Here is a 114315-nt window from a genome sequence, read left to right on the forward strand (position 1 = left end):
CACGCTGTTGAGTTCTCAAGGAACGGACGCTTCCTTCGTACTCACCGGAGAGACTCACTCTCTCGGCTTTCCTCCGGGCGCTTCCCTTCGGTGTTCCAAACTCTATCAGTGTTTTTCCGTCTCTCTGACCACCGCCCTGCAGACATGCAAAACGGACCCCGAGATAGGATCTGACAAGTTTGGGTGCTGCCCGGCCAACGACGCTCGGTCGCATCGCTCCGCCCCAGGCAGGGGTACGACTGTACACCGGCCCGGGAGCGGGTGCAAATCGCTCATGCCGCGTTCCAAGGGCCGCCAACCCGTACGTCTCATGCGGAACCGGCAGTTCATATGACATACGCTGCTGCGCAGTGCGCCGTCCGGGACAGGCAGTGACGGCCCGCTCGGATCTCCACCCCTGGGAGGCTTTCCATGACCACCGTGACGTCCCCTCTCGCCGGACGTGCGATCGGACTGGCCGCAGTGCCCGACCCCGTGTTCTCCGGAGCTATGGTCGGGCCCGGCATGGCGATCGACCCCGTACGTGAGCCCGTGGAGGCCGTCTCCCCCGTGGACGGCGTCATCGTGTCCCTTCATCCGCACGCATTCGTCGTGGTTGACGGAGAGGGACACGGCGTCCTGACCCACCTGGGCATCGACACCGTGCAGCTGAACGGTGAGGGCTTCGAGCTTCTCGTCAACAAGGGCGACACCGTCACGCGTGGTCAGGCCGTCGTGCGCTGGAACCCGGCCGCCGTCGAGCAGGCCGGCAAGTCCCCGGTGTGCCCGGTGGTGGCTCTCGAGGCCACGGCCGACTCGCTGTCCGGTCTGCGTGAGGACGGCGACGTGAAGGCGGGCGACCAGCTCTTCTCCTGGCAGTGATGCCGGCGCCGTGACTGAACGGCACAACAGACAACCATCGCGGTGGCGGGACCCCCGCATGATTCGGAGACGGGTGAGATGGAGACAACGCTGCGAGGCGTCGGTGTGAGCCACGGTGTGGCGATCGGCGAGGTCCGGCACATGGGGACGGCGGTGCTCGAACCCCCGGCGAAGCAGATCCCGGCGGAGGAGGCGGAGCGCGAACAGGGGCGCGCACGCCAGGCCGTGGAGGCTGTGGCAGCCGATCTGATCGCGCGCGGCAATCTCGCGGGCGGCGAGGCGCAGGCGGTGCTGGAGGCCCAGGCCATGATGGCCCAGGACCCCGAGCTGATGGCCGACGTGGAGCGTCGCATAGCCGTCGGCAGCACGGCGGAGCGGGCGGTGTACGACGCCTTCGCCGCGTACCGGGAGCTGCTGGCGGGGGCCGGGGAGTACCTCGCCGGGCGTGTGGCCGACCTCGATGACGTGCGGAACCGCATCGTCGCCCGTCTGCTCGGCGTTCCCATGCCTGGTGTGCCGGACAGCGACGAGCCGTACGTACTGGTCGCCCGGGATCTCGCGCCGGCGGACACCGCCCTGCTGGATCCGTCCCTGGTGCTCGGCTTCGTCACCGAGGAGGGCGGGCCGACCAGCCACAGCGCCATCCTGGCGCGGGCACTCGGCGTTCCCGCCGTGGTGGCACTGCCGGGTGCGGGTGAGCTCGCCGAAGGCACGATGATCGCCGTCGACGGCAGCACGGGCGAGATATTCGTGAACCCGAGCGACGAGAAGAAGGCACAGCTGGAGGCCGCGGCGGCGGAGCGCAAGGCGGCGCTGGCGGCCTCGACCGGGCCGGGCGCCACGGCCGACGGTCACAAGGTCCCGCTGCTGGCGAACATCGGTGGTCCGGCGGACGTGCCGGCCGCTGTCGAGGCGGGCGCCGAGGGCGTCGGTCTGTTCCGTACGGAGTTCCTGTTCCTCGACGACAACAAGAAGGCGCCGTCCGAGGAGAAGCAGGTCGAGGCCTACCGGCAGGTCCTCGAAGCGTTCCCCGAGGGCCGAGTCGTCGTCCGGGTGCTGGACGCGGGTGCGGACAAACCGCTGGACTTCCTGACCCCGGCGGACGAGCCGAACCCGGCGCTGGGTGTGCGCGGTCTGCGGACGCTGCTCGACCATCCGGAGGTGCTGCGCACTCAGCTGACGGCGCTCGCGAAGGCCGCGGAGGGGCTGCCGGTCTATCTCGAGGTCATGGCGCCGATGGTCGCCGACCGCACCGACGCCAAGGCGTTCGCAGACGCGTGCCGTGAGGCCGGGCTGCACGCGAAGTTCGGTGCCATGGTGGAGATCCCGTCGGCCGCGCTGCGGGCGCGCGCGATCCTGCAGGAGGTCGAGTTCCTGTCGCTGGGAACCAACGACCTCGCGCAGTACACGTTCGCCGCGGACCGCCAGGTGGGTGCGGTGTCGCGTCTGCAGGATCCGTGGCAGCCGGCGTTGCTCGACCTGGTCGCGCTGTCCGCGGAGGCGGCGAAGGCCGAGGGCAAGAGCTGCGGTGTCTGCGGTGAGGCCGCGTCGGATCCGCTGCTGGCGTGTGTGCTGACCGGTCTGGGCGTCACCTCCTTGTCCATGGGTGCTGCGTCGATTCCCTATGTCCGGGCGACGCTCGCGAAGTACACGCTTGCGCAGTGCGAGCGTGCCGCGGCTGCGGCGCGTGCCACGGACACCGCCGACGAGGCACGCAGGGCGGCTCAGGCGGTGCTGTCCGGCGAGTAGTCGGCGCGCGTCGTCGCTCCGGCGTCGTGCGGCGAGGGGCGCTCCGCCTTCTGGTGGGGCGCCCCTCGCCCGTTCAATGGGCGTGGCCGGGTGTGCGGCCGTCTTCTCCGAGGTCGGGTGGGGTGCAGTAGTCGACACCGGATTCGGGCGAGACCAGGTCACCGGACTCGATGTCGGTGCAGTAGGCGTCGAAGACCTCCGCGGCGGTGAGTGGCTCCAGTCGTTCGCCGCGCAGGCGCCACCCGTAGACACGGTCGTGGGTGCCGGGCGCTGCGGTGCGCATGACGAGGCCGCCGGCGCTGTGGGTGGCGATGCCGAGGGCGAGGACGCTGGTGAATTCCAGTGCCTCGGTCTCGTCGAGGTGGGCCGTGCCGTCGGGGTCCTTGTCCGCGTGGAGCACGGCGACGAGTGTCTCGGGTGCGGCCGAGACGCTGCACACGAGGTGTCGGTGCCCGGGGCTCGCGGTGTCGAGGATGCGGGCGACGAGGTGGGAGGCCCGAGCGAAGGCCGAGCGCCCGATGTCCTCGCCGCAAGAGGCGCACGCGCCCAGCCGGGCCAGCACATTGGTCGCGTACTCCCAGGTGGCCCGCCGTACTGCCTCGTCGATCAGGTCGGGGACGAGTTCGGCCAGCGGCTGTCCTTCGTACGGGAGGGCTGGTCCGGTGGCGGCCAGTTCCGCGGTGAAGCGGGTGCGGCTGGACGGGGCGTCCGGTTCCAGGCCGTTGCGGGCGCAGAACTCCGCGTACTCCTCGGGGTCGAAGAGGGCGACGGTCGTGTGGCTGCCCTGCGCGGCGAGGGTCCTGAGCAGGGCTTCCACCTGCTGCAGGTAGGTCGTGTGGTCGTCGAAAGTGAAGGTGCGGTAGCGCCGCATCGCGGTGAAGTCGTGTTCGTCGGTCAACAAGCCGATGGTGCCGGCGATCTCGCGGCGCAGGACGCGTCGCATGGTCCGCTGCTCGGTGTGCGGCATGGTTCCCCCTACGTGCAGTGATCTGTACTCACTCAACGTAACGGGCGGCACTGACAACGGCCTGCCGGTCGAGGTGGCCGGCAGGCCGTCACGGGGGCGGGACGGGGTGCGTCAGGCGCGCTTGCGGGCCAGGTCCTCGTAGAAATGGAGCAGGTCGAGGTTGTCGATGGAGCCCGGGTTGACGGCCTTTTCCAACGGGGCGCCCTGCAGGAGACGTTTGACCGGGACTTCGATGCGCTTGCCCGTGAGGGTGTGCGGAACGCCCGGAACTTCGATGATCTCGTCGGGGACGTGGCGTGGTGAGAGCTGTTCGCGGATGGTCTGCCTGATGCGGTTCAGCAGGGCGTCGTCCAGGACGGCCCCGGGGGCCAGGTGGACGAACAGGGGCATCCAGTAGCCGCCGTCGGGCTGTTCGATGCCGATGACGAGGGACTCCTTGATCTCGGGGAGGCGTTCGACGGCTTCGTAGATGTCGGCCGACCCCATGCGGACGCCCTGGCGGTTGAGTGTGGAGTCCGAGCGGCCGTGGATGATCACCGAACCGCGGGAGGTGACGGTGATCCAGTCGCCGTGGCGCCACACTCCCGGATACATGGCGAAGTAGCTTTCGTGGTAGCGGCTGCCGTCGGGGTCGTTCCAGAACCGGATCGGCATGGAGGGCATCGGGTTGGTGACGACCAGCTCGCCGACCTCGTCGATCAGGAGCTTGCCGCTGGGATCCCACGACTGCAGGTCGGTGCCGAGGCCTGGCGCCTGGAGTTCCCCGATGTACACGGGGAGAGTCGGTACGGCCCCGGCGAAGCAGGAGCACACGTCGGTGCCGCCGCTGACGGAGGCGATCCACAGGTCGTCGCGGACCTCGTCGTGCAGCCAGGCGAAGCCGTCCGGTGGCAGCGGCGAGCCGGTGGTGGCCACGCACTGCACCCTCGTCAGGTCGTGGTCGCGGGCCGGGTGCACGCCCGCCTTGCGGCAGGCCATGACGTACGCGGCGGACGTGCCGAAGAGTGTGGCCCCGGTGCGTTCGGCGACGCGCCACTGGGCGCCGGTGCCGGGGTGGCCGGGGCTGCCGTCGTACAGGACGATCGTGGTGCCCGTCAGTAGGCCGGAGACGAGGAAGTTCCACATCATCCAGCCGGTGGACGTGTACCAGAAGAGGCGGCTCTCGGGACCGAGGTCGCAGTGCAGGCCGAGCTGCTTGAGGTGCTCGATCAGGATGCCGCCCTGGGACTGGACGATGGCCTTGGGCAGGCCGGTGGTGCCCGAGGAGTACAGCACCCACAACGGGTGGTCGAAGGGCACCTGCTCGAAGACGGGCTCGACGTCCGCCGAGGTCAGGGCCGACCACTCCAGGGCGCCCTCAGGGGCGTCGGTGCCGAGGAGCGGGATGTGGACGACGGCCCGCAGGGTGGGCAGTTCGCGGCGGAGTTCGGTGACGGTCTCGCGGCGGTCGTGCTCCTTGCCGCCGTAGCGGTAGCCGTCGACCGTGATCAGGACGACCGGTTCGACCTGCTGGAAGCGGTCCAGGACGCTGCGGGCTCCGAAGTCGGGTGCGCAGGAGGTCCACACGCCACCGACGGCGGCCGTGGCGAGGAGGGCGACGACGGCCTCGGGGATGTTGGGCAGGTAGCCGCTGACGCGGTCTCCGGGGCGTACGCCGAGGGCGCGCAGTTCGGCGGCGAGCGAGCCGACCTGGCGGCGCAGTTCGGACCAGGTGACCGGGCGGGGCTCGTGGGTCTCGTCGACGGCCAGCAGGGCGGGGTCGTCGGCTCGGGTGGCTGCCGCACGCAGGGCGTGTTCGGCGTAGTTCAGGGTGGCTCCGGGGAACCATTCGGCGCCCGGCATGGAGCGGTTGCCGAGCACGCGCGCGTAGGGCGTGGAGAATCGTACGTCGAACCACTCCGTGACGGCCTTCCAGAAGGTCTCCAGCTCGGCCACCGACCAGCGGTGCAGCGCCGGGTAGCCGCCCTCGGCGGGTGCTCCGTGGCGTTCGGCCGCCCAGGCCTGGAACCGGGTGATCTGTGCCCGGGCGATGCGGTCGGCGTCGGGCTGCCAGAGAGGCGTGGGGTTCGCTGAGGTCATGGGGCGGCTCCCGGACTGTGCGCGTCGTGTGCGTGGTCCGCGCACGTGCTGGGGTGTGCGCGTCACGCGGCTGACACGGACGATGCCACGTGATCGACTTCTGCACCAGGGTGTGCCCCACATAGTCGGCATCGCGAAGCTGTGCTCAGAACACAGGTGAACGGCAGTTGAACGGTACCCCTGTGCGAGGGCGTCAGTGGCAAGGTGAGCAGCATGGACGGTCGTGACCTGGTGCGTTCGGTGAAAGCGGTCGGTTCGGGAGGTGCGGCGGGGGGCCTGCGCACCGTGCGGGCCGCCTGGCGCAGACGGCGTGCCGATGCCACCGGGTTGCCGCGGCGGGGCGCGGAGCGGGCGCGGGTACCCGGGCCGGTGCGGGACGCGGAGCCCGGGCCGGGCGGGGGTGTCGTACGGTTCGCGCGTACCGAGCTGCGGGTCATGGTCGCCGTGAACGGGGCCGTGTTCTGGGGCTGGGACGGGGTGGCGCCGGAGCCGTCCTACGCCCTCGCGGGCCGCTGTCCCGAGCCGGATCCGCGGGCGGTGCTGGAGCCGGACAAGGACGGCGGCTGGCGTGTCGTGGCGGAGCGCGTCACGGTCGTGGTGTCGCGGTACGGAGCGATCGAGGTGTGTACGCCCGGTGGTGTGACCCTGCGCCGGGATCTGCCGCCCCGGTGGTGGGAGCCGGCGGACGGGGGCGGCGCGCGCTGGATGCAGCGGGCCGAAGTGGCGCCCGACGCCCGGTTCTTCGGGCTCGGGGGGCGGGTCGGGGGGCCGCGACTGCGCGACGGGACCTACCGGCTGTGGAACACGGACCCGGGGCGGCCGTTCGGGCCCGGCGACGACCCTCTGTACATCACCATGCCGGTCCAGATGGTGGTGGCGGACGCGGGCACGCATCTGGTCTTCCATGACACCTCGTGGGACGGCACGGTGACGCTGCGGGAGGGTGAGGAGGGTGCGGGCTCCGGGCACGACCGGCCGGGAGCCTGTGAGGTGCGGATGGACGGCGGGCCGCTGCGCTGCTGGGTGATGGTGGGCACCCCCGCGCGCGTGCTGCGCGTCTGGGCGTCGCTGACCGGGGTGCCGGCGGTGCCGCCGGCCTGGGCGCTGGGGCACCATCACGCGCGGTGGGGTTTCGGCAGTGAGCAGGAGGTGCGCCGGATCGCCGCCGGCTACGCGGAGCACGGCCTTCCGCTTGATGCCGTCCATCTCGACATCGATCACCTCCACGGCCACCGGGTGTTCTCGGTCGACCGGGACCGCTTCCCGAAGCTGCCGGTCCTCGCCGAGGATCTGCGCCGGGACGGGATCCGCCTGGTGTCGATCGTCGACCCCGCGGTCAAGGCCGAGCCGGGCGATCCCGTGTACGACAGCGGGCGCGCGAAGGACGCGTTCGTGCGGGACGCCTCGGGGCGACCGGTGGAAGGGGTCGCGTGGCCCGGTGAGACCGTGTACCCCGACTTCACGCACGCGCGCGTGCGTGAGTGGTGGGGCGGGCTCTACCAGGAGCGCCTCGCCCAGGGCTTCGCGGGGTTCTGGCACGACATGAACGAACCGGTGTCGTTCACGGCCTTCGGCGAGAACACCCTCCCGCGCTCGGCCCGGCACGCGCTGGAGGGCCGTGGCGGTGACCACCGGGAGGCCCACAACGTGTACGCCCTGTGCATGGCCAAGGCCGCGTACGAGGGGCTGCGTGGCCTCGTCCCGGATCAGCGGCCGTTCCTCTTCTCGCGCTCCGGGTGGGCCGGCATGCAGCGCTACGGCGGGACCTGGTCAGGGGACGTGGCCACGGGCTGGCCGGGGCTGCGCGCCTCGCTGTCGCTGGTGATGGGACTCGGGCTGTGCGGTGTGCCGTACTCCGGGCCGGACGTCGGCGGCTTCGACGGGAGTCCGTCGCCGGAGCTGTATCTGCGCTGGTTCCAGCTCGCCTCCTACTTTCCCCTGTTCCGGACACACGCCAGTACCCGTGCCGGGCGACGGGAGCCCTGGGAGTTCGGCGACGACGTTCTGGAGCACGCGCGCGGGGCGCTCGCCGAGCGGCGGCGGTTGCTGCCGTACTTCGTCACCCTGGCGCACCTGGCTCGCCGCACGGGTGCGCCCTATGTGCGGCCCCTGTGGTGGGGCGCGCCCGAGGACAGGGCGCTGAGGGACTGCGAGGACGCCTTCCTGCTCGGCGAGAGCCTCCTGGTGGCACCGGTCCTGGAGGCCGGCGCGGTCCGACGGACGGTACTGCTGCCGCCGGGCCGCTGGTACGACACGGTGACCGAGGCGGTGCACGAAGGGCCGGGCCACGTGGTGGTCGACGCACCACTGGGGCGGATTCCGGTGTTGGCGCGTGCGGGCGCCGTCCTGCCGGTACGGGGTGCCGGCGGGGACCTGGAGCTGGAGGTCTGGGCGCCCGCGCGGGGGCGGTCCGGGGGCGGGACGGTGGTGCCGGACCCGGGCGACGGCTGGGAGGAGCCGGAGGTCGAGCGCTACGTGACGCGGTGGAAGGGACGCCGGGTGGTGGTCCGGCGGGAGACGGACGAAGGCCGCAGCGATCCCGCGTATCCGGTGCGGCTACGGGGCCTGGACCACGCGTGACCCGGGCGGGACGCGCGCGAGGCTGTGCTGCGCGCGTACCGCGGGCTCACACGTAGCGGCCCTCGAACCATCCCCGCACCGCCAGGGTGTGCAGGGGGAAGGCGAGTTCGGCGGGCCGGCGCAGGAGCTGCCAGCCCTCCGTCTCGTCCGTGCCGGTGGACGGGGGCAGGTCCCCGACCGGACGCTCCGGGAGAAGCCCGAACAGCAGCAGGTGGCCGTCGGGCGAGCTCATCGCGTCGACGAGCCGCACATCGCGGGCGGCCGCGCCGATGCCGGTCTCCTCCTTCAGCTCCCGGACGACGGCGTGCCGCCAGTCCTCCCGGTGGTCGATGAACCCCCCGGGCAGGGCGACACCCCCACGCGCGGGCGGGATGGTCCGGGTGATGACCACGAGGGACGTGCCCTTGGTGTCGTACACGGGCTGGAGGGCGACCGCGACGGGCAGCGGGTTGCGGTATGCCGCCGTGCCGCAGGCGGCGCAGGTGCGGGGCCAGCCGGAGATGCCCTCTCCGTAGGGCGCTCCGCAGCTCGAACAGTGGGAGTCCGGCACGGAGCCGACGGCGGACGGGATCGGGGATTCGGACACGTGGCGGACTGTATCCGATCACCTGTGCGGCGTCCTCCGGGGGCGGCTCAAGGGGCGGACGTCAGCGACTTCATGGACACGGGGAAGTCGAAGTAGGTGTCCGGGTAGGGCTCCGACTTGAAGGTGTAGTGCCACCACTCCTCGGCGAGGTTGACGAAGCCGAGGCCCTCGAGGGTGCGCTTCAGGAGCAGCCGGTTGGCACGCTGCTCGCCGACGATCCGGGGGTCGTCCGTGTGGGCCAGTGTGTCGAAGCAGTCGAATCCGGTGCCCATGTCGACGGAGTTGTCGGGAAAGCGCTCGGCCCTGGGCGCGTAGCACGGCACGAGCGGCCGACCGGGCACGTAGGGACGGGTCGGCCTCGCGGGCAGTCGGACGATCGTCAGGTCCATGGTGGATCCTCGGCTGTGCCCGGACTTCTCCGCGATGTAACCGTCAACGAACAGGCGGGTCTTGTCGACCCGCGGATAGAACTCGCCCTTCATCTTCTCGTCGTCGAGGTCCTTCGCCCAGCGCACGAAGTGGTCGACGGCGCGTTGCGGCCGGTAGCAGTCGTAGACCTTGAGCGTGTAGCCCTCGCGCACCAGCTTGGTCTGTGCCTTGTGGAGCGCTTCGGCGGCCGGGCGGGTGAGGATGCACAGGGGCTGTCGGTAGCCGTCGATTCGCTCGCCGACGAAGTTGTGCGGGGTGAAGTACCGGATCTCCTCGAGGATCGTCGGGTCCACGGATCTCAGCGCGACGAAGTCCGAGGGCGCCTTGGGCTGCGGCGCGGCCGGGGCGGTGGCCGATGCGGAGACGACGGCGAGGAGCGCGGCGAGCGCGGTGACCAGGCTACGTACGACGACCGAGAGACGTGTCATGCCCTTTGCATTTATCAGTCGGGCTTCGGCGGGGGAAGAACGCCTGGGCCGTTCTGCGGCGCGTCTGCCGAATTCCCGGAGCACGTGGCACACTCCTGACGTCCCGTCAGAAACATGCTGGGGAGGGGTCATGTCGCACGTCCGCACCCCTGTGGTGGCCGGATGGTTCACGGGTGAGGGAGAAGACTTCCGTCTTGTCGGCACAAGGTGCTCGGCCTGCCGGTCGGTGTTCTTTCCGCGCGAGGACGCCTTCTGCCGCAACCCCGGCTGTCAGGGCGGTGACCTCGTCGAACTGTCACTGTCCAAACGGGGGCGAATCTGGTCGTACACCGACACTCACTATCGGCCACCGTCACCCTATGTGACGAATCCGGAACTTCCTTGGAGGCCTTACGCGTTGATCGCGGTGGAACTCGAAGCGGAGCGGATCGTGGTGCTCGGGCAGGCGGTTCCGGGGGTGGCCGTCGCCGATCTGGCAGTGGGCATGGAGGCGGAGGTCGTCCCCGGTGTGCTGCACGAGGACGCGCAGACGACCTGGACGACATGGCACTGGCGGCCGACGGGGGTGGCGGGATGACGGACGACGTGGCGGTGCTCGGCGCGGGCCTGCACCCGTGGGGCAAAGAGGGAAGCGGCTTCGTCGCGTACGGGGTGGTGGCCGCGCAAGCGGCGCTCGCCGACGCAGGGGTCGACTGGCGGGACGTCGGCTCGATCGTGGGCGCGGACACCGTGCGGGGCGGGTATCCCGGGTACGTGGCGGGGGCGACGTTCGCCAAGGCGCTCGGCTGGCAGGGGGCGCGGGTGACGAGCGTGTACGCGGCGTGCGCCTCGGGGGCTCAGGCGGTCGACACCGCACGCGCTCAGATCCTTTCGGGGCTCGCGGACGTGGTGCTGGTGGTCGGCGCCGACTCGGCCCCCAAGGGGTTCTTCCGCCCCGCGGGCGGTGACCGGCCCGACGATCCGGACTGGCTGCGGTTCCGGATCCTCGGGGCGACCAACCCGGCGTACTTCGGTCTGAACGCCCGCCGCCGGATGGCCGTCCACGGGGACACGGTCGACGACTTCGCGCAGGTCAAGGTGAAGAACGCGGCCATGGGAGCACTCAATCCCAACGCCCGGTACCGCAGACGGGTCACCGCCGACGAGGTCGCCGCCTCGGCGGTGGTGGCCGACCCGCTGAGACTCCTCGACATCTGCGCGACCTCGGACGGCGGGGCGGCCCTCGTTCTGTCGAGCATGGAGTTCGCGCACCGGCACGGAGCGGCGCGGCCGGTGCGGATCCGGGCGGTGTCCACGGTGACGCCGTGCTATCCCAATACCGTGCTGGACCTGCCCGACATCGCGACGGACTCGGCTGTGGCGGTCGAGCCGGCATCCGAGACGTTCCGCGCGTCGATCGCCCGAGCCGCCTACGAGGAGGCGGGCATCGGGCCCGAGGACCTCTCCCTCGCCGAGGTCTACGACCTGTCCACCGCCCTGGAGCCGCAGTGGTACGAGGACCTGGGGCTGTGCGCGCAGGGCGAGGGGGTCAAGCTGCTGAGAGAGGGCGCCACGGCGCTCGGCGGACACATACCCGTCAACGTGAGCGGCGGCCTGGCGTCCTTCGGTGAGGCCGTCCCGGCGCAGGCGATCGCCCAGGTGTGCGAGCTGACCTGGCAGTTGCGGGGTGAGGCGGGCGACCGCCAGGTGGCGGGGGCACGGATCGGGATCACCGCGAACCAGGGGTTGTTCGGACATGGGTCCGCAGTGATCGCAGTGCGGTGACCCGGCGACACCCGTACGCTCTGTGATCACCTGGGAATGCTGTGTGAACAGGTCATGAACTGGGCCTCGGCGGGCACCGACGACGCCATCATGCTGCCGTGCCCTCCTGGACGGACAGCATCCGTTTCGCCTTCCAGCCGGTGGTCAATCTGACCACCGGAGGGGTGGCGGCACTGGAGATCCTCGCGCGCCCGGAGACCGGCGACGTCCTCGCGCAGGCCCGCCGGGACCCTGAACTCGACGGCAGTCTGGCCGCCTTGGCGGTCGGCGCGGCGGCGCGGAACGAGACCCTCCTGCCACTGCACGTCAACGTGTTCGCGGCGACGCTCGCCGATCTCGGCGGCCTCACCGCCCTGCGGCAGGCCGTGCGCCAGGCGGGGCGGCTGCCGTGGGAGGTGACGGTCGACGTGGGTCCGCCGTACACGCACGTACCGCACCAAAGCCTGTTGGACGCCGTGGGCGTGCTGCGCGGCGAGGGTTTCCGGATCTGCGCGGACGGAGTCGGCGACGGCGACGTACCGCTGCGCCTGCTGGCGGACATGGCGCCGGATCTGATGAAGCTCGACGCGTCCCTGCTGACCCGGCCGGCCGCCGTGCGGGCCATGCGGACGCTGTGCGAGCAGTTGGGCGCGTTGCTGTCGGTCGAAGGCGTGGAGACCGAGACGCAGTGTGCGGCGGTACGGGCGGCGGGCGCGCAGTTGGCCCAGGGTGATCTGTTCGCGCCACCGTCCCGGCGGCCTGCCGTGGACGTATACCTTCCGGTGACGGCCCCTTCCGTGCCGGCGACCCCGCGTACCGGGCCGTCGGTGCGGCAGTTCCTGCGACCTGCTGCGCTGCTGCCCGCGACGGCCTCGGCGGGTCAGGTGCGGGCACTGCTCACCGGGTCACCGGAGGTGTCCGGTGTGCTGCTGGTGGACCGGGCCGGGGTGCCGGTCCGATCGGTGCACCGTTCGCGGTTCCTGCTGTCGATGTCGGGGCGGTACGGCCATGCGCTGTACGCCGACCGGCCCGCCGCGAAGCTGGGTGATCCGCCGCGCACGGTCGGCGTCGGAGCCACGGCCTGGGAGGTGCTCGACGTGGTCGCGGACGGCGAGCGGGACCGCACCTCGGACGACGTGGCGGTGGTCGACCGCCAGGGAAGGTGTGTGGGCGTCGTACGGCTCGCGGACCTCGTACGGGCGCTGGCCGAGAGCCGGGTCGAGGAGGCAGCGGGGCTCAATCCGCTGACCAGGCTGCCCGGGTCGGACGCGATCACCGGTGAGGTGGACCGGCGGATCGCGGACGGACGGCTGTTCGCGCTGAGCTGGCTGGACGTCGACCACTTCAAGCAGGTCAACGACGGTGCGGGGTTCGCCGCCGGTGACGAGCTCATCCGTGCGGTCGGGCGGGCGTTGCAGGGCGCGGCGTCGGGGAGCACCCGGGTGGGGCACATCGGTGGGGACGACTTCCTGGTGCTGGCCGATCCCGAGAGGCTCGATCCGCTGGCCGCGTCGGTGCTCGACTCACCTTGGTCGGCGGGCGGGCGCACGGTCACGCTGTCGCTGGCCACGGTCGTGTGCGCACCCGGCAGTGTGACCGACCACCGTCAGGCGGCGGCGTGCCTGGCCCCCCTCAAACAGGCGGCGAAGGCGCTGAGCGGCGCGAGTTGGGTCCTGGGCCGGGCCGGTCTGCCGGGCCACGAGATCCGCCGCGGCTCGCTCCCGGCTCCGGCGGGCGTGCCGGGGGGCCGCTGACGCCACGCCACGCCCGCCCGCTCTCCCCGCTCCTGCGGATGCCTGCCCACCGTTTACGTCGCCCGCCTTGACGCTCCGTGGGTGCGGGAGAACACTTCCGGATGTCAGTCGGCATCGCCGCATTCGGGCGTATTCGGTCATGCGATCCGAGGCCCACACGAGCACCAACGGGTTGTCCCCCACGGGCGGTTCCGCTGCACAGGCACGCTCGTCGCGGACGCCGGGCGGGGTTCGGGACCCTCCCTGCCTTCGGCTGAAGTCGCCAAGGGAAACGCAACCCTGCACGGAGGACCGACACGGGGCCGGACGGACCCCGGGCGAGGGCCTAGGAGCCGCCATGACGCATGCAAGCATCTTCGTCGGCGAGTTGATCGGCACGGCCATACTCATCCTGTTCGGCGCGGGAGTCTGCGCCGCCGTCACCCTGCACTACTCCAAGGCGAAAGGCGCGGGCTGGGTCGTCATCGCCTTCGGCTGGGGCTTCGGCGTCCTCGCGGGCGCCTACACCGCCGCCCCCAAGTCGGGAGGACACCTCAACCCGGCGGTGACCATCGGCCTCGCCATCGCCGGCATCACCAAGTGGAAAGACGTCCCGTACTATCTGCTGGGCCAGATGGCGGGCGCGATCCTCGGCGCCGTGCTGACCTGGCTCGTCTACTTCGCCCAGTTCCAGGCGAACGCCGAGGAGGACAGGGCCCAGCCCACGCTCGGGATCTTCTCCACCGCCCCGGAGATCCGCAATCCCGTCGCCAACCTGATCACCGAGATCATCGCGACCATGGGTCTGGTGCTGCCCATCCTGTTCTTCGGCAAGAACCTCGGCACCGGCATCGGCATCATCCCCGGCACGACGGCGTACGGCTCGGGCATCGGCATCCTGCTCGTCTCCCTGCTCGTCGTCGGCATCGGCCTCTCCCTCGGCGGGCCCACCGGTTACGCGATCAACCCCGCCCGGGACCTCGGCCCGCGCATCACCCACGCCCTGCTGCCGATCCCCAACAAGGGCGGGTCGGACTGGGGCTACGCCTGGATCCCGGTGGTGGGACCGCTGGTCGGCGGTGCGCTGTCGGCCCTTGTGTACAAAGCAGCCTTCTGACCCTTTGACGAAGGGGACGTCATGACGGACCACGACCGCAAGTACGTCGCCGCTATCGACCAGGGCACCACATCCAGCCGCTGCATCGTCTTCGACCACAGTGGCGGGATCGTCGCCGTGGACCAGCGCGAACACCGCCAGATCTTCCCCAAGCCGGGCTGGGTGGAGCACGACGCCACGGAGATCTGGTCCAAGGTGCAGGCGGTGGTCGCGGGCGCGATCGCCAAGGCCGGGCTGCGCGCCGACCAGATAGCCGCGCTCGGCATCACCAACCAGCGCGAGACCACGGTCCTGTGGGACCGCGCCACGGGCAAGCCCGTGCACAACGCGATCGTCTGGCAGGACACCCGGACTGCCGCGCTGTGCAACGAACTCGGAGGCCCCGACGGGCAGGACCGTTTCCGCGAGCAGACCGGGCTACCGCTCGCGAGTTACTTCTCCGGTCCCAAGGCGGCCTGGCTGCTGGACAACGTGCCCGGGCTCAGGGCGCGAGCCGAGCGCGGCGAGATAGCGTTCGGCACCATCGACTCCTGGCTGATCTGGAACCTGACCGGCGGAACGGACGGCGGACGGCACGTCACCGATGTCACCAACGCGGGGCGCACAATGCTGATGAACCTCCAGACGCTCCAGTGGGATACATCCATCCTGTCCGCCATGAACGTCCCGGAGGCGATTCTTCCGGAGATCAGGTCCTCCTCCGAGGTGTACGGAACCGCTGTCGGCCAACTCGCGGGCGTCCCCGTCGCCTCCGCGCTCGGCGACCAGCAGGCGGCGGTTTTCGGGCAGGCCTGCTACGACGTGGGGACGGCGAAGAACACCTACGGCACGGGCAGCTTCCTGCTGCTCAACACCGGCAACCGGCCGGTGCCGTCGAAGAACGGGCTGCTGACGACCATGGGATACAAGATCGGTGACGAAGCGCCGGTCTACTGCCTGGAGGGGTCGATCGCGATCACCGGCGCGCTGGTGCAGTGGTTCCGCGACCAGCTCGGCATCATCCGCACCGCGGACGAGATCGAGACGCTGGCGGCGAGCGTCGACGACAACGGCGGGGCGTACATCGTGCCCGCCTTCTCCGGACTGTTCGCACCCTACTGGCGCTCCGACGCGCGCGGGGTGGTCACCGGGCTCACCCGCTACGTCACCAAGGCACACCTGGCGCGGGCGGTGCTGGAGGCGACGAGCTGGCAGACGCGTGAGGTCGTGGACGCCATGTACCAGGACTCCGGGGTGCCGATCACCACCCTGAAGGTCGACGGCGGCATGACGAACAACAACCTGCTGATGCAGCACCAGGCGGACGTGCTCGGCGTGCCGGTGATCCGGCCGAAGGTGTCCGAGACGACCTGCCTGGGCGCCGCGTACGCGGCCGGCCTCGCGACCGGGGTGTGGGACGGCCTCGACGAGCTGAAGTCGCACTGGCAGAAGGACGTCGAGTGGGCGCCCGCCATGGAGGCGTCGGTCCGCGACCGGGAGTACCGCAACTGGCGCAAGGCCGTGGAGAAGAGCTTCGGCTGGCAGGAGGACGAGGCGGACTGACCCGCACGTCAGCGCACGCTCTCGAATGAGCCACGCGTGCGTGCGTCTCGCATGAGCCACGCGGGCGTGCACCACGGCGGCTCGTACCCCGGTCGGCGGGGGTACGAGCCGCCCCTGCGTGTCCGCGGGATCAGGTGGCAACGCTCGCACGGCGGTCGGCCGCCTGCGTCCCGGCGTGCCGGACGACCTCGATCAGCACCTCCTTGACGGACTCCCGCTCGCGGGCGTCACAGAGGACGACCGGTACGTCGTCGTCCAGGTCGAGGGCCTGCCGTATGGCCTCGGCGGGGTGGCGGACCGCGCCGTCGAAGCAGTTGACGCCGATGACGAACGGGATGGAGCGGCGCTCGAAGTAGTCGACCGCGGCGAAGCAGTCCTCCAGACGGCGGGTGTCGGCGAGGACGACGGCGCCCAGGGCACCAGTGGCCAGTTCGTCCCACAGGAACCAGAAGCGGTCCTGGCCGGGCGTCCCGAAGAGGTAGAGCACCAGGTCCTCGCGGAGGGTGATGCGGCCGAAGTCCATGGCGACGGTGGTGGTGTGCTTGCCCTCCACACCACGGGTGTCGTCCACCGGGCGGCCCGCCTCCGTGAGCACCTCCTCGGTGCGCAACGGCCTGATCTCGCTGACCGCGCCGACGAGGGTCGTCTTGCCCACGCCGAAGCCGCCGGCCACGAGGATCTTGAGCGTGACGGGTTCGACCGGAGGCTTGCCGCGCTCACTGCGCCCGACGATCATCGTTCTCTTCTCCTGCTCGACGTGGATCGGACGGCGGCGGTCCGTAACCTCCGCCGCCGGGGGTTTCGACGACGAGTACGTCGCCCGGCCCGACGTCTGCCGCATCACTGCCCGCGAGGCGCACCACGGCCCCGTCCGCGCGCTCCACCCGGTTGGCGCCGAGTGCTCCGGGCCCGCCGCCCGCCATGCCGTAGGGCGGGATCCTGCGGTGCTGGGAAAGCATGGAGACGGTCATGGACTCCTGGAAGCGGATGCGGCGCACGGCACCGTCCCCGCCGCGCCACCGTCCGGCGCCGCCGCTGCCGCGGCGCACGGCGAACTCCTCGAGCAGGACCGGCAGTCGCCACTCGAGGACCTCCGGGTCCGTCAGGCGCGAGTTGGTCATGTGGGTCTGCACCACGGGCGCGCCCGGGAAGCCGTCGCCTGCGCCGGATCCGGACGCCACCGTCTCGTAGTACTGGTACCGGTCGTTGCCGAAGGAGACGTTGTTCATGGTGCCGGAGCCCTCGGCCTGTACCCCCAGCGCGGCGTACAGGGCACCGGTGATGGCCTGGGAGGTCTCGACGTTCCCGGCGACGACGGCGGCCGGGTACTGGGGGGCCAGCAGGCAGCCGGGCGGGACGATGATCTCGAGGGGCCGCAGACAGCCGTCGTTGAGGGGGATGTCGTCGGCGATCAGAGTCCGGAAGACGTACAGGACGGCGGCGTTCACCACCGACGAGGGCGCGTTGAAGTTGGTCGGGAGCTGCGCGGACGTGCCGGTGAAATCGATGGCCGCGCAGCGGTTCTCGCGGTCCACGCGGATCCGGACGCGGATCACGGCGCCGGAGTCGGTTTCGTAGGCGTACTCGCCGTCGTCCAGCGCGTCGATCACGCGGCGCACGGCCTCCTCGGCATTGTCCTGGACGTGCTTCATGTACGCCTGCACCACGTCGAGCCCGAAGTCCTCGATCATACGGCCGACTTCGTCGACGCCTTTGCGGTTGGCGGCGATCTGGGCGCGCAGGTCGGCGAGGTTGGTCCTCGGGTTGCGTGACGGGTGGCGCGCCTCGGTCAGCAGACGGAGCGTCTCCTCTTCCAGGAAGCGGCCGCCCTCGACGAGCAGCCAGTTGTCGAAGAGGACGCCTTCCTCCTCGATGGTGCGGCTGAGCGCGGGCATGGAGCCGGGCGCGATCCCGCCGATCTCCGCGTGGTGACCGCGGGAGGCGACGTGGAAGAGGAGCCGGTCACCGTCCGTGTCGAAGACGGGCGTGATGACGGTGATGTCGGGCAGGTGGGTGCCGCCGTGGTAGGGATCGTTGACGGCGTAGGCCTCGCCGGGGCGCATGCTCTCGCCGCGGCGGCGGATGACCTCCTTGACGCTGGTGCCCATCGAGCCCAGGTGGACCGGGATGTGCGGGGCGTTGGCGACCAGGTTGCCCTCAGGGTCGAAGAGGGCGCACGAGAAGTCCAGGCGTTCCTTGATGTTGACGGACTGGGCGGTGGACTCGAGGCGGGCGCCCATCTGTTCGGCGATCGACATGAAGAGGTTGTTGAAGACCTCGAGCAGGACCGGATCGACTTCTGTGTCCGGGCGGGAACTCTCCGTAATCGCCACACGTTCCATGACCAGATGCCCGTCGTCTCGGGCCACGGCTCGCCAGCCGTCGTCGACGACGGTCGTCGCACTGGCCTCGGTGATGATCGCCGGGCCGGTGACGGTTTCATCGGGAGGCAGATGCTCCCGGCGGTGGAGAGGTACGTCGCGCCAGGCGCCGCCCGTGTGGAGGCGGACGGTCTCGGGCGCGGCGCAGTGGCCTTCGTACGGGGCGAGGGCGGAGAGATCGGGGGGTTCGGTGACGCCGGTGGCTTCCACGGAGAGGGCTTCGACGACGATCGGGCGGTCGAGCGTGAAGGAGTACGTGGCGCGATGACGTTCTTCGAAGGCGTGCCGCATCGTGTCGGGCTCGGTCAGCTCGACGGTGAGCGCGGTGTCTGTGCCGTCGTAGCGCAGCTGGGCGCGGCGGGTGATCCTGATGCGGTCCTCGGGTACGTTCTCGGCGAGGAGTTCGGCGCGGGCGGCGCTCTGGAGGTCGTCGGCGGTCTTCAGGACGCCGGGCATCGAGGCGGGCTCCAGGGGCGCCTCGACGGACTGTTCACGCATGGCGGTGGTGTCGGCGAGCCCGATGCCGAGCGCGGAGAGCACACCCGCCATGGGCGGTACGAGGACGGTACGGATGCCCAGGGAGTCGGCGACCAGGCACGCGTGCTGGCCGCCCGCCCCGCCGAAGGTGGTGAGCGCGTAGCGGGTGACGTCGTGGCCCTTCTGGACCGAGATCCGCTTGACGGCGCCCGCGATGTTGGCGACGGCGATCTGCAGGTAGCCCTCGGCGACCTGCTCGGGGGTGCGGTCGTCCCCGGTCCGCTCACGGATGTCGCGGGCGAGGGCGGCGAAGTGCTCGCGGACGAGCGCGTCGTCCAGGGGCTGGTCGCCGTCGGGGCCGAACACGCGCGGGAAGTGCGCGGGCTGGATGCGCCCGAGCATCACGTTGGCGTCGGTGACGGTCAGCGGGCCGCCGCCGCGGTAGCAGACGGGTCCCGGGTCCGCACCCGCCGAGTCCGGCCCTACACGGTAGCGGGAGCCGTCGAAGTGGAGGATCGAGCCGCCGCCCGCCGCGACCGTGTGGATGTCGAGCATGGGGGCCCGCAGCCGCACTCCGGCGATCCTCGTGGTGAAGACGCGTTCGTACTGGCCGGCGAAGTGCGAGACGTCCGTGGAGGTGCCGCCCATGTCGAATCCGATGACACGGTCGTGACCGGCGAGCTGCGACATCCGGGCCATGCCGACGATGCCGCCCGCGGGCCCGGACAGGATGGCGTCCTTGCCGCGGAACTGTCCGGCCTCCGCCAGCCCGCCGTTGGACTGCATGAACATCAGCCGTACGCCCGGCAGTTCGTCGGCGACGTGCTGGACGTAGCGGCGCAGGACGGGCGAGAGGTAGGCGTCCACGACGGTCGTGTCGCCGCGCGGCACCAGTTTCATCAGGGGGCTGACCTCACTGGACAGCGAGATCTGCGGGAAGCCGGTGCGGGCGGCCAGCTCGCCGATGGCCTGTTCGTGGGCGGGGTGCAGATGGCTGTGCACGCAGACCACGGCGATCGCGCGGATCCCTTCGCCGTACGCCTCCCGCAGCGGTCCGGCGAGGGCGTCCAGGTCGGGGGCGCGCAGGACGGTGCCGTCGGCGGTGATGCGTTCGTCGACCTCGACGACCCGCTCGTACAGCAGCTCGGGCAACTCGATCGCGCGGGCGAAGATGTGCGGACGGTTCTGGTAGGCGATACGCAGGGCGTCGCGGAAGCCGCGGGTGATGACGAGGAGGGTGCGTTCGCCTTTGCGTTCCAGCAGGGCATTGGTGGCGACGGTGGTGCCCATGCGGACGGCGTCGACGGGGCCGCCGTCCTCGAGGAGTGTGCGCACGCCCGCCACGGCGGCGTCCGCGTACCGGCGGGGGTTGTCGGACAGCAGCTTGTGGGTGAGCAGCCGGCCGTCCGGGCGGCGCGCGACGACGTCGGTGAAGGTACCGCCGCGGTCGACCCAGAACTGCCAGCCCGTGGTCACGTCCGTCTCTCCGATCGCGCTGCTCGGAACCCTGCCCGCAGGTCGGTTAACGGCACGCTGCGGTGGGTGGCCGACGATCACTTGGATCATATCGGGACGGGAGTTGCGGCGCCGGTCCGCGCGCGGGAGGGCACGCCGGCGCCGCGCTCGGGGGCGTCCGCGCACTCGGCCGGAGCGCGCGGCACCCCCGGCTCACAGGGCTCGCAGGCCGTTGATCACATCGCGCAGGATGCTCTCGTCCACGAGCTCGGCGGGCGGTACGGGACGGCTTACGTGGACCAGTTCCTCGTCCACCAGGTCCCCGACGAGCACCCGCACCACGCCGACGGGCAGATCGAGCTCGGCGGCGAGCTCGGCGACCGACTGGGGAGTGTCACGGCACCGTTCGACGATGTCCACGTGCTCCGGGGACAGCGACGGGTCCCCCTCGGGATCGTTCACATGCGGCTCGGTGACGACCACCGCGATCAGGTCGAGGCGGTGCTGCACCTCGTGGCTGGTGCGGCCGCGCGTCATGGCGTACGGACGGACGACCGGTCCGGCCTCGTCGTCGAACCAGTGGCTGCTTCCCTGACCGTCTCGGCTCATGCCGTCCCACTACCCGCCCGCGGGCAGATCGGTGCGCGGAGCGGACCCCAGATGTGTACCGACCCGTTTGACGAGAAGGGTCATCTCGTAGGCCACCTGCCCGATGTCGGAGTCGGCGTCCGACAGGACGGCGAGGCAGCTCCCGTCGCCGGCGGCGGTGACGAACAGGAAGGCCTCGTCGAGTTCGACGATGGTCTGTCGGACTCCGCCGGCGTCGAAGTGGCGGCCGACGCCCTTGGCGAGGCTGTGGAATCCGGAGGCGACCGCGGCCAGGTGTTCGCTGTCCTCCCGGCTCAGCTCCTTGGAGACCCCTGTCGGCAGACCGTCGCTGGAGAGCACCAGCGCCCTGCGGATGCTGGCGACGCGCTCCACCAGGTCGTCGAGGAGCCAGTTCAACTCCCCCGACGCCTTGCTGGTCGCGGTGGGCCCTGCGGCCTTCGGTGCGGTCATCGACCGTCCCCCTTTGTCGTTCCTCGTGCTGAGCCGTCCTGGGCCTCGTCGCCCGCGGCGTTCTCCTCGCGGCCGCGCTGCCAGCCCCTCTGGAGCGAGGCGAAACGGCTGCGTACCTCGTCGGCGTCCCGCTCGGCGCGCCCCGTCCGGTCGGCGGTGCCCGACTGCTCGCGTTCGGCGCGCCGGCCGGGCCCGTCCTTCAACTGCGGGGCGAGGCTGGCCTGCCGGACCCGGCGCGGCAGCGGGCCCGCCCCCGCGTCCGTCCCTCCGGTCGCCGCGTCCCGGTCGGCCATGGTCCCGTCCGGGCCGGACGGGGGCCGGGTGCGACGCCGCTGGGGCAGGACAGGAACCTCGATCCGATCATCGTACGAACGTACGGCCCCGGCCTTGGGTTCCCCGGAGCGGCCGGACGGCCGACGGTCTTCCTGGAGCCCCGTCACGCCGCGGTCGGGTGGGCTCTGCTCCTCGTCGGCCGCGGACTGCCGCGGTCCCTTACCGGTCACCGGGCGGCCATGGGAGCTGACCAGCTTGGGGGCGCGGCGGCGGGGCAACGGGACCGGGGCGCCCGGGTGGTCGGTGTCGCCGGGGCGGGCGGCCTCGCGCCGTGTGTCGCGTGCCTGCCGGCCCAGCTCGCCCGGGGGGTCCGCGAGGGAGCGGCGGGGCCCGAAGACGCCAGGTTCGTCGTCCTGCTCGTCGAGGACGCCGGCGAAGTCGTCGAGCGCGTCCAGGTCGATGGGGGCTTCGAGCTCGACGGGGCCGCCCAGGATCGACGCGGGCACACTCGGGAGTCCGACGGGGGCGTGGGACAGTGCCGAGGCTCGGTCCTTGGGGGTGCCGGACGCCGTGTCGGGCAGGGGGCGGTCGAGACGGAAGCCGATGCCGTTGGTGTCCGGGACGTCGTCGGTGAGGAGGGTGTCGGGAATGAAGACGACGGCCGTGGTGCCCCCGTACGGGGACGGCTGGAGGGAGACGCGGACGCTCTGCCGCCGGGCCAGCCGGCTGACCACGAAGAGGCCCAGCCGGTCGGTGTCGGAGAGCTCGAACTCCGGTGTTTCGGCCAGCCTCAGGTTGGCGTCCATGAGCGCCTCCGCGGTCATGCCGAGACCGCGGTCGTGGATCTCCAGGGTGAAGCCGTTGGCGACGCGCTCACCGATGACCTGCACGGCGGTGTGCGGAGGCGAGAACACCGTGGCGTTCTCCAGAAGCTCGGCCACCAGGTGGGTGAGGTCGGCGACGGCGGGCCCGGTGACGGCGACGCGGGGCAGCCGGCGCACCTCGATGCGTTCGTAGTCCTCGACCTCGGCGACGGCGGCGCGGACGACGTCCATGAGTTGGACGGGTTTGCGCCACTGCCGGGAGGGGGCGGCGCCGGAGAGGATGACGAGGCCCTCGGCGTGGCGGCGCATGCGCGTGGTGAGGTGGTCCAGGCGGAACAGATCGGCGAGTTCCTCGGTGTCGTCCGTCCTGCGCTCCATGGCGTCGAGCAGGGTGAGCTGCTTGTGCAGCAGGACCTGGCTGCGGCGGGCGAGGTTGACGAAGACCTCGGAGACCCCGGCGCGCAGCTCGGCCTGCTTGACGGCGGCCTCCACGGCGGCGCGCTGCAGGGTGTTCAGGGCCTGGCCGACCTCGCCGATCTCGTTCTTGTCGTACTCCAGGCGGGGCACCTCGGTCTCGACGTCGACCTGTTCGCCCGCCGAGAGGCGGCGCATGACACTGGGCAGCCGCACCCCGGACGCCTCGTGGGCCTCCAGGCGCAGCCGGCGCAGGTCGCGGATGAGGGTGCGGCCGACCCGGACGGACATGATCAGGGACACCAGCAGGGCGATGAGGCCCAGGACGCCGGGGATGGCCGCTTTGACGACGACGTTGACGGCAAGGGGGCGGACGCGGTCCTGGTAGCGGTCGTCGGCCTGCGTGCTCATCCGGTCCAGCCGGTCCAGGACCTGGCCGGCGGCCTCGTCCCAGCTCTTGGCGGTGACGCCGTGCGGGGTGCCGGGAGCCGCGTCGACGACGGCCCGCTCGGCCACGCGCAGGGGCGCGGTGCCGGCGTTCTTCCAGTAGCGCTGGAAGCGTTGGCTCTCCGAGGACGGCAGCAGCGGCAGGCTGACGTCGTACATCACGGAGCGCTGGGTGACGAGGACGGAGACGTCGCGGATGTCGTCGCGGGTGAGCCGGCCGGCGACGAGTGCGGAACCGAGGAGGGCGTCCTCGCGGGAGAGCAGTTCGCGGGCGCGGAAGACGTCGACCAGAGCGCGGCTCTGTTTGTCCATCTCCACGTTGTCCAGGAGGTGGAGATTGGCCAGCAGCGTGAAGCAGGGGTCGACAAGCCGGTTGTAGAGGTCGAGGGCCTGGGAGCGGTTGACGGTGCCGTCCTCGACGCTGCGGCGCAGCGACGCCATGCCGTCCAGGGCATCGAGGATGGAGCTGAGGCGCTCGGCGGTGCCCTGCCCCATGTCCTCGTGCAGGTCCTCGTCCTTGCTGTTGCGACGGAGCTTGGCCACCGTCTCGTCGGTGGCGGCGCGGCTGCGGCGGAGCGCGGCGAGGGAGTCGGAGGCACGTGGGTCGGCGAGATACACGAGGGTCTGGCGGCGCTCCTGCTGCAGGACGCGGACGGTGTCCTCGGTGGGGTAGCCGACCTCTTCGACGATGTGGGACACGTTGAACAGCGACTGGGCCTCACGGCCGGTGAGGACCGTGGCGAAGGCCCAGATGGCGGTCAGGGACATCAGCGGCACGAGAAGCAGCGCCACGATCTTCCGGCGGATGGACTTCCCGCGAAAGCGCATGGCCTCCCCCAGCTCGACCCCCTCCGTCCCGGGGGTACACATGTGCGTCAACAAACGGCGTGAGCCTACTACCGACCCAGGGGTGTCTCGAAGGAGCGAGCGGGCGCGCCGACCGCGGAAGGCCGGCGGCAGGTGGGCAGTTGTCCTGCCATTACGGCACATCGCCTTCCCGCAACCGGCGCGCGGCGGGGCGGGGCATCCGGCCGGGAATTGGGGGCTCCTTGGCCGGAATTTTTCGTTCGCTGGGAATCTTCGCGGAACGACGATCGTCTTCCTGTATGGGAATTGGGGGCGGAATCGGCCACAAGGCGCCGCATGCCGCGCTCGGGCGGCGTAAAACAGCGCAAGCCGGGCAGCCACTGGGGAGTCGGTGTCGGGTGACACCGGGACGAGTGGTCTGCGGGCGGTGGGGAGTGACGGGTTGATGGACACGGCGGAGCGGCGCGGGACGTCCGGGACGGGCGCCGCGGCGCCCACAGGGGCGCGACGGGGCCCCCAGGCACCGGATAGCGACATCGCGGCGGGCGCGGAGCAGCAGGACACGCCGTCGTACCGGCCGTTGTGGGTGGAGGAGCCCGCGCGTCGGCGGCGGCTGCCGGACCCCGTGCGGACGGCGGCGGTGCGGGCGGTCCTCATCATCGCCGTGACCCTGATCCAGGCGGTGGTCGCCGTGCTGTGCACGCTGGCCGACTCCTGGCTGGCGTTCCCCATGGTGCTGAGCACCGTGGCGAGCACGGTGGTGGCGACGTGGGGCGCGCTGGACGTCTGGGTGACGCGCCAGGTGTGGAACCAACGCTACGGAGTGGTCTCGGCCCCGAGCAGCACGGCCCGCGCCCTGCGCCGTGAACGCCGCGCGGCCCGCCGCCGGGCACGGGTGGCGGAGCGGGCGCAGGAGCGCCTGCGCCGACGGGGCGGGACCGGGCAGTTGTCGCATCCGTGACGGGATGAGGGCGTCTCGCTCCCAGGAGGGCGCGCAGGGCAGGACGTGCGGTGGGGCGGGCCGCGACTGGGTCCGCCCCACGGTCACGCGGGCAGCCACGCGGGCAGTCACGCGGGCCGCTTGAACATCCGGGTCGCCGTGATCTCGCTGTGCACCGTCTCCCCGGCCTGGGGCTGCTGCGGCAGTCCCGGCCGGAGGTGTTCCTCCACCCGGATGTACTTCAGGCCCGCTCGCAGGTCGGCGTCGTTGCGCAGCCGGATGACCAGCGGGAACTCGGCGAGGGCGGTCGTGTCGAACAGGCCGGTGGTGTAGAGGAGTTGCACTCCGAGGGCGTCCGAGACGGCCCGCTGCAGCTCCAGCAGGTACGTGGCGTTGGCCCGTCCGATGGGGTTGTCAAGGAACAGCGTGCCGGCGTGACGGTGCTTGTCGCGGCCCCGGTCGTTCGAGCGCAGGGCGGCCATCGTGCAGTACAGCGCGATGGCGGCGGTGAGCAGCTGGCCGCCCGAGAAGACGTCTCCCATCTGCCCGACCGGCACCCGCTCGGCACGCAGCACCGCGTCCGGCTTGAGGATCTCGACGGCGACGCCCTTGGGCTGGAGTGCCGCGCTGACGCCGCGCAGGAGAAGGGACATGCCGTCGCGGCGCAGGTCGGAGTTCTTCTTGACGGCCGCACGGGTCGCCTCGTCGATGACCTCGCCCAGCCGTTCGATGAGCGTTGCCTGGTCGGGCTCCTCGAAGCGGATCCGCAGGAACTCCTGCCCCGACCACTCGCCGAGCCCCTCGGGCAGCCGGGACAGGCGCTGGGCAGAGCGCAGGGTCGCCAGCGCCGACTCCACGAGGCCGCGCAGCCGGTCCACGATGGAGTCCCGGTTGCGCTCCAGTTGCGCCAACTCGTCCGTCAGGACCCGGAGTCGGGGCGCGAAGGCCTCCGCCCAGCGCTGCGCGTGCTCCGGCAGCGCGGATGCGGGCAGTTCGCGGATCTGCTGGCGAGCGGGTGTACGGACCTGCTCGTACCGTGTGGAGTTGGCGTGCCGTACGAGCACATCGCTCGCCTCGCGTACGGCGGCCTCTGCGGCGGACAGGTCGGCGGCGCAGCCACGCAGGGAGCGGCGGGCCTCGGCGGCGGTCTTCCGGGCCTCCTCCAGGGTGCCCGGGTAGGGCTCCGGCTCCTCGTGTTCCTCCTCCGAGGCGTGTTCGCGCAGCAGGTCGCGGAGCATCGCGGCGATCTCGTCGAAGCCGCTCGCCGCGTCCTCGGCGGCCCTGTGGGCCTCCAGGAGTTCGGCATGGGCGTCGCGGGCCTGGTTCAGCGCCTCGGTGCGGGAGGCGAGTTCGGCCGTCGCGGTGCGCAGCAGGGCCTGGGCGTGCTCGGTGTCGCGCGGCACCAGCTCCTCGGGGAGTTCTGTGTGGGCCTCGCCGTTCTCGGGTGCGTGCCGCTCGGCCTCGCCGCGCAGTCGGCCGAGTTGCTCGCTGGCGGAGGACATCCGGGTCTCCAGGAGCTGCACCAGTTCCTCGGCGCGGGCGGCGGCGGCCTGCCGGGAGGGGCCGTCGGAGCCGTCCGGGGAGGCGAGGAGCTGTTCGGCGCGGGTGCGCACCTTGTTGCTGAGCCGGTCCAGCTCGGCGCGTGCGGCGGACTCGTCGCTCTCGGCCCGCGCCTGCTCGGCGCGCAGGTCGGCACCGACACCGACCTTCTCGTAGACCTGGGAGGCGGCCCGGTAGGCCTCGCGGAGGGCGGGCAGGGACGCCTTCGGCGCGTCCGTGTCGTCCTCCGGTACGTCGTCGGGGGCTCCCGCGATCTCCGAGCGCTCGGCGCGCAGCGCGCGCGCCGTGCGGCGGGCGTCGTCGGCGGCGCGCTGGGCGGCGCGCCGGTCCTCGTCGGCGGCGCGGGCCCGCTCCAGGCAGGCCTGGGCGCGGGCCTCGGCCTCGACCGCCTCGTCGGCGAGTTCACGCAGCTTGACCTGCCAGCCGGCGCGTTCACGCAGCCGGAACGCGAGTCCGGCGAGGGCGTCGGCGGCGCGACGGGCCTTCTGCGCGGCCTCCTGGCGCTCGTCGCGCACCTGGGCGGCCTCGGCGGCCGTCTCTTCGGTCTCGACTCGGGCCGTGCGTGCCTCGGCCAGTTCGGCCTCGGCCTCCTCTGCGAACGCGCGGGCGTCCCGGGCGGCTTGCGCCAGTTCGGTGAGCCGGCCCGCCGGGCATCCTGTGCGCCAGGAGGCGAGCCGGGCCGCGAGCTCACGGTCCTTGCCGAGCCGGGCCGCGAGCGTCCGGATCTCCTCGTCCCGCTCGGTGGCGCGGGCGCGCAGCGCCTGCCGCTCCTCGTCGGCGGCGTGCTCGTCGTGCATGGCCGGGTTCGGCGGGACGAGGAACACCTCACCGCTGTTGTCGCGCCCGTCGACGGGCGGGGTCGGGGCGAGCAGTGCGGCAGCGGTGCCGACGGCGACGGCGGAGCGGGGCAGCAGTGCGGCGTCGCTGAGCGCCTGACGGGCCCTGACGTGTGACTCGGGGTCGGTGATGATCACGCCGTCGACCAGCTCGGGCCGGGCCGTCAGCACGCGTGCGTGGTCTGCCGGGTCGACGGCCTGCGCCAGGTAGCGCCAGCCGGGCAGCGCGGGAATGCCGTGCTCGCCGAGGTACTCGACGGTGGCGAGCACGTCCGGGCCTGGGGGCAGCAGCCCGCCGTCGCCGAGGGCGCCGAGGATGCGCGCGTCGTCGGCCGCCGCTGTCCGCAGTTCGAAGAGCTGCCGCTCGGCGGAGGAGACGGAGTCGTCGACCAGTTCTCGCAGTTCGTCGGCGAAGCGGTCCAGTTCCTCGGCGGTGAGCGCGCCGTCCGGTGCCGTCGGGGCGTCGGCCTCGCCGGTGTCCTCGTCGCGCCGGGGCCCGGGGACCCGGGGACGTGCGCCGGTGCCGGACAGGCTCAGCAGCTCCGCCAGACGCTCCTCGGCCGCCAGCGCCTCGGCGGTGCGTCGCTCGGCCTCGTAGGCCCGCTCGGCGGCCGTGGCCGCGTCCGCGGCGCGGGCCGCCGTCAGCTCGGCCCGCGACTCGGCGGAGGCCGCCTCCCGCGCGTGCTCGGAGGCCCGCCGGGAGGCCTCACGTGCGATGTCCCAGGCGGCGACGGCGCTCTTCTCGGCGTCGCTCGCGGCGAGCGCCGCCCGCGCCGGGTCGGCATCGGGGGCGCTGTCGTCCAGCCAGCCCGCGCGCACGGCCTCGGCGGTCTCCTGCTCCACCTCGGTGAGCCGCTGGCGCAGATGCCCGGCCTCGCTGCGGGCGCGCTGCGCCTCGGTGGCGGCGGAGGTCGAGTCCCGGTAGGCGGACTCGCTCACCTCCTGCAGGGCGGCGGACCGCTCCTCCTCCTCGTTGGCGAGGGACTCGGCGCTCTCAGCGGCCGCGTGCAACGCCCGTACGAGGTCGACGGCGGCCTTGGCGCGGGCGGCGAGCGCGGGCGCGGCGTCCCGTTCGGCCTCCTGGATGGCGGCCGACACGCGCGCCACCCGGTCGGCGGCGGCACGGTGCCGCAGGACGGCCTCGGCGGCCTGCCACGCGGAGTAGAGCTGGCGGGCGTCGGCCAGTTCGCGCTTCTGCGCGGCGGCGGCCTTCTCGGCACCGGCGAGCGCCAGTGAGGCGTGGCGGTAGGCGAGTTCGGCCGCGATGAGCGCGCTGCGCTCGCGGGCGGTCTCGGCCTGGGTGACGGCGTGCGCGGCCGCGGTGACCTGCTCGGCGAGGTCGGCGGTGCGCATCCGCTCCTGCACCCCGCGCGCGGACAGGCGCCGCGCCAGCGTGCGTGTCCGCCGCTCGGCGCCCGCGTGGATGTCGCGCGCCCGCGAGCGGGCCTCGGCGGCGTCGACGATACGCCCGAGCAGGTCCACGGACCCGGCGGTGAAGTCCCGTTCGGCGATCAGCTCGGCCCGTCGGCCCAGCTTGTTGCCGAAACCGCCGACCAGGTCCGCGAGTCCGTCGGTGTCCCGGGTGTCGGTGACGGCGCGCAGCAGCAGGTCCGTGAAGTCGGAGTCCTTCTTGACCGCGAAGAGACCGGCGGCCTCACCTTCGTCCGCGTTCATCTCCCGCTGGTAGCGGAAGAGTTCGGGGTCCAGACCGAGGTCCGTCAGGTGCTCGTTCCAGCGGTCGTGGATCTCCTCCCAGTGCACCTCCAGGTGCGGGTAGACCTTGCCCGCCTCCATGAGGGCGTCCCGGAAGCCCTTCATGGTGCGGCGCCGCCCCCGCGCCCCGGAGGTGCCCTCGACGGGCGGCCGTACGGCGGTGGACTCGGCGACGGGCAGGTTGTCCAGGGTGAGTCCGGGGCCCGGGCGGAAGGAGTACCAGGCCTCGGCGAACTTCCGCGGATCGTTGGACACCTGGCGCCCACGCCACTCGCTGACCTTGCCGACGACGACGCACTCGCCGGTCTGCACGTGCTGCCACTCCAGGGCCACGTGTCCGCAGTCGTCGGCCAGCAGGAACTTGCGCAGCACTCCGGAGCTGGCGCCGCCGAGCGTGTTGCGGTGGCCCGGCAGCATCACGGAGAAGATCAGCTTCAGCAGGACGGACTTGCCGCCGCCGTTCTCCAGGAAGAGCACGCCCGCCGGGGCGGGCCTGCGCGGCGGCCCGGCGGGCTCCTCCTCGAAGAACTCCGCCTGGGTGGGCGCGGGTTCGGGCACCGGATCACCCACACCCCGCAGGTCCAGCACGGTGTCGGCGTAGCGCGCACCGGCCGGGCCGATGGAGTAGAGGCGGACCCGGGACAGCTCGTACATGGCGGCGGACTCTCGTCGTAAGTCTTGCTGGTGTGCGGAAAAGTGCGGGGTCTTCAGGAGTGGAAGGGCAGTGCGGCGTCGGCCACGAGCTCCAGGTCGTCGGTGTCCTCCGCGGGCAGCAGGGTCGCCGTGCCGTCGGTGACCGGGACGATGCCCAGCTCCAGTAGTTCGGCCATGGCGGCGCTGCCGGCCATGTCGCGCACCTGCAGCTGGTAGCGGGCCGTCGTGCGGTACGTGCCGCCGTTCTCGTCGCCCGTGCGCTGGAGGAATCCGGAGTCGGTGAGGAACGCGACGGCCTTCGCCACGATGCCGGTGGTCGAGGCTGCGGGGCGGCGCGCGTCCTTGGTGGCCCCGGTCGCGCTGCGTCTGGCCCAGACCCGCCAGGCGGCCTCCAGTCCGGGCGCGTCGGTGGCCGGGTCGGTGTTCTCCCCCTGCTCCTCGGCCTGCTCCTCCAGGCGGCGGCAGGCCTGGCGGACGAAGGCGTCGACGCCGTTGACCGTGACGCGCCCGATGTAGCCGTCGTCGGCGAGGTCCTCCGGGCGCGGGAACGCCAGGGCGGCGACGGCCAGATGGGCGAGCCCGTGCAGGAAGCGGTCGGCGGAGTCGGCCGACGTGCGACGCGCGTAGTCGCCCATGCGGACCGCGAACACCGAGTCCTCGGCCGCGGTCACGGCCATGCCCGCGCGCGGGGACACTTCCAGGACGATCAGGCCGAGCCCGGTGGCGACGGCGTCGGCGAGCCGCGCGAAAGGCGGGTCCTCGCGGTAGCGGCGCAGCAGGTCCGCGTACTCCTGGTCGCGTGCGGGCTGCAGCTTGGGCTGCAGGCCGAAGGCGACCAGCCGCGCCGCGTCGGCGGCGTCGGCGGGGGTGACGGCGCCGCTCACCGGCGTGGCGGCGGCGTCCGGCTCACTCCACTCGACGTGCTCGGTCACGGTTGGGGCTCCTTGGTGCGCTGGTGCTTGCTCGTGGTCATCGGCGTCACGCCGCTTCCGTCCGGTCCGCCGCCATGCCCGCCGCGTCCAGCAGGGCCGTGCCCACGATCAGGTCGGCCCCGCCGAACTCCGGGTCGTCCAGCTCCGTGCCGTCGTCCACCGCGAACAGCAGCTTCTCCTCTCCCTGCCGGTACGCCGTGCCGACCGGCGGGCTCGCCGCGTGCACGGCCAGCAGGGCGACGAGATAGGGCAGGTCGGGGTCCTTGCGGCGCGCCTCGGCCAGCAGCCCCGACAGCCTCCGTGGCGCGTCCGCCGGCAGGTCGAGCAGTTCCATGGCGGCAGCCATCTGTTCCTCGGTGAACCTGCTGTCGTCCGGTGTGGCGATCAGGTCCGGCTCGGGCATTTCTGCGCCCAGGTGCTCGCGCTCCACCGGAGGCGTCAGCAGCAGGTCGACCAGGTCCCCGACCCGCACGGAGAAGGGCGTACGCAGCCCCGTACCGTGCGCGAAGAAGGCGTCCGTGACACGGGTCGCCCGCTCCAGCGCCAGGGGCAGCACCGGCGCGACGAGATGCCCGTACAGGTCGATCCCCGATGTCGCCACGGGCGTGGCGAACGCCTGCCGGTCCTGCTCGGCGCGGAACAGCGGGCCCGCTTCCAGGAGCCGGGACTGCAGCTGGGTGTGCCGGCGGATGCAGTCCTTGACGATGTCGACCAGTTCGGCGGCGCGCCGCTTCTGCTCGGGGTCCTCGGACTCGTCACGGGCCTTGCGGATGTTGGTGAGGATCGCGTTCTCGTGGCGGTAGCGCTCGGCGACGTGGTCCAGGGCCTCGGTGATCATGTCGGGGACCGCGTTCAGCCAGTCCACCGCGCGGACGTTGCGCCGGGTGGCGTCCAGGGCCTTGCGCAGGGACTCCGAGTACTGCACGGTCCGGTAGCGCGCCTGCTCGGCGGCGAGCTGGGCGTCGGCGAGGCGGCCCCGGCTGATCAGCACCTCCAGCTTGACCTCGGCGGCGATCTGGGCGCTGGTGACATCGGTGTCCAGGGCGCCCACGAGGACGTTGACCGCCTCGTCCGTCGTCCGCAGGTAGACGCCTCCGCCGTAGCCCGGGACCTCCTCGATCAGCTTGAAGTCGTAGTCGCGGCGGACATATGTGCCGTCCGGGGCGAACGTGCCGTAGACGGCCCGGAAGCCGCGGTCGACGCTGCCGACGTTGATCAGGTTCTCCAGGACCCAGCGGGCCACGCGCTCGTGTTCGGCGGGCGGACGCTGCGGGGCCTGGGCGGCGATGCGCGGGATGAGGCGGGCGACTATCTGGTCGTGGTCCGCGCCCGTGTCGAAGTCCATGTTCAGCGTGACCAGGTCGATGGCGGCGAGTGCGATCTCCGCCATGCCGTACACCGAGTACTCACCCGCGAGGTTGGCCTTGCGCGCGTCCAGGTCGTGCAGCGGCGCGGTGCAGGCGAGCGCGCGCAGCCGCCGGGCCAGCCCTTCGTCGGCGGCCGGCCCCGAAGCGGGGCGCGGCCCCGTGCTGAACTGGGGCGGAACACGATCCGTCGATGCAGGCGAAGTCACGGTGCACAGATTAGGTCCTGGGTCTGACAACGACCCAAATCGCCGGGTGTGCTCCGGCGGCCGCGCCCGGCGGCGAGGCCGCCGCTGTCAAGCCCCGCGTCTCTGGGTGGTGGCGGCCACCCGGCGCCCGTACACCTCGACCAGGCCCGCTCTTGAGTCGTCGAGGTAGACCGCCAGGAGCTGCTCGGCGCTCTCGCGCTGCCCCGCCTGCAGGGTCCGGAGAATCTGTTCGTTGCGAGCCAGGTAGGGCTCGTGCAGTCGCCGCGGGTCCGCCACCACGTGGAACGCCAGGCGCAGTTCGGCGAAGACGCTGCGCATCAGTTCGTCCGTGCGTTCGCTTCCGGCGAGCGCCACCAGTTCACGGTGGAAGTGGATGTTGGCCGTCGAGACGCCTTTCCAGTCACCTTCACGCGCCGACCGCTGCCCCTCCGCGACCGCCGCCGCGAGGCCCTCCAGGGCGTACGGCGGCTGCCCCAGGCCCCGTACGACGGCGCACTCGACGAGCGTGCGGGTGCGGTAGATGTCCTCGACGTCGTCCACCGTCAGGACCCGTACGAAGACGCCCCGGTTCAACTCGTGGACGAGCAGCCTCTCGTGCGTGAGCAGCCGGAAGGCCTCGCGCAGCGTGTTGCGCGAGACGCCGAGCGCACCGCCGATGCCGTCCTCCGACAGCCGGGTGCCGGGCGGGAAGTAGCCCTCGGCGATACGGCTCCTGAGGACGTCCGACACCCGCTCGGCGGTGCTGGTGCGCCCGAGCAGCGCGCGGTCGTCGGCCAGTCCCGTCAGCTCCTCTGCCATGCCCGGAATTCAAGCGCAGAGACAAGGACGAGACAACATGGGTATTGAAGGATCGTTCAACGATCCTCTACCTTGCTGGGCACGGCACCGCTCCGCTCACCGTGGCGCCGCGGCCTCCGCACCGCACGGCTCATTCCGCAAGCACCCTCCGTCCCTCACTGCGAGGTGCCCATGAGCACGACTCCCCCCTCCCCTGCCCCGACCGCCGACGCCCGCTCCGGCCCCGGTGAACGCGACGCTGACGACGGCGCGTTGGGCTGGCTGCGCGCCCTCGGCCCGCGTGGCCGCCGTGCCTTCGCGGGCGCCTTCGGCGGCTATGCCCTTGACTCGTACGACTACTTCACGCTGCCGCTGAGCATGGTCGCGCTGGCCGCCCACTTCGGTCTGAACAGCGGCCAGACCGGCCTGTTCACCACGGTCACCCTGGTCGTCTCGGCGGTCGGCGGGGCCGTCGCGGGTGTGGTCGCCGACCGCGTCGGACGGGTGAAGGCCCTGATGATCACCGTGGTGACGTACGCCGTCTTCACGGTCGCCTGCGGCTTCGCTCCGACCTACGAGACTCTGCTGGTCTTCCGTGCCCTCCAGGGCCTCGGCTTCGGCGGCGAGTGGGCGGTCGGCGCGATCCTGGTCGCCGAGTACGCGAGCGCCCGGCACCGGGGCCGTACGCTCGGCGCGATCCAGAGCTCCTGGGCCGTCGGCTGGGCGCTGGCCGCGGTCGTCTACACCCTGGTCTTCTCGTTCCTGGGCGACGACCTGGCCTGGCGGGTGATGTTCTGGACCGGTGCGCTGCCCGCGCTGCTGGTGATCTGGATGCGCCGCCGGGTGCACGACGCCCCGGAGGCGACGGCCCAGCGCGAACGGAGCGCCGACAAGGGCTCGTTCACCGCGATCTTCAAGCCGGGCAGGGACGGGCGGCCCGGCCTGCTGCGCACGACGGTCTTCGCCGGGCTGCTCTCCACCGGTGTCCAGGGCGGCTACTACACACTGGCGACCTGGGTGCCGACGTACCTGAAGTCGGAGCGGGGCCTGTCGGTCGTCGGCACCGGCTCCTACCTGACGTTCCTGATCTCAGGGGCCTTCCTCGGTTACCTCACCGGCGGCCACCTCACCGACCGGCTCGGCCGCAGGCGCAACATCTGGCTCTTCGCCCTGCTGTCGGCGATCTGCATCCTGGCGTACGCGAACATCCCGAGCGGCGCCAACACCCTGCTCCTGGTGCTCGGTTTCCCGCTCGGGTTCTGCATGTCGGCCATCTTCAGCGGCTTCGGGTCGTACCTGAGCGAGCTGTACCCGACGGCGGTGCGCGGCACGGGACAGGGCTTCACCTACAACTCCGGTCGGGCGGTGGGCGCCGCCTTCCCGACCCTGGTGGGCTTCCTGGCCGACAGCTGGGGCGTGGGCGGTGCGCTCGTCTTCGGGGCGATCGGGTACGGGATCGCGGCTCTGGCGCTGCTGGGCCTGCCGGAGACGCGCGGGAAGGAGCTGCGGTGAGCCGCACGGAAGACCACTCCCTCACCCTCACGGAAAGCCACTCGCCGACCGGCACGGAAGACCGACCGCTGATCCTCGTCGACGAGCACGCGCACGCGTGGAGCGCGAAGGACGCCCGGGCCCGTGTACGGGAGGGCCTGAGCGGCCCCACCGCCGGGGTCGCCGCGGGCCACACCCAGGTCAACCTGATCTCGGTGCCGGCCGACTGGGCGTACGACACCCTGCTGTTCTGCCACCGCAACCCCAAGCCCTGTCCGGTCCTGGACGTCACCGACGCGGGCTCCCCCACGACGGTCCTCGCTGAGGGCGCCGACCTGCGGACCGATCTGCCGCGCTACCGGGTGTGGCGGGACGGGGAACTGGTGGACGAGCCGACCGACGTGCGCGCCCACTGGCGGGACGACCTGGTGTCGTTCCTCATCGGGTGCAGCTTCACCTTCGAATGGGCGCTCGACGAGGCGGGCGTGCCCCTGCGCCACATCGAGCAGGGCCGCAACGTCCCGATGTACATCACCACCCGCCCCTGCCGTCCGGCAGGGCGGCTGCACGGCCCCATGGTGGTGTCCATGCGCCCGGTCCCGCCACGGCACCTGCCCGCCGCGATTCGGGAGAGCAGTCTGCTCCCCGCGGTGCACGGCGCCCCCGTACACTGCGGCGATCCGTCGGCCCTCGGCATCGAGGACCTCGGCCGGCCCGATTTCGGCGACCCGGTGGACGCCGAACCCGACGACATCCCGGTGTTCTGGGCCTGCGGGGTGACCCCGCAGGCCGCGGTGATGGCCTCGCGCCCGCCGTTCGCCATCACCCACGCACCGGGGCAGATGTTCATCACCGACGCCCGCGACGACCAGTACCGCGTGGTCTGACGACGACCGGCACCGCGTCGCCCGACGGCGCCCGATACCGCGTCGCCCGATGGCGCCCGACCAGGAGGGACCATGATCGATCTGAACGCCGATCTCGGCGAGGGCTTCGGCCGCTGGCAGCTCACCGACGACGAGCGGCTCCTGTCGGTCGTCACGAGCGCCAACGTGGCCTGCGGGTTCCACGCGGGGGACGCGGCCACCATGCGCCGGGTGTGCGAACTGGCGGCCGAGCGCGGCGTACGGATCGGCGCCCAGGTTTCCTACCGCGACCTGGCCGGTTTCGGGCGGCGCTCGATGGATGTGCCGCCCGACGAACTGGCCGCCGAAGTGGCGTACCAGATCGGCGCGTTGGAGGTCTTCGCGCGTGCGGCCGGCTCCCGCGTCTCCTATGTGAAGCCTCACGGCGCGCTCTACAACCGGGTGGTCCACGACGAGCGGCAGGCCCAGGCGGTCGTCGACGGTGTGCTGCTCGCCGACGCCACGCTGCCGGTACTGGGGCTGCCCGGGTCGCGTTTCCTGGAGGTGGCCGGCAAGGCCGGGCTCCCGGTCGTCACCGAGGCGTTCGCGGACCGCGCCTACACCGAGGAGGGCACGCTGGTGCCGCGCGGCCGGGACGGGGCGGTGATCACCGACCCCGACACGGTCGTCGCGCGCTCGGTGGGCCTCGCCCGTGCCGGGACCGTGGCCGCCCACTCGGGGCGCGAGATCCCGGTGCGCGCACGCTCCCTGTGCCTGCACGGCGACACGCCGGGCGCGGTCGACCTGGCGCGCCGGGTGCGCGCCGAGCTGGAGGCCTGGGGCGTGCGTGTGGAGGCCTTCGCATGAGGGTGCTGCCCGTCGGGGACGAGGCGCTGCTGGTCGAGCTCTCCAGCGGCGACGAGGCACAGGCCCTGCACGCCGAGCTGCTGCGCCGTCGGGCCTGTGGTGAGCTGAGGGCGCGTGAGGTCGTCCCCGCGGCCCGCACCGTCCTCCTCGACGGCGTCGCCGAGCCCGCCCGGCTCGCGGCCCGGATCGCCGAGTGGGACATCCCGCCGGTCGCCACGCGCGCGGAGGAGCCGGTCGAGATCCCCGTACGGTACGACGGTCCCGATCTCCCGGAGGTGGCCGCGGCGTGGGGCGTATCGCGGCAAGAGGTGGCGCGGATCCACGCGACGGCCGAATTCCGGGTCGCCTTCTGCGGGTTCGCGCCGGGGTTCGGCTATCTCACCGGCCTGCCGGACCGGTATCGCGTGCCGCGCCGGGCCACCCCGCGCACGGCCGTCCCGGCGGGCTCGGTGGCGCTCGCGGGCCCGTACACCGGGGTCTACCCACGCTCGTCGCCGGGGGGCTGGCAGCTCATCGGCACGACCGACGCGGTGCTGTGGGACCACGCGCGCGTGCCGGCCGCGCTGCTCACCCCGGGCGTCAGCGTCCGCTTCGTCCCGGTGGGGTCCTGATGGCGGACCGTGCTCTCGTCGTCGTACGCGCCGGGCTGCTGACCACCGTGCAGGACCGGGGCCGGCCCGGCCACGCCCATCTCGGGGTGCCGCGTTCCGGGGCGCTCGACCCGCCCGCGGCCGCGCTCGTCAACCGGCTGGTCGGCAACCCACCGGAAGCCGCCGTCCTGGAGACCACGCTCAACGGCTGTGCGCTGCGCCCGCGTTCCGCGGTCACCGTGGCGGTCGGCGGCGCGCCCTGCGCGGTCGCCGTGGACGGCCGCCCCGCCCCGTGGGGAGCGCCGGTCCGCGTGCCGGGCGGGGCGCTGCTGGAGGTGGGGCCCGCACGGGCCGGAGTACGCGGCTACGTCGGTATCGCGGGCGGGGTGGCCGTGGAGCCGGTGCTCGGCAGCCGCTCCACCGACCTGCTCTCCGGGCTCGGCCCGCCGCCGCTCACGGACGGTGCCGTACTGCCCCTGGGGGTGCCGGTCGGCCCTCACGCGCGCGTGGACGCCGTTCCCCAGCCGGGTCCGCCGGCCGAGCTGGTACTGCGTGTGACGCTGGGGCCGCGCGCCGACTGGTTCACCCGGGACGCGCTCCGCACGCTCGTCACGGGCGGGTACCGGGTGTCCGCCGCGAGCAACCGCATCGGGCTGCGCACGGAAGGCCCCGCCCTGGAGCGTGCCCGGACCGGTGAACTGCCCAGTGAGGGCATGGTGCTGGGCGCGGTGCAGGTGCCGCCCGACGGCCGTCCGGTCGTCTTCCTGGCCGACCATCCGACCACCGGGGGGTACCCGGTGATCGCGGTCGTCCGCACCGCCGACCTCGCGGCCGCCGCCCAGGCGGCCCCGGGCACCCCCGTGCGGTTCACGGCCGTGAGCCGCCGGTAGGCGGGCCGCTCACGCCGCGTCCGGCTGCTCCGCGACCGACAGCGCGGCCAGCGCGGAGGCCACCGCGTGCGAGGCGGTCAGGTCCAGCCGGGCGCTGGTCCCCCTGGCCTTGTGACGGATCTCGGCGGCGGCCAGCGTGATCAGCTGCGGCAGCAGATCGGTGCACCGCCTGGCCACCCAGCCCGTCCCGGCGGTGGCCAGCCACCACAGGCTCGCCGAGCGGCTCGGCGCCGGAAACTCGGGTTCCACCGAGGGCACGGCACCGGTGGCGAGGCCAGCCTCGGCGAGCAGCGCGTGGAAGCGCTGGGCGAGCTGCCGGTGCCCGCGCTCCCCCGGATGCAGCCGGTCCGCGCTCCACATCGCGCGGTCGCTGATCCAGTCCCCGTCCGCCGCGTGCAGATGCACCGCCCCGTGCCGTTCGGACAGCGCGTGCACGACCGTGTTGACGGCCCGCTGCCGCCGCGCCAGGGGGCGCGCCAGTGCCCCGGGCAGCCGCAGCATCGTGCCCGGGTCGGGCAGGCAGGCCGTGAGCAGCACTGTGCCCTGAGCGCGGAACGCGGCGTACACCTGGTCGAGGCGGGATGCCACGGCGTGGATGTCGAAGGTGCAGCGCAGGGTGTCGTTGACGCCTATGACGACGGAGACGACGTCGGGGCGCAGGTCGAGCGCGGCCGGGGTCTGACGCTCCAGGACGTCCCGCGTCTGGGCGCCGCTGACGGCGAGGTTGGTGAACTCCGCGGGGCTGTCCGCCGGGGCGAGCCCGTCGGCGAGGAGCGCGGCCCACCCCCGCCAGGTGTCCCCGACGGGGTCGCCCACGCCTTCCGTCAGCGAGTCGCCGAGCGCGACGAACCCCAGGGGTCTCATCGCGCGCCCTCCGGGGCCGCCTCCCGCGGGCGGGCGTCACCGGCCGCCGCCGGGGCGTCGAACGGCAGGGCGTCGTGGGCCGCGAGGAACGCGTCGACCGCCGTCTTCCAGCCGAAGCACTCGGCACGCGCGCGTGCCGTCTCCCGGCGCTCGCACTCGGACCGCTCCATGAGCAGCTCCACCGCGTCGGCGAAGGCCTCACCGGTGTTCACGGCGGTCGCCCCGGCCGAGCCGATCACCTCGGGCAGCGCGGAGAGGGCGCTGGCCACCACGGGCGTGCCGCACGCCATCGCCTCCAGGGCGGCGAGCCCGAAGGTCTCGGCGGGTCCCGGGGCCAGGCACACGTCGGCCGTGGCCTGCAGCGCGCCGAGCAGGTCCCGGTCGGCGACGTGGCCGAGGAAGGTGACGGGCAGGCGCCGCTCCCCGGCCCGCTGTTCGAGCCGGGCGCGCAGCGGGCCGTCCCCGGCGACCACCAGCACCACGCGCCGTCCGCGGTGCAGCAGGGCCTCCAGGGCGTCCAGGGCCGTGCCGGGCTTCTTCTCCACGGACAGCCGGGAGCACAGGACGAGCAGCGTCTCGTCCCCGCGCGCGTACCGTGCGCGCAGCCCCGCGTCCCGCAGCGCCGGGTGCCGCTGATCGAGGTCGACGCCCAGCGGTGCCCGTACGACGTTGCGGGCGCCGATCCGCACGAACTCCCGCTCGGCGAACTCGGTGGTGCACACCACGCGCGCGTAGGTGTGCGCCGTACGGATGTTGAGGGCGTCGGCGGCGCGTCGGGACATGGTCTCGGACAGGCCCCAGGTGCGCAGGACTCCGTCGGCGGTCTCGTGGGAGACCATCACGGCGGGGATCCGGGCGCGCCGGGCCCACTTGCCGGTCCAGCGCAGGGTCGTGCGGTCGGAGACCTCGAGACGGTCGGGGTCCAGTTCCTCCAGGAGGGCGGCGACTCGGCGCTTGTCCACGAGAACGCGGTAGCCGCCGGTGCCGGGCAGCAGCGGCCCGGGCAGAGTGATCACCCGGCCCTGCTCGGTCGTCTCGTCGGTGTGGCGCTCGCCGGGCACGATGAGCACCGGCTCGTGCCCGGCCTCCTTGAAGCCCTTGCCCAGCTCGCGCAGCGCGGTGCGCAGACCGCCGGACGCCGGGGCGACGAAGTTGGCGAGCCGCACGATACGCAGCCCGGCGCCGGTCCGCTCGGTGGCGAAGCTCATGCCGCCACCACCGTCCTGCGCGCCGCGAGCACGTCCGCGTAGTGGCCGATGAGCTGGTCGCCGACGGCAGCCCAGGTGCGGCCCTCGACGAGGGTGCGCGCGGCGGCCCCGTAGGCGGCCCGCAGCGCCGGGTCGGCGACCAGGGACCACACGGCGTCCCGGAAGGCGGCCGCGTCCCCGGGCGGCACGAGCAGTCCCGTGCGGCCTTGGGCCACCAGGTCGAGCGGGCCGCCCGCGGCGGGCGCGACGACCGGCACGCCGCTCGCCATGGCCTCCTGCACGGTCTGGCAGAACGTCTCGAAGGGGCCGGTGTGCACGAAGACGTCCAGCGAGGCGAAGATCCGGGCGAGTTCGTCGCCGGTTCGGCGGCCCAGGAAGGCAGCGCCGGGCAGGGCGGCGCGCAGCGTGGTCTCGCTCGGCCCGTCGCCCACGACGACGACGCGTACGCCGTCAAGACCACAGGCGCCGGCGAGCAGTTCGACGTGCTTCTCGGGGGCGAGCCGGCCGACGTAGCCGACGATCAGCTCACCGTTCGGGGCGAGTTCCCGGCGGATCGCCTCGTCCCGCAGGTCTGGCCGGAAACGGACTGTGTCGACGCCGCGCGGCCACAGCTGCACCCGGGGCACCCCGTGTGCCTCCAGGTCGTGCAGGGCCGCGCTGGAGGGCGCGAGGGTCCGGTCCGCGGCGGCGTGCACGGAGCGGATGCGCCGCCAGGCCGCTGCCTCGCCGGCGCCCATGTAGGTGCGGGCGTAGCCGGCGAGGTCGGTCTGGTAGATGGCGACGGCGGGGATGCCGAGCCGGGCGGCGGCCGCCATGCCGCGGACGCCGAGGATGAAGGGACTGGCCAGGTGGACGATGTCGGCGCGGTGTTCGGTGATGGCCGCGGCGACGCGTCGGCTGGGGAGTGCCACGCGCACCTGGGGGTAGCCGGGGAGCGGTAGGGAGGGGACACGGACGACGGGGCACGGCGCCAGGGCGTCGGGCCCGGTGCCGGCTGCTGTGGCCGGAGCGACGACGAGGGGAGCATGACCGCGATCGACGAGGTGCCGGGCGGTCTGCAGCGCGCAGTGGGCCACGCCGTTCACATCGGGGGGAAAGGATTCGGTCACGATGACGACACGCATACCCGTGTTCTCGCCGCGCCGGACGTGGCCGCGTCAACGTCGATCTTTCCGGCCGGGGAACGTCCCATGAGCGTTGAGCTGCACAGCCGGGCAGGTCCTCCCGTGTCCACGCACTCCTGACATGCGGGTCACCGGATGTTCACACGGCCGGCATGTCGGGCCCGATCCGGCTGCGTACGGCGGTCTGCACCTCGGCCTCCTCGGCGGGATCCGCGGCGAGCCGGCGCAGCCGCTCCACGACGCGGGCGTCTCCCGTCTCGGCGTGCCGTGCGGCGATCTCGCGGGTGGACTCCTCGCAGTCCCAGAGGCATTCGACGGCGAACCCCGAGGCGAAGGAGGGGTCGGTTGCGGCCAGCGCGCGGGCGGCTCGCCCTCGGAGATGGGAGGACGCGGTCTCGCGGTAGACATGGCGCAGGACGGGTGCGGCGCAGGCGATGCCGAGCCGTCCGGCGCCGTCGACGAGGGTCCACAGCGTCGGCGCGTCGGGGCCCTCGCCCCGAACCGCCTCCCGGAGCGCCTCGAGGACCAGGTCGCTGTCCTGGGCACCACCACGGCAGGCGAGCATGCGCCCGGCTGCGGCCCCCAGGGCGTCGGGCCGGCGGGCCCAGCCCCGGGCCCGGTCCACGGCGGCGATACTGCGCATGCGTTCGAAGGCGTCCACGGCCGCGTCGACGACGAACACGGAACCCGTGATCACGGCATCCTCGATGAGCTCGAGGGCGTCCGGATCGTTGCTGTCGGCGAGGTACCGCAGGGCCGTCGAGCGGGCTCCGTCACCGCCTGAGCGGGCGGCCTCGACGATCTCGGCGCGGTCCTCGGGACCGGCTACGGCGGTGAGGCAGCGCGCGGCGGGCACGTGCAGCGCGGCACCGCGTTCGATGCCCTGCTGCGCCCAGTCGAAGACGGCCTGCACGCTCCACCCCGGGCGAGGCCCCTGGGGCCGCAGTTGCCGCTGCCAGCGGTCGAAACAGCCGGCCTCCTGTGCGGCACGCACGCGTGAGGCGATGGATTCGCGGGGGTCGTCGGCCCACAGCCGCCAGGGCCGTGGTTCGAAGGCGTCCCTGACGACGGCGGCGAGTTCGGCCTCGCCCTCGGGGTCGGCAGGGAAGCGGGCCAGGACGGGAGCGGCCAGGGCGCGCAGGCCCGCGTCGTCGTCGCGCAGGGCGAGCTCGTCCAGGGCCCAGGCCCAGTTGGAGCCCGAGGCGGCGTACCTGCGCAGCAGTTGGAGCGCGTCGCGCCTGCCGTACGAGGCGAGGTGCCCGAGGACGGCGAGCGCGAGTCCGGTGCGGCACTCGTCCGCGTCAAGGACGTCCTCGGCGCTGAACAGGTGCGCCTCGATGGCGTCCAACTCGCCGCCCAGGTCGAGGTAGAGCCGGGCGTAGTACAGGGAGCGGTTCTCCACCTGCCAGTCGTGGCGGGGGTCGCGCAGCACACAGTGGTCGAGGGCCGCGAGCGCCTCGGCGCGGGGGGCGGTGAGCGCGTGCAGTGTGCCGTCGCCGCGGCCCCTCTGGAGCAGGCCGAGCAGCGTACCGCTGGGCGCTATGACCGGTTCGAACATGGGAAACAGCCTCACATCAAGCGTCGACGCAACCGGGGGACACGCATCACCTGGCCGCGTGACAACACGTCGGGGCGCCCGCCGTCTCTTGCTTGCTGAAGACCATCTTCCTCTGCCTCTCGTTGGTGGCCCGTGGGGACCGATCACGGTCCGCGCGGTGCGGCATCACCTGCCCGGCCGTCGCGTCCGTGAATCACGACGTCATGATGACCCGGGCTCTCGCGCTGCCGCGACCTTATTTCGGGCGGTCCGGTACCGCCTCCCCCGTTTTCGTCGTTTCCGCTGGTCAGTGTGTTCGGATCAGTGTGCGCCGAACAGTTCGAGCAAATCCGTCTTGCCGAACATCTTGGCGGTGTCGATCGCCGAGGGCGTCCCCGCGGCCGGGTCGGCGCCGCCGTCCAGCAGTGCCCGGATGACCTCGGCCTCACCCTTGAAGACGGCTCCGGCGAGCGGTGTCTGGCCTCGGTCGTTGGCCCGGTCGGCCTCCGCGCCGCGCTCGAGCAGGGCCCGGACGGCGTCGGCGTGGCCGTGGTAGGCGGCGAGCATCACCAGGGTGTCGCCGCGGTCGTTGGTGAGGTTGGCCGGAACGCCCGCGTCGACGTATGCCGCGAGCGTCTCGGTCTCGCCTCGGCGCGCCAGATCGAAGATCTTGGTCGCGAGCTCCACGACCTCGGGGTCGGGGGCTTCACTCATCGGCCGGACCGCCTCTCCACTACGACTTCTGGTACTGATGCACCAAGGGTGCCTGGGCTGGTGCCCCGTACGGGTGAATCGCCAGCGTACTGGCTTCCGCGTCACATGACCGGCACCGTATGCGGCAAAGATCACGACGAGGCCCGCGGCAGGCGCCGGGGCTGGTCAAGGGATCAGGGCGACTCCGCCGACCGAAGGAAATCCGGCGAATTTCACCCAGTTGCACCTTTTATCGTATGGATACATTCTGTGAACCTGGAAGGACTCATGGTGACTGTCCCCGTGAACCAGGAGAGAGCAAATGATTCTGAACATCTCGGGTGTCCTGCTGCTCGGCACCATCGTCTTCCTGTTCTGCCGCAAGGACGGCCTCAAGGGCCGGCACGCGATGACCTGCGGGCTCTTCGGGTTCTACCTCTCGAGCACCGCCATCGCGCCGAGCATCAAGGCCGGCGGTGCGAGTCTCGCGGGCCTCCTGGGCGGGATCAATTTCTGAACCGGCCCCCATCCGCACACACCCCCAGGAGAACGACGTGGCTCGGCGTCCCCTCCCCCGCATTCTGAGCAACGGCGGCGACCGGATCGCCCGCAGCCGGGAGCTGGCGCGGGCGGCGGCCGGCGGCGCCACCGACGTCCTCCACCCGCTGATCACCATCACGCGCGGCCTGCGCCGGCTGGCCGCGGCCGGGCGGCGCAGGTGGGCGGACACGCCGAAGGACGGGCGCGGACCACTGCTCTTCCTGGTGGCCTCGGTGATCCTGGTCGTGGCGCTGGTGCCGTACGGGCCGCTGCTCGCCGCCATCACGTTGATGGCGGCGTCGGCCTGGAAGGGCCGGGAAAGCGGGTCGCCGACGCCCCCGGGCCCGGACCCCGAGCAGACCAAGCGGCTGGGCGCTCTGTACGAGGCTCTGGTGCCGTACTTCTCGGCCGCCGAGGACCCGGCTCCGCTGTACGCGCACGGTGGGGACTTCACCCGGGCGTTCTCCTCCTGCGAGTTCGACGGCACCGGCCGCATCTCCCGCCTCCGCATCCGGTACCCCGCTTACTTCACCGACGGTGAGCCCGCATCACGGGCCCGGATCGAGCGGGTCCTGCGCGCCAAGTCGGGCCGGGAGCGCGAATACCACTTCGCCTGGGACGAAGAGGGCAACGAACTGACGGTCACCGTGCTGCCTCCCCTGCCCACCGACATCGCCGCGCAGCGGTTCGTGACCGCCCCGGGAGAGACGGTCCTCGGCTTCACCGACCCCACCGGCGTCCAGCGCACGCTCCCCCTCACCCACGGCGAGGAGCGACGCGACGTGCCTCCGGTGCTGTGGCGCACCGGCCCGCGGTGCACCGAGCCGCACCTACTGATCGCGGGCACACCCGGCGGCGGCACGACGACGCTGGTGCGCTCCATCGCCCTGCAGGCGCTGCAGCACGGGGACGTGCTGATCGTCGAGGGCTGCGGCACCGGGGAGTACGCGTTCCTGACGGGGCGGGACGGGGTGCTGGCGGTGGAGTCCGGGCTCGCGGGGGCGGCGGCGAGCCTGGAGTGGGCGACCCACGAGACGGAGCGGCGGCTGATCGCCGCCAACCGCGCCCGGCAGGCCGGGCACCCCCCGCCGGACGACGTCAGGCGCCCGCTGTGGATTCTGCTGGACCGGCCGACCGTCCTCGGGCCTCTCGCCGCCGCCGACGGACGCGCCGATCCCCAGGGCCTGCTCCAGGTGCCGCTGCGGCACGGCCGGCCGGCGAACGTCACGGTCGTGGTCGCCGAGCAGGTGGACGCCCTGGACGGCCTGACCGAGACGGTCCTGCAGCACACCCGCGCCCGCGTGGCGCTCGGCCCGGCGACCCCCGCCGAGCTGGAAGCGGTACTCGGCGCGCCGCCGCACACCACCCCGGTCGAGGATGTGCCGCCCGGCCGCGGTTACGCCCGCCTGGGCTCGGGTCCGGTCCACCGCCTCCAGGTACCGGCCACCCCGGACCCGTACGACGACACCGCCGCCGAACAGCATCGACAGGCGGTCCTCGCCCTGCTGCCCCGCCGCAGCGAACCGATCGCTCCCAGCCCACCGATCGAGCCGGGCGCACCGATCGCCCCCAGCGCTGCCATCGACCTCGACAAGTCGGCCGACCGCAGCGCACCGGTCGAGTCGGTCCCGACGGAGGCGCTGGCCGTGGAGGGCTGACCGCAGCGCGTACCGGACCTCTGATCAGGCCACGAACGTCCGCGGTGCCTCCGCCGGCCCGGACGCGCCCGTCTGGACCAGGCGGGCCGCGGCCGCCAGACGCACCGCCGCCTCCTCCGCCACCGCGCCGCCCACCGTGAAGGGCAGTCGCACATAGCCCTCGAACGCCCCGTCCACGCCGAAGCGCGGCCCAGACGGAACGCGGACACCGACCCGTTCCCCGGCCTCCGCGAGACGGGAGCCCGACAGGCCGCCTGTGCGCACCCACAGCGTCAGGCCGCCCCGGGGCACCGAGAACTCCCACGTCGGCAGCTCCTTGCGCACCGCGGCGACCAGGGCGTCCCGGTTCTCCCGGGCCTGGCCGCGCCGCAGGTCCACCGCCTGCTCCCAGCCGCCCGTGCTCAGCAGCCAGTTCACGGCCAGCTGCTCGAGGACCGGAGTGCCCAGGTCGGCGTAGGCGCGGGCCGCGACCAGGCTGCGGATGACATCGGGGGCGGCCCGCACCCACCCGATGCGCATGCCCGCCCAGAACGCCTTGCTCGCCGAGCCGACGGTGATGACGGTCGAGCCCGCCGGGTCGAAGGTGCTCACCGGGCGCGGCATCTCGAGCCCCTCCTCCAGGTGCAGCTCGCTCATCGTCTCGTCGACGACCAGGACCGTCCCGGCGGAGCGGGCCGCCTCCACCAGGCGGCGGCGCTGGTCCTCGTCGGCGAGCGCGCCCGTCGGGTTGTGGAAGTCGGCGACGACGTAGGCGAGCCGCGGTGCGGCCTCGCGCAGCACCTGGCGCCAGCGGTCCAGGTCCCAGCCGCGGAGCCCGTCGGCCATGGCGACGGGGACGAGCCGGGCGCCCGCCTCCCGCATCAGCTGGAGGATGTTGGCGTACGACGGCGACTCGACGGCGATGCGCTCACCGCGCCCGGCGAACAGGTGGCAGATCGCGTCGATCGCACCCATGGCGCCGGTGGTCACCATGATCTGCTCGGGCATGGTCGGGATGCCGCGCGCCGTGTAGCGGTCGGCGAGCATGGACCGCAGCGCGGGCAGGCCTGCCGGGTAGTCGCCGTGCGTGTGCGCGTACGGCGGCAGTTCCTCCAGAGCACCCTGCACGGCACGGGTGAGCCAGGGCTCGGGCGCGGGCAGTGCCGCACAGCCCAGGTCGATCATCGAGCCGAGCGCCTCGGGCGGGAGGGGTTCCAGGCCGCGCGCCGGCAGCGGATTCCCGGCCGGAACGGCGGTCCAGCTGCCCGCTCCGCGGCGGGACTCCAGGAACCCCTCGGTGCGCAGCGCCTCGTACGCGGCCGCGACCGTGGTACGGCTCACCGACAGGGCGAGCGCCAGCTCCCGCTCGGCGGGCAGCCGGGCGGCGACCGGTACCCGGCCCTCCAGCACGAGCAACCGGATGCCGTCCGCGAGCGCCCGATAGGCGGGCGGACGCCGGCTGCCGGGGCCCGCGGGACGGTCCTGCTGGGAGGTGAGCAGCCGGGCCAGCTGTGCCGCGCCCACCGCCGAGGTCCAATGCGCCATGATTCCCAGTCCACCTTCCCGGAATTGGCCATGGATGGCTTCGCATTCCAAGCCACAGAGTGACATGCGCCAGGCCACTACCACCACAGGGGGGCACGTTTTGTCTGCCGACTCGCCGAGCGAACCGTCCATTGACAAGTCCATGAGGAGTCGTCCCGGGCGGCGGCTCCTCCAGCTCTACGCCGGTCTCGCACTCTACGGCGCGAGCTCCGCCCTCCTGGTCAAGGCGGGCCTCGGCCTGGAGCCGTGGAACGTCCTGCACCAGGGTCTGTCCGAGCTCACCGGTCTCAGCATGGGTGTCGTACTGACGATCGTGGGAGCGACCGTCCTGCTGCTGTGGATCCCGCTGAGGCAGCGTCCGGGACTCGGCACCGTCTCCAACGTCCTGGTGATCGGTTTCGCCATGGACGCCACCCTGGCCGTGCTCCCCGAAGTGCACTCCCTGGCCGTCCGCGTGCCCCTCCTGGTCGCGGGCGTGGCGCTGAACGGCGTGGCGACCGGCCTCTACATCGCCGCCGACTTCGGTCCCGGCCCGCGTGACGGCCTGATGACCGGACTGCACCGGCGCACGGGCCGCTCGATCCGGCTCATCCGCACGGCCGTGGAGATCACCGTCGTCGCGACCGGCTTCGCCCTCGGCGGCACCGTCGGGGTCGGCACCGTCGTGTACGCGCTGTCCATCGGACCGCTCGCCCAGTTCTTCCTGCGCGTGTTCGCCGCCCCCGCGGCATCGGGGCGCAGCACGGTCGTTGCCGCCGGGCAACCGGAGCGCGCGATACTGCGTCAGTGACCACCCTCATACGCCACCCGTACCTCGACCATCCGGGCCCGATCGCCTTCGCCCACCGGGGCGGGGCGGCCCACGGCCTGGAGAACACCATGGCGCAGTTCCGGCGCGCGGTGGCGGCGGGCTACCGCTACATCGAGACGGACGTGCACGCCACGGCCGACGGAAAGCTGGTGGCCTTCCACGACGCGACCCTGGACCGGGTGACCGACGGCGCGGGCCGGATAGCGGACCTGCCCTGGGAGGACGTGCGGCACGCGCGCGTGGCGGGCAGCGAGCCGGTGCCCCTCTTCGAGGACGCGCTGGAGGAGTTCCCGGAGGTGCGCTGGAACGTGGACGTCAAGACGGAGCCCGCGCTGCGACCCCTGCTGGACCTCGTCGAGCGCACCGACTCCTGGGACCGGATCTGCGTCGGATCGTTCTCCGAGGCACGCGTGGTGCGCGCCCAGCGCCTGGCCGGACCGCGCCTGGCGACGTCCTACGGCACCCGCGGCGTCCTCAACCTGCGCCTGCGCTCCTGGGGCATTCCGACGGCGGTGCGCCGCTCGGCGGTCGCCGCCCAGGTGCCGGAGTCCCAGTCGGGCGTCCCCGTGGTCGACCACCGCTTCGTGCGCACCGCCCACGCGCTCGGACTGCAGGTGCACGTGTGGACGATCAACGAACCCGATCGCATGCACCGGCTCCTGGACCTGGGAGTGGATGGCATCATGACCGATCACATCGACACACTGCGCAAGGTCCTCGAAGAACGGGGCACCTGGGTCTGAACGCCCCGCGCGCGATCACGTTCCACGGGGAAGCGAGGGCACGGGTGGGCACCGACACCGTGCGGGCACAGGCCGGCGACGAGGCCGCCGAGCGGCGGCGCGAACAACGCGGCTGGTACTTCTACGACTGGGCGTGCTCGGTCTATTCGACGAGCGTGCTGACCGTGTTCCTCGGCCCCTATCTCACCTCGGTGGCCAAGTCGGCGGCGGACGCGGACGGATACGTCCACCCACTGGGCGTTCCGGTGCGCGCCGGCTCGTTCTTCGCCTACTGCGTCTCGGCCTCGGTCGTCGTGGCGATTCTCGTGATGCCGCTCGCGGGCGCGGCGGCCGACCGCACCGGCCGCAAGAAGCCGCTGCTCGCTCTGTGCGCGTACCTGGGCGCCTCGGCCACGGCGGGCCTGTTCTTCCTGGACGGTGACCGGTATCTGCTCGGCGGCCTGCTGCTGATCGTCGCGAACGCGTCGGTGGCCGTCTCGATGGTGGTCTACAACTCGTATCTGCCGCTGATCGCCCCACCCGAGGAGCGTGACGCGGTCTCCTCGCGCGGCTGGGCCTTCGGCTACGCGGCCGGTTCGCTGGTCCTGATCGCGAACCTGGTCCTGTTCACGGCCCACGACTCCTTCGGCGTCTCGGAGTCGACGGCGGTCCGCATCTGCCTGGCCTCGGCGGGCCTGTGGTGGGGCGCCTTCACGCTGATCCCGCTCAGGCGCCTGCGCGACCGCCGTACGACGTCCCCGGGTGCGCCGGTGCACGGCTGGCGGCAACTGGCCGCCACGGTCCGGGACATGCGCCGCACCCCCCTCACCCTCTCCTTTCTGCTGGCGTACCTCATCTACAACGACGGCATCCAGACGGTGATCTCACAGGCGTCGGTCTACGGCTCCCAGGAGCTGGGCCTCGGCCAGTCGACGCTGATCACCGCCGTGCTGCTGGTGCAGGTGCTGGCGGTGGGCGGCGCGCTGGGCATGGGTCGACTGGCCCGGACGTACGGCGCCAAGCGGACCGTCCTCGGCTCGCTGGTGGCCTGGACGGCGACGCTCGCCGCCGGTTATTTCCTGCCCGCGGGCGCGCCGGCCGGGTTCTTCGCACTGGCGGCCTGCATCGGGCTGGTCCTCGGTGGAAGCCAGGCACTGTCCCGGTCGCTTTTCTCACACCTGGTCCCGCCCGGCAAGGAGGCCGAGTACTTCTCCGCTTACGAGATGAGCGACCGCGGCATGAGCTGGCTGGGCCCCCTCCTGTTCGGGATCACGTACCAGCTGACGGGAAGCTACCGGGACGCGATCATCTCGCTCGTGGGGTTCTTCGCCCTCGGGTTCGTGCTGCTGGCCCGGGTTCCGGTGCGCGAGGCGGTGCGCGACGCGGGCAATCCGGTACCCGAGAGGATTTAGCGTCCGAGCACAAAGGGCGGTAGTGTACGCGTTTGGCCTGCCAGGCGTACCGTTACTGCGCGTCAAAGGAGCCGAAACGCTGGGTGACATCTGCTAGCAGATGTGACAAACCGGGCGCCGGTGGGTACAACAAGGGGCGGCTACGACGGCGACGCATGACCCGGAACGGGACTCGGAACGGGAATCTTTACCGCCGACCGGACGTTGACCGGATGACGACGACAGCGACACCTGTCCTGTGGGCGACAAGCCCGGGAGGCACGATTCATGAGTGAGCGAGCTCTTCGCGGCACGCGCCTCGTGGTGACCAGCTACGAGACGGACCGCGGCATCGACCTGGCTCCGCGCCAGGCCGTGGAGTACGCATGCGAGAAGGGGCACCGGTTCGAGATGCCCTTCTCGGTCGAGGCGGAGATCCCGCCGGAGTGGGAGTGCAAGGTCTGCGGTGCCCAGGCGCTCCTTGTGGACGGCGAAGGTCCGGAGGAGAAGAAGGCGAAGCCCGCGCGTACGCACTGGGACATGCTGATGGAGCGGCGCACCCGTGAGGAGCTCGAAGAGGTCCTCGAGGAGCGTCTCGCGGTTCTGCGGTCCGGGGCGATGAACATCGCGGTGCATCCGCGGGACAGCCGCAAGTCCGCGTAGTCCCTCCGGGGGCGGGCGGGACACCGCGCGCCAGATATCGACGGGCGCCGTACGTCTTCGTGACGTACGGCGCCCACTGCTTTGTTCACGGTGGCCGCTGGTCGGTTTCCGGTGCCCCGGAGAATTCAGCGGGGCAGGGGCGGGCGGGGCTCCCCCTGCGTGTCCGCGGGGTCGTCCCTGATGACCTCACCCTGAACGATCTTCCCGTCGGGGCGGTGCATCCGAGCCTGCTGGAAGGCGTCACCGAAGCTGCCGTACGGGGACTGGCGGAGTTTGCGGTCGATCGTGCGCTCCGCGTATCGGCCGACCGCCGTCTGGACCGGCGGAAGCAGCAGGAGCAGGCCCGCCGCGTCGGAGATCAGGCCCGGCAGCATCAGCAGCAGGCCGCCGAGCATCATCAGGCCGTTGCCGCCGGTCTTCGAGGGGGAGCCGCCCCTCTGCAGCGCCTCGTTCAGGTTCCGGAAGGCGCGACGGCCCGCCCGCTTGATGACCACCGAGCCGAGAACCAGGCCTGCGACCAGCAGCAGGAAGACCGTGAACCCGCCGGTCGCACCGGCGACCACGGTCAACAGCCAGATCTCCAGCACCAGCCACGCGGCGACGCCCAGCGGCAGAACGGTGCGCAACCGGGAGCGCCGGGGCCGGGTCGTGGTGTGGGGAGAGGTCGAAGCGCCAGTCGTCATGCTCCCAGTGTGCCCGGACCCGGCTCAGTGCGGGATAAGGGGCGTCAGCGGCGCCCGTGACGCCGCCCCTGTCCTACCGGCGCTTCTTGTCGCCCCGGCCCAGGACCTTGCCGAAGCGCTCCTCCGCCCCCCACGCCGTGACGCGCCACAGCGCCTCCACGACGATGTTCCGGCTCATCTTCGAGTCGCCGAGCTCGCGCTCCACGAACGTGATCGGCACCTCGACGACGTGGAACCCGGCCTTGACCGCGCGGCGCGCCAGGTCGACCTGGAAGCAGTAGCCCTGCGAGGCCACCTGGTCGAGGCCGAGGCCCTCGAGAGTCTCACGGCGGAAGGCGCGGTAGCCGCCGGTGATGTCGCGCAGCGACAGGCCGAGGGCCAGACGCGAGTAGGTGCTGCCGCCGCGGGAGAGGAACTCGCGGGACTTGGGCCAGTTCACGACCCGTCCGCCCGGCACCCACCGGGAGCCGAGCACCAGGTCCGCGCTCTTGAGCGCGGTCAGCAGGCGCGGCAGTTCCTCCGGCTGGTGGGAGCCGTCGGCGTCCATCTCGACGAGGACGCCGTAGTCGCGCTCCAGACCCCAGCGGAAGCCGGCGAGGTACGCGGCGCCCAGCCCTTCCTTGCCCTTGCGGTGCATGACGTGGACGTGATCGTCCTCCGCCGCGAGTTCGTCCGCGAGTTTGCCGGTGCCGTCGGGGCTGTTGTCGTCGGCCACGAGGACATGCGCCTCGGGCACCGCCGACCGCACTCGGCCGACGATCGTCTTGATGTTCTCCGCCTCGTTGTAGGTCGGAATGATCACCAAGGCGGTGCCGAGCGGACCGAACTGCTTGCCCTGGGCCGATGCCCCGAGGGTCCCGTCGCCGTGGTTCACTGCTGCCCCTTCACATCCGTACGCAGAGGTCCACCATAGTGGTCGCGGCACGTGCCTCCGCCACAGCGGGTTCGTTTGGAGGTGTCGATTCCATAAGGTTCGGGTAAGAATGCCCGGCGCACCGATGGCGTCGACCGGCCGGTCGTACCGAATGCCCACGGGGTTTCGACAGCGGGTCCAGGGCTTGCCACGCCCCGGGCGGCTGCGGATCGGGGCCCGGCGCCCTTCGGGCCGACCTGGGACCCGCTGGCTGCGGATCGACCGAAAGCCGTTGTCTACTGGACGTCCGGGCCCCACCCGGGTCGCACCCTGCCGACCAGGGAACGGCGCCCTCGCCGTGGCGCGGGCGCTGAGCCTGGCTCCCAGTGGCGATGCGCCGACGCGGCACACCATCCCTGACCCAGCGGCGCTCGGGCGACTGCGCGAAGGTTTCCCCGGTCGGACGATTCTGTGGTGGACCCGGCCGAACCTACCGGCCCTCCGCGCCTTACTGTCAATAGCCGCCCCACCTGCGGGTCTTCGGCGAAGAGCCTGGTCGCAGCGGAGGATACGCAGGTCGCGCGACGGAGTTCTGAAGGCCCGTCGCCGCCGCGCCACCCCGGGAGATCACTCGCCCGGCCCTACGAACACGGCCCTGCCTCCGACCACGGTGCGCAGGCAGACGGGAAGGTCGGTCCCGGGGGTGAGATCGGGCAGTCCGGGGGTGCCGGAGCGGGGGTCGGTGGACCAGCGGGCCACCCGGTCGTCGGGGGCCTGGACGACGAGTGCGTCGGTGCGCCACACGGCGTAGTCCGCGGGGGCGCCCGGCACCAGCACCCCTGCGTCGTCCCGTCCGATCGCCCGCCAGCCGCCGCGCGTGTGCGCGGTGAATCCGGCGCGTACGGAGACCCGGTGGTCGGGGGTGCGGTGGAACGCCGCCGCGCGGACCGTGCCCCAGGGGTCGAGGGGGGTCACCGGGCTGTCGGATCCGAACGCCAGCGGGACGCCTGCGCGCAGCAGGGCCGCGAACGGGTTCAGCGTGCGGGCCCGTTCGATGCCGAGGCGCTCGGCGTACATGCCGTCCTCGCCGCCCCACAGCGCGTCGAAGGCGGGCTGGACGGAGGCGGTCAGGCCCAGTTCGGCGAAGGCCGCGACGGTCTCGGGCGTGAGCATCTCGACGTGCTCGACGCGGTGGCGGGCGGCGCGGATCCGGGCCAGGCCCACCTTCTCGGCGGCGGCCCGCACTCCTTCCACCACGGCCGTGACGGCGGCGTCGCCGATGGCGTGGAACCCCGCCTGGAGTCCGGCCTCGGTGCACGCGACGACATGCGCGGCGACCGCGGCGGCGTCCAGGTAGGCGGTGCCGGTGTGGGCGGCGTCCGCGTACGGCTGGTGCAGACACGCGGTGTGCGAGCCGAGAGCGCCGTCGACGAAGAGGTCGCCCGCGGCGCCGAGTGCACCCAGTTCCCGGGCCTTGGTGACGTCCTGCTCGGCCCAGTAGCCGACGACGCGCGGCCCGGGCTCCTCGGCGGCGAGGCGCAGCAGCCCGGTGAAGTCGTCCTCGGAGGAGATCTCCGGGCCGGCGCACTCGTGGAGCGAGCCGATGCCGAGGGAGGCGGCGTGGGCGAGGGCGGTGCGCTGGGCCTCGGTGCGCTGGGCGGGGGTGACCGCGGCGAACGCGGCGGCCCGTACGGCGTGGTGGGCGTCGCGGGTCAGCGGCTCGCCGTCCGTGAAGCCGGACTTGTCACGCACGCCCGGGGTGAGGTCCAGCAGGGCGGTGGTGACGACGGCCGAGTGGACGTCGATGCGACTGAGATACAGGGGACGCCCGCCGGTGGCCTCGTCGAGCTCTTCGCGGCGGGGCGCCCGACGTTCGGGCCAGCGTGCGGCGTCCCAGCCGTGGCCGAGCAGCACCCGGTCGTCCGGCCGGGCGGCGGCGAAGTCCCGTACGAGGGCGAGGGCGCCCCCCAGGGACGGGGCGCCGGACAGGTCGAGGCCGGTGAGCGCGAGGCCGGTGGCGGTGGTGTGCACGTGGGCGTCGGTGAACGCGGGAGTGACGAGGGCGCCGTCGAGGTCGATCACCTCGTCGACGCCGTCCGCGAAGGCGTCGGCCGCGCCCTCGGAACCGACCCAGGCGACATGTCCGGCCTCCACGACCATCGCGGTGGCGAAGGGATCGGCGGGGCTGTGGACCTCTCCACGGCGCAGGAGGACGGTCTTGGGCTCGGCGGTGCGCTCACTCATGGGCAACAGTGTCGCCCCTGGCGGGGGACGCTCCGCAGGCAGGTCGCTCAGATCCGGGGCGGCCGTGCCTCGTACGGGGTGGACAGGACCACGGTGGTGCGCGTCGACACCCCCGCGAGGGTCCGCAGCCGGGCGAGCAGCTCCTCCAGTTCGTGCGGCGTGGCCACGCGGACCTTGAGGATGTAGTTCTCGTCGCCCGCGACGCTGTGGCAGGCCTCGATCTCCGGGACGCCCGCGAGGCGTTCGGCGATGTCGTCGGGGGCGCTGGGGTCGAACGGCTTCACCGAGATGAAGGCGGTCATCGGCAGGCCGACGGCCTCGGGGTCGACGACGGCGGCATACCCACGGATGACGCCCCGCTGCTCGAGCCGGCGCACCCGCTGGTGCACGGCCGATGTGGACAGGCCCGTGGCCTTGCCCAGGTCGGTGTAGCTCATCCGCCCGTCCTTGACGAGCAGCTGCACGATCTGTCGGTCCAGCTCCTCCATGGCGCTAGAACCTACAGTGCGCCCTGACTCCGCGGATACCTCAGCAGCGCAGGTCATACCCGGTTTGTGATGTTGGTGAGAGCGGTCGGTGAGCCGCCCGGGTGACGGCTGGCCGCGCGGGGCACCTGCGATTGGCATGTGACGAACGCCACAGTGCCCGGCCCGGCTTCGCGATGCTCTCGTGATTACCCCGGAGACGGGACGGGAAGTGCTTGCTGTGGTCGAGGCCGCAGCGCCTTGTCGGCCCAGCCCGAGGGGGAGAAACCCATGCAGAATTCCAAGCGCCCTGGTCGTACCGTGCCCAAGCGGCAGCAGCCGGTCATCGAGCCCGAGCCGGAGGGCGTCGAACCCGACGCCCTCGACGGCGAGGAGTTCGACGCGTACGACACCTTCGAGATGTACCGGGTGATCTGCCCGGACTGCGCGCAGCCCATCGCGCTCCTGGCGGACGAGGAGGTCCTGCCCGAGCACGCGCTGTGCGCCTCGCCGTGGAACCCCTTCGGTCTCACGGTCTGCTCCGGGACGGGCCGCGCGGCGGCCGACGCCCGCCCGGCGGACGAGTCCGTGGAGCCCCAGCAGCAGGACACCGCCCTGCTGCTGACCCTCCCTCAGGGGCTCGACTGGCGCACGCAGCCGTTCTCGCACGTCGGCGGCCCGGGTTCCCGCCCGCTCCGGACGGCGACACTGCGCCGCCAGGCCGCCTGACACACCGCGAGCAGCGGCGGTTCCAGGCGGTCCGCCACGGAACTCACGCTCGATTAGCGGGGCCGGTGACCTCGGCGGGCTTCGGGGCGTTGCTCCCTGTATGAGCCCCAGTTATTCGGCGACCGGACCCCGGCGGCCGGTGTTCATTCCGGTACCGGCGGCGACACTGCCGCCGCCGCAGCCGCAGGATCCGCCCATCTACCGCGCACTGATGCGCACCTGGGCCGACCGCGGGCGCACGCTCCCCGGGCGTCACGACCCGGAGTGGGTGCGGCTCGCGGCGCCCCCGGCCGGCCCGCGCCGGCTCACGGCGGGCCAGGAGTCGTTCAGCGGGACTCGGGACCAGCGAGGTGACGGGCGATGACCATGCGCTGGATCTGGTTCGTGCCCTCGACGATCTGCAGCGCCTTGGCCTCCCGCATATAGCGCTCGACCGGGAAGTCCAGGGTGTAGCCGTACCCGCCGAGCACCTGGACGGCGTCGGTGGTGACCTTCATCGCCGTGTCGGTGCAGTGCAGCTTCGCCATGGCCGCCTGCTTGGCGAACGGCCGCCCGGCGTCGCGCAGCCGTGCCGCCGCCAGGTACAGCGCCCGGCCCGCCTCGATCTGCGTCGCCATGTCGGCGAGCAGGAAGCGCAGCCCCTCGAAGTCCGAGATCGGCCGTCCGAACTGCCGGCGCTCGGTGGCGTACGCGACGGCCTCGTCCAGCGCCGCCTGGGCCAGGCCGATGGCGCAGGCCGCGATGCCGAGCCGCCCGGAGTCGAGCGCGGACAGCGCGATCGCGAAGCCCTGTCCCTCGTCGCCGATGCGCCGTGCTTCGGGCACGCGCACCCCGTCGAAGTGGACCTGTGCGGTGGGCGACCCCTTCATGCCCATCTTCTTCTCGGGCGCCGCGGCACTCAGTCCCTCGGCGTCGCCGGGGACCAGGAACGCAGTGATCCCGCGGGGGCCCTCCTCACCGGTGCGCGCCATCACCGTGTAGAAGTCGGCGATGCCTCCGTGAGTGATCCATGCCTTGGTGCCGTTGATCACCCAGTGGTCGCCGTCCCGGACCGCCTTGGTCCGCAGGGACGCGGCATCCGACCCGGACGACGGCTCGGAGAGGCAGTAGGCGCCCAGAAGGCCCCCGCCGAGCATCGCGGGCAGGTGTTCCAGCTGTTGTTCCTTGGTGCCGTAGTGCGCGAGGGCATGGCAGGACAGGGTGTGGACGCTGACGCCGAGGCCGACGGTGAGGCGGGCCGCGGCCAGCTCCTCGAGGACCTGCAGGTAGACCTCGTAGGGCTGGTCACCACCGCCGTACTCGGAGTCGTACGGCAGGCCGAGCAGTCCGGAGTCGGAGAGCAGGCGGAAGGTCTCGCGCGGGAAGTGCCCGGAGTGTTCCTCCTCGGCCGCCTTCGGGGCGATCTCCTGCCGCGCGATGTCGCGGACGAGCGAGATCAGATCCCGGGCCTCGTCCGTGGGCAGTTGTCGGTCCACCGGCTGCGGGGCGCGGTCGGGCATGGCGACGCTCTCCTCCCTCTTGGGCACTTCGGCGGACATGCGCCTTGGGTGGGGCGGCGCCGCCGGGTCTCACTGAGCCTGGCCGATGCTCGTCGCTCCGGGTCGCGGAGGCGGCTGACCAGCGGCTGTGGCGCTTGGAGTATGCCCGATCGGAGGCATGGCGTCACCGGTTAACGACCGCTTACTTCAAGAAAGCGGATGCCGTGCCGAGGCGTGATCGACATGCGACGGAGGGGCCTCGTGCCGAGGCCGTCCCCGCCTGCCGCAGACCTGTCCGTGACGGCCTCCCCGTGGACCTGCCCGTGACGGCCTGGCCGGCACCCGGACGGGACCGCTCGGAGATCGGTCAGTCCTCCCGGTGCGGTCAGGTCGGCCTGCGGGCCGGAGGCGGGGCCGTGTACGCGGGTTCCAGTTCCTCGATCGCCCGCAGGGTGCCTCCCAGCGTCTTGGCGAGCAGGTCGCACATCGTGTCGCGGGACACTACCGGGCGGTCGATCCAGTCCAGGGTCACGCCCTCCACGCCGCACACCCAGCCGAGCAGTCCCGTGCGCACCAGCGGAGCGATGTCGCGCCGCCCGTACGCCCCCTCGGCGATCGTGGTGAGGATGGCCTCGCGCACCCCGTCCCGGATGGCATGGACCTGTGCGTCGAAGCCCACACCGCCGCTGACGATCGTGCGGTAGGCGGCCTGGTTGTGCTCGGCGTAGTGCAGATAGCGGTCGATGGTGCGGTGCACCCGTTCCACCGGCGGCAGGTCCAGGCCGGTGGCCGCGGAGGTCACCAGGTCGGCCACCGAATCCTCGACAATGGCGAGGTAATAGCCGCGTTTCGATTTGAAGTAGTAGTAGATGAGCCCTTTCGCCACCTGGGCGTGGCGCGCGATGTCGTCCATCGACAGCGTGTCGTAGGACGTGTCGGCGAATAACTTCCGTCCGATGGCGATGAGTTCGGCGCGGCGCGCCAGGGAGCGATCGGTGCCGCGCACCTGGGGGCGCACGGCACCTCGCTGTTGACTGCTCTTCAATTTCGGCCCAAGTCTCCAACTACCGGCGGGACATCGGCAGTATTGCAGAATGACACCACCAGCATGTTCGACTCTGATCGGCGGAGTGGATCGCGGAGTCGGGCGCTGTCGGGATATGTGCCGCCGGGTTGCCGGTGGGCGCGTCAGCGGACACCCACCGCCGCCAGCGCCCTGCGCTGGCCGGAGGTGGGACGGGCCGGGAAGTACAGGTAGCAGACGCCGCCGGTGCCGGAGGTGACCTTGCCGGAGGCGTTGTACCGCTTGGTGCGCAACCAGATGTTCTCGAACTCCCGCCGCCGGTACACGCGCCGCACCGCCTCGTCGCTCGGCGACGCCGGGTCGTTCGCGATCACGTCGCCGTCGGCGGTGAACCCGATCACGGTCATCAGATGCCCCGCTGTCCCGTACCCCGCCCCGGTCAGCTCCTCCTTCAGGAACGACTGCGAGGTGATGACCGGGATGCCCGCAGCGATCAGCGTCTCCAGGTCGGTGAGCGAGGTCAACCGGGTGACCACTGCCTGCAGGTCCTCGAACGTCGCCGCGTAGGCCGCGTTGAAGGGCCAGTTGCCGCAGCCCTGGTACTGGTGGTCGTAGGTGAACCGGGCCGCGTGGCAGACCTGCGGGTCCGCGTAGGACGGATCGACCCAGGACAGTTGTTCGGGGGTGAGCCTCCGTCCCCAGTACTCGATGATCATTTGGGAGGAGGTGGGGCTGCACCAGGCCTCGCCGCCGTTGTCGTACTCCGGGTACTGGCCCTTGTGGATCTCCTGCGAGTAGCGCGGGACGAGCAGTTCCTCGGCGAGCCCGGGTGTGGAGGCCGGGACGGTGAACCGGTCGGGGATGTCGGAGCCCATGGCTCCGAGCCGCCACACAGTCGGCGTGATCCGTGTGCCCGGTGTGCGGTACAGGGTCAGGCGCAGGCGGTACGACGCCAGGCGCAGGCCCGAGGCGGGATCGGCGATGGCGAAGGTGTCGGTCCAGATGTTGCTCCTGCCATCGCTCTGGCCGTCCACGGAGGTGCGGCGGATGTCCTGGTCGCCGGCCGCCCAGCGGCCCATCACGTACCAGGGGGTGTCCGTGCCGTCGGAGTAGGTGCCCTTCACCTCGACCTGGAGCCATGTGCCGGCCGGGGTCTGCGCGTTCCAGGAGGCGACGAGTTCGGTGGCCGGAACGGCGAGGCGGTGCCCCGGGGAGGTCCAGGTGGCGTACTCCCAGGTGGCTGACTTTCCGGTGTGCGGGTCGGTGTAGTCGGTACGACCGGCGGGCGTGGTGATCACCAGGCCGGGGCGGACGCCGGCGACGGCGCGGACGCCCTGCGCGGTGCCGCTTCGCCAGTCGGGGTACGAGGTCCAGGCGTGGTGGTCCACGGGGCTCGGGGATGCTTTCGTCGACCGGGCGGTCGGCGTGGCCGCGGCCGCCGGGCCCGCGGTGCCGGCCGCCGTGGCCGCGGCGGCCGCCGCGGCGAGGATGGTTCTGCGGGACGGCTCTGAAGCTCTGGTCATCGGTGGGTGACCCCCAGGAGTCCTTCAAGCAGCGGTTCGGACGCACGGTGTGCGCCAACTATGGCCGCCACGCACAGACTTCTGCCAGCACTTCGGCCGCCGACGCGCCCACCAATATTGGTCCCGACCTGTGGCGGTCTCCTGGGAATGGGAGACGGGAATTCGGGGAGGCGAATCACCCGCGTTCACACCGAACCAGAAATAGAGGAAATTCCGGAGAGAGGTCGCTTTCTCCCCGAAGAGGGACAGCCTGTTTGCCCGAGTAAGCTGTCCCCTCGAGAACATGCCGAAACATGCCGACACACCTTCTCGCCCGGGAATCGCCATTCACGCACTCGCGTCCCGCCTTCAGCACCTACCGCCCTCCTGCGGCCCCGTCCGCCTCGTCGGCGTCGACGGGCACGCCGGGTCGGGGAAATCCACGTTCGCCGCGCACCTGGCGGCCGCACTCGGCAGAGCGCCCGTGCTGCACCTGGACGACATCGCCACCCATGAGGAGCTGTTCTCCTGGACGGACAGGCTGCTGCGGGAGGTGATCGAGCCGCTCGGCCACGGCCGGACCGCGCACTACCGGCCCTACGACTGGCGCGCACGGCGCTTCGGTCCCGCCCGTGCGCTGCCGCCCGCCCCAGTGATCCTGATCGAGGGGGTGGGCGCCGGCCGCCGGGTGCTGCGCCCGCATCTCGCCCGGCTGCTGTGGATGGACCTGGCGCACGAGGAGGCGTGGACGCGCGGGCGGGCCCGGGACGGCGAGGAACAACGCGCGTTCTGGGACGGCTGGGTCGAAGCGGAGCGCCGGCACTTCGCCGAGGATCCCTCGCGACCCCACGCCAACCTCCTGGTGCATCAGAAGCCTGAGGGATATGAGGTGTTTTCCGGGCCGGCCGGGCTTCCTGATCCGGACCAGGATCTCACCCACAGTGACGACCCATCGGCAGTGTGCTGAACTGGTGAAGACCCTCGCCGGGCAACTTCCCCGAGTGCCCCAAGTCGGCTTGACCGGGGAGCCGTACAGGTCTTACGTTCTCAATGTGCGGCTTTCGCAGTCGCACCCAGACGCGAAGCCCCCGGTTGTTCCCCCGTGATCGGGGGCTTCGTTCTGCTCTGAGCACCTTGTCAGGGCGCCAAGAGGCGTGATCCGCTCACCCTCGGTCACGACGCGCCGGGCGACTCCTCTGCTCCCACCTCGCCGAACGGCCCGTGCGGCACCCTTCGTACGCCCCTCCCCCGCAGGTACGATGCCTCTCGGTGCGACGTTCGGACGCTGCTCTGCGCACCGTGGCAACTCCGGTCCGCAGCACAGCGGTTCGAGCAAGGCGGCCGACGGGCACGGGCCCGGCGGTGAACCAACGGGGGCACGGTTTGTGGGGGACGTGATGGACTTCGGCACGCAGGGCCCTCAAGCCCCGGCCGACCTCGCCTGGCTGCGAGGGGTCGACGCCTACACGATGGGCGCCTATCCGCAGGCGGAGGAGGAGTTCCGCGCCGCGGTCCGGATGGATCCCGGGATGGCCGACGGCTGGCTCGGGCTGCACGCGCTGCGGGTCGACACGACGACCGCGCTGCTGAGGATGTACCGCCACCGCGACCGCTTCGGAGAGCAGCGGGCGCGGCACCGGCGCGGCCTCAACTCCTGGTACTGGCTCGGCTGGTGGGTGCAGCCGGTCCTGGAGAGCCCGCGCGACCTGCTGCTCGCGCACGCCTCGCACTGGCTGGACGGCCGCCACGTCCCGGAGCTGGACCGCGCGCTGGCCGGTCTGCCGCCGGTCGACACCGACCCCCAGGTGCGCTTTCTGCACGCCTGCCGGGCCTACCTGGTCAAGGACTGGGAGCAGTTGGTCCGCCACACCGATCCGCTGATCGACGATCCCATGCTCGGTATAGAGGCCGGACTGTTCGGCGGTATGGCCCGGGTCCGTCTGGAGATGTACCGACAGGCCGAGCCGCTGCTCGCCACCGCCCTGATGCGCTGCCGCAGCGAGCAGCCGCAGCGCAAGGAGCTGCGGTACTGGCTGGCCCGGGCGCACGAGGGCACGGGACGCTCGGCCGCCGCGCTCCCCCTCTACCGGGCCGTGCACCGGGTGGACCCGGCGTTCATGGACACCTCGGCCCGGCTCGCCGCGATCGCCGAGGGGGACGGGTACGACGACCCGACCGACCTGACGGCGATGGCGCTCGCCGGAGGCGGCGACACGCTGGAGGCACCGGACGGTCTGGATCCGCTCTTCGGCGCCGAGGGCAGGGACGTGAAGCTGTCCGATCCCGAACCGCCGCCGACGGGTCCGCTGCCGGCACAGGGCGACCTCGTGCGCGAGAAGGCCGCCTCGGTACCGGCGCAGTCGTGGCCGGCCGGACCCACGGATCCGGCACTGCTGGAGGAGGCGCTGGCCGAGCTGGAGCGGATGGTCGGTCTGGAACCGGTCAAGCGCCAGGTCAAGGCGCTGTCGGCGCAGTTGAACATGGCCCGGCTGCGGGCCGGCCAGGGCTTACCCGTGCAGCCGCCGAAACGGCACTTCGTGTTCTCGGGGCCCTCCGGCACCGGCAAGACGACCGTGGCGAGGATCCTGGGCCGGGTCTTCTACGCGCTCGGCCTGCTCGGCGGCGACCACCTGGTGGAGGCGCAGCGGGCGGACCTGGTGGGCGAGTACCTGGGCCAGACGGCGGTGAAGGCGAACGAGCTGATCGACTCGGCGATCGGCGGCGTCCTGTTCGTGGACGAGGCGTACTCGCTGTCCAACTCCGGGTACGGCAAGGGGGACGCCTACGGGGACGAGGCGCTTCAGGTGCTGCTGAAGCGGGCGGAGGACAACCGGGACCACCTGGTGGTGATCCTCGCGGGGTATCCCGAGGGGATGGACCGGCTGCTGGCGGCGAACCCTGGACTGTCCTCACGCTTCACCACGCGGGTCGATTTCCCCTCGTACCGTCCCTTGGAACTGACGGCGATCGGCGAGGTGCTGGCCGCCGAGAACGGGGACGTCTGGGACGAGGAGGCCCTGGAGGAGCTTCGGTCGATCGCCGGGCATGTGGTGGACCAGGGGTGGATCGACGAGCTCGGGAACGGGCGGTTCCTGCGGACGCTGTACGAGAAGAGTTGCGCTTATCGGGATCTGCGGCTGAGCGGCTACCCGGGGATGCCGTCGCGGGACGACTTGTCGACATTAAGATTGCCGGATCTGATGCAGGCCTATGGGGAGGTCCTGTCCGGCCGAGGGCCGCAGGATCCTTCGGGGTTGTAGCGCCGCCCGCAATTCGTTCGAGCCCGCGCCTCTGCGGCTGCGGTTTCGTCGTGGCTCGTCGCTCCCCCGAGTTCTCGGCTTCACTCGAACAGGCGGACCCTCATCGCGGCAGAGCGGCTTGTCGACAGGGCCGCCTGCCGACAGGGCCCCGCGCCCCTGGACGAGGCGCGGGGCCCTCCTCAGCTCGGTACCGCTTCCTTCGGTTCCGCCATGCGCGGCTGAGGGGGAGCCTCCCGGTGCGCCGGGTCCCTGACCTCACCGACCAGGAGTTCCAGTACGTCCTCCAGCGCGACCAGACCCAGGACGCGGCCGGAGGTGTCCGCCACCTGGGCCAGATGGGTGGCCGCCCGGCGCATCACCGTGAGCGCGTCGTCCAGCGGGAGCTCCGCCGCGAGCGTCGTCATGGGCCGCCACAGCTGCTGCGGCACCGCCCGTTCGGATTCCTCCAGGTCGAGGACGTCCTTGACGTGCAGATACCCCATGAAGGCACCGCTCCCCGCGACCACGGGGAAGCGTGAGTAGCCCGTGCGCGCGGTGAGCGCCACGACCTCGCCCGGGGTCACCGTCGGCTCGACCGTCACCAGCAGGTCCGGGTCCAGGAGCACGTCCGTGACCGGGCGCGAGCCCAGCTCCAGGGCGTCCTCGAGGCGCTCCGCCTCCTCGGGGTCGAGCAGGCCGGCCTGGCCGGAGTCCTCCACGAGCTGGTTGAGCTGCTCACTGGTGAAGGCGGCCTCGACCTCGTCCTTCGGTTCGACGCGGAACAGCTTGAGGATCACCCGGGCGCACGCGCTCAGCGCGACCGTGACCGGGCGGCACAGCCGCGCGAACGCCACCAGGCCCGGGCTCAGCCACAGCGCGGCCTTCTCCGGGGCCGCCATCGCCAGGTTCTTCGGCACCATCTCGCCGATCACCAGGTGGAAGAAGACGACCGCCGCGAGTGCGATCACATAGCCGAGCGGGTGGACCAAGTCGTCGGGGATGCGCGCCGCAGTGAACACCGGTTCGAGCAGATGCGCCACGGTCGGCTCGGCGACGGCGCCCAGGGTCAGGGAGCACACGGTGATCCCGAACTGGGCCGCGGCCATCATCTGCGGCAGCCGTTCGAGGCCGTACAGCACCTGCCGCGCACGGGCGGTCCCCAGCGGCTCGATCTGGCTGCGGCGCACGGACACGAGCGCGAACTCGGCGCCGACGAAGAACCCGTTGACGAGCACCAGAAGCGCCGCGAACAGGAGTTGGAGCAGGCTCATCGCACCGCCTCCGCGGCCGGCGCGGGAGCGTCCGCGAGCTTCACGAGCCTGACGCGCTCGGCGCGGTAGTGGCCGACCTGGCGGACGGTGAGCCGCCAGCCCGGCAGCTCCGCCCGGTCACCGGGGGCGGGGATCCGGCCCAGCAGGTCGGCGACCAGTCCGGCCACGGTCTCGTACGGCCCCTCGGGCACGTCCAGGCCTATCCGCTTCAGGACGTCGACGCGGCAGCTTCCGTCGGCGTCCCACGCGGGGCGCCCGTCCTCGGGCAGCGCGACGGCGAGTTCCGGCAGGTAGAGGCCGTCGTGCTCGTCGCGCACCTCGCCGACCAGTTCCTCGACGATGTCCTCCAGGGTGACGACGCCGGCCGTGCCGCCGTACTCGTCGACGACGACGGCGATGGGCTGCTGGCTGCGCAGCAGCTCCAGGAGGGGCTGCACGGGCAGCGTCTCCGGGACCAGCAGCGGTGCCTGGGCGATCCGGGTGACGGGGGTGCGCAGCCGTTCGTGGGAGGGCACCGCGAGGGCGTCCTTGAGGTGGACCATGCCGACGATCTCGTCGATCTTGTCGTGGTAGACGGGGAAGCGGGACAGGCCGGTGGCCCGGGTCAGGTTGACCACGTCCTGCGCGGTGGCGGAGGACTGCAGCGCGCTCACCCGCACTCGCGGGGTCATGACGTGCTGGGCGGTCAGCTCGCCCAGGGACAGCGTGCGGACGAACAGGTCGGCCGTGTCCTGTTCCAGTGCGCCGGCCTGCGCGGAGTGGCGGGCCAGCGAAACCAGTTCACCCGGGGTGCGGGCGGAGGCCAGCTCCTCGGCGGGTTCCACGCCCAAGGCCCGCACCAGGCGGTTCGCGACCGCGTTCAGAGCCGCGATGACCGGCCGGAACAGCCGGGAGAACAGGTGCTGCGGGCCCGCGACGAAGCGGGCGACCTGGAGGGGCCGGGACACCGCCCAGTTCTTGGGGACGAGTTCACCGATCACCATCTGCGCGGCCGAGGCGAGCAGCATGCCGACGACGACCGCGACACCGCTCGCGGCGCCCTCGGGGAGCCCGATCAGCGCGAACGGGGCGTGCAGCAGCTCGGCGAGCGCCGGTTCGGCGAGCATGCCGACGACGAGCGAGGTGATGGTGATGCCGAGCTGGGTGCCGGAGAGCTGGAAGGACAGCTCCCTGAGCGACTCGACGACCGTACGGGCACGCCGGTCGCCCTCGGCCGCGGCCCGCTCGGCGTCCGGGCGCTCGACCGTGACGAGCCCGAACTCGGCCGCCACGAAGAAACCGTTGGCGAGAATCAGCAGGAACGCCGCCCCGAGGAGCAGCAAGGGGATGGTCATGATGCCGCCGCCTCCGCGTTCACACGGACACGGTCCGCGCTATGTCGGCAGGGGGCGGCGCAGGTACTACAGGACGATCCGTCCATCGCCGGAGGGAGTCACTCCTCGGGTAGCAGGAACCCCTGAGCACCGGGTGGAACCTCAGGGGCGGAGGCGCCACGCAAGCGCCTCTGCCACCAGATTAATCAAGACTCCGCCCTGTGCGGCAGGGTGGACGTCCCCGAGTCAGCCCTGATGTCGCTCGGGATGGGCCGTGGAGCGGGCCTCGGCGAGCGCCCGGAGGGTGTGTGCGTCCTCGATCGCGCGTTTCTTGGCGATGCCCGGCTGGATGCCGAGGGCGGGCAGGCTGGTGCCGTCGCTGAGGTTCAGGAACACCCAGGGATCGCCGGGACGCAGGTTGACCTGCACGATCTCCGCCCAGTCCAGCTGACGGCGGCTGGCGATGTTGACGACGGTGACCCCTCTCTCCTCTGCGACGACCTTGGGCCGGGCGAGCAGGAGCAGCACTCCGAAGAGAAGGGCCGCCGTGAGGATGAAGCTGAGGCGTTCCCCGGTGGTGAGCTGGTCCAGCAGCAGCGCGACCGTGGTGATCACGACGAGTATCGCGACGCCCGCGGTCAGCAGCACGGCGCGGGTACGGCCCGGCCTGAAGGTGACGGGAAGGGTGGGCAGGTCCGACATCGGTGCGCGGTTCCTCAGAGGCGGCAGGCGTGGATGGCCGTGGTGAGGATGGCCCGGGCGCCGATGTCGTACAGGTCGTCCATGATCCGCTGGGCCTCCTTGGCCGGGACCATGGCCCGCACGGCGACCCAGCCCTCGTTGTGCAGCGGCGACACGGTCGGGGACTCCAGGCCCGGGGTGAGGGCGACGGCCTTCTCGAGCTGCTCGACGCGGCAGTCGTAGTCCATCATCACGTACGTCCGGGCCACCAGGACGCCCTGGAGGCGGCGCAGGAACTGCTGGACCTTGGGCTCTTCGGCGTCGGCGCCGGTACGGCGGACGACGATCGCCTCGGACTTCATGATCGGCTCGCCGATGACCTCCAGGCCTGCGTTGCGCAGCGAGGTGCCGGTCTCGACGACGTCCGCGATGACCTCGGCGACGCCGAGCTGGATGGCGGTCTCCACCGCGCCGTCCAGGTGGACGACGGCGGCGTCGATGCCGTTGTCGGCGAGGTGCTTGGCGACGATGCCCTCGTAGGAGGTGGCGATCGTCATGCCGTTGAGGTCCTCCACGCCCTTCGCCGTGCCGGGCTTGGTGGCGTAGCGGAAGGTGGAGCGGGCGAAGCCGAGCGGGAGGATCTCCTCGGCGTTGGCGCCGGAGTCGATGAGCAGGTCACGGCCGGTGATGCCGATGTCGAGGCGGCCGGAGGAGACGTAGATCGCGATGTCGCGGGGGCGGAGGTAGAAGAACTCGACCTCGTTCTCCGGGTCGACGATCCTCAGCTCCTTGGACTCCCGGCGCTGCTGGTAGCCGGCCTCATGCAGCATCTCCGCCGCAGGGCCGGACAGTGAACCCTTGTTGGGGACGGCGATGCGCAGCATGAGGTCGGCTTCCTTCGTTCGTGCGTATGGGTGTACGGATATTCGGTTTACGGCTCAGAGGTGGGCGTAGACGTCGTCCAGGGAGATCCCGCGCGCCACCATCATCACCTGGACGTGGTACAGAAGCTGGGAGATCTCCTCGGCGGCCGCCTCCTTGCCCTCGTACTCGGCGGCCATCCAGACCTCGGCGGCCTCTTCGACGACCTTCTTGCCGATGGCATGGACGCCCTTGCCGACCAGCTCGGCGGTACGGGAGGTGGCGGGATCGCCGTGGGCGGCCTTGTGCTGGAGCTCGGTGAAGAGCTCCTCGAACGTCTTCTTGGACATGGTGGTCCTAACCCTACGCGCTGAGGGCCGTACCTCAGTGCCAGGGTTCAGATACTGAGCGGAGCGTGGCGGCCGTCGCCACCGCCGCCGTCACCGCCTCGTGCCCCTTGTCCTCGTTGGAGCCCTCGAGGCCCGCGCGGTCCAGGGCCTGCTCCTCCGTGTCGCAGGTCAGCACCCCGAACCCGACGGGGACGCCGGTCTCCACGGAGACCTGGGTCAGACCCTGGGTCACACCCTGGCACACGTAGTCGAAGTGGGGGGTGCCGCCGCGGATGACGACACCGAGGGCGACGATCGCGTCGTACCCCCGGCCCGCGAGGACCTTCGCCGCGACCGGAAGCTCGAAGCTGCCGGGGACCCTGAGCAGGGTCGGCTCGTCGATCCCCAGCTCCCGCAGGGCGCGCAGGGCGCCGTCGACCAGACCGTCCATCACCTTGTCGTGCCACTGTGCCGCGATGACGGCGACCCGCAGGTCGCTCACGTTGCGTACGGACAGCTCCGGTGCACCCTTGCCGCTCACGTCTCTCCTCAGTGCTCTGTTACTGGGTGCCGCAGGCGGACACGGCGGTCGTGTCCAGCCAGGGCAGGTCGTGCCCCATCCGGTCCCGCTTGGTGCGCAGGTAGCGGAGGTTGTGTTCACCCGCCTGGACGGGCATCGGTTCCCGGGCGGTGACCTCGAGGCCGTGGCGCAGCAGGGCGTCGGTCTTCTCCGGGTTGTTGGTCATCAGGCGCACGCTGCGCACGCCGAGGTCCTTGAGGATCTGGGCGCCGGCGGCGTAGTCCCGGGCGTCGGCGGGCAGGCCCAGCTCCAGGTTGGCGTCCAGGGTGTCACGGCCGCGCTCCTGGAGTTCGTACGCGCGCAGCTTGGACATCAGTCCGATACCGCGTCCCTCGTGGCCGCGCAGATAGACGACCACGCCCCGGCCCTCGGCCTGGATGCGTCGCAGGGACGCCTCCAGCTGGGGACCGCAGTCGCAGCGGGCGGAGCCGAAGACGTCTCCGGTGAGGCACTCGGAGTGGACCCGGACCAGAACGTCCTCGCCGTCGCCGATCTCGCCGTGGACGAGGGCGACGTGCTCGACGCCGTCGACGGTGGACCGGTAGCCGTACGCCGTGAAGGTGCCGTGGGCGGTGGGCAGCCGCACCTCTGCCTCGCGGCGGACGGTCGGTTCGTCCGAGGTGCGGCGGTAGGCGATCAGGTCCTCGATGGAGATGATCGTCAGGCCGTGCTTGCGGGCGAACGGGATCAGCTCGGGCAGCCGCAACATGTGGCCGTCCTCGCCGGCGATCTCAACGATGGCGCCGGCCGGGCGCAGTCCCGCGAGCCGGGCGAGGTCGACGGCGGCCTCGGTGTGGCCGTTGCGGACCAGGACGCCGCCGGGCTTGGCGCGCAGCGGGAAGACATGGCCGGGGCGCACGAAGTCCGAGGGCTCCGCCGTGCCGCTCGCCAGCAGCTGGAGTGTGGTGGCGCGGTCGGAGGCGGAGATACCGGTGGTCACGCCGTGGGCGGCGGAGGCGTCGACGGAGACCGTGAAGGCGGTCTTCATCGACTCGTTGTTCTCGTCGACCATCTGCGGGAGCCCGAGCCGGTCCAGCTCCTCGCCCTCCATGGGGGCGCAGATCAGGCCGCGGCACTCGCTCATCATGAAGGCGACGACCTCGGGGGTGACCTTCTCGGCGGCGATCACGAGGTCGCCCTCGTTCTCGCGGTCCTCGTCGTCGACGACCACGACCGGGCGGCCGGCCGCGATGTCCGCGATGGCCTGCTCGACCGGGTCGAGCGCGAAGTCCTCGATGGTGTCCGTGCTGTACAGAATCGGCGCCGTGCTCATACGGCGGCTCCTTCCAGGACGGGCCGCGCGGCCCTGCGGGAGCGCAGCCACCAGTCGCGCATGCCCCACAGGACGAGTGCGCCGTAGATGACGTAGACGAATCCGGAGAAGGCGAAGCCGTTGGCGAAGTTGAGCGGGACGCCGACGGCGTCGACGAGCAGCCAGGCGAACCAGAACTCGACCATGCCGCGGGCCTGGGCGTACATGGCGACGATCGTGCCGACGAAGATGTACGCGTCCGGCCACGGGTCCCACGACAGTGTCGGGAAGGCGGTGAACAGGCCGGCCACGGCGAGGGTGCCCACGGCCGCGGCGCCGACCAGGATGCCGCGCTCCCGCCAGGTGGCGAAGCGCGGTGCGATGTGGCCGTCCTCCGCCTGACCCTTGCCGCGGTTCCACTGCCACCAGCCGTAGACGGCGACGACCATGACGACGACCTGCTTGCCGGCGCTGCCGGAGAGGTGGGCCGTGGCGAAGGCGGCGAAGAGGATCAGGCCGGACAGGAACTGCACCGGCCAGCTCCATATGGAGCGCCGCCAGCCGAAGGCGAGGCCGAGCAGACCGATCACGTTGCCGATCATGTCGGACCACTTGATGTGCTGGCCGAGCAGCGTGAACGCCTCGGAGTTCAGCCAGTTCACTTGGTGGCCCCCTGGCCGGCGAGAAGGCTCTCGACGTACTTGGCGATGATGTCGACCTCGAGGTTGACCGGGTCGCCGGGCTGCTTGAGGCCGAGGGTGGTCAGCTCGAGGGTGGTCGGGATCAGGCTCACGGAGAAGTGGTCGCCTCCGGCCTCGACGACCGTGAGGCTGATGCCGTCGACCGTGATGGAGCCCTTCTCCACGACGTAGCGCGACAGGTCCGCCGGGAGCGAGATCTTCACGATCTCCCAGTGCTCGGAGGGCCGGCGCTCCAGGACCGTGCCGGTGCCGTCGACATGGCCCTGCACGATGTGGCCGCCGAGACGGGTACCGACGGCGGTGGGGCGTTCGAGGTTGACTCGGGAGCCGACCGTGAGGGCACCGAGGCTGGATCGGTTCAGGGTCTCGGCCATGACGTCGGCGGTGAACTCGTCGCCCTCGTGCTCCACGACGGTGAGACAGACGCCGTTGACCGCGATGGAGTCGCCGTGGCGGGCGCCTTCGGTGACGACGGGGCCACGGAGCCGGAAGCGGGAGGAGTCGCCGAGATTCTCGACGGCGGTGACCTCACCCAGCTCTTCGACGATTCCGGTGAACACTTCCCGGGTCCTCCTGCCTCGATGGGGCACGGACTCCGGGGCCTGTCGATGACGACAGCAGACACGAGCGAGGACACCGGGGGCGACGCCGGACGGGCCTCGTCCGCATGGACGAGCCGAGACGGCGGCGCGCACGAATGCCCGCCCGCCGCGCACTGCCTCCCATCCGGACTTTAACCGTCGGTCCAGGAATTTCACCTGGTCAACCGGCCGCTGGAAGCGACCGGGTCGCGGACTGTAACCGCCGGTTCGGACTTTCACCGACCCCGGAGTGCGCTGCTTCTGGTACAGCCTCAGTGTGCCACGACTGATCGCCGGTCAACCGGGTGAACTGCTGTGTGGTGCCTCACATGTTCACATGCTGGACATCTCCGACGGCAGGCGCCCACCCGCCCTTGTCGCCACGGCGGCAACAGGCGCACCACAAAAGCAACTTGAGATTGGTCCATACCTATTGACCCGCATGATCCAGCTCGCCTAGGGTCGGCCCTCGCGGCGCGGTGCGTCGCCCCCGAACGGCCCGGCGGCGGTGACGAAGGCCCTTGCCCGCCGCCGGGCCTGGGGATGGCATGGGCACGGCAGTACGGGCCGCCTCTCGCAGTACGGGCACCTATCGCTCGGGCGGCGTGAACAGCTCCTCCTGGGCTCCGTCCCGTGCCGTCAGCAGCGCTCCCCGCAGGACCGCGCCGCCACCCAGCGTGCTCGCGCGCACCTCGGTGGCCAGCGGTGACACGCGGACCAGACGCTCCGCGACCCGCGCGGCGAGGACGTCCCCGCCCGCCTGCCCGACCTCACCCCCGAGCACGACACAGCCGGGGTCGAGAATGGCGGCGACGGAGGCGGCACCGATGGCGAGCCGGTCGGCGAGGGCGTCGAGGAAGCGGTCAGCCCGCTCGGCCGGGGGCACGTCCCCCACCCCGCTGCCGCCGCCCGCCGCGACCGCCGCGACCGCGCCCCGCACCAGGGCCGCCGCCGGCAGCTCGCGCACAGCCCGCCCCGCCGTCAACCCGTGCTCTCCCGCGAGTTCCACGATCGCCGCTGCCCCCGCCAAGGAGTGGAATCCGCCCTCGCAGTCCGTCGCCGACGGCAGGGTGGCGGTGCCCGGGACCGGCAGGAAGCCGATCTCGCCCGTGCCGCCCGAAGCGCCGCGGCGCAGTGCGCCGTCCAGGACCACCGCCGCGCCGGTGCCATGACCCAGCCACAGCAGGACGAAGGTGTCGCGGTCCCGCGCCACGCCCTCGCGCTGCTCGGCCAGCGCCGCCAGGTTGGTCTCGTTCTCGACGATCACCCGGGCGGGCAGCCGCTCCTGGAGCGCGGCGACCAGGCGGCGGTGCCACTCCGGCAGGCCGGCGGAGTCGCGGAGTTCACCGGTGGTCGGCTCGATGAGCCCGGGCGCCCCGATCCCGACCGTGTGCAGTCTGTCGGCGCCGGCCTCCTTCGCGGCACGCTCCACCAGCAGCACCGCCTGCTCGACCGCCGGCCCGGTGCCGGTGTCGCCGCCGATCGGCACGGACGCCTCCGCGAGCACCCCGCCCAGCAGATCGGACACCAGGACGGAAACGCTCTCGGTGCGCACGTCCAGGGCAGCGAGATGGGCGCGGTCGGCGACGATCCCGTACAGCCGCGCGTTCGGGCCGCGTCGCTGCTCGCCCGACTCCCCCACCACCGCGATCAGCCCGGCGGTCGTGAGCCGTTCGACGAGGTCGGCGACCGTGGGCCGGGACAGTCCGGTCAGCTGCTTCAACTGCCCTGCCGTCAAGGGGCCTTCCTGCTGCAGCAGACGCAGGGCGAGCCGGTCGTTGATGGCCCGGGCGGTGCTCGGGGATGCGGGCATGCCGGGATCCTTCCAGATCGGCCACCGCGCCGCTCCGGCACGGCCTCTGGTCCCTATCTATCAGGCAGGGTTCCTGATAGTTTACGTCGGCGCGCAGGGAGGACAACGCCGGGAGGGGCCCGAGAATGAGCGAGATGAGCGAAGCGAGCCGACAAGAGGTGAGGCGCGCCCGGTACGCCGTGGCGGCGGTGTTCGCCGTGCACGGCGCCGTCACCGGCTCGTTCGCCACCCGCGTGCCCTGGATCCAGGACCACGCGCACGTCAGCGCCGGCCAGCTGGGCATCGCCTTGGCGTTCCCCGCGCTCGGCGCGTCCCTGGCGATGCCGCTCGCGGGCCGGATCAGCCACCGGTTCGGCGCCCGGACGGCGCTGCGCGGACTGCTCTCCCTGTGGACGCTGTCCCTGATCCTGCCCTCCCTCTCCCCCGATCTGCTCACCCTGTGCGCGGCCCTGTTCGTCTACGGCGCCTCGGCCGGCATGGCGGACGTCGCGATGAACGCGCTCGGCGTGGAGGTGGAGAACCGGCTCGGCAGGTCGATCATGTCCGGACTGCACGGCCTGTGGAGCGCCGGCGCCCTGATCGGGTCGGCGGCCGGCACGCTCGCCGCCCACCTCGGCTCGGACGCCCGGTTGCACCACGCCCTGGCCGCCGCGGTGCTGACCGTTCTGGGTCTCGTCGCCTGCACCTGGGTCCTCGACCTGCAGCCCGCCGAGGACGAGGAGCCGCCGCCCCGGTTCGCGCTGCCGCCCAAGTCGGCGCTGCTCATCGGTGCGGTCGGTTTCTGCGCGGTGTTCGCGGAGGGCGCGAGTCTCGACTGGTCGGCGGTCTATCTGCGCGACCAACTGGACAGTTCCGCCGGATTGGCCGCCGCCTGCACCACCGGCTTCACGCTCACCATGGCACTCGCGAGGATCGCGGGCGACAAGGTGGTGGACCGCTACGGGGCGGTGCGCACCGTCCGGGTGGGCGGCGTCCTCGCCGCGCTCGGCGGGCTGCTCATCGTCGTCGCCGACCATCCGGCTCTCGCCATGGGCGGCTTCGCGCTGATGGGTCTGGGCATCGCGGTCGTCGTCCCGCTGTGCTTCGCGGCAGCCGGCCGCAGCGGCCCCAACCCGAGCCAGGCCATCGCGGGCGTGGCCACCATCACGTACACCTCGGGCCTGGTCGCGCCGGGCGCGATCGGCGCGCTGGCCCAGGCAACGAGCCTGGTGGCGTCGTTCGGCCTGGTGACCGTGCTGGCCTGCGGGCTCGCGGGGTTCGCGGGCGTCCTTCGGGCGGGCGACCGTGACCGCCCGAAGGTCAGTCCGCCGAGCGCAGCAGTTCCCGGCCCGCGGCCCTGAACTTCTCGCTCCACGACGTCGGCCGCAGGGTCGCCGCGTCCAGCCGGACCAGGACCCGGGTGCCGTGCGCGTACGTCACCGTGCCGTCGGCCGAGCAGAACCGGAACCCGTACGTGAGCCCGGTGTTCCCGAGCCGCTCCAGCCACAGGTGCACGGCGTACGCGCCCGGCTTGGTGACCGGGGCCTCGTAGCTGATCCGCAGCTCCTTGACGGCGTTGCAGAAGTCGCCCGCGGCCTCCCAGTCGCCCTCGAAGCGGAAGCCGCGCTCCTGCCACAGGGTGGACCAGGCGCGCTCGACCATGACCGGGTAGCGGGCGTTGTGGAGCAGTCCGAGGGCGTCCAGGTCGTCGAAGTGGACGGTGACGGGGATCAGCCGGCCATACGACACGAGGGGCGCGGGCCGGGTCTCGGCGGTCACGGACGCGGGATCGGCTTCGACGGTCACGGGCGGGGCTCCTCGATCTGACCCGGTGAGGCGCTCGCGACGCTGCGGCGCTTGATCCCAGCCATGGTAAGCGCTCGCTCAGGACGCCCCGCCCACGGGTCAGCCGGCGATCGAGTCCAGCTGCTCGGCGGCCGGCCTCAGCGCCCACAGGTCACCGCCGGGCGGTGCCTGAAGCAGGCGTACCGCTTCCTGGGCCTGTGCGTCCCCCGCGTCCGCCGCCGCGTGCACCACGTCGGTCGCCGCGTACCGGTGGAACTCCAGCTCCGGATGCGTCCAGGGCGCGGCGCCGGTCGCGGCGGGCAGCAGGTAGTCGACCGCCTTGAACAGGCTCTGTCCTTGGGGCCCCTGATAGGCCCACAGGTTCACGCCGACATGGCGTCCGATGGCCGCAAGCCGTGTGTAGGCCACCAGGTCGAAGGTCGAATAGTGCCAGCTGCGCGTGCGGGCGAGTTCCTGGGGCTGGCCGCCGTCACCGGCGATCTGCGCGTCGATGCGCTTGGCACGGGCGTCCAGGACGGTCGCCCGGGCGAGCCGTTCGTCGCCGGTCGCGTAGGCGAGGGCGGCGAGCTGCATGTCGTAGAAGGTGCCGTGATTGTTCTTGGCCGCGCCTTCCTCCTTGCCGAAGGCGCTGTCCGTCAGCCAGTCGCGGTAGGCGACGTTCCAGTCGTGCATGCGGCTCCGGTCCCCCTTGGTCCAGCCGGGGGCACCGGTGTTCAGAATGGCGATCGCGTCGAGGACGCTGGTGTAGGACTGCGAGAAGTCGATGATGCCGATGGCTCGGCCGTCGTACTTGCAGGGGATGAACTGCCCGTGATTCAGGTTGGGGTTCATCTTCGTGGCCGGGTCGAGGAACCAGGTGCGCAGGATCCGGGCGGCCTTTTCGGCGTAACTCCTCCGGCCCGTGTAGTACCAGGCGAGCGAGAGGTCGTAGGTCGAGTCGAAGACCTTCTCCACGTCCTGGCGGTCGGTGCCGGTGTCGACCTCGGGGTTGCGCTGTCCGTCCCGCTGCTCGTAGGGGCAGCCCCAGGGGTTGTCGGCGGTCCTCGGCCGGGTGGGCCACCAGTAGGGGGCCTGGCTGAGGTAGTCGTGGACGTCCCCGCCGGGTGCGGGCTTCGGCTTGTCGACGACCGTCCAGGGGCCCTGGTCGAGCCAGGCGTCGGCTCGCGCGGTCAGGTCCTTGACCGCGCCGCGCAGCCCGGCGTCTCCGTGGTCGAGCCGGATTCTGTTCTGCTGGAGCCGGGTGCCGTCGAGGACGGCGGTTCCGGGGACCTTCGGTGCCGCGTGGGCGGACGCGGCGGGAGTCAGGACGGCCGCGAAGACGGTCGCAGCGGCCAGCAGGGCGGCCAGGCGGGGGCGTGCACTCATCAAGGCTCCGATCATCCATGTGAACGCAGTTCATGAGTGGAACCATGCGAGCGTAGGACCGCCTGGTGCCGGTGACAATGGTTCGGACAGTTCTTCATGTACAGAGAAAGAGAAGCTGCACCATGGACCTCGGCGTGCGCTGGAAGCTGCACGGTGACGGGCGCACGCCCGCGCCCGGAGCGGTCGTCCGTCCCGACGAACGCCTCTCCTGGCCCCGCACGAGCGGGCTCGGCGCCCAGCACGTCGTGGCCATGTTCGGTGCGTCGTTCGTGGCGCCCGTGCTCATGGGCCTGGACCCCAACCTGGCGATCATGATGTCCGGCGTCGCCACCGCGATCTTCCTGCTGGCGACGCGCGGCCGGATACCGAGCTACCTCGGCTGTTCACTGTCCTTCGTGGGTGTCGCCGCGGTGATCCGGGCGCAGGGCGGCACCAGCGCCACCGTGACCGGCGCGGTGTTCGTCGTGGGCATCGTGCTGTTCCTCGTCGGCCTCGCGGTCCAGCGGTTCGGGGCGCGGATCATCCATGCGGCGATGCCGCCGATCGTGACCGGCGCGGTCGTGATGCTGATCGGCTTCAACCTGGCGCCGGTGACCGCGTCGACGTACTGGCCGCAGGACCAGTGGACCGCACTGCTGGTGATGCTGTTCACCGGGCTGGCCGTGGTGTGCCTGCGCGGCTTCTGGTCCCGGATCGCCATCTTCCTCGGGCTCGTGTTCGGGTACGGGATCTCCTGGCTGTTCGACCGCGTCTTCGGGAAGATCCACTCGGTGGACGCGAGCGGAAAGCCCACCGACCACTGGCGCCTGGACCTGTCCGGCGTCGGCAAGGCGGACTGGATCGGCCTGCCCCACTTCCACGGACCGTCCTTCCAGTGGTCCGCGATCCTGGTCGCCCTGCCCGTGGTGATCGCGCTGGTCGCGGAGAACGCGGGGCACGTCAAGGCGGTCGGCGAGATGACCGGCGATCCGCTGGACGACAGGCTGGGCACGGCGATCTCCGCCGACGGCGTCGCCTCCATGCTCTCGACCGCGGTCGGCGGCCCGCCCAACACGACGTACTCCGAGAACATCGGCGTGATGGCCGCCACCCGCGTCTACTCGACCGCCGCCTACTGGGCCGCGGCCGGCTTCGCCCTGCTGTTCGGGATCTGCCCCAAGTTCGGCGCGGTCGTGGCCGCCATCCCCGGCGGGGTGCTCGGCGGCATCACCGTCATCCTCTACGGCATGATCGGCCTGCTCGGCGCGCAGATCTGGCTCCACGCCAAGGTGGACCTGCGCAACCCGCTGAACCTGGTCCCGGCCGCTGCGGGCATCATCATCGGTGTCGGCAACGTCACCATGAAGTTCACCGACCACTTCTCGCTGAGCGGCATCGCACTGGGCACCCTGGTCGTCATCACCGGCTACCACGCGCTGCGGGCGTTCGCCCCCGCCCACCTCAAGGCACAGGAGCCGCTACTGGACTCGGGCACCTCCGCCTACGACGAGGAAGCCGACAAGGAAGCCGACGCGAAGGCTCACCGCGCCAAGTCGTAGGCGTACGCCGGCGAGAGCGTCCCGGGCGTTCCGCGCAGCCGTCCGACTCGCCCGGCAGATCCACGCACAGACAGGCCTCGATCCGGGCCTGTCCCGTACGCAGCAGCGTCGGTCGGTGGGTGCGCCGGGAGTCGGACACGTTCCTGACGATGCCTGTCACGGCGGGCCGGGCCCGGTCGGTCCGGCGGCCGTCGTCGACCGCGGACATCATCCCCGCCGCGGTGCCCACCGCGACCACCACCCACGCCATCCCCACCATGGCCGCGCCCGCGCCCGCGCGCGGCGCGCCTGCGGGCGGCCCGCCGCTCGGCCGGCCGCCGGATGCGTAAGCCGGACACCTACCGATCCCCCTGTCCCCCTCATGGCCCATCGGTGCCATCCCCCGTTCCGGGGAAGCCCGCGGGCCGGTGGTGCTGCGGTCGGCGCAGGGCTGGAACTCTGCCCTCATGGTGCGGTTGGAGCAGTTCACGACGGAAGTGGACACGGTCGTCACACGCATGCGCGCGCTCGGCGGGACCTGGCCGGAAGACGACGGCGTCGCGGTCTTCAACCGGGTCTACCTCGCCGTCACCGAGGAGATCGACCGGCGCCTGGACAAGGGGTACTTCGCCGACCGACGGCAGGCGGTCACGCTGGACGTCCGGTTCGCCGAGCGGTACCTGTCCGTGGCCGAGGGGGCACCGGTCCCGGCCTGCTGGCGGCCGCTGTTCCAGTTCCGGCGCCATCCCGGCGTACGGCCGGTGCAGTTCGCGCTCGCGGGCATCAATGCGCACATCGGGCATGACCTGGCGCTCGCCGTCGTGGACGCCTGTCGTACGCTCCGCTGCGAACCGGCCGACCTCGAGGACGAGTTCGAGCGCGTGGGCGACGTCCTCGTCGCGCTGGAGGAGCGCATCCGGGAAGACCTCATGCCCGGTCCCGACCTGCTCGAGCTCGCCGACCCGCTCACCCATCTGATCGGCGCCTGGAGCCTGGAGCGCGCACGCGAGGCGGCCTGGTCGGCGGCGAGTGCCCTGTGGGCGCTGCGGGAACTGGCGAACGTGGCCGAGGAGTTCGCACGGCGCCTTGACGCCGCGGTGGGGTTCGCGAGCCGGATGCTGCTCACGCCACTGCCGCGCCGATCCGGCCGCCCCCGCCTGTCGTACCGGGAACTCCCTTGAGATCACTGTAGGTTGACCCGCGCAGACCCCTTTGCAAAGGAGCACAGGCATGGCGACCCGGCTCGGACTCGGCCTTCCGCAGAACCGGCAGTACCACATCGGCAAGGACGTGCCCGACGTGGCCCGCACCGCCGAGCAGATCGGCTATGAGAGCCTGTGGGTGTACGAGCGGGCCCTGTACCCGGAGCCCGCCGGTCAGGGCCTGTACGGCATCGAGGGCCTCCCCTGGCCGGACTCGTATCGCAACGTGGCCGATCCCCTGGTCACCCTCACCCTGGCCGCGTCGGCCACCGAGCGGGCCCGGCTCGGCTCGAGCGTGCTGGTCGCCCCGCTGCACCAGCCGTTCCAGCTGGCCAAGGCCCTGGCCTCGCTGGACGCGGCGAGCGGCGGCCGGGTGATCGCCGGCTTCGGCACCGGCTGGTCCCTGGACGAGTACGCGGCCGCGGGCATCCGCCCGATCAATGAGCGCGGCCAGGTGCTGGACGAGGTGATCGATGTGTGCCGCGCCGTGTGGGGCCCGGACCCGGTGCGCTACGACGGCCGTATCACTAAGATCACGTCCGCCGTGGTCGGCCCCAAGCCCGCACGGCCGATCCCGATCCTGCTCGCCGCGAGCAGCAGGAAGGCCCTGACCCGGCTCGTCGACCACGCCGACGGCTGGCTGCCGGTGGGCATGGGCGTCGAGCAGATCGCCACCCAGTGGCAGGAACTGCAGGACCTGGCGGCCGAGCGCGGCCGTCCTGAGCCCATCCAGACGGTCCTGCGCGTGAATGCCGAGTACCGGGCCAAGGCCTACGACGGCGCCGACCGCCGCCCCTTCCAGGGCAGCGCCGACCAGATCGTCGAAGACCTGGTCGCGCACGCGTCGATCGGTCTGGAGGAGATCCTCGTCGACCTCCAGGGCACCCCGCGGGACGCCCAGGAGCTCAAGGACGTCGCCGCGGAGGTGTACGAGAAGGCGCGGGCGGCCGGGGTGTGACCGCCCCGGGAGGGCTCAGTCCTCGGGGAGTTCGACGGGTGCGATCTCGTCGTAGACGTCACCGGGGCCGGGGTTGGCCGGGTCGGTCGCGCCGCCGAGGTGGTGCATGACGCCCCACACGGCGTTGAGCGCGGTCTGCACGGCGCCCTCGGCCCAGCCGGCCGTCCAGGAGATGTCGTCGCCGGCGAGGAAGATGCCCCGCTTGTCGGCGGGCAGCCGGTCCTGCATGAAGTGCGTGAACAGGCGCCGCTGGTAGCGGTAGTGGCCGGGCAGGTTGGCCTTGAACGCGCCCATGAAGTAGGGCTCGTTCTCCCAGGAGACGGTGACCGGGTTGCCGATGATGTGCTTCCTGATGTCGACCTTCGGGTAGATCTCGCCGAGCGACTTCAGCATGACCTCCATCCGCTCGTTCGCGGACAGCGGCAGCCACTTCAGGCTGTCGTCGCACCAGGTGTACGACAGGCAGATGACGGCGGGCTTGTCCGGTCCGTTGTCGAGCAGATACGTCCCGCGGGTCATCCGGTCGGTCAGCGTCATCGACATGACGTCACGGCCGGTCTCCTCGTCCTTGTCGAGCCAGAACGGCCGGTCGACGGGCACGAAGAGCTTGCTGGACTCCATGTAGTGGGTGCGCTCGATGGCCGTCCAGTGGTCGATCGGGAACAGTGCGTCGTCACACTGGATCTTGGACAGCAGCATCCAGGACTGCGCGGTGAAGATCGCCGCCCGGTAGGTGCGGATGTCGCCGTTCGCGTCCGTCACCGTGATCCGGTTGCCCGCGGTGCGGTGCAGCCGCGTCACGGCGGGGCGGGGCTCGCCGTTCACGTGAAGGGACTTCAGGGAGGTCCCGTGCGGCCAGTGCACGATCTTCTCCGGCTCGCGTTCCCACAGACGCAGCGGCAGCTGCTGGGAACCGCCGACGATGCCGCGGTGGTGGTCGTCGGCCTCGGTGTAGACGACCCGCAGGATCTCCAGGATGGAGTTCGGGAAGTCGGTGTCCCAGCCGCCGGTGCCGAAGCCGACCTGGCCGAAGATCTCGCGGTGCCGGAAGGACCTGAAGGCCTCGGATTCGCAGAGGAAGCCGTAGAAGGTCTGGTTGTCGAGCTTCTCGACCAGCTTCGACCAGATCTCACGGATGCGCTCGACATCGCGCTCGCGCATGGCGCGGTTCATGTCGGAGAAGTCCGCGCCCTCCTCCAGGCACCGGTTCCAGGCGCTCGCGACGTCGCGGTAGACCTGCGGGAGGTCGTCGATCGTCTCGGCGTAGTGCGACTCGCCCTTGAGGTCGACGACGGTCGACGGGGTCGCCTCGGCGAGCGGGTTGGGGAACGGCCTCGTCTCCAGGCCCACCAGGTCGATGTAGTGCTGCAGGGCCGTGGAGGACGGCGGAAAGCGCATGGCGCCCATCTCGGCGGTCAGCGACGGGTCGCACCCGTCGAAGCCGACCGTCCGCAGCCGGCCGCCGATCTGGTCGGCCTCGTACACGACGGGCTTGAGGCCCATCTTCATCAGCTCGTACGCGGCGACGATGCCGGACAGGCCGCCGCCGATGACGGCGACCTCGGTGCCGTGCTCGGTCGCGGGTATCTGGCCGAGGCCCGCCGGGTGGGCGAGGAAGTCGTCGTACGCGTACGGGAAGTCCGGGCCGAACATGGTGATCGGCGGCTGCTGCTCGTCTGCGTGCTCGACGGCGTTGGGCACCGTGGACGTCATGGGGTACGGACTCCTTGCACGGAAAGAACTGGGGGGAGGCTCGGAAGGCTGAGGGATCAGACCAGGGCCCCGTAGAGGCCGGGGCGGCGGTCCTTCAGGTACGGGTTCGCCTCGCGGGAGGCGGCGAGGTGGACGGGGTCCACGTCGGCGAGGAGCAGCTCCTCGACACGGCCGGCCCTGGCCCGCGCGATCCCGTCCGGACCGGCCAGGGTGGAGAGCCCGACGAACTCGAACTCGCCTTCCTGGCCGACGCGGTTGACGTAGGCGACGTACATCTGGTTCTCGAAGGCCCGCACCGGCACGAGGGACTCGGCGACGAACTGGAACGGATGCATCTGCGCCGTGGGCACGACCAGGAGGTCGGTGCCGGCCAGGGCGTGGGCGCGGACGTTCTCCGGGAACTCGACGTCGTAGCAGATCATGATGCCGACGCGCAGACCGTCGAGTTCCGCCTGGACGACGGGCTGGTCGCCCGGGGTGAAGTGGTCGCGTTCGAAGCAGCCGAACAGGTGGGTCTTGCGGTAGTTCGCGAGGCGGGTGCCGTCGGCGGAGATCAACTGGGCGGAGTTGAAGACCGTCTCGCCGTCCCGCTCCGGGTAGCCGTAGGCGACCGCGAGACCGTGCCGGGAGGAGATCTCCGCGATCGCGTCCGCCGAGTCGCCGTCGGCGGGCTCGGCGAGGCGGGCGATGTCACCGCCGATCGCGTACCCGGTGAGGAACATCTCCGGTGCGACCAGCAGCCCGGCGCCCGCGACGGCGGCGCGCCCCGCGGCCTGGTCGAGGACCTTGAGGTTCTCGCCGACCGATCCGGGACGTCCGGAGCTCTGGAGCAGGGCGGTGCGCATGCGTGTTCTCCACCGGTGCGGAAAGGGGTTCGGGGGTCGATTAGACGGTACGGTCGGCGCCTTGGGCCCGACAAGAAGGAGCCGTTGCGCGCCGATGAGCGAATCGTTGCGTCCGGCAGGGGTGGGGCGGCGATTCGTTGCGCATCACCACCCGGCCTGCTGTCCGCGACTCACGACGGCCGGCTGCGACCCGCTCGCGCGGGCGTCTCGGGGCCGGATCAGCCCGCTCCCATGCGGCTGCCGACCAGTGCGGGCGCCAGATCCGGGACCCACACGACGGCGATGGCCAGGGCGATGGAGGTCATCCCCACGACCCTGGCCGTCCGGAGACCTGCCGGAGCGAGTTTCTCGGTGGTCAGGACCGCCGCCAGGCCCACCATGGCCCAGAGGTTCATCATGCCGAACGCCGCCAGCAGCGCCATGAGCGACCAGCAGCAGCCCAGGCAGAAGGCGCCGTGGTGCGCTCCGGCGCGCAGATCGCGGGCCGCCCCCGGGTGTGACGTGTAGCGAAGCACGAGCCCGATCGGCGAGCGGCATCTGGCCAGGCAGCGCTCCTTCACGGGGGTCAGCTGGTAGACGCCGTTGACCGCGAAGACGGCGGCGGCGACCGCGGTGGCGGTGGACGCATGCGCGCCCGCCGCCCGGGCGGTGACGGCCGCCAGTGCGTAGGCGGGCAACCCGGCGAGAGCCCACACCAGCAGATAGCCCGCAGTGAACGTGATCACGCGCGGAGTCCGGTGCGCGCGGATGGTGCGCCCGTACAGGGCGGCGACGGGGGCGGTGGCGGGCAGCATCATCGCGGCCGTCATCACCGTCCACACGGGCAGGAAGGCGACCGGATCCAGTCCCATCGTGCCGGGCATGGCCCCCATGCCGCGCCAGCGCCCCACGATCCATGCCCAGGCGCCGGCCGCCGCGAGCAGCAGCAGCCCGGCAGGGCGCAGCCTGCGCCGCTGAGCGGTTGCGACGTCCGTCACGCGGACCATGTGAAGGGTGCGGCGTGCCCGTTGCCGCCGGTGAAGTCCCATGACCGGCCGTACACGCCCTCGCCGACCGCCCGGGTGGAGCGGGCGATCGTCAGCGTGCTGTTCGCCGGGTGGAACATGCCGGTCAGCCGCATCACCGGTCCGTCCTCGCCGAACTGCGGGGCGACCTGGTCCTCGACTTCGATGTCGATCGCATCGGCCACCCGCGCCGAGTGGCGCCGGCCGTCGTCACGGAAGGCGACGGGGACACGCTCGATGCCGAGAACCTCGCCGATGAGGGGGACGAGTGCCGCCATCGGCCCGCCCGCCTGTCCGGAGAACACCCTGCCCAGAGCCTCGGCTTGGCCGTCGTCGGCCGACTCGTCGACATACAGCGCCACCTGCCAGCCGCCGTCGGCCATCACCCGGGGCGCGTCGACGAAGACGGCGACGCTGCGGCCGGACACGTCCACTCCGTCGACCTGCCCGCGCTCGACGTGGAAGGCGAACGTCACCTGGCACCGCTCGTGGTCGGCGGGCGCCGTCAGGCCCGACGTGGTGCACGGGCACACCACGTCGCAGTTGCAGCTCTCCAGGTAGGTCCCGTTCAGGTTCCAGGGCACGGTCCCAACCTCCCTGGTCCGGTGGTCCTCTTCCAGCCTAGACCCGGCAGCGGCGACCGGCAGGAGGTGGCGTGCGGGGGCGGTGACGGCGGCCCGGCTCCGCTTGGGTCAGGCGGTCCGCGGCACGGCGAAGGTGGTGAGCACCGCCGCGTGGTCCGAGGGCCAGTCGTTGCCGGCGACGTCCGGCCACGGGCGCGGAGTGCCGGTGACGACCGTGTGGGAGCCCAGGACCGTGAGCCCCCGGTGCAGCACGTAGTCGATGCGGTCCTGCGGTTCGGGGCGTCCGCTGCCGTCCTCGTGCACGGGGTGGATCGGGGACCACGTGTGGCCGGGATCGCGGACCGGGTCGGGGTGCGCCTCGCGGTAGGAGTCGCGCAGGCCCGCCTCCTCGGCCGCCTTGGTCACCGGCCAGGCGACGTCGGGCCAGTCCAGGTGCGAGGGGCAGTTGAAGTCGCCGACGAGCACCACCGGAACGCCGCTGTCCGCCGACTCCTCGATCCGCCGCAGGGTGTCCCGCATCTGAGCCAGCCGTACCCCCTCGTGGGCGATCAGCCCGGCCGCCGCAAGACCGTCGAAGGCTGACTCGTACGGCCCGTACGGCGTGTAGTCCAGGTGGGCCGTCCAGACGTCCACCTCGCACCCCTGGCCGAGGCGGATACGGACGCCCGCCGCCCCGTAGAAGCCCACGTCGGGATCCCCGAAGCGGGCCGTGATCGGGTGGCGGCTGATGACGCCGAGGTTCTCGCCCGCCCGGTGGTGGTACCAGCCGAGCGCCTCGGCCAGCTCCTGGGCCGCGGTGCCGCCCGTCTCCTGCAGACCCACCACGTCCGCCCCGGTCTCCAGGACGGCCTTGAGCTGCTTGGCCCGGTGATCGTCGACCATGCTCCCGCCGAGCCAGAGGTTCCACGTCAGCACGCGCAGTTGGTACGTCGGCAGGGACCTCAGCCGCTCGGGCGTGACCTCCTCCAGGCTGGCCAGCACGGTCCGTCCGGGCGCCGCCTCGATCGGCGCGAGCGACGGTACGGCGAGCACCGCGCACCCGGCCGCCTCGGCGGAGGCGACCCCCGTGGGGGTGTCCTCGACGGCCACGCAGCCGCCGGGTTCGACTCCGAGCGCACGGCACGCTGCCAGGTACGGGTCGGGCGCGGGCTTGGTGCGCTCGGTGTCGTCGGCGGTGACGGAGACCGCGAACCGGGCGGGACCCAGCACGTCGAGGACGGTGTCGGCGACGGCCCGCGGGGAGGCGGTGACCAGCGCGGTGGGGATGCCGTCGCGGGCAAGGGCGTCGAGCAGGTCGAGCGCGCCCGGGCGGGGCACGACGCCGCCGCGGACCCGGTCGGCGAACTCTCGGTGCAGGTCGGCGGCCACGTCCGCCGCCGGGGCGCCGGTGAGCCCGGCCAGCCAGTCGGCCGTGTGTTCCACGGGACGGCCGAGCACGTCCGGTCGGTCGTCGCCGCCGAGGGGGCGACCGAGTCCGGCTGCGACCCGCTCCACCGCCTCCCACCACAGCCGCTCGGTGTCGACGAGCGTGCCGTCCATGTCGAACAGGACGGCCTGGAGCGGGAGTCGGGTCACGGTTCTCTCTTTCCTGTGGGGGTTTGTGGGGGTTCGGTGCTCAGGGGTCAGTGGGCGCGCTCGGCGACCAGTACCGGGCGGTTCGGCAGGGTCACCGTGACCGCGGCACCGGCGCCGAGGGCGGCGGCCTCGTGCGCCGGCAGGTCGGCCTTCGCCTCGGTGCCGTCGGCGAGGCGTACGGTCAGCCGGACCGCAGCCCCGAGGAAAGTGGTTGCGATCACCCGCGCGTCCCCCTCGTCGTCCGCGGTCACCCGTACCGCCTCCGGCCGCACCAGCACGTCCACCTCGGTCGCGGCGGGCGCGTCGCCGTCGACGGGCAGCCGCTGCCCGAGCACCTCGACGACGTCCGAGGAGAGCCGCCCGGGGATCCGGCTCATCGTGCCGACGAACTCGGCGACGAAGGCGGTGGCCGGGCGGCCGTACAACTCGGCGGGAGGTGCGCACTGTTCGAGCTTCCCGGCCCGCATCACCGCGACCCGGTCCGCCATGGACAGCGCTTCCTCCTGGTCGTGCGTGACGAAGAGGGTGGTGATGCCGAGTTCCTGCTGGAGGCGGCGGATCTCCTCGCGCAGTGTGAGCCGCACCTTGGCGTCAAGGGCGGACAGCGGCTCGTCGAGCAGCAGGACGCGCGGGCGCAGGGCGAGCGCGCGGGCCAGTGCGACGCGCTGCTGCTGGCCGCCGGAGAGCTGGTGCGGAAAGCGCTCCCCCTTGTCGCCGAGGCCGACGAGGTCGATCAGTTCGGCCGCGCGGGCACGCCGGTCGCTGGTGCGCACCTTGCGCATGCGCAGCCCGAAGGCCACGTTGTCGAGTGCGGTCAGGTGCGGGAAGAGGCTGTAGGACTGGAAGACCATCCCGGCGTCCCGGCGGTGGGCCGGAATACGGGTGACGTCCTCCCCGTCGACGAGGACGGCACCGGAGTCGGGGTGCTCGAACCCGGCGAGCATGCGCAGCGCGGTGGTCTTGCCGCAGCCGGACGGGCCGAGCAGGGCGAGGAGTTCGCCGGGCCGTACGGTCAGGTCGAGTCCGTCCAGCGCGACGGTCGGGCCGAACTCCCGGCGCAGTCCCCGGAATTCGACCGTCGCTGCCTTTGCGCGGGTTGCGGCCATGTCGAGCGTCATGTGGTTCATCCCTTGGCGGCGGTACGGGAGCGCCCGCCGAAGACGGCGAGCGAGAGCAGGAGGGCCCAGGTCACGAGCAGGCTGAGCACGGAGACGGCGACGGACAGTTGGGCCTGCGAGCCACCGACGCTGTAGATCCACACGGCGAACGGCGTGAAGCCCAGCAGCTGGGCGACGGTGAACTCGCCGAGGACCAGCGCCAGCGTGAGGAAGGAAGCGTTCAACAGCGCGCCGCGCAGATTGGGCAGCACGGCGTGGACCAGGGCCTGCGGCCGGCTCGCCCCGCAGCTGCGCGCTGCCTCGACGAGGGTGCGCACGTCGATGGCGCGCAGACCCGCGTCCAGGGCCCGGTACACGAAGGGCAGCGCCATCACGACGTAGGCGAGGACGAGCACGAACGGGAAGCCCGGGTTCTGGATCGCCACGAACGTCTGGAAGAGCGGCGTGCGCGAAAGGTGGTCGGGCCCCCACTTGAGCACCGTGGCGATCCCCGCGACGAACGCGATCGGCGGCACGACCAGCGGCAGCGAGCACACCGTCTCGACGACGGGCCGCAGCCGGGGCGCACCGAGCCGCAGCGCCACCATGGCGGGCACCATCAGCAGCAGGACCAGGGCGATCGTGGCGGCGGCCAGCTCCAGCGACAGCAGCAGGCTGGAGCCGAAACCGGCGGTGGAGACGATCTGGGTGTAGGCGTCGAAGGTGACGCCCCGGTGCGGCACCTCGACCGTGAAGAACACGGACGCGGCGAGCGGGACCAGGAAGTACAGGCCGGCGCCGGTCAGTACGGCCCAGCGCCAGAGGTTCAGGCGAGCCATCGCGCACTCCGTCGTTGCAGAGGCAGGTACACGGCCATGACCAGGCCCGCGACCAGGACCATGTCGAGGCTGAGGGCGAGCGCCACGTTCTCCTGGCCGACCAGGACGTTGCCGGAGATGGCGTCGGCGATCTGCAGGGTGACCAGTGGGACGGCGCTGCCCACCATGGCCGCCGCGGTGGCGTACGCGGCGAAGGCGCTGCCGAAGAGCAGCACGAATCCGCCGAGCAGTGAGGGCAGCAGGACGGGCAGGGCCACATGGCGCCAGTACTGGACGGTGGTGGCGCCGTTGTTCTGCGCCGCCTCGCGCCACTGGACGCGCAGTCCGTCGAGGGCCGGTGTGATGGTCAGGACCATCAGCGGGATCAGGAAGTACAGATAGACGATCACCAGACCCGAGAAGCTGTAGAGGCTCCAGCCCTTGGCGGTCAGGTCCAGATGGCGGGTGAGCACACCGGAGTTGCCGAGCGTGGCGACGAAGGCGAACGCCAGCGGGACGCCGCCGAAGTTGGCGAGGACCCCGGACGCGGTGAGTACGGCCTCACGCAGCACAGGGAAGCGGGAGGTCACCACGGCCTGGGCGAACAGCAGCCCGAGCACGGTGCCGATGGCGGCGGAGACGGCGGAGAGCTTGACGCTGCCGAGCAGGGCCGTGAGGTAGGCGCCGTGCAGTGAGGCGGTGAGGTTGGCCGTGCTGTACGAAGTGGCGCCGGTCGTCTGGTCCTTGACGGTGAAGGCGCCGTTCAGCATGGCCAGGGCGGGGATCCCGAAGGCGATCGCCGTGAAGGCGAGCAGCGGGAGCACGGCGAGCGCGCCGGAGGCGGGGCGCCGCCGCTGCCGAGGAGCAGCGGCGGTCGCGACCTCGGCCTCGGTGAGGACGGCGGTCATCCGGAGACGGCCTTCCCCCAGCCCTGCGCGATGGCCGTCTTGGCCTTGCTCTGCTGGGTCTCGGTCGGGAAGGACGGGGTGCCCGAGACCTCGGGAAGCTTGGCCGCCGCGGTCTTGTCCAGGGTGCCGGCCTTCTCCATCGCGGCCATCAGGGCCGGGCGGGCATAGCCCTTCAGCCAGAGGTTCTGGCCCTCGGCGCTGTAGAGGTACTCCTGCCACAGGCGGGCGGCCGCCGGGTGCGGGGCGTCCTTGTTGATCGCCTGCGAGTAGTACTGGGAGAACTTGCCGTCGGTGGGGACGGCGACCTTCCAGTCGAGGCCCTTGGACTTGAACTCGTCGGCGTACCCGGCGTTCAGATAGTCCCAGTCGATGCTGATCGGGGTCTCGCCCTTCTCGACGGTGGCCGGGGTCGACTCGACGGGCGTGTAGTTGCCGTTCTTCTTCAGCTTGGTGAAGAAGTCGAGGCCGGGCTGGATGTCGTCGAACGAACCGCCGCTCGCGAGCGCCGCCGCGTACACGCCGGCGAAGGCCGAACCCGACTTGGTGGGGTTGCCGTTGAGCGCGACCTGGCCCTTGTACTGCGGCTTGAGCAGGTCGGCGAAGGTCGTCGGACAGGTCTTCACGCGCTTGGCGTCGCAGCCGATGGAGATGTAGCCGCCGTAGTCGTTGTACCAGCGGGCCTGCGGGTCCTTCTGGCCGGTCGGGATGCCGGCGTAGGAGGCCACCTTGTACGGGGCGAGCAGTCCCTGCTGGGCGGCGCTGAGCGCGAAGGAGCTGCCGAGGTCGAGGACGTCGGGCGCGCGGTCCTGGCCCTTGCGCGCAGTGACGGCGCTGATCTCGTCCTGGCTGGACCCGTCCGGGTTCTCGACCTCCACCTTGATGCCGTACTTCTTCTGGAAGCCGTCGATCAGGGCGCCGTAGTTGGCCCAGTCGCGGGGCAGGGCGATCGCGTGCAGCGTGCCCTCCTTCTTGGCGGCCTTGACCAGGGCGTCGAGGCCGCCGAAGTCCGCGGCCGAGGTCGCGGTGGCCGCGCTCTTGCCGTTGGAGGTGGTCGACGCGTTGTCGGGGGCGGCGCCGCAGGCGCTCAGGGCGAGTGCGGCGGCTACGGCGAGGCCACCGGTGAGCACGGCGGTTCTCGGCGGGAACACTGTCACTGTCACTCCAGGGGTACGCACAGGCGGGGGGCGAGACGAGGGCAACTTGTCTGAACAAGTCGCGGTCACAGTACGCCCGCTGCCGGTGTCCTGTCCGTAAACCGTGGCGAAACTTTGAGCCCTGGTTGCATGCACAATCCAGACCGTCACAGATCACGCTCAGGTCTCGATTAGGCTGGTCACGCTGTGCACAGCGACCGACCCGGAGAGGAAGCATGGCTGCGCGACACGAGGAGATCGCCGACGAGCTGCGGAGGGCGATCGACGGCGAGGAGTACACAGTCGGCAGTCGGCTGCCCTCGGAGACGGAGCTGGCTGCGCGCTACGGCGTCTCGCGCGGCACCGTCCGCCAGGCCGTCGCGGCCCTCACCGCCGAGGGGCTCATCGGCTCCCGTCAGGGCGCCCGCAGGGTGGTCCTGGCCAGCCGCCGCAGCCAGAGCTTCGAGGAGCTGCGCAGCTTCGCGCAATGGGCGCGGGCGATGGGCCGGGAGGCGACGGGACACGTCGTGGCGCAGGAGCACCGCCCGGCGACGAAGGAGGACGCCGTACGCCTGCAACTGCGCGCCGGAACGCCCGTGCTGCATGTCCTGCGGGTGCGCGGTCTGGACGGCGAGCCGGTGCTGCTGGAGCGTACCGTGTACGCGGACTGGATCGCCCCGGCGGTCGAGGCCATCGAACCGGACTGCCCCTCCGTCACCCAGCGGCTCTTCGACGACAGGGGCCTGGTGTTCGCATACGGCGAGCACGTCATCGACGCGGTCGCTGCGGGCGCCCTGGACGCCGACCTGCTCGGCATCCGCCGCACCAGCCCGCTGCTGCGGGTCCGCCGGGTCACAACCACCCGTGAGGGCCGCCCGGTGGAGTGGTCCGACGACCGTTACCGCTCGGACGCCGTGAGCTTCAGCGTGCACAACTCGATCGGCAACAACGCCCTGGCGCGCAAGACGGCCGAGTGACCGCCGGCCCGGATCAGGTGGGCGAGCCCGAGGAGAAGCGGCGCAGCAGCGGGGACAGGACCAGGACCGACTTCGTCCGTTCGACGAACGGCTCGCCCGCGATGCGCTCCAGCACGCGCTCGAAGTGGCGCATGTCGGAGGCGAAGACCTGGGCGATCGCGTCCGCCTCACCGGTGACGGTGGAGGCGGCCACGACCTCCTGGTAGCGCTCCAGGCCTCGCTGGATGGTCTCCGGCGAGGTGTTGCGCCGGCAGTAGATCTCGACGAACCCCTCGGTCTCCCAGCCGAGCGCCCCCGGGTCCACCCGGACAGTGAACCCGGTGATGGCGCCGGTCGCGCGAAGCCGGTCCACGCGCCGCTTCACGGCGGGCGCGGACAGGCCGACCAGCTGCCCGATGTCCGCGTAGGAGCGGCGGGCGTCCTCGGCGAGGGCGTGCACGATGCGTTCGTCGAGATCGTTCAGCAAGGCAGGTGGTTCACTTCTCTGTGACGACTTCGGTTCCCGCGGGATCCGCGGTGGCCAGCCGGGACCGCCGGTGGCCATACAGGAAGTAGAACACGAGCCCGACGGCCATCCAGACGCCGAAGACCACCCAGGTGACGGCCGAGAGGCTGCCCATCATCCACACGCAGAAGGCGAAGCCGAGCGCGGGCAGCACCGGCGACAGCGGCACCCGGAAGGTGCGGGTCATGTGCGGACGCGTCCGGCGCAGCACCACGACCGCGATATTGACCAGCGCGAAGGCGAACAGGGTGCCGATGCTGGTGGCGTCGGCGAGCTGGCCGAGCGGGATCGCGGCCGCGAGCACACCGCAGAAGACGGAAACGATGAGCGTGTTGGCGCGGGGCGTGCCGGTCTTCGGGTGGACCCGTGAGAACACCTTGGGCACCAGGCCGTCGCGGGACATCGCGAAGAGGATGCGGGTCTGGCCGTAGAGCACGGTCAGGACGACGCTCGCGATGGCGATGACCGCGCAGGCCGCGAGGAGGGTGCCCCAGAAGGTCTGCCCGGTGACGTCCTTCATGATCTGGGCGAGCGCGGCCTCGGAGTCGTTGAACCGTCGCCAAGGCTTCGCGCCCACGGCGACGGCCGCGACGACGACGTACAGCGCCGTGACGATGACCAGCGACAGCATGATGGCGCGCGGCAGGTCGCGCTGCGCGTTCTTCGCCTCCTCACCGGCCGTGGAGGCGGCGTCGAAGCCGATGTAGGAGAAGAAGAGGGTGGCGCCCGCGGCACTGACGCCGGCCATGCCGAGCGGCATGAAGTTCGCGTAGTTGCCGGAGCGGAAGCCCTGGATGCCGATCAGGCAGAAGAGGAGCAGCGCGGCGATCTTCACGACGACCATGATCGTGTTGGCGCGCGCGGACTCCTTGGCGCCGCCGAGCAGGAACGCCATGGCGAGCAGGACGACGATCAGTGCCGGCAGGTTGAACACCCCGCCGTCCCCGGGCGGGGCGGACAGCGCCGCGGGGATGGTGACGCCGATGGTGCCGTCCAGCAGCTCGTTGAGGTACTGGCCCCAGCCGACGGCGACGGCGGCCACCGACACGCCGTACTCGAGGACCAGGCACCAGCCGCAGATCCAGGCGATCAGCTCGCCCATCGTTGCGTATGCGTACGAGTACGAGGAACCGGAGACCGGGATCGTGCCCGCCAGCTCGGCGTACGACAGAGCGGAGAAGAGGGCGGTGAGACCGGCGATCGCGAAGGAGAGGGTGACGGCGGGCCCGGCCTTCGGCACGGCTTCGCCGAGGACCACGAAGATGCCGGTGCCGAGCGTGGCACCGATGCTGATCATGGTGAGCTGCCACAGCCCGAGGGACCGCCGCAGGGACCCTCCCTCGCCCTGGCCACCCTCGGCGACCAGGCGTTCCACCGGCTTGCGGCGCATCAGACGCGCGCCGAGGCCGGGGACGGCGGGGGCTGGATGACTGCGGGACTGCGGGGGTGCGCCTTGGTCGAGCACGCGTCGGCTCCTTTATCGCTGCCGGTCAAGGGGGCGTGCGGGACCGGCGGCACCCCGGGGGCGGGGACCGCCGAGCGGGGTCCCTGCCACGCCACGTACAGCGCAGACCCTATGAGCCGCGCCTTCACGGGCGTAATGCAGCAACCTTGCGCATCTCCGCAAGATCATTGCGTTCATTCACCGCTCACGCGGATTTGTTGCGCCGGCCCTTTTGATGTTTGCACCCGCCGGGCTCTCGGCTCCCGCCTAGAGCTCCTTGATCAGGAAGGTGCACGGGTCGGCGCACTCGTGCCTCACACCGTCGGTGTCCTCGTACGACCAGCGATCCACGTAGGCGGTGAGGGGCCGGTAGCCGAGCCGTGCGTACAGGGCCGCCGCGCGCGGGTTGTCCGCGGCGGCACCCAGGCCGATCGCCGAGCGGCCACGACCGCGCGCCAGGTCTTCGGCCGCGCGGATCAGCGCGCTTCCGATGCCCCGGGAGCGCAGCTCCTCGGGCCAGACGCCGAGTCCGTTGATCTCGGGGCAGCCGGCCCGTGCCGCCCGTACCTCGGACGCCGCACAGCCGTTCCAGCGGACCTCGGCGTGCCCGACGGGCCGCCCTTCGGTCCAGGCGACGAGGTACGTGCTCTGCCCCGCCCCCTGCCGTGCGAACCGCCGGGCGTGGAACGAGGTGGCCCCGGCGGAACCGATGTACCGGTCGAGCAGCGCCACGTCGGCGGCCCGGCAGACGGTGATCTCCATGCTTCCGACCGTAGGTGAGCCGGCCGCCGCGGTCTCCCGGTTTCTCCACCCGTCCACGCCGGCGGCCCCCACTCTCCCGTCGACGGCACAACAGGGGCCCGGCGCAAGGGAGTTGCGTCAGCTCCAGCTGGCGTGCAGCGGCTTGCCCTCCGCGTAGCCGGCCGCGCTCTGGATGCCGACGACGGCCCGCTCCGCGAACTCCTCCAGGGACCCGGCACCGGCGTAGGTGCAGGAGGACCGGACGCCCGCGATGACCGAGTCGATCAGGTCCTCGACGCCCGGGCGGGCCGGGTCGAGGAACATCCGGGACGTCGAGATGCCCTCCTCGAACAGCCCCTTGCGGGCGCGGTCGTAGGCGGACTCCTCCGACGTGCGATTGCGGACCGCGCGCGCCGAGGCCATGCCGAACGACTCCTTGTACAGCCGGCCGTTCGCGTCCTGCTGGAGGTCACCGGGCGACTCGTAGGTGCCCGCGAACCAGGAGCCGATCATCACGTTGGACGCGCCCGCCGCCAGCGCCATCGCTACGTCGCGCGGGTGGCGGACACCGCCGTCGGCCCACACGTGCTTGCCGTACTTCTTCGCCTCGGCGGCGCACTCCAGGACGGCCGAGAACTGCGGACGGCCGACGCCGGTCATCATGCGCGTGGTGCACATGGCACCGGGGCCCACACCGACCTTGACGATGTCCGCTCCGGCCTCGATCAGGTCACGCACGCCCTCGGCGGCGACGATGTTGCCCGCCACGAGCGGCACCTGCGGGTCCAGCGCCCGTACGGCCCTGAGGGTACTGATCATCGACTCCTGGTGGCCGTGCGCGGTGTCGATGACGAGCGTGTCGACGCCCGCGTCGAGCAGCTGCTTGGCCTTGCCGACCGCGTCGCCGTTGATGCCGACGGCGGCGGCGATGCGCAGCCTGCCGTGCGCGTCCGTGGCCGGCGTGTAGAGCGTGGCCCGCAGGGCGCCCTTGCGGGTGAGGATGCCGGCGAGCCTGCCGTCCTCGTCGACGGCGGGCGCGTAGCGGCGGTTGGCGGTGTCCAGGACGTTGAAGGCCTCCCGCGGGTCGATCCCGGCGTCGAGCAGCAGCAGGTCCTTGGACATGACCACTTCGAGCTGGGTGAAGCGGTCCACCCCGGAGAGGTCGGCGTCCGTGACCACGCCTATCGGCCGGTGCCCCTCGTCGACCACCACACCCGCGTTGTGCGCGCGCTTCGGCAGCAGCGCCAGGGCGTCGGCGACGGTCTGGTGCGGGGCCAGCACGATCGGGGTGTCCAGCACCAGATGGCGGCCCTTGACCCAGGCGATGACCTCGGTGACCACGTCGATCGGGATGTCCTGCGGTATGACGACCAGACCGCCGCGCCGGGCCACCGTCTCCGCCATGCGGCGGCCCGCGATGGCGGTCATGTTGGCGACGACGATCGGGATGGTCGTGCCCGTGCCGTCCGGGGAGGCGAGGTCCACGTCCTGCCGGGAGCCGACGGAGGAGCGGCTCGGCACCATGAAGACGTCGTCGTAGGTCAGGTCATAGGCAGGCTGGATGTCATTGAGGAAACGCACGTGCTGCACATCCCAGTCGATCAGAGGCGGCCCCCGGACAGGTCAGCCAGGGGGAAGAGCACGTACTTCATTCTCCCATGACGGCCGCTCCACGAACCCCGGGCGAATCATCCAGGCAGGTCAGAGGGGCCTTTGTGGGTTCATCCAAGCGTCAGCGCCACGGACAGGCCCGGCATCTCGTCCGCCGCCTGGGAGAACACCTCACGGGCGGTCTCCCACTCCTCGGGGCACGCCCTCGCGTACTCCTCCCAGCCGCGTACGACGAGCAGCAGGCCCCGCTCGACGGCCGGCTCGGGCCAGACGGTGTCGTCGGTGAGCGAGTCGGCGAGCGCGTCCCAGTTGCGGCCGAACCAGTACGGCAGGTCCAGGGCGCGGACGACCCGCTCCATGAACGCCGCCTTGTCGGCGACACCGTCCAGATCGAGCGTGACCAGGAGCCGGTCAGCCAGGTCGTCGGTCATCTCAGCACCGCCCGGAACGTGTCGTAGTGATCGTCGGTGTAGTAGGTCTCCCCGCCCTGCCCGGTGACGATGCGCCGGGCTCCGCGGTCGTGCGCGCCAGGGGTCGGCACCGTGTACTCGTGGTAGTAACCGCGCGGGTGCGCCGGAAGCCGGTGCTCGAAGTTGCCGAAGACCGTGCCGTCCTGCGCGTAGGGGTAGGGGCCGCCCTTGTCGACGAGGGCGAGGGTGTGCCGGGCCTCGGCGGGGAGCCGGTTCTCCTCGACCGTGGCCATGTGCCCGGCCCACGACGGGGCGGGCGCGCGGGTGCCGGTGGCCGTGGCCGAGCACCCGGCGAGCAGGACGGCCACGCAGACGAGGAGCCCCGCGAGGAGGCGGGGGACGGACCGCGACAGCATGGTCCCGATGCTGCCACAGCCGCCCCGTCCGCAGGTCCTGTCAGGGCCCGTCCGGGTCCGCCCGATGCAGCGCGGGCGTCGGCGTCGGACCCGCCGTCATCAGGTAGTCCGCCGCCGCCGTGTCCGTCACGAGGCTGGTGACGAGCCCGGAGCGCAGCACCGCGTCGATGGCGGCCGCCTTGCGCTGCCCGCCCGCGATCGCGACGACCTCGGGGATACGGCGGAGCTGGTCCGCCTTGACGGTGATGCACCGCTCCCCCAGGTCCCGCCCGACCCGGCGGCCCTCGCTGTCGAAGAGGTGCGCGGCCATCTCGGCGGCGACACCGAGGGAGGCGTAGTGGGCGCGTTCCTCCTCGGTGAGCATGTCGTGCACCGTGGAGATACCGGGCTCCCAGGAGCCGATGGAGACACAGGCGACCGTGACCTTGTCGAAGTACTCGAAGGCGCGGGCGATCCCCGTCTGGTTGCGCAGGGCCGCCGCGGTCGCCGCGTCCGGGAGCAGCATCGGCGCGTAGATGGGGTGGGCGTCGCCGCCCGAGACCTGTGCGGCACGGCGCACCGCCTCCACCGAGCCGCGCTCGGAGGTCCCCGCGTCGTACACGCCCGTCAGCTGCACCACCGTGCACGGCGGCAGCCGGTCGAGGGCCGCCGCCATGTGGATGGTGGAGCGGCCCCAGGCCAGGCCCAGAACATCCCCCTCGGTCACCAGCTCGCCGAGCAGGTCGGCGGCCACCTCGCCGAGGTTCTCGGGGTCGGGCGACTCCTCGGCCTCGGCCGGGGACTCGACCACGACGGCGTGCCTGAGGCCGTAGCGGGCGCGCAGCGCGTCGGAGCGCTCGGCGTCCAGCTCGGCCGGAACACGGATCTCGATGCGCACGAGATCCCGTTCGAGGGCGGTCTCCAGGACCCGGGCCACTTTGAAGCGGCTGACGCCGAACTCCTCCGCGATCTGGATCTTGGACTTGCCCTCGAGATAGAAGCGACGGGCCATGGCCGCCGCCTGCACCAGCTCAGCGGGTCCCATCCGCATGGCTGACCGGCCCGCCGACATACCCGACACGGCCATCTCCTCACTGCTGTTCACACTCTGCATTCGCCGTTCATCCTTGCAGATCCGGCGTAGTCGATCAGCCCGGACGGTCGGCGTTCAGGTTCCGTTGTCTCACTCGTCGCACGCCCACGAGGCCCGGGCCGTCGCCCGCTCCGCCTGGGTGCGCAATGCACGTACCGCGGCGGCCGGGTCGGCCGCCCCGTAGACCGCCGAGCCGGCCACGAAGACGTCCGCTCCCGCCTCCGCGCACTGCTCGATCGTGGAGGCCGAGACCCCGCCGTCGACCTGCAGCCAGAGCTCCAGACCGTGCTTGCTGATCAGCTCCCGGGTGCGGCGGATCTTGGGCAGCATGATGTCCAGGAACGCCTGGCCGCCGAAGCCGGGCTCGACCGTCATGATCAGCAGCATGTCCAGCTCGGGCAGCAGGTCCTCGTACGGCTCGATGGGGGTCGCGGGCTTGAGGGCCATGGAGGCTCGGGCGCCCTTGGCCCGGATCTCGCGGGCCAGCCGCACCGGGGCGCCGGCCGCCTCGACGTGGAAGGTGACGGACGAGGCACCCGCTTCGACGTACTGGGGAGCCCACCGATCGGCGTCCGCGATCATCAGATGGCAGTCCAGCGGGGTGTCCGTCGACCGGGCCAGGGACTCCACGACCGGTAGGCCGAGCGTGAGGTTGGGGACGAAGTGGTTGTCCATCACGTCGACGTGGAGCCAGTCGGCGCCCTCCACGACCTTCGCCTCCTCGGCGAGGCGGGCGAAGTCGGCGGACAGGATGCTGGGGTTGATCTGCACGGCCATGCCCCAAGCCTGCCATGCCCCGCCCCGGTTGCTCGCGCCGGTACCCGGCCAGAACTCGTCGCTCGGCGCCGCGTGCCCGGACGGCGCGGCCACCGTCGTGTCCGGCCGCACCCGCCGGGGACTCGCCGGCACGGTCCCGCACCGCATCACCGGGCCGGCCGGGCAGCCCGCCGCACCTCACCGTCCCCGCGGCCGAACCGCTTGCTCCCGGCCCGGCGAGCGGCACGGGCCATCGGGCTTTCAGCCGCGGGCCATCGTGCTTTCAGCCGGTGCGGCGGATGACGGCCAGGTACATCGCGTCCGTGCCGTGCAGATGCGGCCAGAGCTGGATGTCCGGGCCGTCGCCCAGGTCCGGCACGCCGGGCAGCAGCGGACGGGCGTCGATGAGTTCGGCGTCGCGGTGCTGCTTGAGGACGTCGTCGACCACCGCGCGGGTCTCGGCCAGGTGCGGCGAGCAGGTGGCGTAGCCGACGACGCCTCCCACACGTACGGACTCGAGGGCCGTGCGCAGCAGGGAGCGCTGCAGCGGGGCGAACCCGTCGAGGTCCTCGGGCCGGCGGCGCCAGCGCGCCTCGGGGCGGCGGCGCAGCGCGCCGAGGCCCGTGCAGGGCACGTCCATCAGAACCCGGTCGAAGGTGCCGGGGCGCCACGGCGGCCGGGTGCCGTCGGCGGCGAGCACCTGGTACGGGCCGGGATTCCCGGCCAGCGCCTTCGCCACCAGGCCGGCCCGGTGCGGCTGCTTCTCGGAGGCCACCAGCACGGCTCCGCGCTCGGCGGCGAGGGCGGCGAGCAGGGCGGCCTTGCCACCGGGCCCGGCGCACCCGTCCAGCCAGGCCCGGTCGGGCCCTTCGACGGGCGCGCCCGCGAGGGCGAGCGCGACGAGCTGGCTGCCCTCGTCCTGGACGCCCGCACGGCCCTCGCGCACGGCATCCACCGAGCCGGGCTCGCCGCCCTCGGTGAGCCGGACGGCGTACGGCGACCAGCGGCCCGGCAGCGCGGCGGGCTCGCTCAGGAGTTCCTCGGTGGTGGAGCGGCCCGGCCGGGCGACGAGGGTGACCTCGGGACGTTCGTTGTCCGCCGCGAGGAGTTCCTCGATGCCGGCGCGTCCGCCGCCGAGGGAGTCCCACAGGGCGGAGACGACCCAGCGCGGGTGCGAGTGCACGACGGCGAGGTGGTCCTCGGGGTCCTCGTCGTACGGGGGTGCCACCCGCTCCAGCCAGGCGTCGAGGTCGTCCTGGGCGACCTTGCGCAGAACGGCGTTGACGAACTTGGCCCGTCCGTCGCCGAGCACCACACGCGCCAGTTCGACGGTCGCGGACACGGCGGCGTGGGTGGGGATCCGCGTACCGAGCAACTGGTGGACGCCGAGGCTCAGCACGTCCAGCACGGGCGGGTCGACTTCGCGCAGCGGCCGGTCGACGCAGGCGGAGAGTATGGCGTCGTACGTGCCCTGGCGGCGCAGTGTCCCGTACACCAGCTCGGTGGCGAGCGCCGCGTCCCGCCCGTCGATGTCGCCCTTCTCACGCGCCTTGCGCAGCAGCGGCGGCAGGACGAGGTTGGCATACGCGTCCCGTTCGTCCACCGCCCGCAAGGCGTCGAAGGCGAGGATACGGACGGGGTCCTTCTTGGGCCGGCGGTAGGGCTTGCCGGGCTTGCGGGGACGGCGGGACTGCTCGGTCACGAAAAAGGTGCTCCGGTTGTGGGACGGCGTGCGCTTACAGCGTACGTCCGTGGAAGATCGGGCGGTCGGGGAGGTCGACGGGGTCTGCCGACAGGGGGTGTCCGACCCTTCGCGTCGCGTCCACGACGGGTTGCGTCAGACACCCCCCAGGGTCTCCGCGGCGCCGATCCGCACCCCGCGCGCCCAGTCCGCGGCGTTCATCGGCTTCTTGCCCTGGGCCTGTACCCACACCAGTTCGACCGCATGTGAACCGGTGCCGACGTACACGTTGTTCTTGCCGACGGACAGCCGCCCGGGTGCCAGGTCCGTCACCTCGGGCCGAGGCGTGACCTGGATGAGCTTGAGCCGTTCGCCGCGGAAGGTGGTCCAGGCGCCGGGCGCGGGTGTGCAGGCGCGCACCACGCGGTCGACGCGCAGCGCGGGCGCGGACCAGTCGACCTGCGCGTCCTCGACAGTGATCTTCGGGGCGAGCGTGACGCCCTCGGCGGGCTGCGGCACGGCCTTGAGGGTGCCGTCCTCGATGCCGTCCATGGTGGCCTCGAGGAGTCCGGCGCCGGCGAAGGCGAGCCGGGTGAGCAGGTCGCCGCTGGTGTCGGTGGGCCGGATCCGCTCGGTGACGGTGCCGTAGACGGGACCGGAGTCCAGGCCCTCCTCGATGAGGAAGGTGGAGGCGCCGGTGATCTCGTCGCCCGCCATGACGGAGTGCTGCACGGGGGCGGCGCCGCGCCAGGCGGGCAGCAGGGAGAAGTGCAGGTTGACCCAGCCGTGGGCGGGGATGTCGAGGGCGACACGGGGCAGGAGCGCGCCATAGGCGACGACGGGGCAGCAGTCGGGCGCGATCTCCCTGAGTCGTGCGAGGAAGTCCTCGTCCCGGGGCCGGTTCGGCTTGAGGACCTCGATGCCGGCCTCCTCCGCCCGCTCGGCGACGGGACTGGCCACGAGCCTGCGCCCGCGCCCGGCCGGTGCGTCGGGCCGGGTGACGACGGCGGCCACCTCGTGCCGGTCCGACGCGATCAGAGCGTCCAGCGCGGGAACGGCGACCTCGGGGGTACCTGCGAAGACGAGCTTCATGGGTGGGTGACGGCCTCTCGGGCGGGAGTTCTGACGGACCCACAGGTCCCGGCCGGACCGGGCCTGCGGGCGGCGCACCAGTCTAGGACGTGGCGGGGCGCGCCCGGCCGCAGGCGGGGGCTCGCAGCGCACGCCATCCGCCGGGGGCGTACGCATATGCTCTTACGCCCCCGTAGCGTGACCACAGGACCGAATGCGCGTTGGTCAAGAAAGAGTTGACCACAAGCGGGCCGCTGCAGCGGCCCGATCCTTTTCAACGCCGGTTCGAGAGGCTTGTTCATGGCCGACCACGCAACCCACGACGCCCAGGCCCGGGCCAGCCTGCACTTGCTGGTGCGGGACATCGAGCGGGTCCGCCGGCAGGTGGACGCACTGCGCACCCTCACCGCCCAGTTGGGCAATGTCTACCGCCCGCGGCGCTCCGGCCCGTCCACGGGCTTCGTCGTCTACGGACGCGCTCCCGCCCCGACCGTCCGTCTCGCCCAGGAGCTGCGGGACAGTGTCGAGACCCTGGTCACCGCGGCCGTGGACTTCGACCGCTCGCTCGGCTTCTCGTGGGACGCCGTGGGCTCGGCGCTCGGAGTCACCAAACAGGCGGTCCACCGCCGTTACGGCGCCCGCCGTGCCGCCGCGCAGGCGGCCGCCGAGGCCGATCGCGCGGCGGAACCGTCCGGTACCCGCACGATCAACGTCGGCTCGGGCATCCCCACGGTGCCCGCGGCCCGCTCGATGCCGACCCAGCCGACGGCGGGCAGCCCCACCCTCCGCGACGAGGCACGGCCGACCGCCTTCCCCGGACCGCGCAACGGCTGAGGCCGCCCCTTCTGCTCTGCCTCCCGGCCGCACCGGGAGGCAGTCCCGCCCGGGCCGCACGACCGGTCGGCTCCGTCCCCGGTGCCCCTGCCCGATGGCGGCCGTCACCCGATGTCCGGTGGATCGATCCGGATCCGTACCGCGTCGCCGCCGGCCCTTGCCGTCCGGGTGGCCTGCGCGGTCTTCAGGGCGGTCGCCAGTGCGGCCCCGCTCCCGGGCGGTACGCGCACCAGTGCCCGCTCCCAGCGCTCCCCCGGCGGCGGCCCCCCGACCCTGCGGGGCCGCCCGGCCTCGGTGACCGGCAGCGGGACGGGCCCCAGCACCTCGGCGGCGGGCGGAAGATGGGCACCCGCGAGGAAGTCCGCGACGGCCTCGGCCGGTCCCGACACCGCCGCCATCCGCGACACCGGTGGAAACCCCAGCTCCGCCCGCTCGGCCAGTTCGCGCACCGCGTGCCCGACGGGATCCCATCGGACGAGCGCCTGCACGGGCCGCAGCGTCGGCTCAGCGACGATCACGACCGTGCCGCCCACGGACTGCGGCCTCACCAGCGCGCTCGCGCCGATCCACCGCCGCAGAGCGTCCTCGCCCGCGCGCAGATCGGGTCGCCCCAGCATGGCCCATCCGTCCAGGAGCAGCGCCGCCGCGTACCCGCCCTCGGCGACGGGCTCGGCCCCCGGGGTGCTGACGACCAGGGCCGGTGTTCCCGGCACCGTGTCCAGCACCTGCTCGCGCCCCGAGGTTCGCACCGGAACGGCCGGGAAGGCCCGTCCCAGCTCCTCGGCGGTCCGCCGCGCCCCCACTATCTGGGCCCGCAGCCGGAACCCCCCGCACTCCGGACAGTGCCAGGCGCTCTCCTCCCGCCCGCACCAGCCGCACCTGAGCTCCCCGGCCTCCTGCCCCGCCAGCGGCCCGGCGCAGTGCCGGCAGCGCGCGGGGGCCCGGCACTGGGCGCAGGCCATACGGGGCACATAGCCGCGCCGGGGCACCTGTACCAGAACCGGTCCGTGCCGCAGTCCCTCCCGTGCTACCTCCCAGGCGAGCGTGGGCAGCCGTGCGGCCCGCGCCGCCTCGTCGCGTGCGAGGTCCCCGTCGCCCACCGTCCGTACGAGGGGTGCGGCGGCGCGCACCTGCTCGCGGTCGGCGACCAGCGGTGCGGCCCATCCGCTCTCCACGAGCTGGGCGGCCTCGACGGTGCAGGTCCAGCTCCCCAGCAGGAAGCCGCACCTTTCACGGGTGGCGCGCAGCTCCAGCACTTCGCGAACGTGGGGGAAGGGGGCGTGGTCGTCGCTGTGACTGGCGTCGCCGTCGTCCCACACGACGACGAGCCCCAGGTTCCGTACCGGCGCGAACATGGCGGCCCGGGTCCCGACGACGGCCCGCACGGCCCCGCGGCGCACGGCGAGCCACTCCCGGTACCGCCGCTCCTGTCCGGCGTCGGCGGTCAGCACCGCATGATGCCCCTCACCGATCAGCTCCCGCAGCGCGGTGTCGACCCGCGTCACGGCCCGCCCGGCGGGCACGACGACCAGGGCGCCCCGCCCGGAGGCGAGCGTGGCCTGCACGGCCCGGGCGATCTCCTGGGCCCACTGGGGCCCGGGCAGGGCGGTCCACACGGCCCGGGGCACACCGCCGGAGGCCAGCGACCGCAGGAAGTCCGCGCCCCGTCCGTACCGCCGCCACGATCCGGGCTCCGGCGCGGCCGGAGGGGCCGGCGGCGTGCCGCCCTCAGCGGCCTCCGCGCGCGCGTGCCGTGGCGGGACCGCGAGCTGGAGTACGTCCGCGAGGCTGCCGGCATAACGGTCGGCGACGGCGCGGGCGAGGCCCAGCAGCTCGGGCGAGAGGACGGGCTCGGGTGACACGACCTGCGCGAGCGCCGCGAGGGGCCCCGCGTAGTCGGACTCGGCCACCCGCTCGACCAGAAACCCGTCGATGAGCCCGCCGCCCTCGCGCCGTCCCTCCCGGACCGTGCGCCCGCCGGCGCCGAACCGTACCCGGACCCTGACCCCGGGCCGGGCCACGGCGTCGAGCTCCTCCGGCACGGCGTAGTCGAAGTAGCGGTCCAGATGCAGCACGCCCTTGTCGACCACCACCCGCGCGACGGGCAGTTGCTTCGCCAGCGAGGCCCCCCGCCAGGTCCGCGGCTTGGCCCGGGGCGCCTTGGCCTTGCGCACGGCGTCGCGCAGCAGGGCAAGCTGCTCGGGTGGCGATGCGTCTGACCCGCCCGCCCGCTGCTGCCCGTTCTCGCTGCTCACGCTTGCATTCTTACCAAACGCCACTGACACCGGCGCACGCCGAGACGACGCCGCCCGCCCAGGGCCGTCTTCGGTCAGGTCGGCCGCGAAGACAGGCTCCTGGGCCACATCCCGGCTCTGACGCGCTCTTTTCGACGCGCCGAGGCCCGGCCACCCCGATGGGTGCCGGGCCTCGTGAGAACCGTGCTGGAGGGCTTACAGACCCGCCGCCTTGCGGAGGGCCTCGACCCGGTCCGTGCGCTCCCAGGTGAAGTCGGGCAGCTCGCGGCCGAAGTGCCCGTACGCCGCGGTCTGGGCGTAGATGGGACGGAGCAGGTCGAGGTCGCGGATGATCGCGGCCGGGCGGAGGTCGAAGACCTCGGTGATCGCGTGCTCGATCTTCTCGGCGTCGACCTTGGCCGTGCCGAAGGTCTCCACGAACAGACCCACCGGCTCGGCCTTGCCGATCGCGTACGCCACCTGGACCTCGCAGCGGGAGGCCAGGCCCGCGGCGACCACGTTCTTGGCGACCCAGCGCATCGCGTACGCGGCCGAGCGGTCCACCTTCGACGGGTCCTTGCCGGAGAACGCTCCGCCGCCGTGGCGGGCCATGCCGCCGTAGGTGTCGATGATGATCTTCCGCCCGGTCAGGCCCGCGTCACCCATCGGGCCGCCGATCTCGAAGCGGCCGGTGGGGTTGACCAGCAGACGGTAACCGTCGGTCTCGAGCTTGATGCCGTCGTCCAGCAGCGCCTTCAGCTCCGGCTCGACCACGAATTCGCGGATGTCGGGGGCCAGCAGCGAGTCCAGGTCGATGTCGCTCGCGTGCTGCGAGGAGACGACCACCGTGTCCAGACGGACCGCCTTGTCACCGTCGTACTCGATGGTGACCTGCGTCTTGCCGTCCGGGCGCAGGTAGGGGATCGTGCCGTTCTTGCGGACGTCGGACAGGCGCTTGGACAGACGGTGCGCCAGGAAGATCGGCAGCGGCATCAGCGTCGGCGTCTCGTCCGACGCGTAGCCGAACATCAGACCCTGGTCACCGGCGCCCTGCCGGTCCAGCTCGTCGTCGTCGCCCTCGACACGGGTCTCGTACGCCGTGTCCACACCCTGCGCGATGTCCGGGGACTGCGCGCCGATCGACACCGACACACCACAGGACGCGCCGTCGAAGCCCTTCTTCGACGAGTCGTAGCCGATCTCGAGGATCTTGTTGCGAACCAGCGTCGCGATGTCCGCGTACGTCTTGGTCGTGACCTCACCGGCCACGTGCACCAAGCCGGTCGTGATCAGCGTCTCCACGGCGACCCGGGACGTCGGGTCCTCACGCAGAAGCGCGTCGAGAATGGTGTCGCTGATCTGGTCAGCGATCTTGTCGGGGTGGCCCTCGGTCACGGACTCCGAGGTGAACAGGCGACGGGACACAACGCTCCCTGGGGTTGCAGCGGCTGCTGGCTGATCATGGGCGGACGGGACGGGGGCTGCGCCCGGCGTCGTCCGAGAAACAGTTTATCGGTCGCGCTCCGCCACCGGCCCAGGTGTCTCGCTTCTCGGGAGTCCTGTGACCTGCGGCACGGGCATTCTGCCGAATGCCCAGCGCTGTTTCCAGGGTCGCCACGCGGCAATGTCCGGGGCTTGAACGAGCCGTGAAGTGCAGGACATGTTCAGGTGAGGCGGTGAGAGACGAGGTCCCACACCGTCTCGGCGAGCGCTTCCTTGGGCCCGTGCGGCACCGGGGTCTCGCTGCCGTCGGCGCCCAGCACGACCGCCTCGTTCTCCTCGGAGCCGAAGGTCTTGCGCTCCCCCACCTCGTTCACCACGAGCAGGTCGCAGCCCTTGCGCGCCAGCTTCGCCCGGCCGTTCGCCAGCACGTCGTCGGTCTCCGCGGCGAAGCCGACGACGATCTGTTCCGGGCGGGCGCGGTCGGCCGAGATCTCCGCCAGGATGTCGGGATTCCTGACCAGGGTGATGGGTTCCGGGTCCTGCCCGTCCTTCTTCTTGATCTTCCCCGGTGCGTAGGTCGCCGGGCGGAAGTCCGCCACCGCCGCCGCCATCACGACGGCGTCGGCGTCCGCGGCCGCCTTGAGGACCGCCTCACGCAGCTGCACCGCGGTCTCCACCGGTATGACGTCGACTCCGGCCGGGTCGGGAAGACCCGTGTTCGCGGCGATCAGGGTGACGCGGGCGCCCCGGGCCGCGGCCGTGCGCGCGAGGGCGTAGCCCTGCTTGCCGGAGGAGCGGTTGCCGAGGAAGCGGACGGGGTCGAGGGGCTCGCGGGTGCCGCCGGCGCTGACGACGACGTGCCGACCCGCCAGGTCGGGCTCGCTGATGCCTCGGGCGAGCACCCGGCGGCAGATCTCGAAGATCTCGGCCGGTTCGGGCAGTCGGCCCTTGCCGGTGTCGACGCCGGTCAGCCGGCCGACCGCCGGTTCGATGACGACGGCGCCGCGACGGCGCAGCGTCGCCACGTTCTCCTGTGTGGCGGGGTGCTCCCACATCTCCGTGTGCATGGCCGGGGCGAAGACGACCGGGCAGCGGGCGGTCAGGAGAGTGTTGGTGAGGAGGTCGTCGGCGAGGCCGTGGGCGGCCTTGGCGAGCATGTCCGCGGTGGCCGGGGCGACCACCACCAGGTCGGCGTTCTGGCCGATGCGGACGTGCGGGACCTCGTGGACGTCGTCCCAGACCTCCGTGGAGACCGGGTTGCCGGAGAGGGCGGACCAGGTCGCGGCACCGACGAAGTGCAGCGCGGAGGCGGTCGGCACGACGCGGACGTCATGCCCGGACTCGGTCAGTCTGCGCAGCAGCTCGCACGCCTTGTAGGCGGCGATCCCGCCACTGACCCCCAGAACGACCTTCGGCTTGCCCACCGGGCCTCCCCGCACTCGACACCTCGACGCCGCGGCTCATCGGCGTACGCGTCCATGAGACACCACAGGCCCGACAGTCGCGCTGCCGGGCCTGTGGAAAAGCCTACTGCGATCAGTAGATACTACTTATCGTGACCGCATGGTCACTGGGCCGGACCCTCGACGGACTCGGAGGTCAGCAGACCCGCGTTGATCTCGCGCAGAGCGATCGAGAGCGGCTTCTCGTGGACGTGGGTGTCCACGAGCGGACCGACGTACTCGAGGAGGCCCTCACCGAGCTGCGAGTAGTACGCGTTGATCTGGCGGGCCCGCTTGGCCGCGTAGATCACGAGGCTGTACTTCGAGTCGGTGGCCTCGAGGAGCTCGTCGATCGGCGGGTTGATGATGCCCTCGGGCGCGGTGATGGAAGAGGACACGCTCTACCTTCCGAAAGATGGGAAAGATCAGACCTGATCACACAACCCTGATCACACAACGTTCATCAAGGCTAGCAGCTCGCGCGCCACGTCCTCGACCGAGGTGTTGACCAGGGTCTCGTCGAACTCGGGCTCGGCCGCCAGCTCCGTCTTGGCCGCCTCCAAGCGGCGCTCGATGACCTCGGGCGGCTCGGTGCCCCGCCCGGTGAGTCTGCGCACGAGCTCCTCCCAGGAGGGAGGGGCCAGGAACACGAGCTGCGCCTCGGACATGGACTCGCGGACCTGCCGGGCACCCTGGAGGTCGATCTCCAGCAGGACCGGCACCCCGGCCTCCAGGTGCTCGATCACGGCGGCCCGCGGCGTCCCGTAGCGGTTGCCGGCGAACTCCGCCCACTCCAGCAGCTCGCCGTTGGCGATCAGCTTGTCCATCTCGTCGTCCGTGACGAAGAAGTAGTGGACCCCGTGCCGTTCACCGGGCCGGGGCGCACGGGTCGTCGCCGACACCGAGAGCCAGACCTCGGGGTGTTCCTTGCGCATATGGGCGACGACCGTGCTCTTGCCGACCCCCGAGGGGCCGGAGAGCACGGTCAGCCGCGGACGTTCACTCATGCAGCGATTATTCCAGCAATCCCGGAGTGCACCGGACTCAGCTGGCGGCGCCGCCGAACTCGCGCTCGAGTGAGGCGATCTGGTTCGAACCGAGACCCCGCACGCGGCGGCTCTCGGAGATGCCGAGTCGCTCCATGATCTGCTTGGCGCGGACCTTGCCCACGCCCGGCAGGGACTCGAGGAGGGCGGAGACCTTCATCTTGCCGATGACGTCGTTCTCCTGGCCCTGCTTGATGACCTCGTGAAGGGAGGCGCCGGAGTGCTTGAGTCGATTCTTGACCTCGGCCCGCTCCCGGCGAGCCGCGGCGGCCTTTTCGAGCGCGGCTGCGCGCTGTTCGGGGGTAAGGGGCGGAAGAGCCACGCCTACGTCACCTCGGATGTCGAACTGTCGGATACGGACCGGTGAGGAACCTAGTCGCCCCACACCTGGGGAGCCACGAGCAACACGCTTGCCCGCTCTCCCCCACTGCCTTGAGGGCGTGGGAGGTGCCCTCACTCGTCGGAGACTAGCGGGCAAGTCCGCCAGAGTCAGCGAGAACAGCGGAAAAGTCCTGGTCAGCCTCTGTTGAGACGGACCTTTCGGACATATTGCCTCGGATTTGAGAATGTATCCAGACCTCGAGCGGCCCTGGAAGGACTCTTCCGCGCGCTCACGCGCCCCCGCGAGGCCCTACTCCTCGTTCAGGGCGCCCCGGATCTCGTCGGCGAAGCGTTGCGCGGCGTCACGCAGGGCGACGACGTCGGGACCGTGACGAAGAACACCCCGGCTGACGTTCGGGACGACATTGCGCACCGCCGCGCCGAACACCGCCGGAAGATCGGCCGGAGTGGCCCCCTGGGCACCGATGCCGGGGGCGAGGAGCGGCCCGTGGATGTCCAGGTCGTACGACGACAGGTCGCCGAGCGTGGCGCCGACGACCGCGCCGAAGGAGCCGAGAGGCTCCTCCCCCGCGTTCTCGGCCGTGAGGTGGGCGAGCATCGTCGCTCCGACGTTCCGTCCGTCGGACCGCAGGGCGTGCTGCACCTCGCCGCCCTCCGGGTTGGAGGTCAGGGCGAGCACGAAGAGCCCGGCTCCGCTCTCCCGCGCCAGCTCCACGGCCGGCTTCAGGGAGCCGTAGCCGAGGTACGGCGAGACCGTGAGCGCGTCGGAGAACAGCGGGGCGTCCTTGTGCAGGAAGGACTCGGCGTACGCGGCCATGGTCGAGCCGATGTCGCCGCGCTTGGCGTCCATGACGACCAGCGCCCCGGCCGCCCGCGCCTCGGCGACCGCCTTCTCCAGGACGGCGACGCCGCGCGACCCGAACCGCTCGAAGAACGCGCTCTGCGGCTTGAGCACGGCGACCCGGTCGGCCATGGCCTCCACGACCGTGCGGCTGAACCGCTCCAGCCCGGCGACATCGTCGTTCAGGCCCCACTCGGTGAGCAGCGACGCGTGCGGGTCGATCCCGACGCACAGCGGGCCGCGCTCGTCCATGGCGCGGCGCAGACGCGCGCCGAAGGGCTCCAGAGGACTCATGCGGCCTTCCTTACGTCGGCGCCGACCGCGTCGGCGAGGGTGGCGTACGGGCTCGTACGGAGGCGGGCGAGGAGCCCCTTGTGGATGGCGCGGCTCCAGAAGGGCCCCTCGTAGACGAAGGCGCTGTAGCCCTGCACCAGCGTGGCACCGGCCAGGATGCGCTGCCAGGCGTCCTCGGCGTTCTCGATGCCGCCGACGCCCACCAGGGTGATGCGGTCGCCCACGCGCGCGTAGAGGCGCCTCAGCACCTCCAAGGAGCGCGTTTTCAGCGGCGCGCCCGACAGCCCGCCGGTCTCCTTCACCAGGGAGGGCTGCGACCTCAGGCCGAGGCCCTCGCGCGCGATGGTGGTGTTCGTGGCGATGATCCCGTCCAGGCCGAGCTCCACCGCCAAGTCGGCGACGGCGTCGATGTCCTCGTCGGCGAGATCCGGGGCGATCTTCACGAGGAGCGGTACGCGCCGCGCGCGGACCGTACGGTCGGCGGCCTCGCGGACGGCGGTCAGCAGCGGGCGCAGCGCCTCGGTGGCCTGCAGGTTGCGCAGGCCGGGCGTGTTCGGGGAGGAGACGTTGACGACCAGGTAGTCGGCGTAGGGCGCGAGCCGCTCGGTCGACTTCACGTAGTCCTTGGCGGCCTCGGCCTCCGGGACGACCTTGGTCTTGCCGATGTTGACGCCCACCACCGTCTTGAACGCCGGTGTACGGGTCGCCAGGCGCGCGGCGACGGCGAGCGACCCCTCGTTGTTGAAGCCCATGCGGTTGATCAGGGCGCGGTCCTGGACGAGGCGGAAGAGCCGCTTCTTGGGGTTGCCCGGCTGCGCCTCCCCCGTCACCGTGCCGATCTCGACGTGGTCGAAGCCCAGCATCGACATCCCGTCGATCGCGACGGCGTTCTTGTCGAAGCCGGCGGCCAGCCCGAAGGGGCCGTGCATGCGCAGCCCGAAGGCCTCCGTGCGCAGCTCCTTGTAGAGGGGCGCGAGGGCGGCCGCCAGGAACGTGCGCAGCACGGGGATGCGGGCGGCGAGGCGGATCCAGCGGAAGGCCAGGTAGTGGGCCTGCTCGGGGTCCATCCGCTGGAAGACCAGACGGAAGAAGAGCTTGTACATGTCTCGGGAGTCCTCAGGAGTCCTCATGAGGTTGGGAGTCCTCATGAAGAGGGGGACACCGCTTCCGGTGTCCCCCTCGTCGGCTGCTAGTCGCGGGCCGCGATCAGGAATTCGGCGTGTTCCTGGAGCGAGCGCACGCCCACGTCGCCGTGGTTGAGCGCGTCGATGCCCTGGACCGCCGCGGCCAGCGCCTGGACCGTCGTCAGACACGGCACGGAGCGGGCCACCGCCGCCGTACGGATGTCGTAGCCGTCGAGGCGGCCGCCGGTGCCGTACGGGGTGTTGACGATGAGGTCGACCTCGCCGTCGTGGATCATCTGGACGATGGTCTTCTCGCCGTTCGGGCCGGGGCCGTCGGACTGCTTGCGCACGACCGTCGCGTTGATGCCGTTGCGCTTGAGGACCTCGGCGGTGCCGGAGGTGGCGAGCAGCTCGAAGCCGTGCGCGACCAGCTCACGCGCCGGGAAGATCATCGAACGCTTGTCGCGGTTGGCGACCGAGATGAACGCGCGGCCCTTGGTGGGCAGCGGACCGTAGGCGCCCGCCTGCGACTTGGCGTACGCCGTGCCGAAGACGGAGTCGATGCCCATGACCTCGCCGGTGGAGCGCATCTCCGGGCCGAGGACGGTGTCGACACCGCGGCCGTGGATGTCGCGGAACCGCGACCACGGCATCACGGCCTCCTTCACGGAGATCGGCGCGTCCAGCGGCAGCTCGCCGCCGTCGCCGCTCTTCGGCAGCAGGCCCTCCTCGCGCAGCTCGGCGATGGTCGCGCCCAGTGAGATGCGGGCGGCGGCCTTCGCGAGCGGCACCGCCGTCGCCTTCGAGGTGAAGGGCACCGTACGGGAGGCGCGCGGGTTGGCCTCGAGGACGTAGAGGATGTCGCCAGCCATCGCGAACTGGATGTTGATCAGTCCGTGGACGCCGACGCCCCGCGCGATGGCCTCCGTGGAGGCGCGCAGGCGCTTGATGTCGAAGCCGCCCAGCGTGATCGGGGGCAGCGCGCACGCGGAGTCGCCGGAGTGGATGCCGGCCTCCTCGATGTGCTCCATCACGCCGCCGAGGTACAGCTCCTCGCCGTCGTAGAGGGCGTCGACGTCGATCTCGATCGCGTCGTCGAGGAAGCGGTCGACGAGCACCGGCCGGGAAGGGCTGATCTCGGTCGACTCGGCGATGTACGCGGCGAGGCGGGCCTCGTCGTAGACGATCTCCATGCCGCGCCCGCCGAGGACGTAGGACGGCCGGACGAGGACCGGATAGCCGATCTCGTCCGCGATGGCCTTGGCCTCCTCGAAGGTGGTGGCGGTGCCGTGCTTGGGGGCCGGGAGACCGGCCTCCGCGAGCACGCGGCCGAACGCGCCGCGGTCCTCGGCGGCGTGGATCGCCTCGGGCGAGGTGCCCACGATCGGCACGCCGTTGTCCTTCAGCGCCTGCGCGAGACCCAGCGGGGTCTGGCCGCCCAGCTGGACCACGACGCCTGCGACCGGCCCGGCCTGCTGCTCGGCGTGGACGATCTCCAGCACGTCCTCGAGCGTCAGCGGCTCGAAGTACAGGCGGTCGGAGGTGTCGTAGTCCGTGGAGACCGTCTCCGGGTTGCAGTTGACCATCACGGTCTCGTACCCGGCATCGCTGAGCGCGAAGGAGGCGTGGACGCACGAGTAGTCGAACTCGATGCCCTGGCCGATGCGGTTGGGGCCGGAGCCCAGGATGATCACCGCGGGCTTCTCGCGGGGGGCGACCTCGCTCTCCTCGTCGTAGGAGGAGTAGAAGTACGGCGTCTTCGCGGCGAACTCGGCGGCGCAGGTGTCGACCGTCTTGTACACCGGGCGGACGCCGAGGGCGTGCCGCACCTCGCGGACGACGTCCTCGCGCAGGCCGCGGATCTCGGCGATCTGCTGGTCGGAGAAGCCGTGCCGCTTGGCCTCGGCGAGCAGGTCGGCGTCCAGGCGGTCGGCGGCGGCCAGCTCGTCCGCGATCTCCTTGATCAGGAAGAGCTGGTCGACGAACCACGGGTCGATCTTGGTGGACTCGAAGACCTCCTCGGGCGTGGCGCCCGCGCGGATGGCCTGCATGACCGTGTTGATCCGGCCGTCGGTGGGGCGGGCGGCCTCACGCAGCAGCTCGTCCTTGTCCCCGGGCTCACCCACGAACGTGAACTGGCTGCCCTTCTTCTCCAGCGAGCGCAGCGCCTTCTGGAAGGCCTCGGTGAAGTTGCGGCCGATGGCCATGGCCTCGCCGACCGACTTCATGGTGGTGGTCAGCGTGCTGTCCGCACTCGGGAACTTCTCGAACGCGAACCGCGGCGCCTTGACGACCACGTAGTCGAGGGTCGGCTCGAAGGAGGCCGGGGTCTCCTGGGTGATGTCGTTCGGGATCTCGTCGAGGGTGTAGCCGACGGCGAGCTTGGCCGCGATCTTCGCGATCGGGAAGCCGGTCGCCTTGGAGGCCAGGGCCGAGGACCGCGACACGCGCGGGTTCATCTCGATGACGATCACACGACCGTCCTCGGGGTTCACCGCGAACTGGATGTTGCAGCCGCCGGTGTCGACGCCGACCTCGCGGATCACGGCGATGCCGACGTCCCGGAGGATCTGGTACTCGCGGTCGGTCAGGGTCATCGCCGGGGCGACGGTGATGGAGTCGCCGGTGTGCACACCCATCGGGTCGAAGTTCTCGATGGAGCAGACGACCACGACGTTGTCGTGCTTGTCGCGCATCAGCTCCAGCTCGTACTCCTTCCAGCCGAGGATGGACTCCTCCAGGAGCACCTCGGTGGTCGGGGAGAGCGCGAGACCGGTGCCCGCGATGCGGCGCAGCTCCTCCTCGTCGTGCGCGAAGCCGGAGCCGGCGCCGCCCATGGTGAAGGAGGGGCGCACGACGACCGGGTAGCCGCCCAGCTCCTCGACGCCGGCGAGGACGTCGTCCATGGAGTGGCAGATCACGGACCGGGCGGACTCGCCGTGCCCGATCTTCCTGCGGACCTCCTCCACGACCTCCTTGAACTGGTCGCGGTCCTCACCCTTGTGGATGGCCTCCACCTTGGCGCCGATCAGCTCGACGCCGTACTTCTCCAGGACGCCGTTCTCGTGCAGCGAGATCGCCGTGTTGAGCGCCGTCTGGCCGCCAAGGGTGGGCAGCAGCGCGTCGGGGCGCTCCTTGGCGATGATCTTCTCGACGAAGTCCGGGGTGATCGGCTCGACGTAGGTGGCGTCGGCGATCTCCGGGTCGGTCATGATCGTCGCCGGGTTGGAGTTGACGAGGATGACCCTGAGACCCTCGGCCTTCAGGACGCGGCACGCCTGGGTGCCGGAGTAGTCGAACTCGGCGGCCTGGCCGATGACGATCGGGCCGGAGCCGATGACCAGGACGGACTGGATATCGGTGCGCTTAGGCACGCTGGCCCTCCATGAGCTTCACGAAGCGGTCGAACAGGTACGCGGCGTCGTGGGGACCGGCGGCCGCCTCGGGGTGGTACTGGACGCTGAAGGCCGGCTTGTCGAGGAGCTGGAGGCCCTCCACCACGTTGTCGTTGAGGCAGACGTGGGAGACCTCGGCACGGCCGTAGGGGGTTTCGGAGACCTTGTCGAGCGGGGCGTCGACGGCGAACCCGTGGTTGTGCGCGGTGACCTCGACCTTGCCGGTCGTACGGTCCTGCACCGGCTGGTTGATGCCGCGGTGGCCGTACTTCAGCTTGTAGGTGCCGAAGCCCAGGGCGCGGCCGAGGATCTGGTTGCCGAAGCAGATGCCGAACAGGGGCGTGCCGCGCTCCAGGACGGCCTGCATGACCGAGACGGCGTGGTCGGCGGTGGCGGGGTCGCCGGGGCCGTTGGAGAAGAACACGCCGTCCGGGCCCACGGCGTAGATGTCCTCGGCGGTCGCAGTCGCGGGCAGCACGTGGACCTCGATGCCGCGCTCGGCCATGCGGTGCGGGGTCATGCCCTTGATGCCCAGGTCGACCGCGGCGACCGTGAACTTCTTCTCACCGATCGCGGGGACGACGTACGGCTCGGTGGTGGCGACCTCGGCGGAGAGGTCCGCGCCCTTCATCTCCGGTGCCTGACGCACCTCGGCGAGCATGGTGCCCTCGTCGGGCAGCGCCTCGCCGGAGAAGATGCCGACGCGCATGGCTCCGCGCTCGCGCAGGTGGCGGGTCAGGGCGCGGGTGTCGACGCCGCTGATGCCGACGACGCCCTGCGCGCGCAGTTCGTCGTCGAGCGAGCGCTTGGCCCGCCAGTTGGAGGGCTTGCGCGCGGGGTCGCGTACGACGTAGCCGGCGACCCAGATCCGCTTGGACTCGGGGTCCTCGTCGTTGACGCCGGTGTTGCCGACATGGGGGGCGGTCATGACCACGACCTGGCGGTGGTAGGACGGGTCGGTGAGGGTCTCCTGGTAGCCGGTCATGCCGGTGGAGAACACGGCTTCGCCGAAGGTCACCCCCACGGCCCCGTAGGCGCGGCCGCGGAAGATCCGGCCGTCCTCCAGGACGAGTACGGCGGGAACCTTGTCAGCTCCCCTGGTGGAGGTCGTCATCGTGCGCCTTCCGTCTTGTGGATCATCTGATTCAGGGTGTCGACCCAGTCGCCGTGCTCGGCCGCGCGGTCCGAGCGGAAGCCCGAATCGATCAGCTTGTCGCCGTGCGCCCAGGTCACCACCAGCAGTCCGCCCTCGGTGAGGACCTTGCCGGCGATGCCCTTGTCGAGCCGGACTTCGCGCAGCCGCTCGGCCGGGATGAAGAAGTCCGTTGCTCCGGGGCGTACGACGTCCAGGCCCGCGTCGGTCAGCGTGAGCTCGACACGGCTGCGGGTGCCCAGGCCGTGGGCCACGATGCGGTCGAGCCACTGCCCGGCGGTGGTGGAGCCGTGGTAGCGGCCGCTCATCGTCAGCTTCGCCGTGCCGGGGTCCTCGGGCGCCGTGGGCAGCTCCGGCAGGTCGCTCTGCAGGGTGCCGCGCCACTTCCAGCCCTCGCGCATCAGCCAGTAGACGAGCGCGACGAAGAGGGCGAGTCCGACGAGCCAGCCGATGCGGTCGGTCCAGTCGGTGACCTGGGCCGATTTCTTCTCGGCTGCGAACAGGAGTACAGGTGTCACGTGAGCTTCCCGTCGACGAGCGTGGCCTTGCCCCGCAGCCAGGTGTGCGTGACACGGCCCGGCAGCTCACGGCCCTGGTAGGGGGTGTTGCGGCTGCGCGAGGCGAAGCCCGCGGGGTCCACCTGCCCACGGTATGCCGTGTCGACGAGCGTCAGGTTGGCGGGCTCACCTGCCGAGACGGGGCGGCCGTGGCCGGTGGCCCGGCCGATCTTCGCCGGCTTGAAGGACATGCGCTCGGCGACGCCCGCCCAGTCGAGCAGACCGGTGTCGACCATCGTCTCCTGGACGACGGACAGCGCGGTCTCAAGGCCGACCATGCCCATGGCGGCGGCGGCCCACTCGCAGTCCTTGTCCTCGTGCGGGTGCGGGGCGTGGTCGGTGGCGACGATGTCGATCGTGCCGTCGGCGAGCGCCTCGCGCAGCGCCAGCACGTCGCGCTCGGTGCGCAGCGGCGGGTTGACCTTGTAGACCGGGTTGTAGGTGCGCACCAGTTCGTCGGTGAGGAGGAG

100 protein-coding genes and 1 riboswitch (1 of these 101 only partly in view) are annotated in these 114315 nt (G+C 71.8%); of the genes, 31 read left to right on the plus strand and 69 right to left on the minus strand.

What is annotated here, in order from left to right; all coding sequences use genetic code 11:
• The first annotated feature begins 411 nt into the window (after window positions 1-411).
• Both ACFYZE_RS30065 and ptsP read left to right on the plus strand, forming a co-directional pair.
• The gene (locus ACFYZE_RS30065) at window positions 412-861 is read left to right on the plus strand and encodes a PTS glucose transporter subunit IIA (RefSeq protein WP_389000811.1); all 450 of its coding nucleotides are present in this window, start codon (window positions 412-414) and stop codon (window positions 859-861) included.
• A 78-nt stretch (window positions 862-939) separates the two neighbouring features.
• Window positions 940-2610, plus strand: a complete 1671-nt coding sequence (gene ptsP / locus ACFYZE_RS30070) for a phosphoenolpyruvate--protein phosphotransferase (RefSeq protein ID WP_389000814.1) — start codon at window positions 940-942, stop codon at window positions 2608-2610.
• A 73-nt stretch (window positions 2611-2683) separates the two neighbouring features.
• Here the strand turns inward: ptsP and ACFYZE_RS30075 are convergent, their stop codons facing one another.
• Together ACFYZE_RS30075 and ACFYZE_RS30080 are read right to left on the minus strand one after the other, a co-directional pair.
• The gene (locus ACFYZE_RS30075) at window positions 2684-3577 is read right to left on the minus strand and encodes a hypothetical protein (RefSeq protein WP_389000817.1); all 894 of its coding nucleotides are present in this window, start codon (window positions 3575-3577) and stop codon (window positions 2684-2686) included.
• Between the two features lie 111 nt (window positions 3578-3688).
• Window positions 3689-5656 carry an acetoacetate--CoA ligase gene (locus tag ACFYZE_RS30080; protein ID WP_389000820.1) on the minus strand — a complete coding sequence of 656 codons (1968 nt, stop codon included), beginning with the start codon at window positions 5654-5656 and terminating at the stop codon, window positions 3689-3691.
• Between the two features lie 213 nt (window positions 5657-5869).
• On the opposite strand from ACFYZE_RS30080, the gene ACFYZE_RS30085 reads away from it, so the two are divergent.
• On the plus strand, window positions 5870-8236 hold the full coding sequence (locus tag ACFYZE_RS30085) for a glycoside hydrolase family 31 protein (protein ID WP_389000823.1): 2367 nt from the start codon (window positions 5870-5872) through the stop codon (window positions 8234-8236).
• A gap of 46 nt (window positions 8237-8282) precedes the next feature.
• Here the strand turns inward: ACFYZE_RS30085 and ACFYZE_RS30090 are convergent, their stop codons facing one another.
• The gene (locus ACFYZE_RS30090) at window positions 8283-8822 is read right to left on the minus strand and encodes an NUDIX domain-containing protein (protein WP_389000826.1); all 540 of its coding nucleotides are present in this window, start codon (window positions 8820-8822) and stop codon (window positions 8283-8285) included.
• 47 nt (window positions 8823-8869) lie between these two features.
• On the minus strand, window positions 8870-9679 hold the full coding sequence (locus tag ACFYZE_RS30095; RefSeq protein WP_389000829.1) for a M15 family metallopeptidase: 810 nt from the start codon (window positions 9677-9679) through the stop codon (window positions 8870-8872).
• A 151-nt stretch (window positions 9680-9830) separates the two neighbouring features.
• On the opposite strand from ACFYZE_RS30095, the gene ACFYZE_RS30100 reads away from it, so the two are divergent.
• The 5 genes from ACFYZE_RS30100 (at window position 9831) to glpK (ending at window position 15814) form a co-directional block, all read left to right on the plus strand.
• Window positions 9831-10256 (plus strand): Zn-ribbon domain-containing OB-fold protein, encoded by a 426-nt coding sequence (locus tag ACFYZE_RS30100; protein WP_389001072.1) that lies wholly within the window; start codon window positions 9831-9833, stop codon window positions 10254-10256.
• The gene (locus tag ACFYZE_RS30105; protein ID WP_389000832.1) at window positions 10253-11443 is read left to right on the plus strand and encodes a lipid-transfer protein; all 1191 of its coding nucleotides are present in this window, start codon (window positions 10253-10255) and stop codon (window positions 11441-11443) included. Before ACFYZE_RS30100 ends, ACFYZE_RS30105 begins: the two co-directional genes overlap by 4 nt.
• Window positions 11444-11541: 98 nt before the next feature.
• The gene (locus tag ACFYZE_RS30110) at window positions 11542-13176 is read left to right on the plus strand and encodes an EAL domain-containing protein (RefSeq protein ID WP_389000835.1); all 1635 of its coding nucleotides are present in this window, start codon (window positions 11542-11544) and stop codon (window positions 13174-13176) included.
• A 337-nt stretch (window positions 13177-13513) separates the two neighbouring features.
• On the plus strand, window positions 13514-14272 hold the full coding sequence (locus tag ACFYZE_RS30115; RefSeq protein ID WP_389000838.1) for an MIP/aquaporin family protein: 759 nt from the start codon (window positions 13514-13516) through the stop codon (window positions 14270-14272).
• 21 nt (window positions 14273-14293) lie between these two features.
• Entirely contained in the window at window positions 14294-15814 is a 1521-nt protein-coding gene (glpK, locus tag ACFYZE_RS30120; RefSeq protein WP_389000841.1) for a glycerol kinase GlpK, read from the plus strand.
• A gap of 130 nt (window positions 15815-15944) precedes the next feature.
• On the opposite strand, the gene ACFYZE_RS30125 is transcribed toward glpK, so the two are convergent.
• The 5 genes from ACFYZE_RS30125 to ACFYZE_RS30145 all read right to left on the minus strand — a co-directional run bounded on the left by ACFYZE_RS30125 (window position 15945) and on the right by ACFYZE_RS30145 (window position 23972).
• Window positions 15945-16550 (minus strand): ATP/GTP-binding protein, encoded by a 606-nt coding sequence (locus tag ACFYZE_RS30125; protein ID WP_389000844.1) that lies wholly within the window; start codon window positions 16548-16550, stop codon window positions 15945-15947.
• Complete coding sequence (locus ACFYZE_RS30130) at window positions 16531-20148, minus strand: hydantoinase B/oxoprolinase family protein (RefSeq protein ID WP_389000847.1); 3618 nt, start codon at window positions 20146-20148, stop codon at window positions 16531-16533. The genes ACFYZE_RS30125 and ACFYZE_RS30130 overlap by 20 nt, the downstream gene beginning before the upstream one ends.
• Window positions 20149-20340: 192 nt before the next feature.
• Complete coding sequence (locus ACFYZE_RS30135) at window positions 20341-20736, minus strand: DUF742 domain-containing protein (RefSeq protein ID WP_389000850.1); 396 nt, start codon at window positions 20734-20736, stop codon at window positions 20341-20343.
• A gap of 9 nt (window positions 20737-20745) precedes the next feature.
• Window positions 20746-21186, minus strand: a complete 441-nt coding sequence (locus ACFYZE_RS30140) for a roadblock/LC7 domain-containing protein (RefSeq protein WP_389000853.1) — start codon at window positions 21184-21186, stop codon at window positions 20746-20748.
• On the minus strand, window positions 21183-23972 hold the full coding sequence (locus ACFYZE_RS30145) for a nitrate- and nitrite sensing domain-containing protein (RefSeq protein ID WP_389000856.1): 2790 nt from the start codon (window positions 23970-23972) through the stop codon (window positions 21183-21185). Before ACFYZE_RS30145 ends, ACFYZE_RS30140 begins: the two co-directional genes overlap by 4 nt.
• Before the next feature lie 424 nt (window positions 23973-24396).
• On the opposite strand from ACFYZE_RS30145, the gene ACFYZE_RS30150 reads away from it, so the two are divergent.
• The gene (locus tag ACFYZE_RS30150) at window positions 24397-24912 is read left to right on the plus strand and encodes a hypothetical protein (RefSeq protein ID WP_389000859.1); all 516 of its coding nucleotides are present in this window, start codon (window positions 24397-24399) and stop codon (window positions 24910-24912) included.
• A 107-nt stretch (window positions 24913-25019) separates the two neighbouring features.
• Here the strand turns inward: ACFYZE_RS30150 and ACFYZE_RS30155 are convergent, their stop codons facing one another.
• The 4 genes from ACFYZE_RS30155 to ACFYZE_RS30170 form a co-directional block, all read right to left on the minus strand.
• Window positions 25020-29654 carry a hypothetical protein gene (locus ACFYZE_RS30155; RefSeq protein WP_389000861.1) on the minus strand — a complete coding sequence of 1545 codons (4635 nt, stop codon included), beginning with the start codon at window positions 29652-29654 and terminating at the stop codon, window positions 25020-25022.
• 53 nt (window positions 29655-29707) lie between these two features.
• Complete coding sequence (locus tag ACFYZE_RS30160; RefSeq protein WP_389000864.1) at window positions 29708-30586, minus strand: hypothetical protein; 879 nt, start codon at window positions 30584-30586, stop codon at window positions 29708-29710.
• 46 nt (window positions 30587-30632) lie between these two features.
• Complete coding sequence (locus ACFYZE_RS30165) at window positions 30633-32159, minus strand: hypothetical protein (protein ID WP_389000867.1); 1527 nt, start codon at window positions 32157-32159, stop codon at window positions 30633-30635.
• Window positions 32160-32246: 87 nt separating this feature from the next.
• Window positions 32247-32957: a GntR family transcriptional regulator gene (locus ACFYZE_RS30170; protein WP_389000870.1), complete on the minus strand. Its 711-nt coding sequence runs from the start codon at window positions 32955-32957 to the stop codon at window positions 32247-32249.
• Window positions 32958-33128: 171 nt separating this feature from the next.
• Between ACFYZE_RS30170 and ACFYZE_RS30175 the strand changes: the two genes are divergently transcribed.
• The 5 genes from ACFYZE_RS30175 (at window position 33129) to ACFYZE_RS30195 (ending at window position 37619) form a co-directional block, all read left to right on the plus strand.
• Complete coding sequence (locus ACFYZE_RS30175; RefSeq protein WP_389000873.1) at window positions 33129-34448, plus strand: MFS transporter; 1320 nt, start codon at window positions 33129-33131, stop codon at window positions 34446-34448.
• Window positions 34445-35314 carry a putative hydro-lyase gene (locus ACFYZE_RS30180; protein WP_389000876.1) on the plus strand — a complete coding sequence of 290 codons (870 nt, stop codon included), beginning with the start codon at window positions 34445-34447 and terminating at the stop codon, window positions 35312-35314. Before ACFYZE_RS30175 ends, ACFYZE_RS30180 begins: the two co-directional genes overlap by 4 nt.
• Window positions 35315-35386: 72 nt before the next feature.
• Window positions 35387-36139, plus strand: a complete 753-nt coding sequence (locus ACFYZE_RS30185; protein WP_389000879.1) for a LamB/YcsF family protein — start codon at window positions 35387-35389, stop codon at window positions 36137-36139.
• On the plus strand, window positions 36136-36750 hold the full coding sequence (gene pxpB, locus ACFYZE_RS30190) for a 5-oxoprolinase subunit PxpB (protein ID WP_389000882.1): 615 nt from the start codon (window positions 36136-36138) through the stop codon (window positions 36748-36750). The genes ACFYZE_RS30185 and pxpB overlap by 4 nt, the downstream gene beginning before the upstream one ends.
• Entirely contained in the window at window positions 36750-37619 is an 870-nt protein-coding gene (locus tag ACFYZE_RS30195; protein ID WP_389000885.1) for a biotin-dependent carboxyltransferase family protein, read from the plus strand. The genes pxpB and ACFYZE_RS30195 overlap by 1 nt, the downstream gene beginning before the upstream one ends.
• Before the next feature lie 9 nt (window positions 37620-37628).
• Here ACFYZE_RS30195 and ACFYZE_RS30200 read toward each other — a convergent pair whose 3' ends face one another.
• From ACFYZE_RS30200 to ACFYZE_RS30220, 5 genes are all read right to left on the minus strand, one after another.
• Window positions 37629-38483: an SGNH/GDSL hydrolase family protein gene (locus ACFYZE_RS30200; protein WP_389000888.1), complete on the minus strand. Its 855-nt coding sequence runs from the start codon at window positions 38481-38483 to the stop codon at window positions 37629-37631.
• Entirely contained in the window at window positions 38480-39691 is a 1212-nt protein-coding gene (locus ACFYZE_RS30205; RefSeq protein ID WP_389000891.1) for a glycosyltransferase, read from the minus strand. Before ACFYZE_RS30205 ends, ACFYZE_RS30200 begins: the two co-directional genes overlap by 4 nt.
• Window positions 39688-40815, minus strand: a complete 1128-nt coding sequence (locus ACFYZE_RS30210) for a glycosyltransferase family 4 protein (RefSeq protein WP_389000894.1) — start codon at window positions 40813-40815, stop codon at window positions 39688-39690. Before ACFYZE_RS30210 ends, ACFYZE_RS30205 begins: the two co-directional genes overlap by 4 nt.
• Window positions 40816-40954: 139 nt before the next feature.
• Window positions 40955-42373, minus strand: a complete 1419-nt coding sequence (locus tag ACFYZE_RS30215) for a HEAT repeat domain-containing protein (protein ID WP_389000897.1) — start codon at window positions 42371-42373, stop codon at window positions 40955-40957.
• A gap of 300 nt (window positions 42374-42673) precedes the next feature.
• Window positions 42674-43066, minus strand: a complete 393-nt coding sequence (locus ACFYZE_RS30220) for an ankyrin repeat domain-containing protein (protein WP_389000899.1) — start codon at window positions 43064-43066, stop codon at window positions 42674-42676.
• A gap of 301 nt (window positions 43067-43367) precedes the next feature.
• Between ACFYZE_RS30220 and ACFYZE_RS30225 the strand changes: the two genes are divergently transcribed.
• Together ACFYZE_RS30225 and ACFYZE_RS30230 are read left to right on the plus strand one after the other, a co-directional pair.
• Window positions 43368-43562, plus strand: a complete 195-nt coding sequence (locus tag ACFYZE_RS30225; RefSeq protein WP_263228856.1) for a hypothetical protein — start codon at window positions 43368-43370, stop codon at window positions 43560-43562.
• Window positions 43563-43599: 37 nt separating this feature from the next.
• A complete protein-coding gene (locus ACFYZE_RS30230; RefSeq protein ID WP_389000902.1) occupies window positions 43600-45243 on the plus strand; it encodes a hypothetical protein in 1644 nt (547 codons plus the stop codon).
• A 24-nt stretch (window positions 45244-45267) separates the two neighbouring features.
• On the opposite strand, the gene ACFYZE_RS30235 is transcribed toward ACFYZE_RS30230, so the two are convergent.
• Window positions 45268-46767, minus strand: a complete 1500-nt coding sequence (locus tag ACFYZE_RS30235) for a PLP-dependent aminotransferase family protein (protein WP_389000905.1) — start codon at window positions 46765-46767, stop codon at window positions 45268-45270.
• A 64-nt stretch (window positions 46768-46831) separates the two neighbouring features.
• Between ACFYZE_RS30235 and ACFYZE_RS30240 the strand changes: the two genes are divergently transcribed.
• The 4 genes from ACFYZE_RS30240 to ACFYZE_RS30255 all read left to right on the plus strand — a co-directional run bounded on the left by ACFYZE_RS30240 (window position 46832) and on the right by ACFYZE_RS30255 (window position 50354).
• The gene (locus ACFYZE_RS30240) at window positions 46832-47557 is read left to right on the plus strand and encodes a YitT family protein (protein ID WP_389000908.1); all 726 of its coding nucleotides are present in this window, start codon (window positions 46832-46834) and stop codon (window positions 47555-47557) included.
• On the plus strand, window positions 47554-48321 hold the full coding sequence (locus ACFYZE_RS30245) for a glycerophosphodiester phosphodiesterase (RefSeq protein WP_389000911.1): 768 nt from the start codon (window positions 47554-47556) through the stop codon (window positions 48319-48321). The genes ACFYZE_RS30240 and ACFYZE_RS30245 overlap by 4 nt, the downstream gene beginning before the upstream one ends.
• Window positions 48322-48365: 44 nt before the next feature.
• On the plus strand, window positions 48366-49712 hold the full coding sequence (locus ACFYZE_RS30250; protein ID WP_389000914.1) for an MFS transporter: 1347 nt from the start codon (window positions 48366-48368) through the stop codon (window positions 49710-49712).
• Between the two features lie 267 nt (window positions 49713-49979).
• Window positions 49980-50354, plus strand: a complete 375-nt coding sequence (locus ACFYZE_RS30255) for an RNA polymerase-binding protein RbpA (protein WP_099500427.1) — start codon at window positions 49980-49982, stop codon at window positions 50352-50354.
• A gap of 125 nt (window positions 50355-50479) precedes the next feature.
• Here the strand turns inward: ACFYZE_RS30255 and fxsA are convergent, their stop codons facing one another.
• The 4 genes from fxsA to ACFYZE_RS30275 form a co-directional block, all read right to left on the minus strand.
• Window positions 50480-51037: an FxsA family membrane protein gene (gene fxsA, locus ACFYZE_RS30260; RefSeq protein ID WP_389000917.1), complete on the minus strand. Its 558-nt coding sequence runs from the start codon at window positions 51035-51037 to the stop codon at window positions 50480-50482.
• Between the two features lie 73 nt (window positions 51038-51110).
• Window positions 51111-51911 (minus strand): polyprenol monophosphomannose synthase, encoded by an 801-nt coding sequence (locus ACFYZE_RS30265; protein WP_389000920.1) that lies wholly within the window; start codon window positions 51909-51911, stop codon window positions 51111-51113.
• A 606-nt stretch (window positions 51912-52517) separates the two neighbouring features.
• Window positions 52518-54134 (minus strand): amidohydrolase, encoded by a 1617-nt coding sequence (locus tag ACFYZE_RS30270; RefSeq protein ID WP_389000923.1) that lies wholly within the window; start codon window positions 54132-54134, stop codon window positions 52518-52520.
• Between the two features lie 47 nt (window positions 54135-54181).
• A complete protein-coding gene (locus ACFYZE_RS30275) occupies window positions 54182-54622 on the minus strand; it encodes an Lrp/AsnC family transcriptional regulator (protein WP_020138156.1) in 441 nt (146 codons plus the stop codon).
• A gap of 267 nt (window positions 54623-54889) precedes the next feature.
• Here ACFYZE_RS30275 and ACFYZE_RS30280 point away from each other — a divergent pair, with 267 nt between their 5' ends.
• Both ACFYZE_RS30280 and ACFYZE_RS30285 read left to right on the plus strand, forming a co-directional pair.
• A complete protein-coding gene (locus ACFYZE_RS30280; RefSeq protein WP_389000926.1) occupies window positions 54890-55327 on the plus strand; it encodes a hypothetical protein in 438 nt (145 codons plus the stop codon).
• Between the two features lie 100 nt (window positions 55328-55427).
• Complete coding sequence (locus ACFYZE_RS30285; RefSeq protein ID WP_389000928.1) at window positions 55428-55691, plus strand: hypothetical protein; 264 nt, start codon at window positions 55428-55430, stop codon at window positions 55689-55691.
• Here ACFYZE_RS30285 and ACFYZE_RS30290 read toward each other — a convergent pair.
• From ACFYZE_RS30290 to ACFYZE_RS30300, 3 genes are all read right to left on the minus strand, one after another.
• Window positions 55654-56826: an acyl-CoA dehydrogenase family protein gene (locus ACFYZE_RS30290; protein ID WP_389001074.1), complete on the minus strand. Its 1173-nt coding sequence runs from the start codon at window positions 56824-56826 to the stop codon at window positions 55654-55656. The two genes, ACFYZE_RS30285 and ACFYZE_RS30290, sit on opposite strands and share 38 nt — an antisense overlap.
• A 364-nt stretch (window positions 56827-57190) precedes the next feature.
• Window positions 57191-57850 carry a TetR/AcrR family transcriptional regulator gene (locus tag ACFYZE_RS30295; RefSeq protein ID WP_389000931.1) on the minus strand — a complete coding sequence of 220 codons (660 nt, stop codon included), beginning with the start codon at window positions 57848-57850 and terminating at the stop codon, window positions 57191-57193.
• A 143-nt stretch (window positions 57851-57993) separates the two neighbouring features.
• Window positions 57994-59352, minus strand: coding sequence for a peptidase C39 family protein (locus ACFYZE_RS30300; RefSeq protein WP_389000934.1), 1359 nt, complete (start codon window positions 59350-59352; stop codon window positions 57994-57996).
• Window positions 59353-59635: 283 nt separating this feature from the next.
• Here ACFYZE_RS30300 and ACFYZE_RS30305 point away from each other — a divergent pair, with 283 nt between their 5' ends.
• On the plus strand, window positions 59636-60298 hold the full coding sequence (locus ACFYZE_RS30305; RefSeq protein WP_389000937.1) for a uridine kinase: 663 nt from the start codon (window positions 59636-59638) through the stop codon (window positions 60296-60298).
• Window positions 60299-60728: 430 nt separating this feature from the next.
• The gene (locus ACFYZE_RS30310) at window positions 60729-62591 is read left to right on the plus strand and encodes an AAA family ATPase (RefSeq protein ID WP_389000940.1); all 1863 of its coding nucleotides are present in this window, start codon (window positions 60729-60731) and stop codon (window positions 62589-62591) included.
• Window positions 62592-62770: 179 nt separating this feature from the next.
• Here ACFYZE_RS30310 and ACFYZE_RS30315 read toward each other — a convergent pair whose 3' ends face one another.
• The 10 genes from ACFYZE_RS30315 to ACFYZE_RS30360 form a co-directional block, all read right to left on the minus strand.
• Window positions 62771-63841, minus strand: a complete 1071-nt coding sequence (locus ACFYZE_RS30315) for a hemolysin family protein (RefSeq protein WP_389000943.1) — start codon at window positions 63839-63841, stop codon at window positions 62771-62773.
• Complete coding sequence (locus tag ACFYZE_RS30320) at window positions 63838-65175, minus strand: hemolysin family protein (RefSeq protein WP_389000946.1); 1338 nt, start codon at window positions 65173-65175, stop codon at window positions 63838-63840. Before ACFYZE_RS30320 ends, ACFYZE_RS30315 begins: the two co-directional genes overlap by 4 nt.
• 225 nt (window positions 65176-65400) lie before the next feature.
• On the minus strand, window positions 65401-65856 hold the full coding sequence (locus tag ACFYZE_RS30325) for a PH domain-containing protein (RefSeq protein WP_389000949.1): 456 nt from the start codon (window positions 65854-65856) through the stop codon (window positions 65401-65403).
• 14 nt (window positions 65857-65870) lie between these two features.
• Window positions 65871-66719, minus strand: a complete 849-nt coding sequence (hisG, locus tag ACFYZE_RS30330; RefSeq protein WP_389000952.1) for an ATP phosphoribosyltransferase — start codon at window positions 66717-66719, stop codon at window positions 65871-65873.
• A 54-nt stretch (window positions 66720-66773) separates the two neighbouring features.
• Window positions 66774-67046: a phosphoribosyl-ATP diphosphatase gene (locus ACFYZE_RS30335; protein WP_007491392.1), complete on the minus strand. Its 273-nt coding sequence runs from the start codon at window positions 67044-67046 to the stop codon at window positions 66774-66776.
• A 34-nt stretch (window positions 67047-67080) separates the two neighbouring features.
• Complete coding sequence (ribH, locus tag ACFYZE_RS30340; RefSeq protein ID WP_103842313.1) at window positions 67081-67566, minus strand: 6,7-dimethyl-8-ribityllumazine synthase; 486 nt, start codon at window positions 67564-67566, stop codon at window positions 67081-67083.
• Between the two features lie 19 nt (window positions 67567-67585).
• Window positions 67586-68878 carry a bifunctional 3,4-dihydroxy-2-butanone-4-phosphate synthase/GTP cyclohydrolase II gene (locus ACFYZE_RS30345; RefSeq protein ID WP_389000956.1) on the minus strand — a complete coding sequence of 431 codons (1293 nt, stop codon included), beginning with the start codon at window positions 68876-68878 and terminating at the stop codon, window positions 67586-67588.
• Entirely contained in the window at window positions 68875-69519 is a 645-nt protein-coding gene (locus ACFYZE_RS30350) for a nicotinamide riboside transporter PnuC (RefSeq protein ID WP_389000959.1), read from the minus strand. Before ACFYZE_RS30350 ends, ACFYZE_RS30345 begins: the two co-directional genes overlap by 4 nt.
• The gene (locus ACFYZE_RS30355) at window positions 69516-70118 is read right to left on the minus strand and encodes a riboflavin synthase (protein ID WP_389000962.1); all 603 of its coding nucleotides are present in this window, start codon (window positions 70116-70118) and stop codon (window positions 69516-69518) included. Before ACFYZE_RS30355 ends, ACFYZE_RS30350 begins: the two co-directional genes overlap by 4 nt.
• A gap of 148 nt (window positions 70119-70266) precedes the next feature.
• A riboswitch (FMN riboswitch) is annotated at window positions 70267-70397 on the minus strand.
• A 331-nt stretch (window positions 70398-70728) separates the two neighbouring features.
• Window positions 70729-71952, minus strand: a complete 1224-nt coding sequence (locus tag ACFYZE_RS30360; RefSeq protein WP_389000964.1) for an ROK family transcriptional regulator — start codon at window positions 71950-71952, stop codon at window positions 70729-70731.
• A gap of 134 nt (window positions 71953-72086) precedes the next feature.
• Between ACFYZE_RS30360 and ACFYZE_RS30365 the strand changes: the two genes are divergently transcribed.
• Window positions 72087-73292: an MFS transporter gene (locus tag ACFYZE_RS30365; protein WP_389000967.1), complete on the plus strand. Its 1206-nt coding sequence runs from the start codon at window positions 72087-72089 to the stop codon at window positions 73290-73292.
• On the opposite strand, the gene ACFYZE_RS30370 is transcribed toward ACFYZE_RS30365, so the two are convergent.
• Together ACFYZE_RS30370 and ACFYZE_RS30375 are read right to left on the minus strand one after the other, a co-directional pair.
• Window positions 73252-73710, minus strand: coding sequence for an acyl-CoA thioesterase (locus ACFYZE_RS30370; protein ID WP_389001077.1), 459 nt, complete (start codon window positions 73708-73710; stop codon window positions 73252-73254). The genes ACFYZE_RS30365 and ACFYZE_RS30370 overlap by 41 nt on opposite strands.
• 126 nt (window positions 73711-73836) lie before the next feature.
• The gene (locus ACFYZE_RS30375) at window positions 73837-75102 is read right to left on the minus strand and encodes an alginate lyase family protein (RefSeq protein WP_389000969.1); all 1266 of its coding nucleotides are present in this window, start codon (window positions 75100-75102) and stop codon (window positions 73837-73839) included.
• Window positions 75103-75224: 122 nt separating this feature from the next.
• Between ACFYZE_RS30375 and ACFYZE_RS30380 the strand changes: the two genes are divergently transcribed.
• The 4 genes from ACFYZE_RS30380 to ACFYZE_RS30395 all read left to right on the plus strand — a co-directional run bounded on the left by ACFYZE_RS30380 (window position 75225) and on the right by ACFYZE_RS30395 (window position 78779).
• Window positions 75225-76640, plus strand: coding sequence for a uracil-xanthine permease family protein (locus ACFYZE_RS30380; RefSeq protein ID WP_389000972.1), 1416 nt, complete (start codon window positions 75225-75227; stop codon window positions 76638-76640).
• Window positions 76641-76789: 149 nt separating this feature from the next.
• The gene (locus tag ACFYZE_RS30385) at window positions 76790-76969 is read left to right on the plus strand and encodes a hypothetical protein (RefSeq protein WP_389000975.1); all 180 of its coding nucleotides are present in this window, start codon (window positions 76790-76792) and stop codon (window positions 76967-76969) included.
• Window positions 76970-77086: 117 nt separating this feature from the next.
• Window positions 77087-77800 carry a DUF5995 family protein gene (locus tag ACFYZE_RS30390; protein ID WP_389000978.1) on the plus strand — a complete coding sequence of 238 codons (714 nt, stop codon included), beginning with the start codon at window positions 77087-77089 and terminating at the stop codon, window positions 77798-77800.
• A 49-nt stretch (window positions 77801-77849) separates the two neighbouring features.
• Complete coding sequence (locus ACFYZE_RS30395; protein WP_389000981.1) at window positions 77850-78779, plus strand: LLM class F420-dependent oxidoreductase; 930 nt, start codon at window positions 77850-77852, stop codon at window positions 78777-78779.
• Window positions 78780-78794: 15 nt separating this feature from the next.
• On the opposite strand, the gene ACFYZE_RS30400 is transcribed toward ACFYZE_RS30395, so the two are convergent.
• The 9 genes from ACFYZE_RS30400 to ACFYZE_RS30440 form a co-directional block, all read right to left on the minus strand.
• The gene (locus ACFYZE_RS30400; RefSeq protein WP_389000984.1) at window positions 78795-80492 is read right to left on the minus strand and encodes a flavin monoamine oxidase family protein; all 1698 of its coding nucleotides are present in this window, start codon (window positions 80490-80492) and stop codon (window positions 78795-78797) included.
• Window positions 80493-80548: 56 nt separating this feature from the next.
• Window positions 80549-81337: a carbon-nitrogen hydrolase family protein gene (locus ACFYZE_RS30405; RefSeq protein WP_389000987.1), complete on the minus strand. Its 789-nt coding sequence runs from the start codon at window positions 81335-81337 to the stop codon at window positions 80549-80551.
• A 218-nt stretch (window positions 81338-81555) separates the two neighbouring features.
• Window positions 81556-82314: a DUF2182 domain-containing protein gene (locus ACFYZE_RS30410; RefSeq protein ID WP_389000990.1), complete on the minus strand. Its 759-nt coding sequence runs from the start codon at window positions 82312-82314 to the stop codon at window positions 81556-81558.
• The gene (locus ACFYZE_RS30415; protein ID WP_389000993.1) at window positions 82311-82925 is read right to left on the minus strand and encodes a DUF1326 domain-containing protein; all 615 of its coding nucleotides are present in this window, start codon (window positions 82923-82925) and stop codon (window positions 82311-82313) included. The genes ACFYZE_RS30410 and ACFYZE_RS30415 overlap by 4 nt, the downstream gene beginning before the upstream one ends.
• A gap of 108 nt (window positions 82926-83033) precedes the next feature.
• Complete coding sequence (locus ACFYZE_RS30420) at window positions 83034-84500, minus strand: HAD-IA family hydrolase (protein WP_389000996.1); 1467 nt, start codon at window positions 84498-84500, stop codon at window positions 83034-83036.
• 47 nt (window positions 84501-84547) lie between these two features.
• A complete protein-coding gene (locus ACFYZE_RS30425) occupies window positions 84548-85618 on the minus strand; it encodes an ABC transporter ATP-binding protein (protein WP_389000998.1) in 1071 nt (356 codons plus the stop codon).
• A 5-nt stretch (window positions 85619-85623) separates the two neighbouring features.
• Window positions 85624-86436 (minus strand): ABC transporter permease, encoded by an 813-nt coding sequence (locus tag ACFYZE_RS30430; RefSeq protein WP_389001001.1) that lies wholly within the window; start codon window positions 86434-86436, stop codon window positions 85624-85626.
• On the minus strand, window positions 86424-87323 hold the full coding sequence (locus tag ACFYZE_RS30435) for an ABC transporter permease (protein WP_389001003.1): 900 nt from the start codon (window positions 87321-87323) through the stop codon (window positions 86424-86426). Before ACFYZE_RS30435 ends, ACFYZE_RS30430 begins: the two co-directional genes overlap by 13 nt.
• Window positions 87320-88477: an ABC transporter substrate-binding protein gene (locus ACFYZE_RS30440; protein WP_389001006.1), complete on the minus strand. Its 1158-nt coding sequence runs from the start codon at window positions 88475-88477 to the stop codon at window positions 87320-87322. Before ACFYZE_RS30440 ends, ACFYZE_RS30435 begins: the two co-directional genes overlap by 4 nt.
• Window positions 88478-88692: 215 nt before the next feature.
• Between ACFYZE_RS30440 and ACFYZE_RS30445 the strand changes: the two genes are divergently transcribed.
• Entirely contained in the window at window positions 88693-89433 is a 741-nt protein-coding gene (locus ACFYZE_RS30445; protein ID WP_389001009.1) for a GntR family transcriptional regulator, read from the plus strand.
• Between the two features lie 13 nt (window positions 89434-89446).
• Here the strand turns inward: ACFYZE_RS30445 and ACFYZE_RS30450 are convergent, their stop codons facing one another.
• The 10 genes from ACFYZE_RS30450 to fmt form a co-directional block, all read right to left on the minus strand.
• Window positions 89447-89899 carry an Lrp/AsnC family transcriptional regulator gene (locus ACFYZE_RS30450; RefSeq protein WP_263228900.1) on the minus strand — a complete coding sequence of 151 codons (453 nt, stop codon included), beginning with the start codon at window positions 89897-89899 and terminating at the stop codon, window positions 89447-89449.
• 10 nt (window positions 89900-89909) lie between these two features.
• Window positions 89910-91403: an amino acid permease gene (locus tag ACFYZE_RS30455; protein ID WP_389001012.1), complete on the minus strand. Its 1494-nt coding sequence runs from the start codon at window positions 91401-91403 to the stop codon at window positions 89910-89912.
• Between the two features lie 246 nt (window positions 91404-91649).
• Window positions 91650-92144, minus strand: coding sequence for a GNAT family N-acetyltransferase (locus ACFYZE_RS30460; protein ID WP_389001015.1), 495 nt, complete (start codon window positions 92142-92144; stop codon window positions 91650-91652).
• Window positions 92145-92261: 117 nt separating this feature from the next.
• Window positions 92262-93704, minus strand: a complete 1443-nt coding sequence (locus ACFYZE_RS30465; protein ID WP_389001018.1) for a GuaB1 family IMP dehydrogenase-related protein — start codon at window positions 93702-93704, stop codon at window positions 92262-92264.
• A gap of 140 nt (window positions 93705-93844) precedes the next feature.
• Window positions 93845-94165 (minus strand): barstar family protein, encoded by a 321-nt coding sequence (locus ACFYZE_RS30470; protein ID WP_389001021.1) that lies wholly within the window; start codon window positions 94163-94165, stop codon window positions 93845-93847.
• Window positions 94162-94560 (minus strand): ribonuclease domain-containing protein, encoded by a 399-nt coding sequence (locus tag ACFYZE_RS30475; protein WP_389001024.1) that lies wholly within the window; start codon window positions 94558-94560, stop codon window positions 94162-94164. The genes ACFYZE_RS30470 and ACFYZE_RS30475 overlap by 4 nt, the downstream gene beginning before the upstream one ends.
• A gap of 40 nt (window positions 94561-94600) precedes the next feature.
• Complete coding sequence (locus ACFYZE_RS30480; protein WP_389001080.1) at window positions 94601-95644, minus strand: sugar-binding transcriptional regulator; 1044 nt, start codon at window positions 95642-95644, stop codon at window positions 94601-94603.
• 78 nt (window positions 95645-95722) lie between these two features.
• Entirely contained in the window at window positions 95723-96409 is a 687-nt protein-coding gene (gene rpe, locus ACFYZE_RS30485; protein ID WP_389001027.1) for a ribulose-phosphate 3-epimerase, read from the minus strand.
• A gap of 262 nt (window positions 96410-96671) precedes the next feature.
• Window positions 96672-98090: an RsmB/NOP family class I SAM-dependent RNA methyltransferase gene (locus tag ACFYZE_RS30490; protein WP_389001030.1), complete on the minus strand. Its 1419-nt coding sequence runs from the start codon at window positions 98088-98090 to the stop codon at window positions 96672-96674.
• Window positions 98091-98225: 135 nt separating this feature from the next.
• Window positions 98226-99161, minus strand: coding sequence for a methionyl-tRNA formyltransferase (gene fmt / locus ACFYZE_RS30495; RefSeq protein ID WP_389001033.1), 936 nt, complete (start codon window positions 99159-99161; stop codon window positions 98226-98228).
• A 279-nt stretch (window positions 99162-99440) separates the two neighbouring features.
• On the opposite strand from fmt, the gene ACFYZE_RS30500 reads away from it, so the two are divergent.
• Entirely contained in the window at window positions 99441-99974 is a 534-nt protein-coding gene (locus tag ACFYZE_RS30500) for a hypothetical protein (protein WP_103844834.1), read from the plus strand.
• A 104-nt stretch (window positions 99975-100078) separates the two neighbouring features.
• On the opposite strand, the gene ACFYZE_RS30505 is transcribed toward ACFYZE_RS30500, so the two are convergent.
• The 12 genes from ACFYZE_RS30505 to ACFYZE_RS30560 all read right to left on the minus strand — a co-directional run.
• Entirely contained in the window at window positions 100079-102229 is a 2151-nt protein-coding gene (locus ACFYZE_RS30505; protein ID WP_389001036.1) for a primosomal protein N', read from the minus strand.
• Between the two features lie 195 nt (window positions 102230-102424).
• Window positions 102425-103633, minus strand: coding sequence for a methionine adenosyltransferase (gene metK / locus ACFYZE_RS30510; protein ID WP_389001039.1), 1209 nt, complete (start codon window positions 103631-103633; stop codon window positions 102425-102427).
• A 239-nt stretch (window positions 103634-103872) separates the two neighbouring features.
• Window positions 103873-105075, minus strand: a complete 1203-nt coding sequence (coaBC, locus tag ACFYZE_RS30515) for a bifunctional phosphopantothenoylcysteine decarboxylase/phosphopantothenate--cysteine ligase CoaBC (RefSeq protein ID WP_389001042.1) — start codon at window positions 105073-105075, stop codon at window positions 103873-103875.
• Window positions 105076-105218: 143 nt separating this feature from the next.
• A complete protein-coding gene (rpoZ, locus tag ACFYZE_RS30520) occupies window positions 105219-105491 on the minus strand; it encodes a DNA-directed RNA polymerase subunit omega (protein WP_200421180.1) in 273 nt (90 codons plus the stop codon).
• A gap of 51 nt (window positions 105492-105542) precedes the next feature.
• Window positions 105543-106100 (minus strand): guanylate kinase, encoded by a 558-nt coding sequence (gene gmk / locus ACFYZE_RS30525; RefSeq protein ID WP_389001045.1) that lies wholly within the window; start codon window positions 106098-106100, stop codon window positions 105543-105545.
• Window positions 106101-106137: 37 nt separating this feature from the next.
• Window positions 106138-106461 carry an integration host factor gene (locus ACFYZE_RS30530; RefSeq protein ID WP_055492888.1) on the minus strand — a complete coding sequence of 108 codons (324 nt, stop codon included), beginning with the start codon at window positions 106459-106461 and terminating at the stop codon, window positions 106138-106140.
• 309 nt (window positions 106462-106770) lie between these two features.
• On the minus strand, window positions 106771-107616 hold the full coding sequence (gene pyrF / locus ACFYZE_RS30535; protein ID WP_389001048.1) for an orotidine-5'-phosphate decarboxylase: 846 nt from the start codon (window positions 107614-107616) through the stop codon (window positions 106771-106773).
• Window positions 107613-108719 carry a quinone-dependent dihydroorotate dehydrogenase gene (locus ACFYZE_RS30540; RefSeq protein ID WP_389001051.1) on the minus strand — a complete coding sequence of 369 codons (1107 nt, stop codon included), beginning with the start codon at window positions 108717-108719 and terminating at the stop codon, window positions 107613-107615. Before ACFYZE_RS30540 ends, pyrF begins: the two co-directional genes overlap by 4 nt.
• A gap of 86 nt (window positions 108720-108805) precedes the next feature.
• Entirely contained in the window at window positions 108806-112114 is a 3309-nt protein-coding gene (gene carB, locus ACFYZE_RS30545) for a carbamoyl-phosphate synthase large subunit (protein WP_389001054.1), read from the minus strand.
• Window positions 112107-113249 carry a glutamine-hydrolyzing carbamoyl-phosphate synthase small subunit gene (carA, locus tag ACFYZE_RS30550; protein WP_389001057.1) on the minus strand — a complete coding sequence of 381 codons (1143 nt, stop codon included), beginning with the start codon at window positions 113247-113249 and terminating at the stop codon, window positions 112107-112109. The genes carB and carA overlap by 8 nt, the downstream gene beginning before the upstream one ends.
• Entirely contained in the window at window positions 113246-113806 is a 561-nt protein-coding gene (locus ACFYZE_RS30555; RefSeq protein ID WP_389001060.1) for a hypothetical protein, read from the minus strand. Before ACFYZE_RS30555 ends, carA begins: the two co-directional genes overlap by 4 nt.
• Window positions 113803-114315, minus strand: partial view of a dihydroorotase gene (locus ACFYZE_RS30560; RefSeq protein WP_389001063.1) — the 3' portion only. 774 nt of this gene lie beyond the right edge of the window; only the last 513 of its 1287 coding nucleotides appear in the window; its start codon lies beyond the right edge, outside the window; the stop codon is at window positions 113803-113805. The genes ACFYZE_RS30555 and ACFYZE_RS30560 overlap by 4 nt, the downstream gene beginning before the upstream one ends.

Source organism: Streptomyces sp. NPDC001796, assembly GCF_042892355.1.
In the GTDB taxonomy this organism is placed as follows: domain Bacteria; phylum Actinomycetota; class Actinomycetes; order Streptomycetales; family Streptomycetaceae; genus Streptomyces.

Excerpts from the sequence above, each read along its gene's own strand:
- ACFYZE_RS30080 (WP_389000820.1), bottom strand. The coding sequence starts at position 5,656 with ATGACCTCAGCGAACCCCACGCCTCTCTGGCAGCCCGACGCCGACCGC.
- ACFYZE_RS30140 (WP_389000853.1), bottom strand. The coding sequence starts at position 21,186 with ATGACCGCACCGAAGGCCGCAGGGCCCACCGCGACCAGCAAGGCGTCG.
- ACFYZE_RS30145 (WP_389000856.1), bottom strand. The coding sequence starts at position 23,972 with ATGCGCTTTCGCGGGAAGTCCATCCGCCGGAAGATCGTGGCGCTGCTT.
- pxpB (WP_389000882.1), top strand. The coding sequence starts at position 36,136 with ATGAGGGTGCTGCCCGTCGGGGACGAGGCGCTGCTGGTCGAGCTCTCC.
- rpe (WP_389001027.1), bottom strand. The coding sequence starts at position 96,409 with ATGGCCGTGCAGATCAACCCCAGCATCCTGTCCGCCGACTTCGCCCGC.
- ACFYZE_RS30390 (WP_389000978.1), top strand. The coding sequence starts at position 77,087 with ATGGTGCGGTTGGAGCAGTTCACGACGGAAGTGGACACGGTCGTCACA.
- ACFYZE_RS30105 (WP_389000832.1), top strand. The coding sequence starts at position 10,253 with ATGACGGACGACGTGGCGGTGCTCGGCGCGGGCCTGCACCCGTGGGGC.
- ACFYZE_RS30235 (WP_389000905.1), bottom strand. The coding sequence starts at position 46,767 with ATGGCGCATTGGACCTCGGCGGTGGGCGCGGCACAGCTGGCCCGGCTG.
- ACFYZE_RS30345 (WP_389000956.1), bottom strand. The coding sequence starts at position 68,878 with ATGAGCACGGCGCCGATTCTGTACAGCACGGACACCATCGAGGACTTC.
- ACFYZE_RS30445 (WP_389001009.1), top strand. The coding sequence starts at position 88,693 with ATGGCTGCGCGACACGAGGAGATCGCCGACGAGCTGCGGAGGGCGATC.
- ptsP (WP_389000814.1), top strand. The coding sequence starts at position 940 with ATGGAGACAACGCTGCGAGGCGTCGGTGTGAGCCACGGTGTGGCGATC.
- ACFYZE_RS30135 (WP_389000850.1), bottom strand. The coding sequence starts at position 20,736 with ATGAGCCGAGACGGTCAGGGAAGCAGCCACTGGTTCGACGACGAGGCC.
- ACFYZE_RS30400 (WP_389000984.1), bottom strand. The coding sequence starts at position 80,492 with ATGACGTCCACGGTGCCCAACGCCGTCGAGCACGCAGACGAGCAGCAG.
- ACFYZE_RS30360 (WP_389000964.1), bottom strand. The coding sequence starts at position 71,952 with ATGCCCGCATCCCCGAGCACCGCCCGGGCCATCAACGACCGGCTCGCC.
- ACFYZE_RS30335 (WP_007491392.1), bottom strand. The coding sequence starts at position 67,046 with ATGTCCAAGAAGACGTTCGAGGAGCTCTTCACCGAGCTCCAGCACAAG.
- ACFYZE_RS30075 (WP_389000817.1), bottom strand. The coding sequence starts at position 3,577 with ATGCCGCACACCGAGCAGCGGACCATGCGACGCGTCCTGCGCCGCGAG.
- ACFYZE_RS30210 (WP_389000894.1), bottom strand. The coding sequence starts at position 40,815 with ATGCGTGTCGTCATCGTGACCGAATCCTTTCCCCCCGATGTGAACGGC.
- carA (WP_389001057.1), bottom strand. The coding sequence starts at position 113,249 with ATGACGACCTCCACCAGGGGAGCTGACAAGGTTCCCGCCGTACTCGTC.
- ACFYZE_RS30320 (WP_389000946.1), bottom strand. The coding sequence starts at position 65,175 with ATGACCATCCCCTTGCTGCTCCTCGGGGCGGCGTTCCTGCTGATTCTC.
- ACFYZE_RS30170 (WP_389000870.1), bottom strand. The coding sequence starts at position 32,957 with ATGGCAGAGGAGCTGACGGGACTGGCCGACGACCGCGCGCTGCTCGGG.
- ACFYZE_RS30375 (WP_389000969.1), bottom strand. The coding sequence starts at position 75,102 with ATGAGTGCACGCCCCCGCCTGGCCGCCCTGCTGGCCGCTGCGACCGTC.
- ACFYZE_RS30195 (WP_389000885.1), top strand. The coding sequence starts at position 36,750 with ATGGCGGACCGTGCTCTCGTCGTCGTACGCGCCGGGCTGCTGACCACC.
- ACFYZE_RS30155 (WP_389000861.1), bottom strand. The coding sequence starts at position 29,654 with ATGTACGAGCTGTCCCGGGTCCGCCTCTACTCCATCGGCCCGGCCGGT.
- ACFYZE_RS30220 (WP_389000899.1), bottom strand. The coding sequence starts at position 43,066 with ATGAGTGAAGCCCCCGACCCCGAGGTCGTGGAGCTCGCGACCAAGATC.
- hisG (WP_389000952.1), bottom strand. The coding sequence starts at position 66,719 with ATGCTGCGCATCGCCGTCCCCAACAAGGGTTCACTGTCCGGCCCTGCG.
- fmt (WP_389001033.1), bottom strand. The coding sequence starts at position 99,161 with ATGAAGCTCGTCTTCGCAGGTACCCCCGAGGTCGCCGTTCCCGCGCTG.
- ACFYZE_RS30365 (WP_389000967.1), top strand. The coding sequence starts at position 72,087 with ATGAGCGAAGCGAGCCGACAAGAGGTGAGGCGCGCCCGGTACGCCGTG.
- ACFYZE_RS30405 (WP_389000987.1), bottom strand. The coding sequence starts at position 81,337 with ATGCGCACCGCCCTGCTCCAGAGCTCCGGACGTCCCGGATCGGTCGGC.
- ACFYZE_RS30225 (WP_263228856.1), top strand. The coding sequence starts at position 43,368 with ATGATTCTGAACATCTCGGGTGTCCTGCTGCTCGGCACCATCGTCTTC.
- ACFYZE_RS30185 (WP_389000879.1), top strand. The coding sequence starts at position 35,387 with ATGATCGATCTGAACGCCGATCTCGGCGAGGGCTTCGGCCGCTGGCAG.
- ACFYZE_RS30270 (WP_389000923.1), bottom strand. The coding sequence starts at position 54,134 with ATGAGTGAGCGCACCGCCGAGCCCAAGACCGTCCTCCTGCGCCGTGGA.
- ACFYZE_RS30470 (WP_389001021.1), bottom strand. The coding sequence starts at position 94,165 with ATGACCGACGACCTGGCTGACCGGCTCCTGGTCACGCTCGATCTGGAC.
- ACFYZE_RS30435 (WP_389001003.1), bottom strand. The coding sequence starts at position 87,323 with ATGACCGCCGTCCTCACCGAGGCCGAGGTCGCGACCGCCGCTGCTCCT.
- ACFYZE_RS30425 (WP_389000998.1), bottom strand. The coding sequence starts at position 85,618 with ATGACGCTCGACATGGCCGCAACCCGCGCAAAGGCAGCGACGGTCGAA.
- ACFYZE_RS30150 (WP_389000859.1), top strand. The coding sequence starts at position 24,397 with ATGGACACGGCGGAGCGGCGCGGGACGTCCGGGACGGGCGCCGCGGCG.
- ACFYZE_RS30115 (WP_389000838.1), top strand. The coding sequence starts at position 13,514 with ATGACGCATGCAAGCATCTTCGTCGGCGAGTTGATCGGCACGGCCATA.
- ACFYZE_RS30215 (WP_389000897.1), bottom strand. The coding sequence starts at position 42,373 with ATGTTCGAACCGGTCATAGCGCCCAGCGGTACGCTGCTCGGCCTGCTC.
- ACFYZE_RS30310 (WP_389000940.1), top strand. The coding sequence starts at position 60,729 with ATGGACTTCGGCACGCAGGGCCCTCAAGCCCCGGCCGACCTCGCCTGG.
- ACFYZE_RS30385 (WP_389000975.1), top strand. The coding sequence starts at position 76,790 with ATGCCTGTCACGGCGGGCCGGGCCCGGTCGGTCCGGCGGCCGTCGTCG.
- ACFYZE_RS30200 (WP_389000888.1), bottom strand. The coding sequence starts at position 38,483 with ATGAGACCCCTGGGGTTCGTCGCGCTCGGCGACTCGCTGACGGAAGGC.
- ACFYZE_RS30085 (WP_389000823.1), top strand. The coding sequence starts at position 5,870 with ATGGACGGTCGTGACCTGGTGCGTTCGGTGAAAGCGGTCGGTTCGGGA.
- ACFYZE_RS30285 (WP_389000928.1), top strand. The coding sequence starts at position 55,428 with ATGAGCCCCAGTTATTCGGCGACCGGACCCCGGCGGCCGGTGTTCATT.
- ACFYZE_RS30500 (WP_103844834.1), top strand. The coding sequence starts at position 99,441 with ATGGCCGACCACGCAACCCACGACGCCCAGGCCCGGGCCAGCCTGCAC.
- ACFYZE_RS30475 (WP_389001024.1), bottom strand. The coding sequence starts at position 94,560 with ATGCTGTCGCGGTCCGTCCCCCGCCTCCTCGCGGGGCTCCTCGTCTGC.
- ACFYZE_RS30325 (WP_389000949.1), bottom strand. The coding sequence starts at position 65,856 with ATGTCGGACCTGCCCACCCTTCCCGTCACCTTCAGGCCGGGCCGTACC.
- ACFYZE_RS30395 (WP_389000981.1), top strand. The coding sequence starts at position 77,850 with ATGGCGACCCGGCTCGGACTCGGCCTTCCGCAGAACCGGCAGTACCAC.
- pyrF (WP_389001048.1), bottom strand. The coding sequence starts at position 107,616 with ATGAGTCCTCTGGAGCCCTTCGGCGCGCGTCTGCGCCGCGCCATGGAC.
- ACFYZE_RS30540 (WP_389001051.1), bottom strand. The coding sequence starts at position 108,719 with ATGTACAAGCTCTTCTTCCGTCTGGTCTTCCAGCGGATGGACCCCGAG.
- ACFYZE_RS30290 (WP_389001074.1), bottom strand. The coding sequence starts at position 56,826 with ATGCCCGACCGCGCCCCGCAGCCGGTGGACCGACAACTGCCCACGGAC.
- ACFYZE_RS30255 (WP_099500427.1), top strand. The coding sequence starts at position 49,980 with ATGAGTGAGCGAGCTCTTCGCGGCACGCGCCTCGTGGTGACCAGCTAC.
- ACFYZE_RS30095 (WP_389000829.1), bottom strand. The coding sequence starts at position 9,679 with ATGACACGTCTCTCGGTCGTCGTACGTAGCCTGGTCACCGCGCTCGCC.
- ACFYZE_RS30305 (WP_389000937.1), top strand. The coding sequence starts at position 59,636 with ATGCCGAAACATGCCGACACACCTTCTCGCCCGGGAATCGCCATTCAC.
- ACFYZE_RS30275 (WP_020138156.1), bottom strand. The coding sequence starts at position 54,622 with ATGGAGGAGCTGGACCGACAGATCGTGCAGCTGCTCGTCAAGGACGGG.
- ACFYZE_RS30280 (WP_389000926.1), top strand. The coding sequence starts at position 54,890 with ATGCAGAATTCCAAGCGCCCTGGTCGTACCGTGCCCAAGCGGCAGCAG.
- ACFYZE_RS30380 (WP_389000972.1), top strand. The coding sequence starts at position 75,225 with ATGGACCTCGGCGTGCGCTGGAAGCTGCACGGTGACGGGCGCACGCCC.
- ACFYZE_RS30240 (WP_389000908.1), top strand. The coding sequence starts at position 46,832 with ATGCGCCAGGCCACTACCACCACAGGGGGGCACGTTTTGTCTGCCGAC.
- fxsA (WP_389000917.1), bottom strand. The coding sequence starts at position 51,037 with ATGACGACTGGCGCTTCGACCTCTCCCCACACCACGACCCGGCCCCGG.
- gmk (WP_389001045.1), bottom strand. The coding sequence starts at position 106,100 with ATGAGTGAACGTCCGCGGCTGACCGTGCTCTCCGGCCCCTCGGGGGTC.
- ACFYZE_RS30175 (WP_389000873.1), top strand. The coding sequence starts at position 33,129 with ATGAGCACGACTCCCCCCTCCCCTGCCCCGACCGCCGACGCCCGCTCC.
- glpK (WP_389000841.1), top strand. The coding sequence starts at position 14,294 with ATGACGGACCACGACCGCAAGTACGTCGCCGCTATCGACCAGGGCACC.
- ACFYZE_RS30205 (WP_389000891.1), bottom strand. The coding sequence starts at position 39,691 with ATGAGCTTCGCCACCGAGCGGACCGGCGCCGGGCTGCGTATCGTGCGG.
- ACFYZE_RS30430 (WP_389001001.1), bottom strand. The coding sequence starts at position 86,436 with ATGGCTCGCCTGAACCTCTGGCGCTGGGCCGTACTGACCGGCGCCGGC.
- ACFYZE_RS30315 (WP_389000943.1), bottom strand. The coding sequence starts at position 63,841 with ATGAGCCTGCTCCAACTCCTGTTCGCGGCGCTTCTGGTGCTCGTCAAC.
- ACFYZE_RS30065 (WP_389000811.1), top strand. The coding sequence starts at position 412 with ATGACCACCGTGACGTCCCCTCTCGCCGGACGTGCGATCGGACTGGCC.
- ACFYZE_RS30125 (WP_389000844.1), bottom strand. The coding sequence starts at position 16,550 with ATGATCGTCGGGCGCAGTGAGCGCGGCAAGCCTCCGGTCGAACCCGTC.
- ACFYZE_RS30460 (WP_389001015.1), bottom strand. The coding sequence starts at position 92,144 with ATGGAGATCACCGTCTGCCGGGCCGCCGACGTGGCGCTGCTCGACCGG.
- ACFYZE_RS30300 (WP_389000934.1), bottom strand. The coding sequence starts at position 59,352 with ATGACCAGAGCTTCAGAGCCGTCCCGCAGAACCATCCTCGCCGCGGCG.